The organism is Streptomyces sp. NPDC050674 (assembly GCF_040654575.1).
GTDB lineage: Bacteria > Actinomycetota > Actinomycetes > Streptomycetales > Streptomycetaceae > Streptomyces.
In genome coordinates this window covers 1-115,343 of sequence record NZ_JBFAIG010000020.1, presented here as the reverse complement: position 1 = coordinate 115,343, position 115,343 = coordinate 1, and the positions used below count along the sequence as shown (strand labels likewise).

The 115,343-nt window shown below is 71.1% G+C and carries 86 protein-coding genes, 1 tRNA gene, 1 rRNA gene, 2 pseudogenes and 1 riboswitch (1 of these 91 running past the window's edge); of the genes and pseudogenes, 31 read left to right on the top strand and 59 right to left on the bottom strand.

Features of this window, described 5'->3' with window-relative positions; all coding sequences use genetic code 11:
• The 3 genes from AB0I06_RS28760 to AB0I06_RS28750 form a co-directional block, all read right to left on the bottom strand.
• On the bottom strand, positions 1–734 hold the 5' portion of the coding sequence (locus AB0I06_RS28760; RefSeq protein ID WP_363121741.1) for a M23 family metallopeptidase. Its footprint begins 55 nt before the window's first position; the window shows 734 of its 789 coding nt (coding positions 1–734); the start codon lies at positions 732–734; its stop codon lies off the left edge, out of view.
• A gap of 12 nt (positions 735–746) precedes the next feature.
• Positions 747–911: riboswitch (cyclic di-AMP (ydaO/yuaA leader) on the bottom strand.
• 190 nt (positions 912–1,101) lie between these two features.
• Positions 1,102–2,490, bottom strand: a complete 1,389-nt coding sequence (locus AB0I06_RS28755; RefSeq protein WP_363121740.1) for a pitrilysin family protein — start codon at positions 2,488–2,490, stop codon at positions 1,102–1,104.
• A complete protein-coding gene (locus AB0I06_RS28750) occupies positions 2,487–3,851 on the bottom strand; it encodes a pitrilysin family protein (RefSeq protein WP_363121777.1) in 1,365 nt (454 codons plus the stop codon). Before AB0I06_RS28750 ends, AB0I06_RS28755 begins: the two co-directional genes overlap by 4 nt.
• A 224-nt stretch (positions 3,852–4,075) precedes the next feature.
• Here AB0I06_RS28750 and AB0I06_RS28745 point away from each other — a divergent pair, with 224 nt between their 5' ends.
• Entirely contained in the window at positions 4,076–6,532 is a 2,457-nt protein-coding gene (locus AB0I06_RS28745) for a DNA topoisomerase IV subunit A (protein ID WP_363121739.1), read from the top strand.
• Here AB0I06_RS28745 and AB0I06_RS28740 read toward each other — a convergent pair.
• Positions 6,529–7,611, bottom strand: coding sequence for a GTP-binding protein (locus tag AB0I06_RS28740; RefSeq protein WP_363121738.1), 1,083 nt, complete (start codon positions 7,609–7,611; stop codon positions 6,529–6,531). The two genes, AB0I06_RS28745 and AB0I06_RS28740, sit on opposite strands and share 4 nt — an antisense overlap.
• A 203-nt stretch (positions 7,612–7,814) precedes the next feature.
• Here AB0I06_RS28740 and AB0I06_RS28735 point away from each other — a divergent pair, with 203 nt between their 5' ends.
• From AB0I06_RS28735 to AB0I06_RS28725, 3 genes are all read left to right on the top strand, one after another.
• The gene (locus AB0I06_RS28735; RefSeq protein ID WP_363121737.1) at positions 7,815–8,759 is read left to right on the top strand and encodes a sucrase ferredoxin; all 945 of its coding nucleotides are present in this window, start codon (positions 7,815–7,817) and stop codon (positions 8,757–8,759) included.
• 161 nt (positions 8,760–8,920) lie between these two features.
• Entirely contained in the window at positions 8,921–10,594 is a 1,674-nt protein-coding gene (locus tag AB0I06_RS28730) for a sensor histidine kinase (RefSeq protein WP_363121736.1), read from the top strand.
• Positions 10,594–11,274 (top strand): response regulator, encoded by a 681-nt coding sequence (locus tag AB0I06_RS28725; RefSeq protein ID WP_363121735.1) that lies wholly within the window; start codon positions 10,594–10,596, stop codon positions 11,272–11,274. Before AB0I06_RS28730 ends, AB0I06_RS28725 begins: the two co-directional genes overlap by 1 nt.
• A 55-nt stretch (positions 11,275–11,329) precedes the next feature.
• Here AB0I06_RS28725 and AB0I06_RS28720 read toward each other — a convergent pair whose 3' ends face one another.
• The 3 genes from AB0I06_RS28720 to AB0I06_RS28710 form a co-directional block, all read right to left on the bottom strand.
• Positions 11,330–12,922: a cation acetate symporter gene (locus tag AB0I06_RS28720; protein ID WP_363121734.1), complete on the bottom strand. Its 1,593-nt coding sequence runs from the start codon at positions 12,920–12,922 to the stop codon at positions 11,330–11,332.
• Complete coding sequence (locus tag AB0I06_RS28715; protein WP_363121733.1) at positions 12,919–13,479, bottom strand: DUF485 domain-containing protein; 561 nt, start codon at positions 13,477–13,479, stop codon at positions 12,919–12,921. The genes AB0I06_RS28720 and AB0I06_RS28715 overlap by 4 nt, the downstream gene beginning before the upstream one ends.
• A gap of 245 nt (positions 13,480–13,724) precedes the next feature.
• Positions 13,725–15,848: a DNA topoisomerase IV subunit B gene (locus AB0I06_RS28710; RefSeq protein WP_363121732.1), complete on the bottom strand. Its 2,124-nt coding sequence runs from the start codon at positions 15,846–15,848 to the stop codon at positions 13,725–13,727.
• A gap of 441 nt (positions 15,849–16,289) precedes the next feature.
• Here AB0I06_RS28710 and AB0I06_RS28705 point away from each other — a divergent pair, with 441 nt between their 5' ends.
• Entirely contained in the window at positions 16,290–16,520 is a 231-nt protein-coding gene (locus AB0I06_RS28705; protein WP_363121731.1) for a hypothetical protein, read from the top strand.
• A 121-nt stretch (positions 16,521–16,641) separates the two neighbouring features.
• Here the strand turns inward: AB0I06_RS28705 and AB0I06_RS28700 are convergent, their stop codons facing one another.
• The 7 genes from AB0I06_RS28700 to AB0I06_RS28670 form a co-directional block, all read right to left on the bottom strand.
• The gene (locus AB0I06_RS28700) at positions 16,642–17,490 is read right to left on the bottom strand and encodes a serine protease (protein ID WP_363121730.1); all 849 of its coding nucleotides are present in this window, start codon (positions 17,488–17,490) and stop codon (positions 16,642–16,644) included.
• A 136-nt stretch (positions 17,491–17,626) separates the two neighbouring features.
• Positions 17,627–19,168, bottom strand: a complete 1,542-nt coding sequence (locus AB0I06_RS28695) for an RNA polymerase sigma factor (RefSeq protein ID WP_363121729.1) — start codon at positions 19,166–19,168, stop codon at positions 17,627–17,629.
• A gap of 427 nt (positions 19,169–19,595) precedes the next feature.
• On the bottom strand, positions 19,596–20,483 hold the full coding sequence (locus tag AB0I06_RS28690) for an FCD domain-containing protein (RefSeq protein ID WP_363121728.1): 888 nt from the start codon (positions 20,481–20,483) through the stop codon (positions 19,596–19,598).
• 161 nt (positions 20,484–20,644) lie between these two features.
• Positions 20,645–23,029 carry an ATP-binding cassette domain-containing protein gene (locus tag AB0I06_RS28685; protein WP_363121727.1) on the bottom strand — a complete coding sequence of 795 codons (2,385 nt, stop codon included), beginning with the start codon at positions 23,027–23,029 and terminating at the stop codon, positions 20,645–20,647.
• A 131-nt stretch (positions 23,030–23,160) separates the two neighbouring features.
• The gene (locus tag AB0I06_RS28680) at positions 23,161–23,919 is read right to left on the bottom strand and encodes an NUDIX hydrolase (RefSeq protein WP_363121726.1); all 759 of its coding nucleotides are present in this window, start codon (positions 23,917–23,919) and stop codon (positions 23,161–23,163) included.
• Between the two features lie 129 nt (positions 23,920–24,048).
• Positions 24,049–25,917 (bottom strand): glycogen debranching N-terminal domain-containing protein, encoded by a 1,869-nt coding sequence (locus AB0I06_RS28675; RefSeq protein ID WP_363121725.1) that lies wholly within the window; start codon positions 25,915–25,917, stop codon positions 24,049–24,051.
• Between the two features lie 677 nt (positions 25,918–26,594).
• Positions 26,595–28,640 (bottom strand): DUF4192 family protein, encoded by a 2,046-nt coding sequence (locus tag AB0I06_RS28670; protein ID WP_363121724.1) that lies wholly within the window; start codon positions 28,638–28,640, stop codon positions 26,595–26,597.
• A 142-nt stretch (positions 28,641–28,782) separates the two neighbouring features.
• Here AB0I06_RS28670 and AB0I06_RS28665 point away from each other — a divergent pair, with 142 nt between their 5' ends.
• Both AB0I06_RS28665 and AB0I06_RS28660 read left to right on the top strand, forming a co-directional pair.
• The gene (locus AB0I06_RS28665; RefSeq protein ID WP_363121723.1) at positions 28,783–30,948 is read left to right on the top strand and encodes a RecQ family ATP-dependent DNA helicase; all 2,166 of its coding nucleotides are present in this window, start codon (positions 28,783–28,785) and stop codon (positions 30,946–30,948) included.
• 313 nt (positions 30,949–31,261) lie between these two features.
• On the top strand, positions 31,262–31,873 hold the full coding sequence (locus AB0I06_RS28660) for a hypothetical protein (RefSeq protein ID WP_363121722.1): 612 nt from the start codon (positions 31,262–31,264) through the stop codon (positions 31,871–31,873).
• Positions 31,874–32,218: 345 nt separating this feature from the next.
• Here AB0I06_RS28660 and AB0I06_RS28655 read toward each other — a convergent pair whose 3' ends face one another.
• The 3 genes from AB0I06_RS28655 to AB0I06_RS28645 form a co-directional block, all read right to left on the bottom strand.
• Positions 32,219–32,848, bottom strand: coding sequence for a hypothetical protein (locus AB0I06_RS28655; protein ID WP_363121721.1), 630 nt, complete (start codon positions 32,846–32,848; stop codon positions 32,219–32,221).
• 68 nt (positions 32,849–32,916) lie between these two features.
• Complete coding sequence (locus tag AB0I06_RS28650; RefSeq protein WP_363121720.1) at positions 32,917–33,618, bottom strand: ribonuclease HII; 702 nt, start codon at positions 33,616–33,618, stop codon at positions 32,917–32,919.
• A gap of 136 nt (positions 33,619–33,754) precedes the next feature.
• A complete protein-coding gene (locus AB0I06_RS28645) occupies positions 33,755–34,366 on the bottom strand; it encodes a TetR/AcrR family transcriptional regulator (protein WP_363121719.1) in 612 nt (203 codons plus the stop codon).
• Between the two features lie 187 nt (positions 34,367–34,553).
• Here AB0I06_RS28645 and AB0I06_RS28640 point away from each other — a divergent pair, with 187 nt between their 5' ends.
• Positions 34,554–36,101 carry an MFS transporter gene (locus AB0I06_RS28640; protein ID WP_363121718.1) on the top strand — a complete coding sequence of 516 codons (1,548 nt, stop codon included), beginning with the start codon at positions 34,554–34,556 and terminating at the stop codon, positions 36,099–36,101.
• Between the two features lie 367 nt (positions 36,102–36,468).
• Here AB0I06_RS28640 and AB0I06_RS28635 read toward each other — a convergent pair whose 3' ends face one another.
• The 3 genes from AB0I06_RS28635 to AB0I06_RS28625 form a co-directional block, all read right to left on the bottom strand.
• On the bottom strand, positions 36,469–37,374 hold the full coding sequence (locus AB0I06_RS28635; RefSeq protein ID WP_363121717.1) for an ADP-ribosylglycohydrolase family protein: 906 nt from the start codon (positions 37,372–37,374) through the stop codon (positions 36,469–36,471).
• Between the two features lie 12 nt (positions 37,375–37,386).
• Positions 37,387–38,046 (bottom strand): histidine phosphatase family protein, encoded by a 660-nt coding sequence (locus tag AB0I06_RS28630; protein ID WP_363121716.1) that lies wholly within the window; start codon positions 38,044–38,046, stop codon positions 37,387–37,389.
• A 173-nt stretch (positions 38,047–38,219) separates the two neighbouring features.
• Positions 38,220–38,825, bottom strand: coding sequence for a YdbC family protein (locus tag AB0I06_RS28625; RefSeq protein WP_363121715.1), 606 nt, complete (start codon positions 38,823–38,825; stop codon positions 38,220–38,222).
• Positions 38,826–38,965: 140 nt separating this feature from the next.
• On the opposite strand from AB0I06_RS28625, the pseudogene AB0I06_RS28620 reads away from it, so the two are divergent.
• Positions 38,966–39,514 (top strand): annotated as a pseudogene (locus tag AB0I06_RS28620) (TerD family protein); the annotation flags it as partial.
• 116 nt (positions 39,515–39,630) lie between these two features.
• Here the strand turns inward: AB0I06_RS28620 and AB0I06_RS28615 are convergent.
• Entirely contained in the window at positions 39,631–42,522 is a 2,892-nt protein-coding gene (locus AB0I06_RS28615) for a vitamin B12-dependent ribonucleotide reductase (RefSeq protein ID WP_363121714.1), read from the bottom strand.
• A gap of 162 nt (positions 42,523–42,684) precedes the next feature.
• On the bottom strand, positions 42,685–43,245 hold the full coding sequence (gene nrdR / locus AB0I06_RS28610; RefSeq protein ID WP_363121713.1) for a transcriptional regulator NrdR: 561 nt from the start codon (positions 43,243–43,245) through the stop codon (positions 42,685–42,687).
• Positions 43,246–43,865: 620 nt separating this feature from the next.
• Here nrdR and lexA point away from each other — a divergent pair.
• Entirely contained in the window at positions 43,866–44,645 is a 780-nt protein-coding gene (gene lexA / locus AB0I06_RS28605; protein ID WP_030845416.1) for a transcriptional repressor LexA, read from the top strand.
• A 136-nt stretch (positions 44,646–44,781) separates the two neighbouring features.
• Here lexA and AB0I06_RS28600 read toward each other — a convergent pair whose 3' ends face one another.
• The 4 genes from AB0I06_RS28600 to AB0I06_RS28585 all read right to left on the bottom strand — a co-directional run bounded on the left by AB0I06_RS28600 (position 44,782) and on the right by AB0I06_RS28585 (position 51,413).
• Positions 44,782–46,776 carry an ATP-dependent DNA helicase gene (locus tag AB0I06_RS28600; protein WP_363121712.1) on the bottom strand — a complete coding sequence of 665 codons (1,995 nt, stop codon included), beginning with the start codon at positions 46,774–46,776 and terminating at the stop codon, positions 44,782–44,784.
• A gap of 248 nt (positions 46,777–47,024) precedes the next feature.
• Positions 47,025–47,825, bottom strand: a complete 801-nt coding sequence (locus tag AB0I06_RS28595) for a GNAT family N-acetyltransferase (RefSeq protein WP_363121711.1) — start codon at positions 47,823–47,825, stop codon at positions 47,025–47,027.
• Positions 47,826–47,901: 76 nt separating this feature from the next.
• Positions 47,902–49,776 carry an IucA/IucC family protein gene (locus AB0I06_RS28590; RefSeq protein ID WP_363121710.1) on the bottom strand — a complete coding sequence of 625 codons (1,875 nt, stop codon included), beginning with the start codon at positions 49,774–49,776 and terminating at the stop codon, positions 47,902–47,904.
• A 344-nt stretch (positions 49,777–50,120) separates the two neighbouring features.
• Positions 50,121–51,413, bottom strand: a complete 1,293-nt coding sequence (locus AB0I06_RS28585) for an aminotransferase class III-fold pyridoxal phosphate-dependent enzyme (protein WP_363121776.1) — start codon at positions 51,411–51,413, stop codon at positions 50,121–50,123.
• 439 nt (positions 51,414–51,852) lie between these two features.
• Between AB0I06_RS28585 and AB0I06_RS28580 the strand changes: the two genes are divergently transcribed.
• Complete coding sequence (locus AB0I06_RS28580) at positions 51,853–53,076, top strand: hypothetical protein (RefSeq protein WP_363121709.1); 1,224 nt, start codon at positions 51,853–51,855, stop codon at positions 53,074–53,076.
• A 267-nt stretch (positions 53,077–53,343) separates the two neighbouring features.
• Complete coding sequence (locus tag AB0I06_RS28575) at positions 53,344–54,555, top strand: hypothetical protein (protein ID WP_363121708.1); 1,212 nt, start codon at positions 53,344–53,346, stop codon at positions 54,553–54,555.
• Positions 54,556–54,716: 161 nt separating this feature from the next.
• On the opposite strand, the gene AB0I06_RS28570 is transcribed toward AB0I06_RS28575, so the two are convergent.
• Positions 54,717–55,586, bottom strand: coding sequence for an NmrA/HSCARG family protein (locus AB0I06_RS28570; RefSeq protein WP_363121707.1), 870 nt, complete (start codon positions 55,584–55,586; stop codon positions 54,717–54,719).
• 54 nt (positions 55,587–55,640) lie between these two features.
• Here AB0I06_RS28570 and AB0I06_RS28565 point away from each other — a divergent pair, with 54 nt between their 5' ends.
• Positions 55,641–56,090, top strand: coding sequence for a MarR family transcriptional regulator (locus tag AB0I06_RS28565; RefSeq protein ID WP_363121706.1), 450 nt, complete (start codon positions 55,641–55,643; stop codon positions 56,088–56,090).
• A 206-nt stretch (positions 56,091–56,296) separates the two neighbouring features.
• Here AB0I06_RS28565 and hflX read toward each other — a convergent pair whose 3' ends face one another.
• The 6 genes from hflX to miaA form a co-directional block, all read right to left on the bottom strand.
• Entirely contained in the window at positions 56,297–57,790 is a 1,494-nt protein-coding gene (gene hflX / locus AB0I06_RS28560; protein ID WP_363121705.1) for a GTPase HflX, read from the bottom strand.
• A 140-nt stretch (positions 57,791–57,930) separates the two neighbouring features.
• Positions 57,931–59,448: a M1 family metallopeptidase gene (locus AB0I06_RS28555; protein WP_363121704.1), complete on the bottom strand. Its 1,518-nt coding sequence runs from the start codon at positions 59,446–59,448 to the stop codon at positions 57,931–57,933.
• A gap of 131 nt (positions 59,449–59,579) precedes the next feature.
• Positions 59,580–61,757 carry an HD domain-containing protein gene (locus tag AB0I06_RS28550; protein ID WP_363121703.1) on the bottom strand — a complete coding sequence of 726 codons (2,178 nt, stop codon included), beginning with the start codon at positions 61,755–61,757 and terminating at the stop codon, positions 59,580–59,582.
• Positions 61,758–62,085: 328 nt separating this feature from the next.
• Positions 62,086–62,958, bottom strand: a complete 873-nt coding sequence (gene dapF / locus AB0I06_RS28545) for a diaminopimelate epimerase (RefSeq protein ID WP_363121702.1) — start codon at positions 62,956–62,958, stop codon at positions 62,086–62,088.
• Between the two features lie 73 nt (positions 62,959–63,031).
• Positions 63,032–63,544 (bottom strand): hypothetical protein, encoded by a 513-nt coding sequence (locus AB0I06_RS28540; protein WP_363121775.1) that lies wholly within the window; start codon positions 63,542–63,544, stop codon positions 63,032–63,034.
• 108 nt (positions 63,545–63,652) lie between these two features.
• A complete protein-coding gene (gene miaA / locus AB0I06_RS28535) occupies positions 63,653–64,591 on the bottom strand; it encodes a tRNA (adenosine(37)-N6)-dimethylallyltransferase MiaA (protein ID WP_363121701.1) in 939 nt (312 codons plus the stop codon).
• A gap of 182 nt (positions 64,592–64,773) precedes the next feature.
• On the opposite strand from miaA, the gene AB0I06_RS28530 reads away from it, so the two are divergent.
• Together AB0I06_RS28530 and AB0I06_RS28525 are read left to right on the top strand one after the other, a co-directional pair.
• A complete protein-coding gene (locus AB0I06_RS28530; RefSeq protein ID WP_363121700.1) occupies positions 64,774–65,043 on the top strand; it encodes a hypothetical protein in 270 nt (89 codons plus the stop codon).
• A gap of 26 nt (positions 65,044–65,069) precedes the next feature.
• Positions 65,070–65,441: an antitoxin gene (locus AB0I06_RS28525; RefSeq protein WP_363121699.1), complete on the top strand. Its 372-nt coding sequence runs from the start codon at positions 65,070–65,072 to the stop codon at positions 65,439–65,441.
• A gap of 129 nt (positions 65,442–65,570) precedes the next feature.
• Here the strand turns inward: AB0I06_RS28525 and AB0I06_RS28520 are convergent, their stop codons facing one another.
• The 4 genes from AB0I06_RS28520 to AB0I06_RS28505 all read right to left on the bottom strand — a co-directional run bounded on the left by AB0I06_RS28520 (position 65,571) and on the right by AB0I06_RS28505 (position 69,540).
• Positions 65,571–66,284, bottom strand: coding sequence for a class III extradiol dioxygenase subunit B-like domain-containing protein (locus AB0I06_RS28520; protein WP_363121698.1), 714 nt, complete (start codon positions 66,282–66,284; stop codon positions 65,571–65,573).
• Between the two features lie 58 nt (positions 66,285–66,342).
• Entirely contained in the window at positions 66,343–67,857 is a 1,515-nt protein-coding gene (gene miaB, locus AB0I06_RS28515; protein ID WP_363121697.1) for a tRNA (N6-isopentenyl adenosine(37)-C2)-methylthiotransferase MiaB, read from the bottom strand.
• Positions 67,858–67,921: 64 nt separating this feature from the next.
• A complete protein-coding gene (locus tag AB0I06_RS28510) occupies positions 67,922–68,575 on the bottom strand; it encodes a response regulator transcription factor (RefSeq protein ID WP_363121696.1) in 654 nt (217 codons plus the stop codon).
• Entirely contained in the window at positions 68,575–69,540 is a 966-nt protein-coding gene (locus tag AB0I06_RS28505; protein WP_363121695.1) for a sensor histidine kinase, read from the bottom strand. Before AB0I06_RS28505 ends, AB0I06_RS28510 begins: the two co-directional genes overlap by 1 nt.
• Before the next feature lie 224 nt (positions 69,541–69,764).
• Between AB0I06_RS28505 and AB0I06_RS28500 the strand changes: the two genes are divergently transcribed.
• Both AB0I06_RS28500 and AB0I06_RS28495 read left to right on the top strand, forming a co-directional pair.
• Entirely contained in the window at positions 69,765–70,250 is a 486-nt protein-coding gene (locus AB0I06_RS28500; protein WP_363121694.1) for a TrkA C-terminal domain-containing protein, read from the top strand.
• A 4-nt stretch (positions 70,251–70,254) separates the two neighbouring features.
• A complete protein-coding gene (locus AB0I06_RS28495; RefSeq protein ID WP_363121693.1) occupies positions 70,255–71,472 on the top strand; it encodes a cation:proton antiporter in 1,218 nt (405 codons plus the stop codon).
• Positions 71,473–71,619: 147 nt separating this feature from the next.
• Here AB0I06_RS28495 and AB0I06_RS28490 read toward each other — a convergent pair whose 3' ends face one another.
• Positions 71,620–72,027 (bottom strand): MazG nucleotide pyrophosphohydrolase domain-containing protein, encoded by a 408-nt coding sequence (locus tag AB0I06_RS28490; RefSeq protein WP_363121692.1) that lies wholly within the window; start codon positions 72,025–72,027, stop codon positions 71,620–71,622.
• 96 nt (positions 72,028–72,123) lie between these two features.
• Between AB0I06_RS28490 and AB0I06_RS28485 the strand changes: the two genes are divergently transcribed.
• Positions 72,124–73,125: a TAXI family TRAP transporter solute-binding subunit gene (locus AB0I06_RS28485; RefSeq protein WP_363121691.1), complete on the top strand. Its 1,002-nt coding sequence runs from the start codon at positions 72,124–72,126 to the stop codon at positions 73,123–73,125.
• Between the two features lie 21 nt (positions 73,126–73,146).
• Here AB0I06_RS28485 and AB0I06_RS28480 read toward each other — a convergent pair whose 3' ends face one another.
• Both AB0I06_RS28480 and AB0I06_RS28475 read right to left on the bottom strand, forming a co-directional pair.
• Positions 73,147–74,553: a HAMP domain-containing sensor histidine kinase gene (locus AB0I06_RS28480; protein ID WP_363121690.1), complete on the bottom strand. Its 1,407-nt coding sequence runs from the start codon at positions 74,551–74,553 to the stop codon at positions 73,147–73,149.
• A 9-nt stretch (positions 74,554–74,562) separates the two neighbouring features.
• The gene (locus AB0I06_RS28475; RefSeq protein WP_363121689.1) at positions 74,563–75,249 is read right to left on the bottom strand and encodes a response regulator transcription factor; all 687 of its coding nucleotides are present in this window, start codon (positions 75,247–75,249) and stop codon (positions 74,563–74,565) included.
• 289 nt (positions 75,250–75,538) lie between these two features.
• On the opposite strand from AB0I06_RS28475, the gene AB0I06_RS28470 reads away from it, so the two are divergent.
• The 8 genes from AB0I06_RS28470 (at position 75,539) to AB0I06_RS28435 (ending at position 81,883) form a co-directional block, all read left to right on the top strand.
• Positions 75,539–76,315, top strand: coding sequence for an amino acid ABC transporter ATP-binding protein (locus AB0I06_RS28470; protein WP_363121688.1), 777 nt, complete (start codon positions 75,539–75,541; stop codon positions 76,313–76,315).
• Between the two features lie 84 nt (positions 76,316–76,399).
• Entirely contained in the window at positions 76,400–77,236 is an 837-nt protein-coding gene (locus tag AB0I06_RS28465) for a glutamate ABC transporter substrate-binding protein (RefSeq protein WP_363121687.1), read from the top strand.
• Positions 77,237–77,311: 75 nt separating this feature from the next.
• Positions 77,312–77,977: an amino acid ABC transporter permease gene (locus AB0I06_RS28460; RefSeq protein ID WP_363121686.1), complete on the top strand. Its 666-nt coding sequence runs from the start codon at positions 77,312–77,314 to the stop codon at positions 77,975–77,977.
• Positions 77,974–78,867, top strand: a complete 894-nt coding sequence (locus AB0I06_RS28455; protein ID WP_363121685.1) for an amino acid ABC transporter permease — start codon at positions 77,974–77,976, stop codon at positions 78,865–78,867. Before AB0I06_RS28460 ends, AB0I06_RS28455 begins: the two co-directional genes overlap by 4 nt.
• A gap of 176 nt (positions 78,868–79,043) precedes the next feature.
• Positions 79,044–80,651, top strand: a complete 1,608-nt coding sequence (locus AB0I06_RS28450) for an FAD-dependent monooxygenase (protein WP_363121684.1) — start codon at positions 79,044–79,046, stop codon at positions 80,649–80,651.
• A 32-nt stretch (positions 80,652–80,683) separates the two neighbouring features.
• Positions 80,684–80,830, top strand: a complete 147-nt coding sequence (locus AB0I06_RS28445) for a putative leader peptide (RefSeq protein ID WP_363121683.1) — start codon at positions 80,684–80,686, stop codon at positions 80,828–80,830.
• A gap of 97 nt (positions 80,831–80,927) precedes the next feature.
• Positions 80,928–81,464 carry a cysteine dioxygenase gene (locus AB0I06_RS28440; RefSeq protein ID WP_363121682.1) on the top strand — a complete coding sequence of 179 codons (537 nt, stop codon included), beginning with the start codon at positions 80,928–80,930 and terminating at the stop codon, positions 81,462–81,464.
• Positions 81,461–81,883 carry a rhodanese-like domain-containing protein gene (locus tag AB0I06_RS28435; RefSeq protein ID WP_363121681.1) on the top strand — a complete coding sequence of 141 codons (423 nt, stop codon included), beginning with the start codon at positions 81,461–81,463 and terminating at the stop codon, positions 81,881–81,883. The genes AB0I06_RS28440 and AB0I06_RS28435 overlap by 4 nt, the downstream gene beginning before the upstream one ends.
• Before the next feature lie 58 nt (positions 81,884–81,941).
• Here AB0I06_RS28435 and recX read toward each other — a convergent pair whose 3' ends face one another.
• The 4 genes from recX to AB0I06_RS28415 all read right to left on the bottom strand — a co-directional run bounded on the left by recX (position 81,942) and on the right by AB0I06_RS28415 (position 85,963).
• Positions 81,942–82,754 carry a recombination regulator RecX gene (gene recX / locus AB0I06_RS28430; RefSeq protein WP_363121680.1) on the bottom strand — a complete coding sequence of 271 codons (813 nt, stop codon included), beginning with the start codon at positions 82,752–82,754 and terminating at the stop codon, positions 81,942–81,944.
• 3 nt (positions 82,755–82,757) lie between these two features.
• Positions 82,758–83,888, bottom strand: a complete 1,131-nt coding sequence (recA, locus tag AB0I06_RS28425) for a recombinase RecA (RefSeq protein WP_363121679.1) — start codon at positions 83,886–83,888, stop codon at positions 82,758–82,760.
• A gap of 274 nt (positions 83,889–84,162) precedes the next feature.
• The gene (locus tag AB0I06_RS28420) at positions 84,163–85,434 is read right to left on the bottom strand and encodes an AI-2E family transporter (protein ID WP_363121678.1); all 1,272 of its coding nucleotides are present in this window, start codon (positions 85,432–85,434) and stop codon (positions 84,163–84,165) included.
• Between the two features lie 334 nt (positions 85,435–85,768).
• Positions 85,769–85,963, bottom strand: a complete 195-nt coding sequence (locus tag AB0I06_RS28415; RefSeq protein WP_363121677.1) for a DUF3046 domain-containing protein — start codon at positions 85,961–85,963, stop codon at positions 85,769–85,771.
• A gap of 80 nt (positions 85,964–86,043) precedes the next feature.
• Between AB0I06_RS28415 and AB0I06_RS28410 the strand changes: the two genes are divergently transcribed.
• Entirely contained in the window at positions 86,044–86,988 is a 945-nt protein-coding gene (locus tag AB0I06_RS28410; RefSeq protein WP_363121676.1) for a hypothetical protein, read from the top strand.
• Here the strand turns inward: AB0I06_RS28410 and AB0I06_RS28405 are convergent, their stop codons facing one another.
• The 3 genes from AB0I06_RS28405 to AB0I06_RS28395 are packed head-to-tail and all read right to left on the bottom strand — an operon-like array spanning position 86,989 to position 88,872.
• A complete protein-coding gene (locus AB0I06_RS28405; RefSeq protein WP_363121675.1) occupies positions 86,989–87,300 on the bottom strand; it encodes an AzlD domain-containing protein in 312 nt (103 codons plus the stop codon). It lies immediately after the preceding gene.
• Positions 87,297–88,019 (bottom strand): AzlC family ABC transporter permease, encoded by a 723-nt coding sequence (locus AB0I06_RS28400; protein ID WP_363121674.1) that lies wholly within the window; start codon positions 88,017–88,019, stop codon positions 87,297–87,299. The genes AB0I06_RS28405 and AB0I06_RS28400 overlap by 4 nt, the downstream gene beginning before the upstream one ends.
• Before the next feature lie 22 nt (positions 88,020–88,041).
• On the bottom strand, positions 88,042–88,872 hold the full coding sequence (locus AB0I06_RS28395; protein ID WP_363121673.1) for an AraC family transcriptional regulator: 831 nt from the start codon (positions 88,870–88,872) through the stop codon (positions 88,042–88,044).
• A gap of 119 nt (positions 88,873–88,991) precedes the next feature.
• Between AB0I06_RS28395 and AB0I06_RS28390 the strand changes: the two genes are divergently transcribed.
• From AB0I06_RS28390 to AB0I06_RS28380, 3 genes and pseudogenes are all read left to right on the top strand, one after another.
• Positions 88,992–93,908 (top strand): ATP-dependent helicase, encoded by a 4,917-nt coding sequence (locus AB0I06_RS28390; protein WP_363121672.1) that lies wholly within the window; start codon positions 88,992–88,994, stop codon positions 93,906–93,908.
• Positions 93,909–94,084: 176 nt separating this feature from the next.
• A complete protein-coding gene (locus AB0I06_RS28385) occupies positions 94,085–94,915 on the top strand; it encodes a DNA-formamidopyrimidine glycosylase family protein (RefSeq protein ID WP_363121671.1) in 831 nt (276 codons plus the stop codon).
• A gap of 32 nt (positions 94,916–94,947) precedes the next feature.
• Positions 94,948–95,713, top strand: a pseudogene (locus tag AB0I06_RS28380) (SDR family NAD(P)-dependent oxidoreductase).
• 776 nt (positions 95,714–96,489) lie between these two features.
• Here AB0I06_RS28380 and AB0I06_RS28375 read toward each other — a convergent pair.
• From AB0I06_RS28375 to AB0I06_RS28335, 9 genes are all read right to left on the bottom strand, one after another.
• The gene (locus AB0I06_RS28375) at positions 96,490–96,960 is read right to left on the bottom strand and encodes a DNA starvation/stationary phase protection protein (protein WP_363121670.1); all 471 of its coding nucleotides are present in this window, start codon (positions 96,958–96,960) and stop codon (positions 96,490–96,492) included.
• A gap of 206 nt (positions 96,961–97,166) precedes the next feature.
• Positions 97,167–97,547, bottom strand: a complete 381-nt coding sequence (locus AB0I06_RS28370; protein ID WP_015657463.1) for a helix-turn-helix transcriptional regulator — start codon at positions 97,545–97,547, stop codon at positions 97,167–97,169.
• Positions 97,548–97,656: 109 nt separating this feature from the next.
• Positions 97,657–98,202, bottom strand: a complete 546-nt coding sequence (locus AB0I06_RS28365; protein WP_363121669.1) for a CinA family protein — start codon at positions 98,200–98,202, stop codon at positions 97,657–97,659.
• Complete coding sequence (gene pgsA / locus AB0I06_RS28360) at positions 98,199–99,104, bottom strand: CDP-diacylglycerol--glycerol-3-phosphate 3-phosphatidyltransferase (protein ID WP_363121668.1); 906 nt, start codon at positions 99,102–99,104, stop codon at positions 98,199–98,201. The genes AB0I06_RS28365 and pgsA overlap by 4 nt, the downstream gene beginning before the upstream one ends.
• A complete protein-coding gene (gene rimO, locus AB0I06_RS28355; RefSeq protein ID WP_363121667.1) occupies positions 99,101–100,603 on the bottom strand; it encodes a 30S ribosomal protein S12 methylthiotransferase RimO in 1,503 nt (500 codons plus the stop codon). Before rimO ends, pgsA begins: the two co-directional genes overlap by 4 nt.
• Positions 100,604–100,696: 93 nt before the next feature.
• The gene (locus AB0I06_RS28350; protein ID WP_363121666.1) at positions 100,697–101,542 is read right to left on the bottom strand and encodes a RodZ domain-containing protein; all 846 of its coding nucleotides are present in this window, start codon (positions 101,540–101,542) and stop codon (positions 100,697–100,699) included.
• A gap of 261 nt (positions 101,543–101,803) precedes the next feature.
• A complete protein-coding gene (locus AB0I06_RS28345; protein WP_363121665.1) occupies positions 101,804–104,572 on the bottom strand; it encodes a DNA translocase FtsK 4TM domain-containing protein in 2,769 nt (922 codons plus the stop codon).
• Between the two features lie 126 nt (positions 104,573–104,698).
• Complete coding sequence (locus tag AB0I06_RS28340; protein WP_363121664.1) at positions 104,699–105,379, bottom strand: response regulator; 681 nt, start codon at positions 105,377–105,379, stop codon at positions 104,699–104,701.
• 307 nt (positions 105,380–105,686) lie between these two features.
• On the bottom strand, positions 105,687–111,149 hold the full coding sequence (locus AB0I06_RS28335; RefSeq protein ID WP_363121663.1) for a HAMP domain-containing protein: 5,463 nt from the start codon (positions 111,147–111,149) through the stop codon (positions 105,687–105,689).
• Positions 111,150–111,527: 378 nt separating this feature from the next.
• Here AB0I06_RS28335 and AB0I06_RS28330 point away from each other — a divergent pair, with 378 nt between their 5' ends.
• The gene (locus AB0I06_RS28330) at positions 111,528–114,281 is read left to right on the top strand and encodes a SpoIIE family protein phosphatase (protein WP_363121662.1); all 2,754 of its coding nucleotides are present in this window, start codon (positions 111,528–111,530) and stop codon (positions 114,279–114,281) included.
• A 43-nt stretch (positions 114,282–114,324) separates the two neighbouring features.
• On the opposite strand, the gene AB0I06_RS28325 is transcribed toward AB0I06_RS28330, so the two are convergent.
• The 3 genes from AB0I06_RS28325 to rrf all read right to left on the bottom strand — a co-directional run.
• Positions 114,325–114,400, bottom strand: a tRNA-Thr gene (locus AB0I06_RS28325).
• Between the two features lie 74 nt (positions 114,401–114,474).
• Positions 114,475–115,137, bottom strand: a complete 663-nt coding sequence (locus tag AB0I06_RS28320) for a DegT/DnrJ/EryC1/StrS family aminotransferase (RefSeq protein ID WP_363121774.1) — start codon at positions 115,135–115,137, stop codon at positions 114,475–114,477.
• Between the two features lie 114 nt (positions 115,138–115,251).
• Positions 115,252–115,343: ribosomal RNA gene (gene rrf, locus AB0I06_RS28315) — 5S ribosomal RNA — on the bottom strand; the annotation flags it as partial.

Genomic DNA, 115,343 nt, shown 5'->3' with positions numbered 1-115,343 from the left:
TACTCGGGGCTCGTGCGGGCCTCGAAGTGCAGGTGCGGACCGGTGACGTTGCCGGTCGCGCCGGACAGGCCGATCTGCTGGCCCGGGGTGACCTGCTGGCCGACCGAGACGCCGATGGAGGACAGGTGGCCGTACTGCGTGTACGTCCCGTCGTGCATCTTGATCACGATCTGGTTGCCGTAGGAGCCGCCCCAGCCGGCCTCGACGACGGTGCCCGCGCCGACCGCGTGGACGGAGGTGCCGGTGGCGGCGTGGAAGTCGACGCCGGTGTGGCTGCCGGAGGACCACAGGCCGCTGCTCGCCTTGTAGCCGGTGGAGACGTACGAGCCGGAGATCGGGGCCACGAAGGCGTTGAGGCGCTTGCGCTCGGCCTCGCGGGCGGCGCGCTCCTTGGCCTCGCGGGCCTTCTCGGCGGCTTCCTTGGCCTCCTGGGCGGCCTCGGCGGCACGCTTGCGGGCGGCCTCCTCGGCCTTCTGCTTGGCGGCGGCCTCGTCGGCGGCCTGCTGCTGCGCGATGGCCTGGGCGTCGATCTGCTGGGCCACGGTGTCGCCCATGGTGACGACCGGGGTGAGACCCGTCTGCTCGGCGGTGGGCTCGGCGGCGAAGGCAGCGGGGGCCGCCACGGTGCCGATCACGCCGGTGGTGGCGAGGGCCGCGACGCCCGCCGCGCGGGCGGTGCCGCGCTGGATCCTGCTGGGACGACGGTGCTTGCCGGTGGCGCGAGTGAACGCCATGAAGTGGCTGGTCCTTTCCTTCCCTCTCGCCTACCGGGTTAGCTGACGGGTTCGGAGCAGGAAGGTCTCCTACGGACTCCCTCGCCACGGGCGCGGGCGTCCGATTCACCCCAGGGACTGCGATGGGTCCCCGGCTCCCCTGGCTCGCGCCGTACGGGGACTCGGCGATGACTGTCCGGTGCCGCGGGTGCGGCGCACTGCCTGACGAACAGCCCGGATGACGCTAAGCGGCGTCACTTTCAATTCCCAAATGAATCCCGGCTTTTGTAGCGCATCCCACAGGGCAGACAGGCAACCTCCGTATCAATTCGGGCATAAAGGGGCCCTGGTGCCTTCGAAGACGACCAGGGCCCCTGAGCGCGTGCCGCTACTCGGCGGCGACGACGGTGACTTCGCCGATGCCGAGGGCCTCGACGGGTGCCTTGATCTGCGCCGCGTCACCGACGAGAACGGTCACCAGACGGTCCACCGGGAAGGCGCTCACGGCCGCCGCGGTGGCCTCCACGGTGCCGGTGGCCGCGAGCTGCCGGTACAGGGTGGCCTGGTAGTCGTCGGGCAGGTGCTGCTCGACCTGGTCGGCCAGCGTGCTCGCGACGGCCGCCGCCGTCTCGTACTTCAGCGGCGCCACGCCGACCAGGTTCTGCACGGCGACGTCCCGCTCGGCGTCGGTCAGCCCCTCGGCGGAGAGGGTGCGCAGCACCGTCCAGAGGTCCTCCAGGGCGGGGCCGGTGTTGGGCGTGTCCACGGAACCGCTGATGGCGAGCATCGCGGCACCGGTGCCGTCCGGCGCGGACCTGAGGACCTGGCCGAACGCCCGCACGCCGTAGGTGTAGCCCTTCTCCTCGCGCAGGACGCGGTCCAGGCGGGAGGTGAGGGTGCCGCCCAGGCAGTACGTGCCGAGCACCTGCGCGGGCCACACGCGGTCGTGCCGGTCCGGGCCGACACGGCCGATCAGCAACTGCGTCTGGACGGCGCCCGGGCGGTCCACGATGACGACCCGGCCGGTGTCGTCGGCGGTCACCGGCGGCACCGGGCGCGGCTCGGCCGAGGAGCCCGTCCAGGCGCCCAGGGTCTCCCCGAGCAGGGCGTCGAGGTCGATGCCGGTCAGGTCGCCGACGACCACCACGGTGGCCGTGGCGGGGCGGACGTGCTTCTCGTAGAAGCCGCGCACGGCCGCGGAGTCGATCGTCGCGACCGTCTCCTCGGTGCCCTGCCGGGGCCGCGACATGCGCGAGCCCGCCGGGAACAGCTCCCTGGAGAGCTCCTTGGCGGCGCGGCGGGAGGGGTTGGCCAGCTCGTGCGGGATCTCGTCGAGGCGGTTGCGGACCAGCCGCTCGACCTCGCTGTCGGCGAACGCGGGCGCCCTCAGGGCGTCGGCGATCAGGTTCAGTCCCTTGGCGAGCCGGGAGGCGGGCACCTCCAGGCTGAGCCGGACGCCCGGGTGGTCGGCGTGGGCGTCGAGGGTGGCTCCGGCGCGCTCCAGCTCGGCGGCGAAGTCCTCGGCGGAGTGCTTGTCGGTGCCCTCGGAGAAGGCCCGGGCCATGATCGTGGCCACACCGTCGAGGCCGGCCGGCTCGGCGTCCAGGGGGGCGTCCAGCAGCACCTCCACCGCGACGACCTGCTGACCGGGGCGGTGGCAGCGCAGCACCGTCAGGCCGTTGCCGAGCGTGCCGCGCTCGGGGGCCGGGAAGGCCCAGGGGCGCGCCTCGCCCGCCTGCGGCCGGGGGTGGAAGTCCATCGTGGCGAGCTCGGTCACTTGGCCGCCTCCTCGTTCTCGTCGCCGGCCGCGGCTGCGGTGTCGTCGGTCTCGTCGGTCTCGTCGGCGACGGGCTCGTAGACGAGCACCGCGCGGTTGTCGGGGCGCAGGCGGGCCTTGGCGGCCTCCTGGACCTCCTCCGCCGTGATCTCCAGGACGCGGTTGACGGCGGTCAGGGCGAGCTGCGGGTCGCCGAACAGCACGGTGTACCGGCACAGTTCGTCGGCGCGGCCCGCGACCGTGCCGAGGCGGTCCAGCCACTCGCGCTCCAACTGGGCCTGGGCGCGCTCCATCTCCTCGGCCGTGGGGCCCTCCTCGGCGAACCGGGCGAGCTCCTCGTCGATGGCGCTCTCGATGACCGGGACCTCCACGTCACCGGACGTCTTCACGTCCAGCCACCCCAGGGAGGGCGCCCCGGCGAGCCGCAGCAGGCCGAATCCGGCCGCCACGGCCGTACGGTCGCGCCGCACCAGGCGGTTGTAGAGGCGGGAGGACTCGCCGCCGCCGAGGACGGTGAGGGCCAGGTCGGCCGCGTCGCATTCGCGCGTGCCGTCGTGCGGCAGCCGGTAGGCGGCCATCAGCGCACGCGCGGGGACGTCCTCCTCGACGACCTCGCGCAGCTGCTCGCCGATGATCTCCGGCAGCGAGCCGTCGCGCGGGGCGGGCTTGCCGTCGTGGCCGGGGATGGAGCCGAAGTACTTCTCGACCCAGGCCAGCGTCTGCTCCGGGTCGATGTCGCCGACCACGGACAGCACGGCGTTGTTCGGCGCGTAGTACGTGCGGAAGAACGCGCGCGCGTCCTCCAGCGTCGCCGCGTCCAGGTCGGCCATCGAGCCGATCGGGGTGTGGTGGTAGGGGTGGCCCTCCGGATAGGCGAGGGCGGTCAGCTTCTCGAAGGCCGTGCCGTAGGGGACGTTGTCATAGCGCTGGCGGCGCTCGTTCTTGACGACGTCCCGCTGGTTCTCCATCGACTCGTCGTCGAGCGCGGTCAGCAGGGAGCCCATCCGGTCGGCCTCCAGCCAGAGGGCGAGCTCCAGCTGGTGGGCGGGCATGGTCTCGAAGTAGTTGGTCCGCTCGAAGCTGGTCGTGCCGTTCAGCGAACCGCCCGCGCCCTGGACCAGCTCGAAGTGGCCGTTGCCCTTGACCTGGGCGGATCCCTGGAACATCAAGTGCTCGAAAAGGTGAGCCAGGCCGGTACGCCCCTTGACTTCGTGGCGTGAGCCGACGTCGTACCAGAGGCACACCGCCGCGACCGGGGTCAGGTGGTCCTCAGAGAGCACCACGCGCAGGCCGTTGGCCAGGCGGTGCTCGGTCGCTGTCAGGCCCCCGGAGCCTGCCTGGGCTGTGGCCGTGTGACCCATGGGCATGTACGTCCCTTCGCTCGCTGAGCGGTTGTTCAGACCGCGGATTCCTGCCGGTCCTGCCACTGTATGCAAGCGCGCGAAGCCCTGGTGAAGTTCCCGGGGACGACCTCGGTCCGCGTGCGCAGGCGCCGCTTGCCCCGGGCCCTGGTCCCGCTTGTCAGTGCGGCGGTCCACAATGGTCCGCGTCAGATCTGGATCGCAGCAGCAAGGAGCCGGCAGCGATGGCCCGCCGCAGCACGAAGACCCCGCCGCCCGACGACTCGTACGAGGAGCGGATCCTCGACATCGACGTCGTCGACGAGATGCAGGGCTCCTTCCTCGAGTACGCGTACTCGGTCATCTACTCCCGCGCCCTGCCGGACGCCCGCGACGGCCTCAAGCCGGTGCACCGGCGCATCGTCTACCAGATGAACGAGATGGGCCTGCGCCCCGAGCGCGGATACGTCAAGTGCGCCCGCGTCGTCGGCGAGGTGATGGGCAAGCTGCACCCGCACGGCGACGCGTCGATCTACGACGCCCTCGTGCGCATGGCCCAGCCCTTCTCGATGCGGGTTCCCCTGGTCGACGGCCACGGCAACTTCGGCTCGCTGGGCAACGACGACCCGCCGGCCGCCATGCGGTACACCGAGTGCCGGATGGCCGAGGCGACGAGCCTGATGACGGAGTCGATCGACGAGGACACCGTCGACTTCAACCCCAACTACGACGGCCAGGAGCAGGAACCGGTGGCCCTGCCCGCCGCCTTCCCGAACCTCCTGGTCAACGGCGCCTCGGGCATCGCGGTCGGCATGGCCACGAACATGCCGCCGCACAACCTGCGCGAGGTCATCGCCGCCGCCCGGCATCTGATCAGGTACCCGAACGCGGATCTCGACGCCCTGATGAAGCACGTCCCGGGCCCCGACCTGCCCACGGGCGGCCGCATCGTCGGCCTGACCGGCATCCGGGACGCCTACGAGTCCGGCCGGGGCACGTTCAAGATCCGGGCGACGGTGTCGGTGGAGCCCGTGACGGCCCGCCGCAAGGGCCTCGTCGTCACGGAGCTGCCCTTCACGGTCGGCCCCGAGAAGGTCATCGCCAAGATCAAGGACCTGGTCGGCTCCAAGAAGCTCCAGGGCATCGCCGACGTCAAGGACCTCACCGACCGCGAGCACGGCCTGCGCCTGGTCATCGAGATCAAGAACGGCTTCGTGCCCGAGGCGGTGCTGGAGCAGCTCTACAAGCTGACGCCGATGGAGGAGTCCTTCGGCATCAACAACGTCGCGCTGGTCGACGGGCAGCCGCTCACGCTGGGGCTGAAGGAGCTCCTGGAGGTCTACCTCGACCACCGCTTCAACGTGGTGCGGCGGCGTTCGGAGTTCCGCCGCGGCAAGAAGCGCGACCGGCTGCACCTGGTCGAGGGTCTGCTGACGGCCCTGCTGGACATCGACGAGGTCATCCGCCTGATCCGCTCCAGCGAGAACTCCGCGCAGGCCAAGCAGCGCCTGATGGAGCAGTTCTCGCTGAGCGAGGTGCAGACGCAGTACATCCTCGACACGCCGCTGCGCCGCCTCACCAAGTACGACCGCATCGAGCTGGAGTCGGAGAAGGACCGGCTCAACGCGGAGATCGAGGAGCTGACCCGGATCCTCGACTCGGACACGGAGCTGCGCAAGCTGGTCTCCTCCGAACTGGCCCATGTCGCCAAGAAGTTCGGCACCGACCGGCGTACGGTCCTGCTGGAGTCGGGCGGCGCCCCGGTCGCGGCCGTGCCGCTCCAGGTGGCCGACGACCCGTGCCGGGTGCTGCTGTCCTCCACGGGTCTGCTGGCCCGTACGGCGAACGGCGAGCCCTTCGCGGAGGACGCGGGTGCCAAGCGCGTGAAGCACGACGTGATCGTCTCGGCGGTCCCGGCCACCGCCCGCGGCGAGGTGGGCGTGGTCACCTCCGCAGGCCGGCTGCTGCGGGTGAACGTGGTCGACCTGCCCCAGCTCCCGGAGTCGCTGTCGGCGCCGAACCTGGCGGGAGGCGCCCCGCTGGCGGAGTTCGTCTCCCTGGAGGACGACGAGACGGTGGTCTGCCTGACCACGCTCGACGAGTCCTCGCCGGGGCTGGCGCTCGGCACGGCGCAGGGCGTCGTCAAGCGCGTGGTGCCCGACTATCCGGCCAACAAGGAAGAGCTCGAGGTGATCACCCTCAAGGAGGGCGACCGGATCGTCGGCGCGGTCGAGCTGCGCACCGGCGAGGAGGACCTGGTCTTCATCACCGACGACGCGCAGTTGCTGCGTTTCCAGGCGTCCCAGGTCCGCCCGCAGGGCCGTCCGGCCGGCGGTGTGGCGGGCATCAAGCTCGCCGACGGCGCGAAGGTCATCTCCTTCACGGCGGTGGACCCGGCCGTGGACGCCGTCGTCTTCACGGTCGCCGGTTCCCGGGGCACGCTGGACGACTCCGTCCAGACCACGGCCAAGCTGACGCCGTTCGACCAGTACCCGCGCAAGGGCCGCGCCACCGGCGGCGTCCGCTGCCAGCGGTTCCTGAAGGGCGAGGACTGCCTGTCCCTGGCCTGGGCGGGCCCGGTCCCGGCCCTCGCCGCGCAGAAGAACGGCACCCCGGCCGAGCTCCCGGACATCGACCCGCGCCGCGACGGCTCGGGTGTGTCCCTGCCCAAGACGGTGTCGGTGGTGGCCGGACCGGTCTAGGCCGGGTCCGTGCCGTCCCCCTCGGGGTCGCGTACGTACCGCAGGACGCCCCACATGCCGTGCTCGTCGGCGTGTGGGGCCTCGCTCCCGCACGCCTCGAGCTCCTTTTCGAGGGCGGCGGCGTCGATCCCGGAGCCGATGAGGACCAGCTGGGTGAGGCGTTCGTCCCCGGCCGGCCAGGGCTCCGGGTAGAAGCGCAGGAACCGTCCGACGGCGTGGACGGCGTAGCGGTTGCGGACGTCGTGGGGCCCGAAGTCGATATAGCCCTTGATCCGGTAGAGCCCCTCGGGCCGGCTGTCCAGGAACGTCATCAGGCGGCGCGGGTCGAGGGGGGCCGGGGAGACGAAGGACAGGCTGTCGTAGGCGGCGTGCAGGTGACCGGCGTGGTCGTGCGGGTCGCCGCCGGGGGCGTCGGGGTGGCCGTCTTGGTGGAGGTCGTCGAAGGACAGCTGCCCGATGCGCTCCTCGCTCGGCCGGCAGTCGAAGAGGAACTCGGGGTCGATCCGGCCGTAGTGGGCGGGGACGACGGCGGCGCGGTCGACGAGGGACCGGACCAGCCCGAGGACGCGGTCGCCGTCCGCCGCCCGGTCGAGCTTGTTGACCACGACGAGGTCGGCCAGCGCGAGATGCCGGTCGATCTCGGGGTGCCTGGCCCGGGTGGCGTCGAACTCGGCGGCGTCGACGACCTCGACGAGCCCGCCGTACACCACGCCGGGATGCTCGCTGGCGAGCAGCATCCGCACGAGTTCCTGCGGTTCGGCCAGACCGCTGGCCTCGATGACGATGACGTCGATGCCGAGGGAGGGCTCGGCGAGCCGCTCCAGGTACTGGTCCAGTTCGCTCGCGTCGACGGCGCAGCACAGGCAGCCGTTGCCGAGGGAGACCGTCGAGTCGCCGAGCGCTCCCGCCACCGCCATCGCGTCGATCTCGATCGCCCCGAAGTCGTTGACGATCACGCCGATCCGGCTGCCTCCGCTGCGGTGCAGGAGGTGATTGAGCAGGGTGGTCTTCCCCGAGCCCAGAAAGCCCGCCAGGACGACGACCGGGATCTGCTGCGGTTGCGGACTCGGCTGGCTCACCGTTCGACCTCTCTCGCGCCGACGCGTGCACCGGCTCGCGTTCCCGGCACACGTGGGGATGGGGATGCCGCCCCAGGATACGAGCTGTGCGATCAAGGCCACGGCGGACGACGGCCGGTCCGGATCACCGGCAGACCACTGCCGGAGTAGCGCGGGGCGGGGCCGGAAGTCACTCCGGGCGAAGTCAGGTTAGGCTCACCTCTGTGAGTACGTGCTCAAGCGTCTCCCGAGACTCCGACGAGCCCGTTTCGGGAACCGCGGCCACCGCGAGGACGTGGCTGTTGCTGGAACAGCCCGGTCCGTGGGGTGCCAAGGCGCTCACTTCGAGCCACCTGGACCCCGCCCTGGGCCGTGCCCTGGAAGCGGCCGCCAAGGACACGGGCGTACGGATCGCGCTGATCCGCCGCCCCGGGCGGCACGCCGACCGCCGTATGCCCGCCGCACGCCGGGTGTACGCGGCCCACGTCGTCCCGGGCAACGTGTGGCTGCACAGCGCCTCGACCACGGATCCCGGGGAGCTGCTCGGTCTCGACTTCGCCGCGCTCGGCCGTGGCGACCGTCACACCTTCGACGCGGTGCTCGGCGGCCGGCCCCACCACGGGGATCCGCTCGCCCTCGTCTGCACCAACGGCAAGCGCGACCGCTGCTGCGCCCTCCTCGGCAGGCCCCTGGCGGCCGAGCTGGCGACGTCCGGGGTCGAGGGCGTCTGGGAGGTCACCCATCTGGGTGGCCACCGCTTCTCCCCCACCGCGCTCGTGCTGCCGTACGGGTACGCGTACGGCCGGGCCGAGGCGCACTCGCTCAAGGAGGTCCTGCACGGCGCGCGCGAGGGGCGCATCGTCGTGGACGGCTGCCGGGGCAGCTCGGCCTGGGAACGCCCCGGGCAGGCGGCCGAACTGGCCGTGCGCAGCGCGACCGGCGAATGCGGCGCCGAGACGCTGAGCGTCGTCCGGACGGTCGGCACGGCTCCGCGCTGGGAGGTGACCGTCGCCCACACCGACGGACGCCGCTGGCAGGTCGAGGTGGCCCAGGGAACGGCGCTCCCGCCCCGCCAGGAGAGCTGCGGAGCATCCGTCCTCGGCTCACCCGCGCGCATGGACGTGGTGGCGGTGCGCGAAGTGCGGTTGACGACGGCCCTGGCCGGCTGACCGCCCGGCACGTCCGCGGGCCCCACCGGCTCTCCGGCTAAGCGCCGTCCGGTACCGGCACCGCCGCTCCGGAGGCCGATCACGCCCGGGCACACATTGATCTGGAGATCCGTGCCACACCGGTCTACGGCCGCCGCCCGGCCGCACGTACCGTCTTGGGTATGAGCGCCACTCCCCCCGCACGCCGTCTGCGCCTCGGCCTGCCCCGGCGGATGTTCTCGCAGGTGCTGCTGATGCAGGTGGCGATCGCCGCGGGAGTCGCGGTCCTCGCGACCGGACTGTTTCTCGCGCCTCTCGGCGACCAGCTGGACGACCAGGCGATGCGCCGCGCCCTCGCGATCGCGCAGACCACCGCGCAGCAGCCCGGGCTCGCGGACGAGGTGAGGGACACGCCTCCGTCGCCGGAAGGCCCGGTGCAGCGGGAGGCGGAGCGGATCCGGAAGGCCACCCGGGCCGAGTACGTCGTGGTGATGGACTGGCGGGGCGTGCGCTGGTCGCACACGGACCGCGAGCAGATCGGCGGCACCGTATCGACCGACCCGGGCCAGGCGCTGGCGGGCAAGGAGGTCATGGAGATCGACAGCGGCACCCTGGGCCGTTCCGCCCGGGGCAAGGTACCGCTGCGCGACAGCGACGGCACGGTCGTCGGCGCGGTCTCCGTCGGTATCGCCTACGACAGCGTCCGGGCCCGGTTGATCCACGCCATCCCGGGGCTGCTCGCGTATGCCGGCGGCGCCCTGGCCGTGGGCGCCCTGGCCGCGTGGCTCATCTCCCGGCGGGTCCAGCGGCAGACGCGGGACCTGGCCTTCTCGGACATCGCGGCGCTCCTGTCGGAACGCGAGGCGATGCTGCACGGCATCCGCGAGGGCGTCGTCGCCCTGGACCGCACCGGCCGCATCCGCCTCGTCAACGACGAGGCACAGCGCCTCCTGGGGCTCGGGCAAGTGGTGGTGGGCCGCTCCCCCGACGAGGCGCTCGGTGCGGGCCGTACGGCCGATGTGCTGGCCGGACGCGTCACCGGCACGGATCTGCTCACCGTGCGCGGACAGCGGGTGCTGGTCGCCAACCGCATGCCCACCGACGACGGAGGCGCCGTGGCGACCCTGCGTGACCGCACCGAGCTGGAGCAGCTGGGCCGCGAACTGGACTCCACCCGAGGCCTGATCGACGCCCTGCGCGCCCAGGACCACGAGCACGCCAACCGTATGCACACGCTTCTGGGCCTGCTGGAGCTGGAGATGTACGACGACGCCGTCGAGTTCGTCGGCGAGGTGGTCGGCGATCACCGGGCCACCGCGGAACAGGTCACCGAGCGGATCGAGGACCCGCTGCTCGCCGCCCTCCTGGTCGGCAAGGCCACCGTCGCGGCCGAGCGGGGTGTCGCCCTGTGGGTGTCGGACCGGACCCGGCTGCCCGACCGGCTGGTCGACCCCCAGGGCCTCGTCACCGTCGTGGGGAACCTGGTGGACAACGCCCTCGACGCCGTCGCCGGAAAGCCGCACGCGCGCGTGGAGGTCGAACTGCGCGCCGAGGGACGGAAGGTGACCCTCAGGGTGCGCGACACGGGGCCGGGGATCCCGCCGGAGCACCGTGAGTTGATCTTCACCACGGGATGGTCCACGAAGAAGCCGCCGGCCCACCGGGAACGGGGTATCGGCCTCTCCCTGGTGCGCAGGCTGGCCGAGCGGCAGGGCGGCAGCGCGACCGTCGGTGAAGCACACGGCGGGGGCGCGGAGTTCACCGTCGTCCTGCCCGAGGCGCTGGCCGAGCCGGGTCCGGAACCGGCCGCCCTGACCGTGCCGTCAGCTCCGCAGACCTCCGAGGAGGAGTCCTGATGATCGAAGTCCTGGTGGTGGACGACGACACGAGAGTCGCACGGGTCAACGCCGCCTACGTCGAGAAGGTGCCGGGCTTCCACGTCGCCGGGGAGGCCCACAGCGCCGAGGAGGCACTGCGCCGGATGGAGACACTGCCCCGGCTGGACCTGGTGCTCCTGGACCACTATCTGCCGGACGCGACGGGGCTCGCGGTCGTCCAGGAGATGCGGCGGCGCGGCCACCAGAGCGACGTGATCATGGTGACGGCGGCTAGGGACGTCTCCACCGTGCAGGCGGCGATGCGGCACGGGGCGTTGCAGTACCTGGTCAAGCCGTTCGCCTTCGCCGGTCTGCGCGCCAAGCTGGAGGCCTACGCGGAGCTGCGCCGCACCCTCGACGGCGGCGGGGAGGCGGAGCAGGCCCAGGTGGACCGCATCTTCGGCGCCCTGTCCGCGTCTTCGGAGCCGGACCTGCCCAAAGGCCACTCCCCGACCACCGCCGAGCTGGTCCGCCAGTCCCTGATGAGCGCGGACAAGCCCCTGTCCGCCCAGGAGATCGCCGAACGGACCGGGGTGAGCCGCCAGACCGCCCAGCGCTATCTGAAGCTCCTGGAGCGCACCGGACGGGCCAGGCTGACCCTCAAGTACGGCGACGCGGGCCGCCCGGAACACCGCTACGTATGGGCGACCCGCGGCTAGGGCGACCCGCCGGCGACCGGCACCGGCTCCGGCCCTGCGCCGCTCCCGTCCCGTCTTACGCCGCTCCCGCCCCGGTCAGCGACCGCACCTCGGTCTCCGCGTGCTTGGCCTCGTCCGGGACCTCCGCCGAGGTGACGGTGCCCAGCCAGCCCGCGAGGAAGCCGAGGGGGATCGAGACCAGACCCGGGTTCTGCAGCGGGAAGTACTGGAGGTCGATGCCCGGGAAGAGCGAGTCGGGGCTGCCCGAGACCACCGGGGACAGCACCACGAGCGCCACGGCCGGAACCAGGCCGCCGTAGACGGCCCATACGGCACCCCGTGTGGTGAAGCCGCGCCAGAACAGGGAGTAGAGCAGCACGGGCAGGTTCGCCGACGCGGCGACGGCGAAGGCCAGGCCCACCAGGAACGCCACGTTCAGGTCCCGCGCCAGCAGTCCGAGCGCGATCGCCACCACGCCGACCCCGACGGCCGCGACCCGGGCCACGGCCACCTCGCTGCGCGGCTTCCCGCCCCGGCGCCGCAGGGACGCGTACAGGTCGTGGGCCACGGACGCCGAGGACGCCAGCGTGATGCCGGCGACCACGGCGAGGATCGTGGCGAAGGCGACCGCGGCGACGATCGCGAAGAGAACCGTGCCGCCGGTTGATCCCGCGCCACCGCCCAGATCGAGCGCCAGCAGGGGCACCGCCGTGTTCCCGGCCGCGTTCGAGCCCCGTACCGCGTCCGGCCCCAGGATGGCGGCCGCGCCGAACCCGAGCACGATCGTCATGAGGTAGAAGCCCCCGATGAGCCCGACGGCCCAGACGACCGACCTGCGGGCGGCACGCGCGGTGGGCACGGTGTAGAACCGGGACAGGATGTGCGGCAGCCCCGCCGTACCCAGCACCAGAGCCAGTCCCAGACTGATGAAGTCGAAGCGGGCGGTCCAGTCCCCGCCGTACTTGAGCCCGGGCGCCAGAAAGGCCTGCCCGTGCCCACTGCGCTCGGCCGCCGTGAGCAGCAGCCGGTCCACGTCACCGTGGAAGCGCACCAGGACGAGGACCGTCAGCGCGATGGTGCCGCCGAGCAGCAGGACGGCCTTGACGATCTGGATCCACGTGGTCGCCCGCATCCCTCCGAGCGACACGTAGATCACCATCAGCGCGCCGACCCCGATGACGGTCCAGGACCGCGCGGCGTCGCTCGTCCCGCCGAGCAGCAACGCCACCAGACTGCCTGCTCCGACCATCTGCGCCACCAGGTACAGCACGGACACCGTGACCGAGGACGTCCCCGACGCGATCCGCACCGGCCGCTCCCTCATCCGCGACGCCACGACATCGGCGAGTGTGAACCGGCCGCAGTTGCGGACCAGTTCGGCGACCAGGAACAGCACCACCAGCCACGCCACCAGGAACCCGACGACGTACAGCAGCCCGTCGTAACCGAACAGCGCGATGAGTCCGGTGACTCCCAGGAAGGAGGCGGCCGACATGTAGTCGCCCGCGATGGCAAAACCATTCTCCATGGGTGAGAAGAGCCGCCCGCCCGCGTAGAACTCCTCCGCCGAACCACGCCGGTTGCGACTGACCCACGTCGTGATCCCCAGCGTGACCGCGACGAACCCGCTGAAGAGCAGCAGCGCCAGCGTCTGGTGTTCCTCCGTCACGACCCACCACCGTTCACGCCACGCGTCAGTTCCTGGGTCTCCCAGCGCAGTTCGAGCGCCGCCCGGTCCCTGCGCAGCCGCGCGTGCCGCGCGTACGCCCAGGTGAGCAGGAACGTCGACAGGAACTGCCCGAGCCCCGCCGCCATCGCCACGTTCACCGCCCCAGCCACGGGCCGCGCCATCAGCTCCGGCGCGGTCGTGGCGGCCACGACATAGCCCAGGTACCAGACGAAGAAGGCCGCGAACCCCGGCACCACGAACCGCCGGTACCGCCTCCTCACCTCCTGGAACGCCGCGCTGCGCTGCACCTCCAGGTAGACGTCGCCCGCCGCGGCAACCCGCTCGCTCTCCACCCGCGCCGACGGGACCACCGAGGGGGCGGGCACCCCGGCATCGGCCGACTCGCCCCAGCCGGAGGCCAGGGCGTCGTACCAGGGATCCTCGTACCTGAGCTGTTCGGCCTCTTCGGCCGGGACCGGCTCATGGCGGTCGAGAGGACCGACCCGACTCTCCTGGCCGGTCCCGCCGCCGCGGGAACGGCCCTTGCTTGGCTGCATGCCCAAGGATGGACAGAACGGGAAGATCCCCGACTCTTCTTCCCCTCGCTCTTCACCCCATCAGGTGACTGACCTGCTGGTGGCCGCACGAGTCCCTTCGCTGTGGCGTAACGCACTGCCTGTGCCCGGCCCTTGGGGTGACAGGCCCGCGTCCCCCGACAGCGGGCTGGGCACGGCCCGTGCGAAGAGCCCGCACGGCCGGGCCCTCCCGGACCCGGCCGCGGTGCCACAGCCCGCCGGAACGGCTACGCGTCGATCCGCGACCGGTCCAGCGTCGCCGCCGAGTTGGAGATGAACTCCTTGCGCGGCGCCACGTCGTTGCCCATCAGCAGATCGAAGACCTGCTCGGCGGCCTCCAGGTCGGACAGATTGATCCGGCGCAGGGTGCGGTGACGCGGGTCCATCGTGGTCTCGGCCAGCTGGTCGGCGTCCATCTCACCGAGACCCTTGTAGCGCTGGATGGAGTCCTTGTACCGGATGCCCTTGCTCTGGAACTCCATGAGCGTGTCGCGCAGTTCGCGGTCCGAGTACGTGTAGACGTACTTGTCCTGGCCCTTCTTCGGCTGGACGATCTCGATGCGGTGCAGCGGCGGCACCGCCGCGAAGACCCGGCCGGCCTCGACCATGGGCCGCATGTAGCGGTGGAACAGGGTCAGGAGAAGGGTGCGGATGTGCGAACCGTCGACATCGGCGTCGGTCATCATGATGATCTTGCCGTAGCGGGCCGCGTCGATGTCGAAGGTCCGGCCCGAGCCGGCTCCTATGACCTGGATGATCGCGCCGCACTCGACGTTCTTCAGCATGTCCGTCACGGACGACTTCTGCACGTTGAGGATCTTGCCCCGGATCGGCAGCAGCGCCTGGAACTCGGAGTTCCGGGCGAGCTTCGCCGTGCCGAGCGCGGAGTCGCCCTCGACGATGAACAGCTCGCTGCGGTCGACGTCGTCACTGCGGCAGTCGGCGAGCTTGGCCGGCAGGGAGGAGGACTCCAGGGCCGTCTTGCGGCGCTGCGCGTCCTTGTGCTGCCGAGCGGCGATACGCGTCCTGGCCGCGGCGACGGCCTTCTCCATGACGACACGGGCCTGCTGGGCGGCGTCCCGCTTGGTGGACGTGAGGAACGCCTTCAGTTCCTTCGAGACCACGTTGTTCACGATGCGGCGGGCCGCCGAGGTCCCGAGGACCTCCTTGGTCTGCCCCTCGAACTGCGGCTCGGCGAGACGCACGGTGACGACCGCGGTCAGGCCCTCCAGGGCGTCGTCCTTGACGATGTCGTCCTCGGCGACACGCAGCAGCTTCTTGGCGCGCAGCACCTCGTTCATCGTCTTGGCGACGGCCTGCTCGAAGCCCGCGACGTGGGTGCCGCCCTTGGGCGTGGCGATGATGTTGACGAACGACCGGAGCGTGGTGTCGTAGCCCGTCCCCCAGCGCAGCGCCACGTCGACGCCGAGCTCGCGGGTGACCTCGGTGGGCGTCATCTGGCCGTGGTCGTCCAGGACGGGGACGGTCTCCTTGAAGGTGCCCTGCCCGGAGAAGCGGAGGACATCGCAGACCGGCTTGTCGTTCGCCAGGTACTCGCAGAACTCGCTGATCCCGCCGTCGAAGCGGAACGACTCCTCGCCCTTGCTGCCGCCCTCACCGAGCCCGTACTCGTCGCGCACGACGATGGTCAGGCCCGGCACCAGGAACGCGGTCTGGCGGGCGCGCTGGTGCAGCGTCTCCAGGTTGAGCTTGGCGTCCTTGAGGAAGATCTGGCGATCGGCCCAGTACCGCACGCGCGTGCCGGTGCGGCTCTTCGGGATCTTCTTGGCCTTGCGCAGGCCGCTCTTGGCCTCGAACTTCGCCTCCGGGCTGTTTCCGGCGAAGGCGCCGGGGACACCGCGCCGGAAGCTGATCGCGTGGGTGTGCCCGTTGCGGTCCACCTCGACGTCCAGCCGGGCGGACAGGGCGTTCACCACGGAGGCGCCGACGCCGTGCAGACCGCCGGAGGCGGCGTACGAGCCACCGCCGAACTTTCCGCCGGCGTGCAGCTTGGTCATGACGACCTCGACACCGGAGAGGCCGGTCTTGGGCTCGACGTCGATCGGGATGCCCCGGCCGTTGTCCCGGACCTCGACCGAGCCGTCGTCCTGGAGGATCACCTCGATGTGGTCGCAGTATCCGCCGAGGGCCTCGTCGACGGAGTTGTCGATGATCTCCCAGACGCAGTGCATCAAGCCACGGCTGTCGGTGGATCCGATGTACATACCCGGGCGCTTGCGGACGGCCTCGAGCCCCTCGAGGACGAGCAGGTGCCGCGCGGTGTAGTTGGAACCGTCCCGGTCTGCTCCTGCCAGCAGAGCTGTGGACGGCACGGACGTCTCGGCGGTCACGCGGTTCGCTCCTCGCTGAATTTCAGATGGGGCCCTCATGGGTAAGGGCGCGGCTTCAGTCACCGGTGAGAGGGTACCGAGGCCTGGTAGAGCCGTTGTAACGCCACCCTCGTCGGAAACTCACCCTAGTCCAGACTCGCATGTACGTTCGATCCCTCGATGGAGTGAAGCACACATCACGTTCCCTTCCAGGCATGAACCATTTAGGCTCCGGGCACGTCCTCATGAACAACCGGCAACCCAGCCGGGAGGACCGACCACCGATACAACGCGAAGCCCCGTAAGACACATAGACACGCAATACGGCACATTCGCCGCCAACCGGCAGCAGACAGCCGCCTCGCAAGATTCTTTCGAGGAAAAGCCACGAGCGGGAACGTTTTGGGGCTGGTTGGATGTTGACCCTGGTACGACAGCTCGTCGAGCTAGAGAAGAGGCGACGTGACTACTGTTCTGACCCCCGCGAGCCCGCTGACGGCCGCTGATCGTTGCGACCGCTGCGGCGCCCAGGCGTACCTGCGCGTCGTACTGCTCAGCGGCGGCGAACTGCTCTTCTGCGCCCACCACGGCCGCAAGTTCGAGCCGGAACTCAAGAAGATCGCCGCTGAGATACAGGACGAGACGGAGCGACTCACGGCCGCTCCCGCGAACGCCGCCGAAGAAGAGCGCTGACACCTCGCGTCCGACGACGAGCCAGCCCGGCACAGGCCGGTGAACGGGCGGTTGCCTCTGGTCACCAGAGGCAACCGCCCTTCCTCGTCCCCCAGGCCGGCCTCAGGCTCCGTCGGACGCCTCAGACACCGTCCGTGGCTCGTGTCCAGCCGAGCGTCCGCACGATGTCGGACACCCGCATGTACACCCCGGGGTTGCCTGCCCGTCCGCAGCCGATCCCCCAGGACACCAGCCCGATCAACCGCCCCTGAGCCACCAGCGGCCCTCCGCTGTCCCCCTGGCAGGCATCGCGGCCCCCTTCGGCCTCCCCGGCGCAGAGCATGCTCCTGGCGTCGTAGGTGCCGTCGGCGCCGCCCGGATACGCCTGCTCGCACAGCGTGTCCGGAAGCACACGCACCCGCGCCGCCCGCAGACCGCTCGGGTACTCGCCCGCGCCCGAGATGTCGCCCCAGCCGTACACCGTCGCGGTTTCGCCGGCCGCGTACGCGGGGTCCCCGTCGGCGGCCATGGGGATGACGGACTCGCCGGGCAGCGGCTCCGCCAGGGTGAGCACGGCGAAGTCCCCGGCGTTGGTGAGACCGTTGTAAGCGGGGTTGACCCAGGTACGGCGCACGGCGATCTCCTGGCCTGCGCTGCCCGTGAGCAGGTCGGTGCGCCCTGCTATGACCTTGAGATCCCGCACCCGCTCCGGCGGCCCGCCGAGGACGCCCTCGTCCAGGCAGTGGGCCGCGGTGAGCACGGTGGTGGGGCCGACCACCGCGCCGCCGCAGAACTGGCCGGCGCGCGTACCCCCGAACCGGTCACGACTGGACAGGGCCACCGTCCACGGGCTCTCGGACGCCTCGACGGGAAACCCGCCTATGACCACGCTGTCGGCGGCCACAGAGGCGCTGGAGCCCATTGATATGACAGATCCGGCGGCTGCCAGGGCCAGCGACAGGCCCACAGCTCGTGCCAGTCGGCGACGCATACGCTCTCCTCACTCCGTGGTGTCCGTGAGACACCCAGAGTGATCCACCTCGCCGGACCCCGCACCCGCGGCGGGACAGCACCGCGAAGGCCCGGCCCCCGAGGGGGACCGGGCCTTCGGCGTCGTACGACCGTGTTCAGTCCAGGTAGTCGCGCAGCACCTGCGAACGCGACGGGTGGCGCAGCTTCGACATGGTCTTGGACTCGATCTGACGGATCCGCTCACGCGTGACGCCGTAGACCTTGCCGATCTCGTCGAGGGTCTTCGGCTGACCGTCGGTGAGACCGAAGCGCATCGAGACGACGCCCGCCTCGCGCTCGGACAGGGTGTCCAGGACGGAGTGCAGCTGCTCCTGGAGCAGCGTGAAGCTCACCGCGTCGGCCGGGACGACGGCCTCGGAGTCCTCGATGAGGTCACCGAACTCGCTGTCGCCGTCCTCGCCCAGCGGGGTGTGCAGCGAGATGGGCTCGCGGCCGTACTTCTGGACCTCGATGACCTTCTCCGGGGTCATGTCGAGTTCCTTGGCCAGCTCCTCCGGGGTGGGCTCGCGGCCCAGGTCCTGGAGCATCTGGCGCTGGACGCGCGCCAGCTTGTTGATGACCTCGACCATGTGCACCGGGATACGGATGGTGCGGGCCTGGTCGGCCATGGCGCGGGTGATCGCCTGACGGATCCACCAGGTGGCGTACGTGGAGAACTTGTAGCCCTTGGTGTAGTCGAACTTCTCGACCGCGCGGATCAGACCGAGGTTGCCCTCCTGGATGAGGTCCAGGAAGAGCATGCCGCGGCCGGTGTAGCGCTTGGCCAGGGAGACCACCAGACGGAGGTTGGCCTCCAGCAGGTGGTTCTTGGCGCGGCGGCCGTCCTCGGCGATGATCTCCAGCTCACGCTTGAGCTTGGGGGCGAGCTTGTCGGCGTTGGCCAGCTTGTCCTCGGCGAACAGACCCGCCTCGATGCGCTTGGCGAGCTCGACCTCCTGCTCGGCGTTGAGCAGGGGGACCTTGCCGATCTGCTTGAGGTAGTCCTTGACCGGGTCGGCGGTGGCACCTGCGGCGGCCACCTGCTGCGCCGGCGCGTCGTCCTCGTCCTCGTCGGAGAGCACGAAGCCCGCGTTCTCGGGGGTGCCCTCGGGTTCCTCACCGGCCTTGCCGGGGGCTGCCTCCTCGAGCACCTCCTCCTCGATGATCTCGGCGTCGTCCTTCTTGGCGCTGGTCTTCTTGGCCGCCGTCTTCTTGGCGACGGTCTTCTTCGCGGCCGCCTTCTTGGCGGTCGTCTTCTTGGCAGCCGCCTTCTTGGCGGGCGCCTCCTCCTCGACGGCGGACTCGGTGGCGGGCGCCGCCGGCGTGGCGGTGGCGGTGGCCTTCCGGGTGGTCACCGCCTTGGCCGCGACCGTTTTGGTGGCGGTGCGCTTGGCGGGACTCTTCGCTGCGACGCTCTTTCGGGTGCGCTTGGGCTCTGCGGCACTGACCATCAGCGTCACACCCTCTTCCTCGAGGATCTGATTGAGGCTGCGCAGTACGTTCTTCCACTGAGTGGCCGGAATCTGGTCAGCTTCGAAGGCCCGACGCACGTCATCGCCGGCGATCTGCCCCTCAGCCTTTCCCCGCTCAATGAGCGCCATGACAGAGACGGACTCGGCGATCTCCGGCGGGAGCGTACGGGATGTGCTGGCCGACACGAACAACCTCTCGGAACGTTGGAAAACGGCTTCCGGCCCCGTCCACGGAGGGACAGGAGCCGACCGCCGGCTTGGGGATGGGCCGACGGTGCGGGCGGGGGCCGGGAAGATGCACAGCGCCGTGTACGGCGTCCGTATTCCCTCCGCGGCTGTCACCTCTTAGGTCATCGCGTTCTTCCCGGGAGTGTTACGCCCAATCTGCGTGGCCCGAGTCACACCCCGTAAGCGAACAAAAACGGTCAGACGCCGACATAAGAGGTCAGACGTGATGGCGACCTGGCCGTCCCGTCGGGTTCCGGCCCCTTCGCGCCGTCGGACCCCGCGAGATCACAAGGATCCCACGGGGTCCGACGGGAGGCGGATCACCGAACAGGCACTGCCACAGGAGGGGGGTGGCACACCCGGCCGCGCCGCCCGCGGAACGGGTTCAGTGCTCGCGCGGGGCGGGTACGACCCGTTCCACCTCGGGGTGGACCGTGAGGAGTTGCCGCATGGCCGCCTCGGCCGCCGCTCCGTCGCCGGCGGCGAGGGCGTCACAGATGCGGCCGTGGTGCGCCAGGGACGCGTCGTTCGGCCGGTCACAGCCCGTGACCGGACTGCCGGAGACATGCAGGGCCGCGGACACGATCCCGGACAGATGTTCCAGCATGCGGTTGCCCGCGACCTGGATGAGCAGCGAGTGGAACTCGGAATCGGCGCGGGAGAAGGTGAGCGCGTCACCCTGGGTCATCGCATGCCCCATGATCTCGACCATGTCCGCCAGGCGTTGCTGAACGTCCTCGCGCCCGTGCCCGGCGGCGAGGCGGGCGGCCAGCGGCTCGATCGTCCACCGCAGCTCGCTCAGCTCGCGGCGCTGGTCGTCGCGCTGCGGCCCGTAAGCCCGCCACTCGATGATGTCCGGGTCGAGGAGGTTCCAGTCACTGACGGGACGCACGCGCGTACCGACGTTCGGACGGGCGCTCACCAGGCCCTTGGCCTCCAGGACGCGCAGCGACTCGCGGACGACGGTGCGGGAGACCTCGAAACGCTGGCCGATCTCCTCGGGCACCAGCGGGCGGTCGGCGCCCAGGTCGCCGGAGACGATCATCTGGCCCAGCTGCTGAACGAGTTGGCCGTGCAGCCCGCGCCCGCGGCTGCCCGCGGCGCGTCGGCCCACACGGCCGAGCTCGGGGTCCGCGCCCTCCCAGGCAGGGATCCCGACGCGGTCGACGGCGGGTGCCTCCGCGTACGGGTAGCGGTCGAGTTCGCCCGGGCTCGCGAGGCCGGAGTCAGCGGAGCGGGCGGCGGTCATCATGGTGTGCGCAAGGGTACTCACGCATCCTTTGTCGGCGCCCTCTCCAACTCCCTTGAGGTCTTTGGTGAAAAGCACACGAAAGGGTGATCGCTCACCCCGTCGCAATTGACGCCTTATCGGAAAGAAATGGGCGCTCTGCGGGGAGTTGTGCGCATGGCCGGACTAAGGGTCACGGACAGTCGTCACCGGAACCGGCTGCGCAGGGTGGTGAGGAGATACGCGCAGAGCAGCGCGGTCAGCGACAACGTCAGGGCCCCGCCCACAGGTTGGGAGACCACCGCGAAAACGGCCTCCAGGTAGTGCTCACCCCCGAAGGGCCAGCGCGGCAGCAGGGCTTCCCGCAGCCGCATGGGAAGGCCGGCCGCGGTTCGCACGGACGGTCCCTCGACGAGCTTGTGCACGACGGGCACGACGAGGAGGGGGACGGCGGCGACGGCGGCCAGGCCGGCCGTGGTCGACCGGAAGACACCGGCGGCCAGTACGCCGGCCCAGGCGCAGCCGATCACGAGCCCGAGCCAATTCGCACTCAGGGGAACCCAGTCCGCGGGAACCTGGGCGAGCTCCGGTCCGTAGACGAGATAGAGCACTTCGGCGTCGCAGCCGACGGTGAGGGCGGCCAGCAGCAGCGCGCTGACCGAGGAGACGAGCAGTTTGGCGGCCAGCAGCCCCAGCCGGCGGGGCACGGTGCCGCGGTCCGCGGCCAGGGCGGGGTGCCGGAACTCGTCACCGAAGGCCAGCGCGCCGAGCAGTCCCGCGCCGAGTGCCGCGGGCGGCAGTGGGAGCTCCCGCGGCCAGGCGGCCAGCAGGCGAGGCTGCGGGGTGTGCCCGATGCGCGCGAGTACGACGGCGGTCACGGCGGACACGACGAGAACGACCGCGCCGGTCAGGAACCCGGTGCCGATCCCGGTGGCGCGCCGGATCTCGTAGCGGAGGGGACGCAGGGGGCTGGGAGCGGGGCGCACCGAGATGGGGGGCGGGAGAGGGGGCAGGGCGTCGAGTGTGCGGATCGCCCGAGCGGCGGGAGGGTGGGGCGCCCGGAGCGGGGAGGGTGTGATCTGCGCCGGTGGAGTCTCGCTCGCGTGGCCGGCCGGGGTTCCGTCCGGAACCCGGTGCGGCTCGACGACCGGCAGCGGCTGCCCGTGGAGGGGCCGGCGCTCGTCCGTGACAGGTGTCGGTGCGTCCGAGAGGGGGCGCTGGTGGAGGGCGGGAGGCGGTTCGAGGGCGGGAGGCGGTTCGATAGGGGGACGCGGTTCGAGCGCGGTAGGCGGTTCGATGGGGGGTCGCGGTTCGATGGCGGAACGCGGTTCGAGCGCGGGGCGGGATTCATCCGTGGAATGCGCTTCGAGCGCGGAACGGGGCTCCAGCGTGGGACCGGGTTCGAGCACGGGATGCGGTTCGGGCGAGAGGCGGGGTTCAAGCGGGGGACGGAGTTCTCGTACGGGATGCGTGCCGGGCGGGAGGTGGGGTTCGAGCGGGGAGTGGGGTTCCAGCACGGGACGCGGTGCGAGCGGGGGGCGTGGCTCGGTCGTGTCGGGCGCCGCCGGGTCTGTCGCGGTCGGCCGCGACGGGTCGAGAGACAGTGCGGGTCGCCCGGAGCGGAGCGCGGGGGCCGGGTGGCCGGTGCCAGACGCGTGCCCTGGCTCGACGAGACCTCCACCCCGGGGCCCGCTTGCCTGAATGAGGCCCGCCCCGGGGCCCATGTCGCCGAGCTCGTCGGCCAGTTGGTGGACGACGATGCCGTGACGGAACGCGATCTCACCGATGTCCGCGCAGGTACCGCCGTACACGGAAAGGCGGTTGCCGCCCTCTCGGACGACCTCCAGGGAGCGCTGCGAGGTGCGTGCCTGTTTGGCCAGGAGAGCGGCCAGACGGGCCGCGTGCGGGCTGCGTACGGCGACACGGGGGCGCAGGCGGGTGCGAGAGAACTCCGCGGCCTCCTGGTCGGCCACGAGCCTGCCCTGTTCCAGGGTGACGACGCGATCGGCGGTGCGGGCGGCGCCCTTCGGGTCGGCCGTGGTGAACAGGACGGTGCCGCCCTGGGCGGCGTGGGCGCGCAACATGCCGTGCAACCAAGCGCTCTCCCGCGCGGAAAGCCCGTCGGCCGGGTCGTCGAGCACGAGGGTGTGGGGGTCGGCCAGGAGCACGCAGGCCAGGCCGAGACGGCGGTCCATGCCACGGGACAGGGCGCCGAGACGTTCCTCGCGCAGGCTCACGAGCCCGACGGCTTCGAGGACTTCGTCGGCCCGCCTGACCGAGACCCCGGCCGCGGCGCACAACATGCGCAGATGACCGCGGACCGTGCGGGCGGGATGGCCGGGCACATCGCCCAGCAGCACGCCGACCTCGCGCGAGGGGTGGGCGATGCGATGCAGGGGGCGGCCCCGGAAGTGGGTGATGCCACGCCCCTGTTGGAGTTCGAGCATGAGTCTGAGGACCGTCGTCTTGCCGGCGCCCGGTGCTCCGAGCAGCGCGGTGATGCGGCCCGCCCGCGCCTCGAAAGAGACGTCATCGGCTGCGGGCGGAAGCTCTTTGCGGGGATTGCTGGTCAGTCCGAAGGCCTGGATCACTCGCAGCAAGATAGCGCGCCATGTCCGTTTTTTCGGGCATCCCGAGACCCCCTCGGGCAGGGACGTTCTCCTGGACCGACCCGCGGAGGAACCGGGTTCCGGACGTGCCGAGCCTGCGCCCCGGCCGCCCGTCAGACCTCGGGACGCAGCATCGGCGGGTTGAGCAGCGTCGCACCGCCGGCCCGGAAGAGCTGGGCCGGGCGTCCGCCCTGACGCGTGGTCGTCCCACCGGTGGGCACGAGGAACCCGGGGGTGCCGGTGACCTTGCGGTGGAAGTTGCGCGGGTCCAGTGCCACGCCCCACACCGCCTCGTAGACCCGGCGCAGTTCCCCGACGGTGAATTCGGGTGGGCAGAAGGCAGTGGCGAGCGAGGAATACTCGATCTTGGAGCGGGCGCGTTCCACCCCGTCCGCCAGGATCTGGGCGTGGTCGAAGGCCAGTGGCGCGACCGGCTCGGTGTCACGCCCGTAACCGCCCTGCCGCAGCAGTTCCTCGACCGGGGCCCAGCGCGCGTTGCTGGCGTCTCCGCCCGCCCTGGGTGCCGGCAGGTCGGGAGCGAGAGCGAGGTGGGCGACGCTGACGACCCTCATCCTGGGGTCCCGCTCGGGGTCGCCGTAGGTGGCGAGCTGCTCCAGATGTGCGCCGTTGTCCTGGGCCGGGACGGACGGGTCGTGGACGCGCAGTCCGGTCTCCTCGGCCAGCTCGCGTGCCGCCGCCTGGGCCAGGTCCTCGTCGGCCCGGACGAAGCCGCCGGGCAGCGCCCAACGCCCCTGGAACGGCGGTTCGCCCCTGCGTACCGCCAGCGCGCACAGGGCATGGCGGCGCACGGTCAGCACGACCAGGTCCACGGTGACGGCGAAGGGCGGAAACGCTGACGGGTCGTAGGGCATGCGGCGATCATAGTCGTCTGCCTGACGATAAACACTCCTTTCACTGGTCGCTTCGCTTGCTGATCCGCTGCGGCCCGGCAGGGACTCGGCTGTCTTGCCACTGATCCGGAGGTGGCACATCGCCGCTGGTCACACGCCCAGTTGGAGTCCGTCGGCTGCCTCCTCGACCATGGCGAGCCCCAGTCGGCTGACCCGTACGGAGAACGGGGCGCCCGCCACCCGCAGACCTGTGAAGCCGACCTCGCCGAGGGGTGCCCCGCGCACCGGGCGCAGCGTCACCGTCCCGGCGGGGGCATCGGGACGGATGCCGGCGAGGGTGGTCAGCAGCAGGACTCCACCGGCCGCCGCCGTGGCCGCGGGGCGGCAGGCCGCCGGGTGCGGGAGCGGAGCGCTCCCCTCCGTGCGCTGCTCCCCGGCGTACATCTCGGGCAGCCGGTGCGTGAAGGCCTCGGCCGCCGCCAGCACTCCGCGCAGCAGCGAACTCGCCTCCTTCTCATAGCCGGCCGCGGCCAGTCCCGCGACGGCCAGCGCCGTCTCCTGGATCCGCACGGCTCCCGTGCGATGGCCGAACGGATTGAAACCCGGCTCCTTCGCGCCCAGTCCGCGCAGGCCCCATCCCGAGTCCATGAGCGGGCTGCCGAGCAGGCGGGCGAGGTGCTCCGTCTGGACCTTGTCGAGCAGGCCCGGCGCAGGCTCACCGCCGCCCAGCAGGCCTGTGTCGAGGAGATGCACGGCGGAGGCGCCCAGGTGAGGCACGAGATTGCCGTCCCGGGCGCGGGCCGCCGCGGGTCGGCCGCCTCCACGGTCCTCGAGCCAGAAGTCCTCGCGGAACCGGGTCCTCAGCGCTTGCGCCCACTGCCGGAGTTCCGCTCCCCCTGTCCGGCCGCAACCGTCGAGCAGGTCGGCGCCGAGCACGGCGGCGCGGTGAGCATTGGCCTGTGTGTCGCAGCGGACGAAACCGCCCGGGTTCGGGTCCGGCAGGTATGTGCCGTCACCCACGGTCTTCCGCAGCCAGGCCAGGCAGCGCTCGGCGGCGGGCAGCAACGCTTCCGTCTCCTGCTCGGGGAGGCCCCAGCGGCGGGCCTCGGCGAGCAGGGCGGGGAAGAGCAGGGTGGCCTCGGTGCCGGTGCACTGCGGTGGGAGGTGCGGTCCCGCGTCCCGTAGCGGACCGGGAATCATGCCGGACTGCGCTGTGGGACCCGTCATCTGGGTCCGGGCGAGGGTCCGCAGCGTTCCCGCGGCCAGGCCGGTGCCCAGCGACAGCACCATGCGGGCGGCCACGAGCGCGTCCGCGGGGGCGAGACCGCAGCGCCAGGGGGCTCCGGCCGCGAGGTGGGTGTCGGCGGGGTTCGCGGAGTCGCGCAGGAGGAGGGCCTGGAGATCCTCGATGCTGGTGCGCAGGAGGGCGGGGACTCTGGGATCGTCGCCCTCCGCGCACGCGGCCGCGAGGGGGCTGGTCGCCGCCCGGCCCGCGGCACGCAGGGGCCCGGCGCCGTCCGGCCGCACCCGCAGTTCGATGGTTCTGCTGCCACCGGGCGGCAGGTCGACCTCCCAGCGCAGCAGCCCGGCCGAGGCCAGGGCGTCCGCGGGAGGAGGCTCGGCCGTGACGGTCGCGTTGCCGGTGGCGCAGGACCAGCGCAGCCCGGAGCCGTGGACACTGGCAGTGAGTTCGGGTCCCGCTTTGGCGGAGGCGATCGCCCCGAGGTCGGCCAGGTCGGTCCCCAGCACGATCTCCACCGGCAGACGGAGCGGGCGGGGCACCGCGTTGTGCAAAGTGATCCGTTCCGTGCCGTCCGCGAAGCGGTTGCGCTCCACGATCACCTCGGGGTCCGGCCCCGCCTGTGGAGAGGTGCGCAGCGTGCCGACGAACCTGGCACGGTCGGCCGAGGCCATCCGGGCCTGCACCGCGAGGGGTTCTCGTCCGGCCACGCGGATCTCGCACCGGGAGAGCACGCGTCGGCCCGCACGGTAGAACCCCTCCAGTCCACCACCGGTCATCTGGCCTTTCTCGGTCGAGATGGCGAGGCCGGGGAGGGCGATTCCGATCATCACGGTGTGGGCGGGTGGCAGGTCGGCGGACCCGCGCAGCCCGGGGCCCGTGACGCCCCGGGGAGGGAGCGAGGGCGGGTACGTCGCCGACAGCGGCGTTCGCCCCTGAGGGAAGGACTCCGGCGCCGAGCCGTGGTCCGGACCCCGCCCGGGCCGACGATCCTGATCCGTCCACCGAGGCGACGACCGCCCCGGACCCGGTGACGAGGGCGGGCCCGAGTCGGGTCCGACGGGCGAAGAGGCACGTGGCCCACTGCCCGGGAAGCTCTGCCCGTAGCCTTCGCCCCGAGTCGCTGGACGCGGCGCGGCGACCTGGTCTGCGGCGGGTGGATTCCCAGCCCGGGCCGGGGCGGACCCCGGGCCGAGGGACGGTTGAGGCCCGCCCTGGAGGCGGTAGTCATCGGCAGCGGAGGAGGGCGGAGTCGGCTGTTGCATAGGAGGGCTTCCTCTGCGCTCTGTGCGCCTCGTTCGGGTTCGGCGCCGGTGGCGGGGGGCTCCGGCGGAGCGGGGGCCGTGCGGCGTCACGGCCTCTCCAGCCGTTCCGCCACTCAGGTGAACGGCGTGAGCGTCCTCCGAGTCACGCCCGTGGCCCCGCGCCCTGCGCCTCGATGCCGCCCGGCTAAGGCTCACTCCTCTGCGTCCGCTCCGCGGCCGGACTGCCCGCTTTCCTGGTCCGCTCCCCTGCCCGGCACGGCCGTCGTCTTCGGCTCACCTGCGCGGGTGCGGCCCCTGCGGACGCTGCCGGGCCGGGTGGCATCCGCCGTCATCGGACGCCCCGGAGGCGTACCTGTCTCAGCGGCACCGTAAAAGCGCTTGGCAGCCACCGGTGTGCGCCGACCGGGAGCTCGTGCGCCCTGGTCACCGGCTTCCGCACTCGTACGGCCGGGGGCCGCGCCGGTAGAGCCGGCGGAACGAAAGCGGCGACGCCGGCGGGATGGCGCGGCTGCCGATGTGGGCTTGTGGCTCGGTCCAAACTCGGGCGGCGCCCCTGCTTGGGTGAGGGTGCCGTTCGGCTCGACATCCTTCGGCGCCTCTGCCTGTGCAAGGGTGCCGTTCGGCTCGGCATCGCTCGGCACCTCTGCCCGTGCCGTCCTGTCACTCGGCTCGCACTTCGCCGGTACCGCCGCCTGGGTCGCCCCCTCGCCAGGCCCCCGCCCCTCCGGCGCCTCCGCCCGAGCCGTCTCGTCACTCGGCTCGCACTTCGCCGGTACCGCCGCCTGGGCCGCCCCCTCGCCAGGCCCCCGCCCCTCCGGCGCCTCCGCCCGGGCCGCCTCGTCCCTCGTCTCGCATCCCGCCGACACCGCCGCCCGCGCGGGTTCGCCCCTCACCTCGAGCTCGGGCGCCGTGGCCGCCCCGCGGCGTCCATCCGACGTGTCACCGTCCGCCAGCGGCTCCAGGACATCGGTCACCGCGCCCCCACGGTCCTTGCGCCCCGCTCGCAGGCAGCTGCGGATCGCCTCCGGGTCGAGGCCCTCGTTGCAGGCCTGGTGCAGGAGGCGGGCGAAGAGGTAATCGGGATCGGCGCCCAGGGCCATGGCGAGAGCTTCCCGGGCCTCCAGTTCGTCACCGGTGGACCAGGCGACCCAGCCGGCGAGGGTGAGCGGTGCCGCGGCATGTTCGCCGTACGGCCCGACGCAGCGTCGAGCCAGCGTCCGCCAGAGGCGAAGGGCGGGTGCGGCCTCGTCGCCCTCCATCCACTCGGCCGCACGGTCACGGGTCGCTCGGTCCTGGAGCCCGAGGATCAGCCGGGCCGCCTCGTCGCACCCGAGCAGTTCATCGTCACGAAGGTCGGCCAGCAGCGTGCCGGAGACAGGCTGTGCCTCGGCGAAGCGCTTCAGGGTCTGCCCTGCGAGATACAGCGTTTCGTCCGCCACCGCGGCGCGGCCCACGTCGTCGAGGATCTTCGGCACCAGCGCCATGCTGGCGGTGTCCAGAGCCGCTTCCTGCTCGAGCGCCGCGGCGTTCTCCCAGGGCAGCAGCCGCGCCCGGAGCTCTCGCAGGGTGCCGCGCACCTGGATGCCGGCGTACGTGGCCGCTGCGGCCAGCACCGAGGTGCCGGGCAGGCCCATGGGCGCTCCCTCGGGGGAGCAGCATGCCGCGTTGTCGCAGCAGTAGGACCAGTAACGGCCGTCCGAGATGCACAGCGCCTCGACCACCACCGCGTCCATGGAGCCACACTCGATACGCAACCTCTGGGCCAGGGGCCGCAGGCGTTCCATCACCTGCCGGCCGGTCTCGCCCTTCTCCGGTTCCTGGCACAGGAACGCGACCATCGACTCCGGCCGGGCACCTCGGCGCTCGCTGCCCCTCACGAGGCCTTGGGACAGCTGCCGGGCGGCGGAAGGCCAGTCGTCCGCGTTCGCCGGGATACCGAGCCGGGCGCGGCCGCCGAACCGCCCTCGTCCGTCCCTGTCGTGCAGGGCGACCAGGACGATGCTGTCCTCGGGCCGGTAGCCGAGCAGATAGGGAAGGGCGTCGGCCAGTTCGGACGGGGTGCGCAGAGTGACCTGGTGTTCTCCGCCGTGACTGTCGTACGCGGGGCTGGGGGTGTCCGGCCCGGACGCGTGACGCCCCTTGTTCTTCGGGGCTCCGGTCTGGTGCCCGCCCTGCGTCTCGGGCCCGCTGATGTCACCGTTCTCAGGGGATCCGGTCGTTTCGCTGTGGTTCGTCATGCGAAGACGATCTCGCGGAACAAAAACCTCCGCTTGACCCTGTGGATAAGTCCGATCAGGGACACGTCACCCAGGGCCCGACGTGTCCACAGCTCTCGGTACGCCGCTCCGAATGTCAGAGCCGTCCTGTTGTATGGGTCGCATGGAGCACACGAACAACGCGGAACTCCGGGCGGCGGCCGACGCGGTCCTCACCCGTCTCGTCGGGGACGTCTCGGGCAAGGCACGGCTGCGCGAGGACCAGTGGCGGGCGATCGAGGCGCTGGTCGCCGACAAGCGCCGTGCCCTGGTCGTCCAGCGCACCGGCTGGGGAAAGTCCGCGGTGTACTTCGTGGCGACCTCGCTGCTGCGGGCGCGGGGCAGCGGTCCGACGGTGATCGTCTCCCCGCTGCTCGCGCTCATGCGAAACCAGGTGGAGGCGGCGGCTCGGGCCGGCATCCACGCCCGCACCATCAACTCCTCCAACACCGAGGAGTGGGATGCCGTTCAGGCCGAGATCGCGGCGGGCGAGGTGGACGTCCTGCTGGTGAGCCCCGAACGGCTCAACAACCCGGATTTCCGGGACCAGGTGCTCCCCCGCCTCGCGGCCGCCACCGGTCTGCTGGTGGTGGACGAGGCGCACTGCATCTCCGACTGGGGCCACGACTTCCGGCCGGACTACCGCAGGCTGCGCACGATGCTCGCCGATCTCCCACCCGGTGTGCCGGTGCTCGCGACCACCGCCACGGCCAACGCGCGTGTGACGGCCGACGTCGCCGAACAGCTCGGCACCGGCGGCGGCACGGACGCCCTCGTGCTGCGTGGCCCGCTCGACCGGGACAGCCTGTCCTTGAGTGTGCTGCGGCTGTCGGATGCCGCGCACCGGATGGCCTGGCTCGCCGAGCACCTCGACGATCTGCCGGGCTCCGGAATCATCTACACCCTCACCGTGGCCGCCGCCGAGGAGGTCACCGCCTTCCTCCGGCAGCGCGGGCACACGGTCGCTTCGTACACCGGCAAGACGGAGAACGCCGATCGTCAGCAGGCCGAGGAGGACCTGCTCGCCAACAAGGTGAAGGCCCTGGTCGCCACCTCCGCACTCGGCATGGGCTTCGACAAGCCCGACCTGGGCTTCGTGGTGCATCTGGGCTCGCCCTCCTCCCCCATCGCCTACTACCAGCAGGTGGGCCGCGCGGGACGCGGGGTGGAGCACGCCGAGGTGCTCCTGCTCCCGGGCAAGGAGGACGAGGCGATCTGGACGTACTTCGCGTCGCTCGCCTTCCCTTCCGAAGACCTGGTGCGCCGCACGCTCGACACCCTCGCGCACGCGCAGAAGCCGCTGTCCCTGCCCGCGCTGGAGCCGCTGGTGGAGCTGCGCCGCTCCCGCCTGGAGACGATGCTCAAGGTCCTCGACGTGGACGGGGCGGTGAAGCGGGTCAAGGGCGGCTGGATCGCGACCGGGCAGCCGTGGTCGTACGACGCCGAGCGGTATGCGTGGGTGGCGCGTCAGCGCGAGGCCGAGCAGCAGGCGATGCGCGCGTACGCGTCGACGACCGAATGCCGGATGGAGTTCCTGCAACGCCAACTGGACGACGAGGCCGCCAAGCCGTGCGGCCGGTGCGACAACTGCGCCGGTCCGCGCTTCGCGGCCGACACCTCCGAGGAGGCGCTCGACGCCGCGCGCACGGACCTGGGCAGAGCAGGCGTCGAGGTCGAGCCCCGACGGATGTGGCCCACCGGCCTGCCGGCGATCGGGGTGGACCTCAAGGGACGCATCCCTGCCGGTGAACAAGCCGCACCGGGACGCGCCCTGGGACGCCTTTCGGACATCGGCTGGGGCAACCGGCTGCGGCCCATGCTCTCGCCCCAGGCCCCCGACGGGCCAGTGCCCGACGACGTGGCCAAAGCAGTGGTGGGGGTGCTGGCCGACTGGGCGAAGGGCCCCGGCGGCTGGGCTCCGGGAGTGCCGGACGCCCAGCCCCGCCCGGCCGGTGTCGTCACGATCTCCTCCCGCACCCGCCCGCAGTTGATCAACTCTTTGGGGACGCGCATCGCGGAGATCGGCCGGCTCCCGTTGCTGGGCGCCGTCGAGTACGCCGGCGACGCCTACCCGGGCTCCCGGAGCAACAGCGCCCAGCGGCTCAAGGCACTCGACGGGGCCCTGGCCGTGCCGCCCGCCCTCGCGTCCGCTCTCGCCGAGGCTCGGGGCCCGGTCCTCCTCGTGGACGACTACACGGAGACCGGCTGGACCCTCGCAGTGGCGGCGCGCATGCTCCGACGTGCCGGTGCGCAGGGGGTGTTGCCGCTGGTCCTGGCCGTGCAGGGCTGACGGCGCGCCCGGCTCGTGGCGGCTGCCCCGGCGCGCACCTCTGGACGCCGCGCACCCCCATGGCGTACGAACGTGTCGGGCTCGAACGCCCCATGGGTGGTCCGGCGACACACAGGGTGGGGATATTAGCCGCGCATCATCTGATAACGGTCGGCTGCCTCAATTGCTCGTTGCCGCAATCAAGTTCGACAGGAAGAATTGAAGTCCGCTCCCGCACGGCTCGTCCGCCAGCTCCGGCAGGGCTTCGCTGCGGTGCGCGCTCCCAGGAATCCGACCCCGCCCGCAGTGTGGGCGCGTAGCCGAAGGGAGGACCGTGACCTTCGGATTCGCTCCGGCCTCGGCAGCGGCGTCGACGTCCGCCGCTTCCGCCAACCGCTTGCTCGAACCCGCGGAATGGGCCGCCGCCGGGATCCCACTCCTGCGCAGCCCCCGCGAGATCGTCAGCGGACTGCACGCCCGGCACCACCCGCAGCCGGCGACCGCCGTCGTGGCCGTGCTCGACCCTGATGAACGGCTGTGCGCGAGCGCCTCGTTCGTGCGCCGTCCGGCACCGGCCGACGGCTGGATGTTCCGCAACGCGCTGCTCGCACAGCTACGCCGGGTCATTCCGCACGATCTGCGCCGCCGCACGCCGGTGCGCACAGCGGTGCTGCTCTACTGCCGCGAGGGCGACGCGCGTTGGACGGAGGAGGACGGCGCGTGGATGTGGGGGCTGCGTGACGCGTGCACCCTGCACGGGTTGCGCTGCGGGGCGTACATCACGCTGACCCGTGACGGCTGGCAGGTTCTCGGTGAGGGGCGCGGCGGACGCCGCCCTCACTCGGCCTCGGCACCGGAGCCGTTCGCCACGTCGGAGGCACCGCCCCCTATACCGCGCACCGGCGGGGCCTCCGAGGTACTGCGCCGCGCGGCGGCGGCACGCTGAGTCCTGGACCGGCCGTTCCCCACAGGTCCGGGACGGGACCGCGCACCACCCCATGGCACGCCACGGTTCCCGGGCGGACAGCCGGACCGGACACCTCGGCTCAACGTCGCGGACGACCACAGGGCCAGGTACCCAGGGGTACCCCACCGACGTGATCACGCACCGCCCGGGACGCCGTGGGCGCGGCGGTCGGGGACAGCCACGAAGCGCTGCACAACCGGCCCGAAGCCCCGGTGTGGTCACGGCTTTCGGCCCTTCCGGCATGGTGAATCGCCCGCTGTGCAGAACCGCGTCAGCGGTTGCGATGTGATTCCCCAGCGCCCTGCCGGGCGCTGGGACACCGGCTCAGACGCCCGCGCCCAGCACCGAGTTGATGCGCTGCGGGTCTCCGCAGACGATCAGCAGGGCACCGGCCCGGGAGTGGGCCAGGGACAGGGCGCTCACGGCTGCGGCCTCGGGTCCGCCGTTGACGGCGACCACGACCACCGGACGCGACGCGGCGCGGGCCGCGATACCGGCGTCCGTGTAGAAGACGTCGTCGCCGGCGTCGTGCTGGGCCCAGTAGGAGGCTTCACCGAACGACAGCTCGTGGGCGGCCCACGGGTGCTGTTCTCCGGTCGTGATCACCAGGACGTCTCCGGGTGCACGACCGGAGTCCAGCAGCAGGTCCACGGCCTCCTCGGCGGCGTCGAGCGCGCCTTCCACGGAAGCCGGGATCAGCTGGATCTGCGGAGTGACCGGAGCGGCGGCACCGGCTGCGGGACCCGACGGAGCGGGCTCGGCGGCCACCTCACGCGGCGCACGCTGCACCGGCGGCGCCGGCCGCAGAGGGCCGGGACGACCGGGACGCGACGGAGCCGCGGGACGGGGGCCGGGTACGGGACGGGGGGTCGGCGCGATACGGCCACTGGCCGGAGTGGCGCGGGGACCCTGGGCACTCTCGTGAATCTGAGGCTCCTCGGGAATGAGAGGCATGAGCTGATATTAATCAAACGTTAGTACGGCCCGCATCGGCGGGTGGCGCATGTGCGCGAACGTAACCGTCAGAAATCGAAGCCGAGCTGACCCTCGATCTCCGGAACGCTTGCGTCCGCCCAACTGCGGGCCTTCTTGAGGTGCCGCCACTGGGGCAGCGCATCAAGATACGCCCACGACAAGCGGTGGTAGGGGGTGGGGCCCCGCTCCGCCAGTGCGGCCTTGTGCACGGGGGATGGATACCCGGCGTTGTCCGCAAAACCGAAGTCTGCATGGTCGATACCCAGTTCGGCCATCATTTTGTCGCGCTGGACCTTGGCGATCACCGAGGCCGCGGCGACGGCCACGCAGGACTGGTCTCCCTTGATCACCGTACGGACCCGCCAAGGGGCACCGAGGTAATCGTGCTTGCCGTCGAGGATGACCGCGTCGGGCCGGACCGGCAGGGCATCCAGCGCACGCTCCGCCGCGAGCCGCAGCGCGGCCGTCATCCCCATGGCGTCTATCTCCTCCGGGGAGGCGTGTCCGAGAGCGAACGAGGTCACCCAGGTCCGCAGTTCCTCGGCGAGGGCGGTGCGTCGCTTGATGGTGAGCAGCTTGGAGTCCGTGAGCCCGTCGGGCGGCCGACGCAGTCCGGTGATCGCCGCGCAGACGGTGACGGGACCGGCCCAAGCGCCGCGGCCCACCTCGTCGACACCTGCAACGATCTTCGCTCCGGTCGTAGCGCGAAGGGAGCGCTCGACGGTGTGAGTAGGCGGTTCGTACGGCATGGCGCCCCTAGATTACGCCGCCCGGAACCGCCCGCGACACCCCGGTCCACACCGACGGCGTCGCGGCCTCGGCGAGCTTCCGCGGAGCTCCGGCCGACCGGAGCGGCGGACACCCTCGGCCCGAGCGCCGCACCCCTCAGGCCCGCAGCAGCGGAACCATCAACTGGTCGATCATCTCCTCGACTTGATGATCCTCCCATTCACAGCCGCACATCTTGGAGCGATACATCATCATGGCCGGCACGGCGTCGAAGACATAGCCGTTCGCCGCCTCGGGGCGCACCTCGCCTCGCTTGATCCCCCGTTCGACGACTTCCCGCAGCATCTTCATGGTGGGCTCCACGACTCCCTCGAAGATCACGCCATGGAAGCGTTCCGCTTGCGCCGTGTCGCACTCGTGAATCACCGAGCGAAGCGCGAGACCCGGACGGGAGAACATCGCGTCGCGGGCGCGCAGACACAGCACCAAAAGATCCTCACGCACCCCTCCTTCGTCCGGGGCCGCGTCGAACTGCGGCAGCCCGGCGCGCAGGGCGTCGGCGACCAGGTCCTCCTTGGACGGCCAGCGCCGGTAGACCGCCGCCTTACCCGTCTGGGCGCCGACGGCGACCCCCTCCATCGTCAGGCCGCTCCAGCCGACCGTGCTGAGTTGATCCAACGCGGCCTCCAGGATCGCGCGTTCCAGTACCGCGCCGCGGCGGCGGGCGGGCGTCTGAGCGGGGGCATCCGCCCAGCTGGGGGTAACCATCTGACTCTCTCCAACGAACAGAGGAAGCGGGCATTCCGGGGATGGGGGACGCGCCGGACGGCCACACAGGGGGACGTACCGAACGACGACGCCACGAGTGAACGCTTGCGTTCACTGTCGAGGGGTCACTACCGTTGACCCGGCAGTGAACGCCAGCGTTCACTAATTCAGTCGTGGGGGACTCATCGTGACAACCTCTCCATTGCTCCAAGATCGAAAGCCAGGCGCGGCACGCCGGGAGGGACGCCCCGGCATCGCGCTCACCGTGATCGCGGCCTGCCAACTCATGGTGGTGCTCGACGCGACGATTGTGAACATCGCACTCCCGCACATTCAAGACGCGCTCGAGTTCAGCACCACCGACCTCACCTGGGTCGTCAGCTCCTACACACTCACCTTCGGCGGCCTGCTTCTCCTCGGCGGCCGAGCCGGCGACATCCTCGGGCGACGCCGGGTCTTCATGACCGGCATCCTGCTGTTCACCTTCGCCTCGCTGCTGGGCGGCCTCGCCCAGGAGCCCTGGCAGCTGCTGGCCGCCCGGGTGCTTCAGGGGGTGGGAGGCGCGATCGCCTCGCCCACGTCGCTTGCGCTCATCACCACCACGTTCCCCGAGGGTCCGGAGCGCAACCGGGCCTTCGGTGTCTTCGCCGCGGTCTCCGCGGGTGGCGGCGCCATCGGTCTGCTCGCCGGCGGCATGCTCACCGAGTGGCTCGACTGGCGCTGGGTGCTGTTCGTGAACGTGCCGATCGGGGTGCTGATAGCCGTGCTCACCCCGCTGTACATCAGTGAGTCCGAGCGGCACAGCGGTCGTTTCGACATCGCGGGTGCGGTGACCTCGACCGCCGGCATGGCGTCCCTGGTCTACGGCTTCATCCGCGCCGCGGACGAGGGATGGCGGGACAGTCTCACCATCGGATCCTTCGTCGCCGCCGTGGTGCTGCTGCTGGCCTTCGGAATCATCGAGTCCAGGGCCAAGGAGCCGATCACGCCGCTGCGGATGTTCGCCGACCGCAACCGCTCGGGCACTTACGTGATCATGCTGAGCCTCGCCGCGGCGATGTTCGGCATGTTCTTCTACATCGTGCTGTTCGTGCAGAACGTGCTCGGATACAGCCCGATCGAGGCGGGGCTCGCCTTCCTGCCGGTGACCGTCGTGATCGCGCTCGGCGCGGGGCTGTCGCAGCGGTTCCTGCCGGTACTCGGCCCCAAGCCCTTCATGCTCACGGGCTCCGCGCTCGCCATGATCGGACTGGCCTGGCAGGCACTGATCAGCTCCGACAGCTCGTACGTCGGCGGTGTCCTCGGCCCGATGCTGGTGTTCGGCTTCGGCATGGGGCTGAACTTCGTGACCCTGACCCTCACCGCGGTCTCCGGGGTCGCCCCGCACGAGGCGGGAGCGGCCTCCGGGTTGCTCAACACGACACAGCAAGTGGGCGGATCGCTGGGCCTGTCCATCCTGACGACGGTCTTCGGCACGGCGACCAAGGACGAGGCGGAGAAGCAGCTGCCGCAGTTCATGGCCGACGGGTCCGCGGAACAGAAGGCGGAGTTCGCCAGGACGCATCAGCTGCCCGCTCCGTGGGGGCACGAGGTGCTGGCCCACGGCATCTCGACGGCCTTCATCCCGGCCGCCGCGATGGCCGTCCTCGCACTGGCGACGGCCTGGCTGGTGATCCGAGTCCGCGCAAGCGACCTTGAGGCACTCTCCGGTTCGGCCGGACCGGGCCTCGGCTGACACGAGAGCACCGTGAAGCGGCTGCGGCGGCTCGCAGGCGGGTACACCGGAGACCCGCCGGCGGTCGCCCGGCCGGTTCACGGAGAGCGGGACAGAGCCGGGGCGAAGGCGGGCGACGGAAGGCGAGGGCGCCACACCAGCGGCCCACAGCCGCCCGGCACGGTGCGCGACAACGCCCATCCATGGGATCAGAACCGCGAACAGAACCTCCATGACCAGCCACCACCCCCATTTTCGCGCCCGGCACGACCTCCGGCGTGTCCGAAGCCTCTCGGCTCACACAGCGGATGTCGGGACAACGGACGGCCGGTCACGGAGAGTTCCCGAGATATACGGAGAGTTCCGAAAACACCGAAGACTCCGGTACTCAAGCCGACCTGGGCACCCAGTCCGGCAGCGGCTCCGTCCGCTCGATCCACTCGGCGGGCGGTGTCCCCGCCTTCGAGGCAGCGATCACGCCGCCGACGATGGCGCAGGTGGTGTCGACATCCCCGCCGACCTGGGCGGTCGTCCAGAACGCCTGCTCGTAGTCGCCGAGGCTTCTCGCCGCCGACCAGAGGGCGAAGGGCACCGTGTCGTGGGCGGTCGTACGCCGTCCGCACCCCAGCACCGCCGCGACCGTGCCCGGATCGCCGTAGTCGAGCATGTCCCGGGCTCGGCGCAGGCCGGCGCCCACGGCGCTCTTCGGTACCAGATCGATGACTCCGTCGAGGAGGGCTCCGGCTCCGGGCGGTCCGTCCGGGGCGGCGGCGAACGCGGCGGCCGCGGCGACGGCCATGGCCCCGACCACGGCCTCGCGGTGCTGGTGCGTGGTGTAGGCCGAGATCTCGGCCTGGTGGGTCGCCTGCTCGGGATCGTCCGCGTACCAGGCGCCCAGCGGGGCGATCCGCATCGCCGCGCCGTTGCCCCAGGACCCCTGCCCCTTGAAGAGGGCGGCGGCGAGTTCCCGCCAGTCGCCGCCCTCCCGGACGAGCCGCAGCAGACGGTTGACGGCAGGGCCGTAGCCCCGGTCGAAGTCGTGATGCTCGGCGAAGGAGTGGGCGAGGGCGTCCTGGTCGATGCGGTGGTGGGCGGCCAGGACGGCGACGACCGAGCCGGCCATCTCCGTGTCGTCCGTCCACTGCCAGACTCCGGTGGGCACCTCGCGGCGCTTGAGCAGCGGGTAGTTCACCGGAACGAAGTACTGGGAGCCCAGGGCGTCCCCGACGGACAGTCCGCGCAGGCAGGCCAGGGCGCGGTCCAAGCGCACGTCGGGGGAGGAATCAGCGGTCATCGCCCTGCCACTCTATCCGGTGATCCCGTACGGCTCGGGATCTCGCCAGCGGTCGAAAGGCCGGTCAAGCGTGTACTTGCCGTCGTCCCCCAGAACGAGCATCCGCACCTCGCCGTTCCCCGGGTTCGACAGCGACTCGAACTCCGCGACCGTCCAGTGGAACCACCGCATGCAGAACAGCCGCATGGCCAGACCGTGGGTGACGATGAGGACGTTCGGCGGGTGGTCGGGGTCCTCGAAACTGCGGAACAGGCTCTCCAGGAAGCCGCCGACCCGGTCGTAGACGTCGGCGCCGGACTCACCCTGGGCGAAACGGTAGAAGAAGTGGCCGTACGCGTCCCGGTAGGCCTTCTGGAGACGGACCTCGTCCCGGTCCTGCCAGTTGCCCCAGTCCTGCTCACGCAGCCGGGGTTCCTCACGTACCCGTATGAGTCCGGGGTCGAGGTGGAAAGCGCGCAGGGTCTCGTGCGTACGACGGTAGGGGGAGACGTACACGCTGACGTGCTCGTCGCCGAAGAGCTCGCGCAGCTGCTCGCCCGTCGCCTCCGCCTGCCGCCGGCCGCGCTCGGTCAGCGCCAGGGCGTGGTCGGGTTCGCGCTCGTAGACGGAGTCATCGACATTGCCCGTCGACTCGCCGTGCCGGACAAGGACGATGCGCCGTGGTCGTGCCATGCCAAGACCCTAGATCGGGTGAGGGTTCGCTGAGCACTCCCACCCCACCCATACAGCGTAGGTCACACGAAACCCGCACCAGGGAGCACGCGGTCGCACCCTCCTCCGGCCGGACCCCTGCCGCCCGGAGACACTCCGAGTCGGGCATCCGGAGCATCCGCCGCCGGGCGGAATCAGACCGTCCAGCTCATCTCCATGTCCACGACGTCGCCGGTGAGCGCCGCGACATCCGCCTCCGTCTGGGCCCTCAGGGCAAGCCGTTCCACGCGTTCGGTGCGGTACTTGCCGTGTTCCGCGGCCGACCGCCACATGGACAGCACCAGGAACTCGTTCCCCGGTGCCTCCCCGAACAGCCCGCGCACCATGCCGGGCGAGCCGGCCATCGCCGGGTTCCAGACCTTCTCCTGCATCAGCACGAAGTGCTCGGCTCGCTCCTCGTGAACGCGGCAGAGCGCCACGCGCAGCAGGTCGGCGTCGGTGAAGCGCGGCTCGAAACCGGTCTTCACGTCGAAGCGGTAGTCGAAGAGCCTGACCTGGGCGTTTTTGAACGTGCCCGCCTGGGCCGACGCGAGCCGGTCGTGGGAGCGGGCCATGAAGGAGTCGTAGAAGGCACGGCTCTCCCAGAACGCGAAGATGTGCGCCACATCCGGCCGCCCCCGGCTCCAGCCACCCCCCTGTCCGCGAAATCCCGGCTCCCCCAGAAGCCCCGCCCACTTCCGCTGCCCCCGCTCGAAACCGCGGCGGTCCACCACGGTGCAGCGAATCCACTTGACCAGCACCGCGCCATGGTAAGGCCATGGCGCGTGGCGTCGGTCACTCTCGGCTGGACCGCTCCCCCACGGGTGCACCCTCGCGCGTGGCAGGATGGACAAACAGTCGTGGACGCCGCGCAGTTGGGGTCGACGGACGGGTCGGTACGGGGAAGGGGACTTCGGTGGACGGGCTCAACAAGGGGCTTCGCAAGGTCGAGATCGCGGTGCGGTGGGATCCCAGCCCGGCCGGGCAACCGTCCACCGACCTGGACCTGGTCGCGGCGACCTACCAGGCGGACGATCCGCACGGCGACCCGGCGTACCTGGTGCACTTCGACCGTCGCTCCCCCGACGGCACCATCACGCTCAACCGGGACAGCAAGGACGGTCAGGGCTTCGGCTACGACGAAGTCATGACGCTCGAACTCGACCGGCTCGACGTCCGCTACGCGCGCGTGGTGGTCGGTGTCGTCATACAGCAGCACCCGGCCGAGCGCACCTTCGTCAGCGTGCGCAACCCCGGACTGCGCATCCGGGAGGGGTACACCGTCCTGGCCGAGGACGACTTCGGAGGTGTCCTCGGGGCGACGGCGGCGACGCTCGCCGAGTTCGCCCGGGAGGGCTCCGGCCCCTGGAGCTTCCATGCCGGCCTCCGCGGATTCGAGGGCGATCCCGTGGACTTCGCCAGGACGATGGGTGCGGCGCGGCGCGCCTGAACCTCGCCCGCGGCGCGTCCCCGAAGAGGCGCGGATCGTCGACACCGCGGTGGACACGACGAGAGGGGCACCACCCGCGGGTGGTGCCCCTCCGTCATCGGCTCAGGCGCTCGGCGTCAGCTGCAGCCGCTGGTCGAGCCGCAGCCCTCGCAGATGTAGCAGGAACCGGCGCGCTGCATCTTCGTGCCGCAGGAGAAGCACAGCGGGGCGTCGGCCTGGATGCCCAGCTGCATCTCCACCAGTTCGGCGCTGGTGTGGGCCTGCTGCGGGGCGGGCTTGGCCGCCTCCTCCGCCTTCGGAGCGGAAACGGCCTTCAGCTCCTGGGCGCGCGGCGCCGACTGGGCCAGACCCTCGACATCGACCTCGTCGTCGGACGGCTCGTAGGAACCGGTCTCCAGGTGACGCTGGCGCTCCTCGGCGGAGTGGATGCCGAGCGCGGAGCGCGTCTCGAAGGGCAGGAAGTCCAGCGCCAGGCGGCGGAAGATGTAGTCGACGATCGACTGCGCCATCCGCACGTCCGGGTCGTCCGTCATGCCGGCCGGCTCGAAGCGCATGTTGGTGAACTTCGAGACGTACGTCTCCAGCGGCACGCCGTACTGGAGGCCGACGGAGACCGCGATGGAGAAGGCGTCCATCATGCCCGCGAGGGTCGAGCCCTGCTTGGACATCTTCAGGAAGACCTCACCGAGACCGTCGTCCGGGTAGGAGTTGGCGGTCATGTAGCCCTCGGCGCCACCGACGGTGAAGGACGTGGTGATGCCGGGACGTCCCTTCGGGAGGCGCTTGCGGACCGGGCGGTACTCGACGACCTTCTCGACCGCGGTACGGATCGTCTCCTCGGCCTTCTCGGTGATCTCCGCCTTCTCCTTCTCCTTGGTCTTGGCGGAGAGGGGCTGGCCGACCTTGCAGTTGTCGCGGTAGATCGCGAGGGCCTTGACGCCCAGCTTCCAGGCCTCGAAGTAGATCTCCTCGACCTCCTCGACGGTCGCCGTCTCCGGCATGTTGACCGTCTTGGAGATGGCGCCGGAGATCCACGGCTGGATCGCGGCCATCATGCGGACGTGGCCCATCGGGGAGATGGCCCGCTCGCCCATGGCGCAGTCGAACACCTCGTAGTGCTCGGGCTTGAGGCCCGGCGCGTCGATCACGTTGCCGTTCTCGGCGATGTGGGCGACGATCGCCTCGATCTGCTCCTCGAGGTAACCGAGGCGGCGCAGGGCCTGCGGCACGGTGCCGTTGACGATCTGCATCGAGCCGCCGCCGACGAGCTTCTTGAACTTGACCAGCGCGAGGTCGGGCTCGACACCGGTGGTGTCGCAGGACATGGCGAGACCGATGGTGCCGGTCGGGGCCAGCACGGACGCCTGCGAGTTACGGAAACCGTTCTTCTCGCCCAGGCGCAGGACATCGCCCCAGGCCTCGCTGGCGGCGGCCCACACCGGGGTGTCGAGGTCGTCCATGCGGACGGCCTTGTCGTTGGCGTCGGAGTGCTGCTTCATGACGCGCTTGTGGGCGTCCGCGTTGCGGGCGTAGCCGTCGTACGGGCCGACCACCGAGGCGAGCTCGGCGGAGCGGCGGTAGGCCGTGCCGGTCATCAGGGAGGTGATGGCGCCGGCGAGGGCGCGACCGCCGTCGGAGTCGTAGGCGTGACCGGTGGCCATCAGCAGGGCGCCGAGGTTGGCGTAGCCGATGCCGAGCTGGCGGAACGCGCGCGTGTTCTCGCCGATCTTCTGCGTCGGGAAGTCCGCGAAGCAGATGGAGATGTCCATCGCGGTGATGACCAGCTCGACGACCTTCTGGAAACGCTCGGCCTCGAAGGACTGGTTGCCCTTGCTGTCGTCCTTGAGGAACTTCATCAGGTTCAGCGAGGCCAGGTTGCAGGACGTGTTGTCCAGGTGCATGTACTCGCTGCACGGGTTCGACGCGGTGATCCGGCCGGACTCGGGGCAGGTGTGCCAGGTGTTGATGGTGTCGTCGTACTGGATGCCGGGGTCGGCGCAGGCCCAGGCGGCCTCGGCGATCTTGCGGAAGAGCGCCTTGGCGTCGACCTCCTCAATGACCTCGCCGGTCATCCGGCCGCGCAGCCCGAACTGGCCGCCCTGCTCGACCGCCTTCATGAACTCGTCGTTCACGCGGACCGAGTTGTTGGCGTTCTGGTACTGGACGGACGTGATGTCGTCGCCGCCCAGGTCCATGTCGAAGCCCGCGTCGCGCAGGACGCGGATCTTCTCCTCTTCTTTGACCTTCGTCTCGATGAAGTCCTCGATGTCCGGGTGGTCCACATCGAGGACGACCATCTTGGCGGCGCGGCGGGTGGCGCCACCGGACTTGATCGTTCCTGCGGAGGCGTCGGCGCCGCGCATGAAGGAGACGGGACCGGAGGCGTTGCCGCCGGAGGACAGCAGCTCCTTGGAGGAGCGGATCCGGGAGAGGTTCAGTCCGGCGCCGGAGCCGCCCTTGAAGATCATGCCCTCTTCCTTGTACCAGTCGAGGATCGACTCCATGGAGTCGTCGACGGACAGGATGAAGCAGGCGGAGACCTGCTGGGGCTGCTTGGTGCCGACGTTGAACCAGACAGGGCTGTTGAAGCTGAAGATCTGGTGCAGGAGGGCGTACGCCAGCTCGTGCTCGAAGATCTCCGCGTCGGCGGGCGAGGAGAAGTAGTTGTGGTCCTCACCGGCCTTCCGGTACGTCTTCACGATGCGGTCGATCAGCTGCTTGAGGCTGGTCTCGCGCTGCGGGGTGCCCACGGCACCGCGGAAGTACTTGCTGGTGACGATGTTGACCGCGTTCACCGACCAGAAGTCGGGGAACTCGACGCCACGCTGCTCGAAGTTGACCGAGCCGTCGCGCCAGTTGGTCATGACGACGTCACGGCGTTCCCAGGCCACCTCGTCGTAGGGGTGGACCCCCGGGGTGGTGTGGATGCGCTCGACACGCAGGCCCTTGCTCGCCTTGGCGCTCTTGGCGCGGGAACTCCGTGCCGGACCGCTCGCCGTCTCTGTCATGCCGCCTCCCTGTACGGGCGAAAACGCCCTGAAGTGCCCCGTTGTTCCCGTGGCACGGTGTTCTGTCTGGTATTGCGGGCCCTCACTCATCGCCCGCAACGGGTCTTCATGTCGCCGCCGTCCGGCCGGTCCCGGAGCTGCCTTCCGGGTCCGGCCCGCCTGTCAGTCGGCGGCGCCTGCGGGCTGGGGGACGTGTTCCGCCCCTCCGGGCCCGCGGTGGTCTTCCTGGCTTCCCGCAGCCGCGCCCTCGCGGTCTCCACCGTCCGCGTCGGCCCGCCCGGTCTGCGCCCTGAGTTCCTCGATGGCCGCCTCGAAGTCGTCGAGCGAGTCGAACGCCCGATAGACCGAGGCGAATCGCAGGTAGGCGACGAGATCGAGCTCCTGCAACGGGCCGAGGATGGCCAGCCCCACGTCGTGGGTGGTCAGCTCGGCGCTCCCGGTGGCCCGCACCGCCTCCTCGACCCGCTGGCCGAGCTGGGCGAGCGCGTCCTCGGTGACGGGCCGCCCCTGGCACGCCTTGCGCACGCCGTTGATGACCTTCGTACGGCTGAAGGGCTCGGTGACTCCGGACCGCTTCACCACCATGAGCGAGCACGTCTCCACGGTCGTGAAACGACGGGAGCAGTCTGGGCACTGGCGGCGCCTGCGGATGGATGTGCCGTCGTCGGTGGTACGGCTGTCGACGACACGACTGTCGGGGTGCCTGCAGAAGGGGCAGTGCATGAACTCCGAACCCTCCTCACAGCAGACTCAACAGCCTCGCCGGGCCTCTTGCGCCCCACGAAGCAGCCCCAAGCATAGGGGATGACCATGGGCCTCAAGACCCGGGGGACCACAACTTCTGGGCTGCTGAGTCAATCCAACCACTAGATGTGGGGATTGGCTCATACATCCACGCCGTTACCGCGTGTCGCACACGTAGGCGCAGGTGACGCGGGCGGGCCGGTTCACACTGGCCCCGCACCGCCGCTGAGGCGCCGCCGTGGACACGGTCCGCGGGGACGCGACCGCATCCGTTTCCGCACAGCCGTATCGCCTCGGCACATGCGCAGATACGGTGGGCGCCGCGCGGAGGGTACGTGGGACTCCCGCACAGATGAGGGTTGGTCCCGGGCCTGGGGAATGCCGGATGGCAGACTGGGGCACCAGTCCTCGAGCGATCACCCCGGCGGTGAAGAGTACAGCAATGGACCCTTTTGCCCGCCAGGTGGCACGGCCGCCAATACACCCGGACACCTGATCGCGTCCGATGATTCGCGATTTTTCACTCGAACGTGTGTTTGGCGCAACCTTTCGAAAGCCACTACCGTTGTCCAGCAGGGAGACCATCGAGAGGGGCCGACGTGACCACCACCGCAGACAGTGCCGCCATTACTGCCCAGGACCGCTCCCAGGGCCGACTGGAGCCGGTGCATGCGATGAACGAAGCCACGAACCCTGAGGGGCACAAGCGCTCCCTGCCGGGCCGACCTCCCGGCATCCGGGCGGACAGCTCCGGACTCACCGACCGCCAGCGCCGCGTGATCGAGGTCATCAGGGATTCCGTGCAGCGGCGCGGCTACCCGCCGTCGATGCGGGAGATCGGTCAGGCCGTCGGCCTTTCCAGCACCTCCTCCGTCGCGCACCAGCTGATGGCCCTGGAGCGCAAGGGCTTCCTGCGCCGTGATCCGCACCGCCCGCGCGCGTACGAGGTGCGCGGTTCCGACCAGGCCGCCTCGGTGCAGCCCACGGACACCGCGGGCAAGCCGGCCGCCTCGTACGTGCCACTGGTCGGCCGGATCGCCGCCGGTGGTCCGATCCTCGCCGAGGAGTCCGTCGAGGACGTCTTCCCCCTCCCCCGCCAGCTCGTCGGCGACGGTGAGCTGTTCGTCCTGAAGGTCGTCGGTGACTCGATGATCGAGGCCGCGATCTGCGACGGCGACTGGGTCACGGTGCGCCGCCAGCCGGTCGCCGAGAACGGCGACATCGTGGCCGCGATGCTCGACGGCGAGGCCACCGTCAAGCGTTTCAAGCGCGAGGACGGCCATGTCTGGCTCCTGCCGCACAACGCGGCCTACGAGCCGATCCCCGGCGACGACGCGACCATCCTCGGCAAGGTGGTCGCCGTACTGCGGCGCGTCTGACAGCGCGCACCGCGTCGGGCGCCCCGCGAGGTCGCCCTCAGACCGGGCCCCGGAACCCCTGCGCCGGTTCCGGGGCCCTGCGCTGTCCATGGGGCGGGTGGCGGAGCGTGGGCCGCCCCGGAACCCGCCCCGCGGCTCAGCCGTCTTCTCGACTCAGGCCCTCTTCCGTCTGCCTGGCGACCGCGTCGATCGCCGCCAGGGACTTGCGCACCTGGTTGCGGTCCGTCGTGAACCAGAAGTCGGGCAGTGACGCCTTCAGATAGCTGCCGTACCGGGCCGTCGCCAGACGCTGGTCCAGGACGGCGACCACACCGCGGTCACCCGATGCTCTGACGAGACGGCCGGCGCCCTGGGCCATGAGGAGCGCGGCGTGTGTGGCGGCGACCGCCATGAAGCCGTTGCCGCCCGCGTCCTCCACGGCCTTCTGCCGGGCGCTCATCAGGGGGTCGTCCGGCCGCGGGAACGGGATCTTGTCCATGACGACCAGCTGGCAGCTCGGGCCGGGGACGTCGACGCCCTGCCAGAGCGACAGGGTGCCGAAGAGACACGTCTTCGGGTCGGCCGCGAAGTTCTTGATGAGCTCGCCGAGCGTTTCCTCGCCCTGGAGGAGGATCGGGAACTCGGGGATCCTGGAACGCAGCTCCTCAGCCGCCAACTGGGCACCGCGCATCGAGGAGAACAGACCGAGGGTCCGGCCGCCCGCGGCCTGGATCAGCTCGGTGAGCTCATCCAGCATGTCGGCGCGATCACCGTCCCGCGCGGGCCGCGCCAGGTGCTTGGCGACGTAGAGGATGCCCTGCTTGGGGTAGTCGAAGGGCGAGCCGACGTCGATGCCCTTCCACTTCGGGACGTCGTCGCCTTCGGTGCCCTCGGGAGCGAGGCCCAGGGACGCGCCCACGCCGTTGAAGTCGCCGCCCAGCTTGAGCGTCGCCGACGTCAGCACCACGGAGCGGTCCGCGAACAGCTTCTCCCTCAGCAGCCCCGAGACGGACATGGGGGCGACGCGCAGGGAGGCGCCGAAGCGGTCGTGGCGCTCGTACCAGACCACGTCCCACTCGGAGCCGTTCGTGATCCGCTCCGCCACGTCGTGCACGTTCTCCACGGAGGCGAGGGCCTGCTTACGCACGGCGTCCTCGTCCTGGACCGACTTGTCGCGAGTCGCGCCGATCGCGGAAATGACCGTGCGGCACGCGTCGCGCAGCGCCATGAGGGCGTACCCGAGGTCCTCGGGGATCTCCTCCAGACGGCCCGGCAGCGCGAGCTCCATGAGCCGCTCGAAACCCTCGGCTGCGGTCTGGAGCTGGTCCGCGGCCTTCTCGTTGACGAGCTTCGCGGCCCGGCGCACCGCGCGGTTGACCTGGCCGGGCGTGAGCTCGCCGGTCGCGACGCCGGTGACCCGGGAGACCAGTTCGTGCGCCTCGTCGACGATCAGCACTTCGTGCTGCGGGAGGACCGGGGCGCCCTCGATGGCGTCGATGGCGAGCAGCGCGTGGTTGGTGACGACGACCTCTGCGAGTTTGGCCCGCTCACGGGCCATCTCGGCGAAGCACTCCGCGCCGTACGCGCACTTCGAGGCGCCCAAACACTCCCTCGACGACACCGACACCTGCGCCCAGGCGCGGTCAGAGATGCCGGGCGTGAGGTCATCACGGTCACCGGTCTCCGTCTCGTCGGCCCAGTCGCGTACGCGCAGCAGGTCCTGACCCAGCTTGCTGGTGGGGGCTGCGGCCTCGAACTGGTCGAAGAGGCCCTCCTCCTCGTCCTGCGGGACGCCCTCGTGCAGCCGGTGCAGGCACAGGTAGTTCGACCGGCCCTTGAGCATCGCGAACTCCGGGCGGCGACGCAGCAAGGGGTGCAGCGACTCGACCGTTCTCGGCAGGTCGCGCTCCACCAGCTGGCGCTGGAGGGCCAGGGTGGCGGTCGCGACGACCACGCGCTCCCCGTGCGCGAGCGCGGGCACCAGGTAGCCCAACGACTTTCCGGTACCGGTGCCGGCCTGGACCAGCAGGTGGGAGCCGTCGTCGATGGCTTCCTCGACGGCTTCGGCCATGGCCACCTGACCGGGGCGCTCCGTACCGCCGACGGCGGTGACGGCGGCATGCAGGAGTTCGGGGAGTGAGGGCTTCGTCATAGCGCGACCACCCTACGACCCTGCACTGACAAACGGGCGATCAAGGCGAGGGCAGGGGGTGGGATCAAGACCTCGGGCTCCTCGGCGATGCTGGTGGGGGCGGTGGTGGCGCGGGCTGTGGACCGGGGCTTGCGCTGTGCGCTGGACGCGGAGTGAGGACTTGCGGATCTTCTCGGAAATTCGCGCGCCGAGTGGGAACTGCGGCGGCCCGGGCCGCGTTCAATGAGTGATGGCGCGGTGACACAGCGCTACAGCAGATGCCGGAGGGACCGGTCTCGGACCATGAGGGCGGCCCGCTTGCCGGGCAGGTCGACCTCGGCGGAGAACCGGAAGCCGGCGGTAAGGAAAGCGGCGATGGAGGGGGTGTTGCGCATGTCGGGTTCCGCGACGACGCGGGCACAGGAAGGCCGCCGCGCGAGAACGAGATCGGCCACGGCCCGGAGCAGCAGACCGCCGAGGCCGCGTCCCCGGTCGGCGACCTCGCCGACCAGGAGGTGGACTCCCGTGTCGTGAGGCCGGGCGGGGTAGTGACGAGCCAGCGGGTCCAGATCCGCCCGGTAGATCTCCCAATAGCTCATCGGGGCTCCGTCCAGCACGCCAACGCACGGCACGCTGCGACCGTCGCCGGCGAGCTGGGCCCGCAGGTGTTCCTCGCTCACGTCCTGCGGGCCGGACAGCTCCCAGTACGCCGCGGTGGCGGGGTCGTTCATCCAGCGGCAGATGAGCGGGAGGTCGCGTTCCAGACGGACGGGGACCAGGTGGAACACGCCCGCCGACGTGTCGACCGGCCCCCAGTCGGCGACACCGTCGAGGAGGTCGTCGTGACGCGGGAGGAAGGAGGAGGGCCGGGGCAGGTCTCGGGTCACGCCGGCGAGGGCGACGAGCTCGGCCGGAAGACGCAAGTCCATGGTGTCCTCGCCCTGCCCGTCCACCCCATGGCGCTCATCGGGCCGGTTGTCCCAGTCGGCGCGTGACCCTCCGCAGGAGGCCGCATCGGCCATGGCGGGGACGGCAGGTCCGCTCTCGGTGATCGGGTCGGCGGGAGGCACCGAACGCTCCTCTCAGCAGGGGCTTGTCCTCAGGGATGGAGGAGGTCAGTTGTGGTCGAGCGACGGATCAGGGTGATCAAACGTGCAGGGGGTTGGCGATGGTGACGTAGACGGATTGGGTGGCGACCGGGCCGACGAGTTCGTCGAGGCCGTGGAGCCGGGTCAGCAGGTTGGCCTTGCAGCGCAGTACGGGTGACTCGAGCAGCCGGGCGGGCAGCGAGGTGCGCAGCCGGGACGGACCGGAGGCGATGTGTTCGAGGAAGCGGCGGAAGGCGGCCAGCAGCAGTCGCTCGTCAGCCAGGCCTTGGGAGCCGAAGGAGCCGATGAGACCGAACACGTTGTTGACGGCGAGGTAGTACACCAGCCGCTCGTCGGTGACTTCGTCGCGGACGAAGGTGTCGCTCCGTTCCCCGAGGCCGGGCAACCGGGCGTCGAGACCCGCGCGCCGGGACTCGCGGAAGTAGTAGCCCTGGTTGTCGCGGTAGCGGCCGCCCGTGGGCCACCCCTCGGCGTCCAGCAGGAGCAGGGTGTTCTGCTGGTGCGCTTCGAGGGCGATGCCGGCCTCACCGTCCAGCCACAGCACGGGCCGCACGACGTGCTCGAGGTAGCGCAGGAACCACTCGGCGGCCACGGCGCCCCGGGGCCGGCCGGTGCGGCGGGCGAGACGCGTGACGACCTCCGCCAACCGGGAGCGCATGCTCGGTTGGCGCCTTCCGAAGTGCCCCGGCGCCTCATCCGGCGTGGCCGATACGTACGGGCGCGGCGAGACGAGGCCGGCCAGGCAGGAGACGTCGTCCGAGGGACTGAACGGGTTGTGGCGGATCATCACGTCCAGTCCGGGCACCGGGTCGCCGTCCGTGGTGTCCACGGCGAGCCAGGCCGGGTCCCGGACGATGTCGAAGTCCGGGTGCACGGCTCGCCACTGCTGCGCGAGGCCGCTGCGGAGCAGGCGGTGGACTTCGACGCCACGGTGGAGCTCCTTACGGAGGTTCTGGCGACGGGAGTTGGTGATGCGCAGGCCCAGTGAGAGCTTGAGCATCGCGGGGGCCTGGGGCCGGTAGACAGTCCGTAGGGAGGAGGTGGGGTACCAGGGCGCGCCGTGGGTGCCCAGGTCATGGAGCAGTCCGCTGTCGAGCAGATCGGTGATCTCGGGACGGTGCCGGACCTGGTGTGCCTGCCAGGGATGCAGGGGCAACAGGGCGTACCCGTCCGGTAGGACCGGTCCGGCACCGGCCAGGCGGGCGGTGAGCAGAGGTGCGGTGACAGGACGGCCGCGTTCGGTCCAGGAGGAGTCGGTGGCGAGGACGGAGGGGGCGACTGCCATCCAGTGCAGGGGGAAGGAGCCGCGCAACTCAGGTGAGTACAGCAGCGCTTCGGCTTCGGAGAGGCCTTCGCGGCTCTTGGGGGTCGGGTGCAGGGGATGCCCGAGAAGGAGTGCCTGCTCGGCGGAGAGGAAGAGGTCGGGTCCGTCTGCCGGGCGGTTCCGGCGGTCGGTGATGAAGCCGGCGACGCGTCTCAGGGAGTCGGCTACACCCGCCACGAGTTCCGCGCTGTCACCGGCGTCAGCGGTGAGGGAGCGGGGGGTGTCCGTCGAGCCGGAGTCGGTGGCGCAGCCGGGGCGACGGGCGCCTGCGGCCGTCTCCCGGGCGAGCAGAGCGGCGATCGTGACCGCATCGACCGGTGGGGCGTGCTCGGGGGCACCGGCGAGACGCGCAGGGCCGAAACGGTGCCAGCCCGTGGGAGACCAGTAGCGGACGGGGGCGAGGAGAGCCGCTCCGCTGGCCGGAAGGGGCACATGGAGGACCCCGTCGGCAGGAGCGGTCTGGTCGGTCTCGCGCGCCCAGCAGCGGAGCAGGTTCTCCATGGCGGCCGTCTGGGCGGCTACGTGCGGGGCGGGATGATCCAAGGGGTCGATGCCGTGGACTTCGCCCGGTCGCTTGCCCGGTTCCATCGCCGGGCGCTGCCGTGGAACGCCCGGGTGAGGTGGCGCCTCCGCGGTCAAAGGGTCGACCGAGGAACCTTGGCCCGACGCCGGCGTCGGTGCGTGGTCGTCAGGGTGGGGGGTGGCGTTCAAGGAAGGTCCCTCTTGGCGTGGTTCCGAGTCATGCGAGTGGGCGCGAACCGAGGGGCTCCACTCGGCGGCGCGGGAAGGGTGCGCAGGAGCATGCGGCATGTGGGCGTCCGGGCACCTGACGGGCAGACAGGTCGGGGCCCGCACGGCTTCGAATGAGAGACGACTCGGCCCGCAGATCCACGGGCGTGCGTGGCCTTTCACGCCGCAGAGGCTCGCCGTGTTCACGGTGCGGCTGCCGTGTCACCCCCGCGGAGTCGAGCCGCTGCCCCGACCGCGTCGGCCAGGCGGTCCAGCACGGCTGCCGCTTGTTCGTCGGTGATGGTCAGGGGCGGCAGCAGTTGCACGACGCTCGCGTGGGGGCCGCCGAGGCCGACGATGAGCCCGCGTCGCAGACACTCCTGCTGGACGGTGGCGGCGAAGGCGGGAGCGGCGGCAAGGGGCGGCCGGGTGGGGCCCGACGGCATCAGCGCCCCCGCGCGAGCCCCCGCCCTCGGCCCCGCGCCCGTCCCCACCTCCGTCCCCGCGCCTGCCTCGGCGGCGGGGGCCGGACACGGCGCCTGGGGTGCTCCCTCCGGGTCCGTCAACTCGACCCCGATCATCAGTCCCCTCCCCCGCACGTCCCCGACCCACGAGAATTCGGAGGCGAGGCCGCGGAGTTGGTGCAGCATGCGCGCCCCCAGGGTTGCCGCGCGGTCGGCGAGGGCGTTCTCGCGGACGTGGGCGAGGGTTGCCGTGCCGGCGGCCATGGCGAGTTGGTTGCCCTGGAAGGTGTCCGAGGGAATGCCGGTTTCCGCGGTCTCGAGGTCGTCGCTGTACACCACCACGGCCAGCGGCAGGCTGCCGCCGATGGCCTTCGAGAGGACCATTACGTCGGGGGTCACGCCGCTGTGCTCCACCGCCCAGAAGGCGCCGGTGCGACCCACGCCCGTTTGGGTCTCGTCGGCGATCAGTGGGACGGACCGGTCGGCGGTGAGCTGTCGCATGCGCCGCAGCCAGGTGTCCGGCGCGGGGACCATCCCGCCTTCGCCCTGGACCGGCTCGACGATCACTCCGGCGGGCAGCGGCACCCCGCCCCTGGAGTGGTCGAGGTGGGACTCGGTTCCGCCTCCGGCGCTGGTGAACGTCAGCACGCCACTGCGGCCGGTGGCCGTGCGCAGCAACGCGCAGGCGGTCTCGATGGCTTCGCTGTCGGCCGGTCCGCAGAACCGCACGCGTGCCCGATCGGCCAGTCCCCTCGGCAGGGTGCGGAGCAGTTCGGTGAGGAAGGCGTCCTTGACGGGTGTGGCCAGGTCCAGGGCATTGAGCGGCGCACCGGAGTCCAAGACCTTGCGGATGGCCTCCAGGACGACCGGGTGGTTGTGGCCGAGGGCGAGTGTGCCGGCGCCGGAGAGGCAGTCCAGGTAGCGGCGGCCGTCGGCGCCCTCGATGGTCAGTCCCCGGGCCCGTACCGGCACGATCGGGAGGGCACGGGCGTAGGTCCGGGCGGCGGACTCGCGAGTGGGATGGCGGCGCAGGACCCCTTCCTGCGCCGAGCGTGCCGTGAGGACGGGAGGGGCCGCAGGGGCAGGGACGGCCCTGTCGCCGAGGAGCTCGCGGGGAGTTTTCACCTGCGCAGGCCCCACCGCGGCCTCCTCCGACGCACACCCCGCATGGGTGGATTCCGCCACGACTTCACTGACCTCCCCTTGGGCACGGGCACAGAGGACCGCGCACAGACAGCAGGCCCCCCACCGCTACCAACCGCGGATCACTCACCCGGTTACGGGTTGCCTCAAGATCCTTTCCGTAACGGAACTGTTGCGGATCCGTCGGATCGCCCCCACAGCCACCGCATAGGGTGTGATGCCGTTCCCGGACACCGTGAGGTGGCCCGAACATCCCGCAGAGCAGCGGGAATCGAGGCCCAGGCACCGGTTTCGTCCACGTTCGTTCCATATCAGGGGGAGTCACATCATGCGATCCAAAGGGCCGTTGTCCGTCGTCAGTCGAGGGGGGAGAGCGCGCCGCAGGAACTCCCCCGTCCTGGCTGCCGTGGCCCTCGCCTCCGTACTCGCGCTGACCGCCACCGCCTGCGAGTCGGGCGACGCCACGGCCGACGGTGAGGCCTCCGCGTCCGCCACGGCCTCCGACGACGGCAAGCTCAGGATCCCGGACGACATCAGGGACCGGCTCCGCGAGCACGGGATCGACATCGACAAGTGGAAGAACGGCGCCTGGAAGAACTGGGACCGGGACGACTGGCTGCGCGAGGCCAACGAGTACATCAACCCGATCATCGAGGGGCTCTGGAACCCGGACCGCATGCGGGAGGCCGAGGAGCCCGACCAGGGTGTCGACACCGGCGATCTCTCCGGTGACCAGGGCGTGACCGACCCGACGCCCGAGCCGGTCGAGGCTCAGGCTGTACCGCCGTCGTACCACGCCAACGCCCCGACGGCGGGGAAGGTGTTCTTCGACTCCCCCGAGGGCTCCGCCGTCTGCTCGGCGACCGTGGTCACGGACCCGGCGCACCCGGGCAAGTCGAACCTGGTGTGGACGGCGGGTCACTGCGTGCACGCGGGCAAGAAGGGCGGCTGGTACCGCAACATCGCGTTCGTGCCGTCGTACAACGACGACGGCCGGCCGGTGGAGGCGCTTCAGAATGCCACCCGCGAGGACGTCGCTCCCTACGGTGTCTGGTGGGGCGACTGGGCGCAGACCTCGGACCAGTGGATCGAGCAGGGAGGTTCGACGGGCGGGGACGGCGCTCCGTACGACTTCGCGGTCATCCATGTGACGCCGGAGAAGGGCAGCGGCGGCAAGTCACTGGAGGAGATCGTCGGTTCGGCGCTGCCGGTCGACTTCAAGGCGCCCGCGGTGCCGCAGGTCAAGAGCGTCACGGCGATCGGCTACCCGGCCGCGCCGCCCTACGACGGGCAGAAGCTGTACCGGTGCCAGGACCGGCCCGGCCGGCTGTCGGTCACGGCCTCGGACCCGACGATGTACCGCATCGGTTGCACCATGACCGGAGGTTCGTCCGGCGGCGGCTGGATCGCGACCGGCGCGGACGGCAAGCCGGCGCTGGTGTCCAACACCTCGATCGGCCCGGTGACGTCGGGCTGGCTGGCCGGTCCGCGCCTGGGCGATGTGGCCAAGGGCGTGTACGACTCGGTCAGCAAGAAGTTCGCCGACCGGTGACAGCAGGCTGAACGACGCCGTCGGTGGGGCGGCGCACCCAGCGGAAACCTTCACCGCCCCACCCCGGTACGCCCTCAACTCCACGGGCATAGTGGGGTGTCGCGCGGATCCATCCGCACCGGAGGCACTCCTGTGCCCGTGCGCCCGTGACCTGCCGACGCGGCACGCGCCCACACCGGCACGGCACACCCCACACCTCACGCACCGACGCAAACACCAGCACCAGCACCAGCACGCATTCACACGCACCAACGGGGGTCATCCACCATGCGTTCCACACGTTCCACCCATGCGCCCGCGCCCAGGCGCCGGCGGCGCGCCGTCCTCGCCGCCACCGGACTCGTCACCGCCCTGGCGCTCACCGCGACCGCCTGCAACGGCTCCGACGACAAGGCGAGCGACAAGCCCGACGCCACCAGCTCCCCGGCCGCCGCTGACGGCGGCGGCAAGGTCGAGATCCCTGCGGACCTCGCGGGCAAGCTGAAGGAGCACGGGATCGATGTCGACCGGTGGAAGGACGGCGGCTGGAAGGACTGGGACAAGGACAAGTGGCTCAGTGACGCCAAGGACTTCGTCAACCCGGTGATCGAGGGCCTCTGGAAGCCGGAGCGGATGCAGTCCGCTGAGGAGGCCGAGAAGACGGTCACGACCAAGGACGCGTCGGCCGGCCAGGGCGTCAGCGACCCGGACCCGGCACCCGTCCGAGCGCAGGCCGAGAAGACGCCGTACCACCGCAACGCGGCGCCGGTCGGCAAGGTCTTCTTCGACTCCCCCGACGGCCCGGCCGTCTGCTCCGGCACGGTCGTCAAGGACGTCAACCACCCGGGCAAGTCCAACCTGGTGTGGACGGCGGGGCACTGCGTGCACGCCGGTGGCGACGGCGGCTGGTACCGCAACATCGTCTTCGTCCCGGCCTACAACGACCTCGGCAAGTCCGAGGCGGAGCTGACCAACGCCAACCCGACGGAGATCGCCCCGTACGGCAACTGGTGGGCGAACTGGGCTTCGACCTCGAACCAGTGGATCCACGGCGGTTCGGAGACGGGCGGCGACGGAGCCGCGTACGACTACGCCGTGCTGCACGTGAAGCCCGAGCAGGGGGCCAAGTCGCTGGAGGAGACGGTCGGCGCCGCGCTGGACGTGGACTTCTCCGCCCCGTCCGCGGCCGAGTCCCGCAAGATGGGCGCCTGGGGCTACCCGGCCGCGCCGCCCTACAACGGCGAGAAGATGTTCAAGTGCATCGACGTCCCCGGCCGGTTCTCGCTCAGCCCCTCCCTGCCGACGATGTACCGCATCGGCTGCGACATGACCGGCGGTTCCTCCGGCGGCGGTTGGTTCCGGGTCCTGAACGGCAAGTCCGTGCTGGTCTCCAACACCTCGATCGGCCCGGCCGACAACACCTGGCTGGCCGGTCCGCAGCTGGGCCGGGACGCCGAGGCGCTCTACCAGAACATGAGCAAGACGTACGGCGGTCAGTGACCGGCACACACTGAAGGCCCGCTCCCCCGGTCACTTCCGTTCTCGTGGTTGTCACAACGCCACGGTTCAGGGAATCCAAAACGCTCGGCCGGGAAACCCCGGCCGAGCGCCTGCACGCCATGCTCGTGGCATGAGTCCGGCTATGTGCCGACCGCGCGGGGTCAGCCGACCGGCCAGGTGTGCTCGGCCGCCCAGGTACCGAAGCGATGCCAGCCGATCTCCGGAAAGTCACGCCGCAGTGCGTCCACGTCCACATCGAGGCCGACCTCGGTGAAGTAACGGAACATCGCGGCGAGATCGGCCGAGAACGCCTCGGCGCGGGCGATCGGCAGCCGCTCGAAGGCGATCGGCCGGCCACACACCCCGGTCAGGGCTTCCGCGATCTCCAGGCAGGTCAGCTCGTCGGAAGCGATGTCGATGCGCCGGCCCGCGAACTCCTGCGGCCGCGCGAGAACATGGGCCGCGAAGGCACCGATGTCCCGCGCGGGGATCAGTGTCAACGGCCGGTCGGCCGGCATCGGCAGCACGAACCGGCCTGCACGCAGACCCTCGAGCGACCACTCGACCCGGTAGTTGTCCATGAACGCGGCCGGACCGAGGATCGTCCAGGGCACACCCAGCCCTCGCAGGTGCCGCTCGATGCGGTACTTGCTCTCGAAGTGCGGAATGCCCGTGCCGCGGTCGGCGTGCGCTGCCGAGGTGAACACGATGTGCCGGACGCCACGGGCGGCCTCCAGCAGGTCGATGCCCTGCCGGACTTCGGTCTCCGGGTCCGAGCCGAATGGCGTGGACATCGCGAACAATCCGTCAGCGCCCTTCAGGGCCGCCTCCAGCGACTCGCTGTCGTCGAAGTCGGCCGCGTACACCTCGGCGCCGAGGATCCTCAGCGCGTGGGCGGCGGCCGAGTCGGGGGTGCGGGTCAGGGCACGGACCTGGAAGCCCTGATCGAGCAGCGAGCGGGCGGCCGCACCGCCCTGGGCGCCGGACGCTCCGGCGACGGCCACCACGGGCCGGTAGGATTCCTTCGTCATGCGGTTACCGTACAACACAGTTACTGCGTCACGCAGATATTTAGCGAGGTATGCATGCAGATTGACGAACTCCAGCAGGAGTCCCGCCGGTACCTGGCCTCGTACGTCATGTTCAACCAGGCGGTCGCGGACCACCTCAAGCTGCACCCCACCGACGTCCAGTGCCTCAATCTGCTGACCGCCGAGCCCGGCCCGTTCACCACCGGCCGGATCGCCGAACTCACCGGCCTGACCAGCGGATCGGCGACGCGGCTGGTCGACCGTCTCGAGAAGGCGGGCTACGTGGTCCGGCACCGCGACAAGACCGACCGCCGCCGGGTCCGGGTGGAGCCGGTCCCGGAGGCGATGCGGGATCTCATGGAGCTGTGGTCCGAACTGGGCGAGGGATGGCGGGCGATGTTCGCCGACTACACCGAGGACGAGCGCGCCCTGTTGTACCGGCACATGCGGCGCACCGTTGAACTCTCCCGACAGCAGATCGCCCGCCTGCGCGGCAAGGAATGACGGCCGCCCGCACGAACGCTCGGCCGGCGAACCCGGGCCGGCAACACCTGGCCGGCCGGTCCGCAGCCCGGCCGGGACGCCGAGGCGCTCCACCAGAACATGAGCAAGACGTACGGCGGTCAGTGACCCGCACATGCTGAAGGCCCGCTCCCCGGCATGGGGGGCGGGCCTTCTCGCGTCGGACGAGACGCGCGCTCAGGTCATGCTCAGAGCGCCGGCGCCGGAACGTACGGCATGAGCTCCGCCGCCAGTTCCTCGTGCACCCGCACCTTGAGCAGGGTGCCCTCCGGGGTGTGCTCCTCGGAGATCACCTCGCCCTCGTCGTGGGCACGGGCGACCAGCTTGCCGTGCGTGTAGGGCACGAGCGCCTCGATCTCGACCGACGGACGCGGCAGCTCGTTGTCGATGAGCGCGAGCAGCTCGTCCATGCCCTGGCCGGTGCGGGCCGAGACGGCGATGGACCGCTTCTCGACGCGCAGCAGCCGCTGGAGCGTCAGCGGGTCGGCCGCGTCGGCCTTGTTGATCACGACGATCTCGGGAACACCGGTGGCGCCGACGTCCCTGATCACCTCGCGCACGGCGGCCAGCTGCTCCTCCGGGAACGGGTGCGAACCGTCGACCACGTGCAGGATCAGGTCGGACTCGCCGACCTCTTCCATCGTGGAGCGGAACGCCTCGACCAGGTGGTGGGGCAGATGGCGCACGAACCCGACCGTGTCGGCCAGCGTGTACAGCCGTCCGCTCGGGGTCTCGGCCCGGCGCACGGTCGGGTCGAGGGTCGCGAACAGGGCGTTCTCGACCAGCACGCCCGCGCCCGTGAGGCGGTTGAGCAGCGAGGACTTGCCCGCGTTGGTGTAGCCCGCGATGGCCACGGACGGCACCTTGTGGCGCTTGCGCTCCTGGCGCTTGATCTCGCGGCCGGTCTTCATCTCCGCGATCTCCCGGCGCATCTTCGCCATCTTCTCGCGGATCCGGCGCCGGTCCGTCTCGATCTTGGTCTCACCGGGACCACGGGTGGCGAGTCCGCCGCCCTTGCCGCCGCCCATCTGCCGGGACAGCGACTGACCCCAGCCGCGCAGCCGCGGCAGCATGTACTGCATCTGCGCGAGCGCGACCTGCGCCTTGCCCTCTCGGGACTTGGCGTGCTGGGCGAAGATGTCCAGGATCAGGGCCGTCCGGTCGATGACCTTGACCTTGACGACGTCCTCGAGGTGGATCAGCTGGCCGGGGCTGAGCTCACCGTCGCAGATGACGGTGTCCGCGCCCGTCTCGATGACGATGTCGCGCAGCTCCTCGGCCTTGCCGGAGCCGATGTAGGTGGCCGCGTCGGGCTTGTCACGGCGCTGGGTGACACCGTCGAGCACCAGCGCGCCGGCCGTTTCCGCGAGGGCGGCGAGCTCCGCGAGGGAGTTCTCCGCGTCCTGCACCGTTCCCGAGGTCCAGACACCGACGAGGACGACCCGCTCCAGACGGAGCTGGCGGTACTCGACCTCGGTGACGTCCTCGAGCTCGGTGGAGAGGCCCGCAACGCGGCGCAGGGCCGCGCGCTCGGAGCGGTCGAACTGGTCGCCGTCCCGCTCTCCGTCGATCTCGTGGCTCCAGGCGACGTCCTCTTCCATCAGGGCATCGGCCCGAAGACCCTCGGGGTGGCTGTGCGCGAAGCGCTTGGTGTCCTGGGAGGAGGAAGAAGAGGAGGTCATTGGATCCTTACGTCGATGGGAAGTCGTTCATTGTCTGCAACGCGTGGGCGGTCCGGGAGATTCCCGGCGCTCCGTACCGCGCCGACCTGAAGATGGTCGCACGGCACGGGGCGTCTCGTCACCGGGTTATCGGGCGGGCGTCAGGGCCGGGGCGCGGTCCGCTCCGCAGGGGCCTGCGGCTCGGCGGGCGTCTCCGGCTTCCAGTCCGGGTGCCCCGGCATCGGCGGGGTCTTCTCGCCGTACAGCCAGTCCTGGAAGAAGCCGCCCAGGTCGCGCCCGGAGATCTCGGCGGCGAGCCGGACGAAGTCCCGCGTCGTGGCCGTGTCGTCCTGGTGACGGGTGACCCAGGCGCGTTCCAGGCGTTCGAAGGCCGGGCGGCCGATCTCCTGGCGCAGGGCGTACAGGACGAGCGCCGCGCCGTCGTAGACGTTGGGCCGGAAGATGCTGGTCTTGCGGGCGGTGTCGGGTGCCTTGGGGGCGGCGGGTGGTCCCCCGGCGGCGCGCCAGCGGTCGGAGGCACCGTAGGCCGCCTTCATCCGGTCCCGCAGCGGCTTGCCGGCCTGCTCCTCGGCGTACAGCGCCTCGTACCAGGTGGCGTGTCCCTCGTTGAGCCACAGGTCGGACCAGGTGTGGGGGCCGACGCTGTTGCCGAACCACTGGTGGGCCAGTTCGTGGACCATGATCGATTCGACGTACCACGGGGGGTAGACCGGCTCGGTGAACAGTTCCCGCTCGAAGAGGGAGAGCGTCTGGGTCTCCAGTTCGAAGCCGGTGGTGGCGTCGGCCATGAGCAGGCCGTACGTCTCGAAGGGGTAGCGGCCGACCTTGCTCTCCATCCAGGCGATCTGGGCGGGCGTCTTCTCCAGCCAGGGTTCGAGGGCCGCGCGGTGTTCGGTGGGGACGACGTCCCGCACGGGCAGGGCGTGCGGGCCGGTGCGGTGCAGGACCGTGGAGCGGCCGATGGATACCTGGGTGAGCTCGGTGGCCATGGGGTGCCGGCTGCGGTAGGTCCATGTGGTCCTCCCGCCGGACTTCTCCACTGCGGCGGGCAGCCCGTTGGCGACGGCCGTGTGCCCGTCGGGAGCGGTGACCCGGATGGTGAACATCGCCTTGTCGGAGGGGTGGTCGTTGCAGGGGAACACCAGGTGCGCGGCGTCGGCCTGGTTGGCCATGGCGAGACCGTCCGCGGTGCGCACCCAGCCGCCCTCGCGGTCCTTCGCGGGGACGGGGTCGCTGGTGTGCCGCACGGTGATCCGCATCCAGCGGCCGTCCGAGACCGCGTCCTCGGGCGTGATCACCAGGTCCTCGCCGGCCGTGCGGAACTGGGCGGGGTCGCCGTCGACCTCGACGGACTCGACCGTGCCGTGGGCGAAGTCCAGGTTGACGCGGTCCAGGTCGGCGGTGGTCCAGGCGTCGATGGTCGTGACGGCCCGCAGCGGCTCGCTGTTGTCGCCCGCGTAGGTGAAGGAGAGGTCGTAGGCCGCCACGTCGTAGCCGGGGTTGCCGAGGTACGGGAAGAGGCGGTCGCCGACGCCGAGCGGGACGACGGGGGCACTGGCGGCGACGAGGCAGACGGAGATCGCCGAGGTGAGCAGGGCGGCGGCGGTGCGGCGGCGCCGGGTGGGGGTGGTGACCTGGTTGTGGGGGGTCAGGAGCATGTCCCACGGCTATCAGCGCGCCTGTGCGAGGCGCGGACGGCGCGCTTTCGTCCCACCCGAACCGGGGACCGGGGCCTGCGCCGGGTGCCGCCCCGCCCGCCCGCGGGACCGCCCCGAGCCCGGGCCGCCGGTCAGCCGTTCTGCGGCTGTGGCTGCGCCCGGCTGACGTCGTACACCCCGGCCACCTCGCGCATCGCGCGCATCAGGGCGGGCAGGTGGCTCGCGTCGGGCAGCTGCACCGTGTACGTGTGCCGCACCTGCTGCTGGGTCGGGGGTTCGACGGTCGCCGAGACGATCTCGGCCCCCTCGGAAGCCATGGCTTCGGTGAGGTCGGCCAGCAGATGCGGACGGACGAACGATTCGGCCGTCAGCGTGACCCGGCACTCGGCGGCCTCACCCCAGCGCACGCCGACCTCCGTACGCCCCCCGTCCTTCATGCGCGCCACCGCGGGGCACTCCACGCGGTGCACGGTGACCGCGCCCCCGCGTACGGCGAAGCCGGTGATCTCGTCGGGCGGTACGGGGGTGCAGCAGCGGGCGAGCCGGACGGTCGCACCGGGCAGGTCGGCGAGGACATGGCCGGTGCCGGGGCGATCGGCGGGCTGCTCCGGGGCCGCCGTGTCCGCGTCGGGAACATCGGCCGGGCGGAGCGCCGTCCGCTCCTCCGTGGTCCGCGCCTCGCTGTGCTGGGACTCCGCCTGCGCCGGGTGGGCGGCCAGCCAGCGCTGGATGGCGATCCGGGCCGCTGGCGTGTGGGCGTGCTCCAGCCACTCCCGGGAGGGCTCCGACGCCGCGTCCTGGCCCATGAGCAGCTGCACCGTGTCGCCGTCCTTGAGGACGGTGCTCAGCGTCGCCAGACGGCCGTTCACCCGGGCGCCGATGCAGGCGTGCGCGTCCTCGCCGTACTGGGCGTACGCGGCGTCCACACAGGTCGCGCCCTCCGGCAGGCCGAGGGTGCCGCCGTCGGGCCGGAACACCGTGATCTCCCGGTCCTGGGCGAGATCCTCGCGCAGGGTCGACCAGAAGTGGTCGGGGTCGGGCGCGGCCTCCTGCCAGTCGAGGAGCCGGGAGAGCCAGCCCGGGCGGGTGGGGTCGACCCTCTCGCCGTCGGCCGGGTCGTCGGGGGCGGGTGCGTAGGGGTTGCCGAGGGCGACCACACCGGCCTCGGCGACCTTGTGCATCTGGTGCGTGCGGATGAGGACTTCGACGACCTGTCCGTCCTCACGCGCCACGGCCGTGTGCAGCGACTGGTAGAGGTTGAACTTCGGTACGGCGATGAAGTCCTTGAACTCCGAGACCACCGGGGTCATACAGGTGTGCAGTTCGCCCAGCACGCCGTAACAGTCGGCGTCCTCGTTCACCAGGACCAGGACACGGCCGAAGTCGGAGCCGCGCAGCCGGCCGCGTTTGCGGGAGACGCGGTGCACCGAGACGAAGTGGCGGGGGCGGATGAGGACTTCGGCCGGGATGTCCGCCTCGCGCAGCACGGCGCGTACCTCGTCGGCGACCTCGGCGAGCGGGTCGTCCGTGCGGGCCGCGTTGCGGACGATCAACTCCCTGGTGTGCGCGTACTCCTCGGGATGCAGGATCGCGAAGACCAGGTCTTCCAGTTCGGTCTTGAGGGCCTGGACGCCGAGGCGCTCGGCGAGGGGGATGAGCACGTCACGTGTCACCTTGGCGATGCGCTCCTGTTTCTCGGGGCGCATGACGCCGAGGGTGCGCATGTTGTGCAGCCGGTCGGCGAGTTTGATCGACATGACGCGGACGTCGTTGCCGGTGGCGACGAGCATCTTGCGGAAGGTCTCGGGTTCGGCGGCGGCGCCGTAGTCGACCTTCTCCAGTTTGGTGACGCCGTCGACGAGGTAGCGGACCTCCTCGCCGAACTGGTCGCGGACCTGGTCGAGCGTCACATCCGTGTCCTCGACGGTGTCGTGCAGCAGGGACGCGGTCAACGTCGTGGTCTCGGCGCCCAGTTCGGCGAGGATCAGGGTCACGGCGAGCGGGTGCGTGATGTATGGCTCGCCGCTCTTGCGCATCTGGCCGCGGTGCGAGGACTCGGCCAGCACGTAGGCGTGACGCAGGGGTTCGAGGTCCGCGTCGGGGTGGTGGGCGCGGTGGGCGTCGACGACGTGGCTGATGGCGTCGGGCAGCCGGCCGCGGGCGGCGGGGCCCAGCAGGGCGGCGCGGCCGAGACGGCGCAGGTCGATCCGGGGGCGGGCCTTTCTGCGGGGGGCTGTCGGCGTCACCGGTCCTGACACCGCGCCCGGCAACGGGCCTGGGGTCACGGAATTCGTGGCCTCCGCACTCATGGGCACCTCCGGCTGCGTCAACCGGCGGACGGGGTGCCCCAGAGCGGACACGGCTCAGGAGGCGGCTTCGGTCCCCCGTCCGGGCCGGTGCTTGATGCTACCGAGCCCACCATGCCGGACCGACCGCCTCTCGCCGAGCGTGAAACTGATCACCCATTCGAGGGACGAATGTGAGGTTTGTACCCCCGCACACCACGGCCCCCAAGGTGTGATTTCCGCCAAGTGGCCGATTGACAACGGTGGTTTCGAGTCGGGCCGGATGGGGTCGGGTCGAGTGGCCGAAGGTGCGCGGGAGGCGTGCGGGTGTTCCAGGGCGATCCGCAGCGGCTCAGGCGGACGTGGCCGTCTCCAGCCAGTCCGCGTCGATCTCGCCCTCGGCCACGATCACGGCCGGGCCGGTCATCTCGATCTCGCCGTCGGGCCGCTCAGTGATCACCAGGGTGCCGCCGGGGACGTCCACGGTGTACGTGACGGGGGTGCCGGTGACCGTCGGGTCGGCGCCGTCGCGGCGGGCGGCGGCCACGGCGACCGCGCACGCGCCCGTGCCGCACGAGCGGGTCTCACCGGAGCCGCGCTCGTGCACGCGCAGTGCGACGTGCCCGGGGCCGCGGTCGACCACGAACTCGACGTTCACCCCGTCCGGGTACGCGGCAGCCGGGCTGAAGGGGGGCGGGGCGTACAGATCCCCGGCGTGGGCCAGGTCGTCCACGAAGGCGACCGCGTGCGGGTTGCCCATGTTGACGTTGCGCGCGGGCCAGCTGCGCTCACCGACGCTCACCGTGACGTCACCGTCGGGGAGGACGGCCTTGCCCATGCCCACGGTCACGTCCCCGTCCTTGGCGATGTGCACGGTCTTCACGCCCCCGCGTGTGGCGACCGCGAGGTCTCCCTCGGCCACATGACCGGCGCGCTGGAGGTAGCGCGCGAACACCCGCACGCCGTTGCCGCACATCTCCGCGATCGAGCCGTCGCCGTTGCGGTAGTCCATGAACCACTCCGCGTCGGCGGCCATGGCCTGCGCCTCCGGGTGCGCGGCGGACCGCACGACGTGCAGCAGCCCGTCACCGCCGATGCCCGCGCGCCGGTCGCACAGGGCGGCGACGGCGGCCGGGGGCAGGTCGATGACGTTCTCGGGGTCCGGGACGATCACGAAGTCGTTCTCGGTGCCGTGCCCCTTGAGGAAGGCGATCCGCGTGCTCATGCCTCGATCGTAAGGGGTGCCTGCGACAACGCCCCGGCGTGCCCGCGAGGGCGCTCCCGCGCCTCTGTGGCGATCAGCGCAGCCGGGCCACGCGCCACACGGCGAGCACCACCACGACGGCCACGAGCAGGGCGTACGCGAGGACGACCCGCCAGTCGGGTCTGCGGCCGGAGCCCTTCGCGGGCAGGCCCGGCCAGGTGTAGCCGACCCGGCGGGCGGCCATCATGCCCCAGCCGGCCGCGCAGGAACAGATCAGCAGGCCCAGCATGGCGATGACGGCCCCGCTGTCGCCGAAGTCGAAGGCGAGCGGGAAGGCGAACATCAGGGAACCGAGTGCCGCGAGGCCCACGATGGGCGCCAGCTGCCAGATGCGGAGCCGGCGCTGCGGGCGCAGCTCGACCTCGACCTCGTCGGCGAACATCTCGCCGGGCTCGGGGCCGTCGTCGGTCACACCCTGTGTCTCGTCGGGCCCGTCGGAGCTTAGGTGGTCCGCCTCCTGCTCGGGCGCGTCCCCGCGCTCCGTCCCCTCCCGCTCGGCGGTGATGTGATCGGTGCTTCGTGCGGTGTCGCGAGGGCCGGCCTCCATCGCCACGCGCCCTCCCAACTAGGACTCAACTCGGTCGATCGAAGCTCGATGATGGCACGCCGTCGAACGACCGGATGACGGCCTGGGCGTCCCGATGCCATGACGTGATCAGGCTGTAACCGGTCGTTCGACCAAGGACAGCGCCAGCTGCGGAAGTTCCGCGAGATCGGCCGCCGCCCCACTCAACCAGTGCACCCGCGGGTCGCGCCTGAACCAGGAATCCTGGCGGCGCGCGAAGCGCTTGGTGGCACGGACGGTCTCGGTCCGCGCGTCTTCGAGGGTGCACTCCCCGGCGAGCGCCGCGAGCACCTGCTGGTAGCCGAGCGCACGCGACGCCGTACGCCCTTCGCGCAACCCCTGCGCCTCCAGTGCGCGCACCTCGTCCACGAGGCCGGCGTCCCACATCCGGTCGACCCGGCGCGCGATGCGCTCGTCGAGCTCGGGGCGGGCCACGTCGACGCCGATCTGGAGGGTGTCGTACACCGAGTCGTGGCCGGGGAGGTTGGCCGTGAAGGGCTTGCCGGTGATCTCGATCACCTCCAGGGCGCGGACCACCCGGCGTCCGTTGCTCGGCAGGATCGCACGGGCGGCCTCGGGGTCGGCGGCGGCCAGACGGGCGTGCAGCGCACCGGAGCCGCGCAGCGTGAGTTCCTCCTCCAGGCGGGCGCGGACCTCGGGGTCGGTACCCGGGAACTCCAGGTTGTCGACGGCCCCGCGCACATACAGTCCCGAGCCGCCGACCAGGATCGGCCAGCGGCCCTCGGCGAGCAACGCCTCGATCCGTTCCCGGGCCAGGCGCTGGTACTCGGCGACGGACGCCGTGGCGGTCACGTCCCAGATGTCCAGCAGATGGTGGGGGACGCCGCCGCGCTCCTCGGGCGTCAGCTTGGCGGTGCCGATGTCCATCCCTCGGTAGAGCTGCATGGAGTCGGCGTTGACGACCTCCCCGCCGAGACGCTGGGCCAGGAAGACGCCCAGATCGGACTTTCCGGCTGCGGTGGGGCCGACGACGGCGATGACGCGGGGGGCGGGGGGTGCACTGCTCACCGCCCCAGTCTCGCAAACCTCCCACCCTGCTCTCGAACGAGTTACGTGACGCCACGGCCGCGGGGTCGTTGCCCGTTGCGAGGTTCCTGCCGCCGGATCGCGAGGGCGGTGGCCCGGGCCGCGCAAACGGACGCACCGGGCAACGCGGGATTTCGCCCGCACGAGTAACGTATGGAGTGAATATGGGCGTTTTGGCACGAATTCTTCGGCGGTCGAAGGCCACGGCGGAGACGCCTGCGGCCGAAGGTCAGACGGACACGGCCCAGGCCGCTCCCGAGACCGAGGCGGCCGGGACCGCGGAGGCGAAGGGCGAGGACGCGGCCGGGGAAGCGGCCGGGGAGGCTGCCGAAGCCGCCCCGGAGGCCAACGAGCCCGAGGTCGCCGACATCCCCAAGCAGCAGTCGACCGACAAGGCGGCCGACAACGAGGCCGGTGAGGGCGCCCGTACGTGACCGCCCCGCGCCAGGGAAGGTGAGCCATGGGTCTCCTGGACAACGTGAAAGCCAAGCTGGGCCCGGCCAAGGGCAAGGTCTCGGACCTCGCACAGCGGCACGAGGACAAGATCCACCACGGTCTCGACAAGGCCGCGCAGGCCGTCGACAAGAGGACCAAGGGCAAGTACAGCGACAGGATCCAGTCGGGTACGGGCCGGGCCAAGGGTGCCATGGGCCGGTTCGCGCACAAGGACGACGGCGAACCGGGCACGGGCGGCATGACGACACCCGGCACGGGCGGCACGACGTCGCCCGGCGCGAGTGGCACGACGACGTCGCCCGGCACGGGCGGCACGACTCCACCTCCGGCCGCGGGCGCCACCCCGCCGCCGGAGGGGCCACCGCCCACTTCCTGAGCGCGTCGGTATACGGAAAAGGCACATCGGCGGACGGCCGCGGAGCACGAGGGCTCCCGGCCGTCCGCCGTTCCCGTGCTTGCCGGGAGTACGGCATCCAACAAAGGGCGACCCGCGCCCGCTCCCCAGCTACGACCAGGTGGCCACGACGTATCCGACGCCGTACGGCGCGTCCTCGTAGAGCAGCGATCCGCCCAGGTCAGCGCTTTCGGCCGCGCCCGCCAGGACCTGCCAGGGGGCTCGGCCGGAGACCTTCAGCTCCTGGGCCAGCACGGGGTCGAGGCCGGCGAGCGCGGCCACGTCCGCCGCGCCGAGCGCCCGGGCGACCTCCGCGTCGAAGGGCGCCGCCCGTTCGTCCAGATAGCCCGGCGCCTTGAGGGTCCGGCACGCACTGGCATCCCCCATCACCAGCAGGGCCACCCGCTCGTCCCGGGCGGCGATGTCCCGCCCGGTCCGCGCGCACAGCTCGGGCGCGCACGACTCCCCCACCCCGAGTCCCTCGAGCGGGGCGTCGGACCACCCGGTGCGCTCCAGCAGCCAGGCGGCCACCGCCAGCGAGTACGGCAGTCGTGCTTCCGGGCGCGCGTTCCCGTCCGCTCCCAGCCGTACGTCCAGGTCGACGCCGAAGCCCCGGAACGACCCCCGGGCGCCCTCCGGGTACGGCTCGCACCCGGCACCGCCGACCGGGCCCACCACCACGAGGCGGCCCGGACGGGAGGCGGCGAGCACGCCCAGCGCGTCCGTGCAGGCGGCCCGGGCGGCGTCCAGTTCCGGGGCGGCGCCCGCCGCGACCTCGGGAATCAGGAGGGGCGGGCAGGGGCAGACAGCGGCGGCGACAAGCATGATCGGCAGGGTAACCCTCAGGAGCCGCCGTCACCGCACAGGGCGGCAGTGGCCCGGCTCAGTCGCAGCCGCAACCGCTCGCCACGGCGGGCTGCGGCGCGGGGGCGCCGATCTTGGGCAGGCCCAGCATCACACCGACGGGCTTGGCCTTCTCGGCGGCGTTCCGCTTCTCCCAGGCGTCGCCCGCGCGCGTGCGGCGCACGTCCAGCACGGCGCCCTCCGCGAGGAGGTGGTGCGGGGCGGCGTAGGTGATCTCGACCGTGACCACGTCGCCCGGGCGGACCTCCTGGTCCGGCTTGGTGAAGTGCACGAGCCGGTTGTCGGGGGCGCGGCCGGACAGACGGTGGGTGGTGTCGTCCTTGCGGCCCTCCCCCTCGGCGACCATCAGCTCCAGGGTGCGGCCGACCTGCTTCTTGTTCTCCTCCCAGGAGATCTCCTCCTGGAGGGCGACGAGCCGCTCGTAGCGCTCCTGGACGACCTTCTTCGGGATCTGTCCGTCCATCTCGGCGGCCGGGGTGCCGGGGCGCTTGGAGTACTGGAAGGTGAAGGCCTGGGCGAAGCGGGCCTCGCGCACCACGTGGAGCGTCTGCTCGAAGTCCTCCTCGGTCTCGCCGGGGAAGCCCACGATGATGTCGGTGCTGATCGCGGCGTGCGGGATGGCGGCGCGGACCTTCTCGATGATCCCGAGGAAGCGCTCCTGACGGTAGGAGCGGCGCATCGCCTTCAGGACCGGGTCGGAGCCGGACTGGAGCGGCATGTGCAGCTGCGGCATCACGTTCGGCGTCTCGGCCATGGCGGCGATGACGTCGTCGGTGAAGTCGCGCGGGTGCGGGGAGGTGAAGCGGACGCGCTCCAGGCCGTCGATCTTCCCGCAGGCGCGCAGCAGCTTGCTGAAGGCCTCGCGGTCGCCGATGTCCGAGCCATAGGCGTTGACGTTCTGTCCGAGAAGGGTGATCTCGGAGACGCCCTCGGCGACCAGGGCCTCGATCTCGGCGAGGATGTCGCCGGGCCGGCGGTCCTTCTCCTTGCCGCGCAGGGCCGGGACGATGCAGAAGGTGCAGGTGTTGTTGCAGCCGACGGAGATGGACACCCAGGCCGCGTAGGCGCTCTCTCGGCGGGTGGGGAGCGTCGAGGGGAACGCCTCCAGCGATTCGGCGATCTCGACCTGCGCCTCGTCCTGCACGCGGGCACGCTCCAGCAGGACCGGGAGCTTGCCGATGTTGTGCGTGCCGAAGACGACGTCCACCCAGGGCGCCCTCTTCACGATCGTGTCGCGGTCCTTCTGCGCCAGGCAGCCGCCGACGGCGATCTGCATGCCGGGACGGCTGGCCTTCTTCGGGGCGAGGTGGCCGAGATTGCCGTACAGCTTGTTGTCGGCGTTCTCACGCACGGCGCAGGTGTTGAAGACGACGACGTCGGCCTCGTCGGCGCCCTCGGGGGCGCGGACGTAGCCCGCGTCCTCCAGCAGCCCGGACAATCGCTCGGAGTCGTGGACGTTCATCTGGCACCCGTAGGTGCGTACCTCGTATGTGCGCGTGCCGCCCACTGACTGGCTCCGGTCGATGCTGCTCATGGGGACAAGGGTAGGCGCTCGGCGAACGTGGCCCGGCCGCCTGTGGACAACCGCCGTCCCGGGCTCAGGGTTCGATGAGTCCGGCCCTGATCGCGTACCGGGTCAGCTCCAGGCGGTCGCGCATGCCGAGCTTCTGGAGGAGGTTGGCGCGGTGGCGTTCGACGGTCTTGGCGCTGATGAAGAGGAGTTCACCGATCTCCTTGGAGGTGTGGCCCTCGGCGACCAGCTTGAGGATCTCCTCCTCGCGTTCGGTGATGGCCCTCTCCGGCAGGCCGTCTCCGCGGTGCAGCCGCTCCAGGTAGGAGCGGACGAGGGCGCGTTCGGCGCCCGGGTAGATGAACGGCTCGTCGCGCACGGCCGCCCGGCACGCCTCGACCAGGTCGCGGTCGGCGACCGACTTGAGGACGTAGCCGCTGGCCCCGGCCCGGAGCGCCTCGAAGAAGTACTCCTCGTTGTCGTACATCGTCAGGATCAGGATGTGCAGGTCGGGCAGTCGGCGGGAGAGTTCCCGGGCGGCCTGGAGGCCGGTCATCCGGGGCATGGCCACGTCCAGGACGGCGAGGTCGACCGGGGTCTCACGCGCGCGTGCGACGGCCTCGGCGCCGTCCCCGGCCTCGGCCACGACCGTGAGATCGGGCTCCCCGTCCAGGATGAGGCGTACGCCCCGGCGCACCAGGGTGTGGTCGTCGGCGAGCAGGACACGGATGGGTGGGGACATCAGCGGGGTCCTTCAGTCGCTGGTTCGCGCGGGGCGACCGGGATGCGCAGTCGTACGCCGGTGCCCCCGTCCGGCGCCGGTTCCAGGGTCAGGGCCGCGCCGATCAGCAGTGCGCGTTCGCGCATGCCCGTGATGCCGGAGCCCTCGGGGGCGTCGCCGAGGCCGGTGCCGTTGTCGCGCACGAGGAGTTCCACGCCGCCGGGGACGGGCTGGAGGCGGAGTTCGGCGCGGTCGGCCGCGGCGTGCCGGGCGGTGTTGGTCAGGCCCTCCTGGGCGACGCGGTAGACGACGAGTTCGGATTCGGGGGTCAGGGCGGGGAGCTCGCCGGTGATGTGGTGGCGCACGGTCAGCCCGTGGGTCGTGAACTCGCCGGCGAGCGAGCGCAGGGCGCTGGTCAGACCGAGTTCCTCCAGCACGCCGGGGCGCAGACGGCGGGCGATCCGTCGGATCTCGTCCAGGCCGGCCCGGGTCGCCTCCTGCGCCTGGCCCACCTCCTCGCGCAGGTCCTCCGGCGCCCGGTCGGCGACGCGCTTGAGCTGGAGGAGGACGGCGGTCAGGGTCTGCCCGACCTCGTCGTGGAGTTCCCGCGCGATCCGGTGCCGTTCGCTCTCCTGCGCGGACAGGGCCCGGGCGGCGCCCGCGGCCCGCTCGGCCTCCAGCCGGTCGAGCATCGTGTTGTACGTCGTGATCAGCCCGGCCGCCTCCGCAGGCCCCGCGACCACGGGCCGGGAGCCCGGACGCAGCAGGTCAGCGGTGGCCATGGCCCGGTCCAGTCGTTGCAGGGGCGCCAGGCCGAAGCGCAGCACGAGCGCGTTTCCGGCGAGCAGCAGCGCCAGACCGCCGAGCAGGACGAGGGCCTCGCCCGCGAGGACGGGGGTGGACACGGTGACCGGGCCGAGCAGCAGCGCGGTGGCCACGACCAGGCCGGCGGCGTTGAGCGAGAAGATCCGCCAGAACAACGACACGCTTGTGGATCCGCTCCTTCCCGCCCTCGCGCAGTGCACCGCCCCGTCCAGCCTCTCCGGCGACCGGCCACCGCGTATATCCGTCACGACACCCATGTCGTCACCGTACGGCCGGATGGGAGCATGCGGAGTTGGACCGTCCGATGATCGGCACCGCTCATCAGGCCGACAAAGTGCGACGACCAAGACCAATCGAACGAACAAGACGGACAAGGGGAAGCAACGTGTCAGCTCCGCGCCTGAGGGCGACGCCACTACCGGGTATCGGGGTCCAGTACGACCTGGAGACCCGGGAACACCGCCATCTGTCGGTGGTGGCGCACCGCGACGGCACGCGCACGGTGAACGTCTACCGGTCCGACGATCCCGACTCCTGCGCGCACTCCCTGCGGCTGACCAGCTCGGAGGCGGGTTCGCTGATCGACGCGCTGAAGCCCTCCCACCACAGCCCGAGCCTGCTGTACACCACGGACCTGGGGCTGGTCGCCGAGCGGATCGAGGTGCCCGCGACCTCGCGGTGGAACGGGCGGGTGCTGGGCGACATGCGGATGCGGACGGAGACGGGTGCGTCGGTGGTGGCCGTGCTGCGCCGGGCCGAGGCCATCCCGTCGCCCGCGCCGGACTTCCGGCTGGCCGGCGGGGACACGCTGATCGTCGTCGGGACCCGTGAGGGCGTCGACGCGGCCGCGACCATACTCGGGCGGGAGTGAGCCCTTGCACTCCGCGGTTCTGCTCATCGAGTTCGGTTCCATCATCCTCGGCCTCGGCCTGCTCGGCCGGTTCGCCGCCCGGTTCCGGCTCTCCCCGATACCCCTGTACCTCCTGGCCGGTCTGGCCTTCGGTGAGGGCGGTCTGCTGCCGCTGGGTGCGAGCGAGGAGTTCATCGCCACCGGCGCGGAGATCGGCGTCATCCTGCTGCTGCTGATGCTGGGCCTGGAGTACACGGCGAGCGATCTGGTCTCCAACCTCAAGACCCACTACCCGTCCGGTCTGGTGGACTGCGCCCTCAACGCGCTGCCCGGGGCGGCCGTGGCGCTGCTGCTCGGCTGGGGGCCGGTGGCCGCGGTCGTGCTGGCCGGTGTCACCTGGATCTCGTCGTCGGGCGTGATCGCGAAGGTGCTGGGCGATCTGGGCCGGGTCGGCAACCGGGAGACGCCGGTGATCCTCAGCGTGCTGGTGCTGGAGGACCTGGCGATGGCGGTGTACCTGCCCATCGTCACGGCGCTCGTGGCGGGGGTCGGGCTGATGGCCGGGAGCGTGACCCTGGCGATCGCGCTGGGCGCGGCCGGACTCGTGCTGTTCCTGGCCCTGCGCTACGGCAGGGTCATCTCGCGGTTCGTCTCCAGCGACGACCCGGAGAAGCTGCTGCTGGTCGTGCTGGGCCTGACGATCCTGGTCGCGGGTGTCGCGCAGCAGCTCCAGGTGTCGGCGGCGGTGGGGGCCTTCCTGGTGGGCATCGCGCTGTCGGGGGAGGTCGCCGAGGGTGCGCACACCCTGCTGAGCCCCCTGCGTGACCTGTTCGCGGCGGTCTTCTTCGTCTTCTTCGGGCTGCACACCGACCCGTCGAGCATCCCGCCCGTCCTGCTGCCGGCCCTCGGACTGGCCGCCGTCACCGCGCTGACGAAGATCGCCACCGGTTACTGGGCGGCCCGGCGGGCCGGGATCTCGGTCAAGGGCCGGTGGCGGGCGGGCGGCGCGCTGGTGGCCCGCGGTGAGTTCTCCATCGTCATCGCCGGCCTGGCGGTCTCGGCCGGCATCGAACCGTCCCTGGGCCCCTTGGCCACGGCCTACGTCCTCATCCTGGTGGTCCTGGGCCCCCTCACCGCGCGCTACACCGAGCCGGTGGCGAGCTGGTGGACCCGCCGCCGCGAGCCCCACCGCCCGGAGCCCCTACCCCGGGCGACGGAGGCCGAGGCGCCGGTTGCCGATTGAGGAGGGCCGGGGTGTGGGGTGGGGTGGGGTGGGTGTGAGCCGGGCGGCTTGATGATCTTGTCCGAGTGACCCGAGACGCCCCGGCCGCCCGAGCCAGGGGGCAGCGGGGCAGCCCCGGAGCCCGGCGTCGGAGGTCGTCACTCCCGTTCAGGCCTCCCCACCCGGCACCCACCCCTGCCTGCGCAGCACCCCCGATACGTCCGGTGCCTCGTAGTGGTCGCCCTTGAGGACCTTGCCGTCCTCGCGGCGCGAGACCACGCCGTCGGGCCCGATCTTCGTCATGTTGGAGCGGTGGATCTCGGCGAGCACCGCGTCGAGGTCGATGCCGTGCACCAAGGCGGTGCCGTACGCGACGTAGACCACGTCGGCCAGCTCGTGGGCGAGCCGGTCGAGGGGGCCGTTCACCGACACTTCGGCCACCTCCGCCGCCTCCTCGGCGAGCAGTTCGCCACGGTGGGCCGCGAGCTCCGGCGACACCTCCGTCGGTGTGGTGCGGGCGTCCAGCTCGAAGGCGCGGTGGAATTCACGGACCAGGTCGGCGGGCGAAGAGCTCATGGGGGCGACTGTAGTGGCGGCCACCGACACTCCCCCGCCCCCGTCTGTGACCCCCACCCTGGTCACAGGGGCACCCCGGCTGGCAGGATCGCCCGCATGTCCAGGACGTTCCCCCCGATCGGCAGAAGCCGGGCCCTGCAGGTCGGCGCCGCCGCCCTCGTGGTCCTCGGTCTGCTGCTGTGGTGGCTGCGTCCCTGGGCCGAGGAGCCGCCGGGCGGGACCATCAGGTTCAGCACGGGCACCCGCGCGGGGGTCTACCACGAGTACGGCGAACTGCTGCGCACCGAGATCGACAAGGACATGCCCGACCTGAACGTGCGGCTGATGACCAGCGCCGGCTCCCAGGAGAACGTCGCCGACGTGGCGACGGGGAAGGCCGACTTCGCCATCGCCGCGGCCGACGCGGTCGCCACGTACAAACTCGGCGACGCCCCGGACGCCGACCGGCTGCGCGGCGTCGCGCGTCTGTACGACGACTACGTCCAGCTCGTCGTACCGCCCGACTCGGACATCCACTCCGTCGCGGACCTGCGGGGCAAGCGCGTGGCCATAGGGCTGCCCGACTCCGGTGTCCGGCTGATAGCCAACGGTGTGCTCAAGGCCGCCGGCATCGATCCGCAGAAGGACATCAAGCCGTCGTCGGACGGCATCGACACCGGACCGCGGCGGCTGGGACGCGGCCTCGACGCCTTCTTCTGGTCGGGCGGACTGCCCACGGACGGGCTCAGCCGCTTGGCCAAGAAGTCGTCCTCGGCGTTCCGGTTCGTGCCGATCGACGCCACGCTCGTGGCCAAGCTGCACGACCAGGGTGGCGCCACGCGCTACTACCGGGCCACCAAGATGCCGGAGTCGGCCTACCCCACCATCCAGCGCGGCGACCCGGTGCCGACCCTGGCGGTGTCCAACCTGCTGCTCACCCGCAGCGACGTGGATCCGCGGCTCACCGAATGGCTGACCCGTACGGTGCTGGACAGCCGGGACCTCATCGGCGCGACCGTCCACTCCGCCCAGTTGGTCGACGTCCGCACGGCGATCTACACCGACCCCCTGCAACTGCACGTCGGCGCCCAGCGCTACTACCAGTCGGTCAAGCCGTAGGGCACTCTTCCCGGGGCGCCGTCACGCCGTCGGCGCCGACCTCGGCACCGCCACCGTCACCTTCAGCCCGTGCGGCTCGTGGCGGTCGAACGTGATCGAACCGCCGCCCGCCGCCAGCAGCGCGCGTGAGATGGACAGGCCCAGCCCCGAGCCCTTCACATTCTGATGCCGGCCGCTGCGCCAGAAGCGGTCGCCGACCCGGGCCAGCTCCTCGTCCGTGAGGCCCGGGCCCTGGTCGGTGACGACGACGGTGGAGAGGTCGCCCCGGGAAGCGACGGTCACCTCGACGGTCCGGTCCTCGGGCGTGAACTTCACCGCGTTGTCGATCACCGCGTCCAGCGCGCTGGACAACGCGACCGGGTCGGCCCAGGCGGTCGTCGGCGGGCAGTCCCCGACCAGGCGCACCCCCTTGGCCTCGGCGGTGGGGGCCCAGGCGGCGAGGCGTTCGGCGGTCAGCTCGCCGATGTCGGTGATCCGCAGATCAGCGTCGGTGTGCTCGGCCAGCGCCAGATCCAGCAGGTCGTCCAGGACCTGCGCGAGGCGCTTGCCCTCGGCCTGGACCGAGGCGATCTCCTTGTTGCCCTCGGGCAGTTCGAAGGAGAGCAGCTCGATGCGCAGCAGCAGCGCCGCGAGGGGATTGCGCAGTTGGTGCGAGGCGTCGGCGACGAAGGCGCGCTGCTGCTCCAGCACGTCCTCGACGTTGTCCGCCATCTCGTTGAACGACCTGGCCAGGCGCCTGAGTTCCGGCGGCCCGCCCGCGGCGGCGACCCGGGACTTGAGCCGCCCGGTGGCGATGTCGTGGGTGGTGGCGTCCAGGACCCGTACGGGCTTGAGCACCCAGCCGGTCAGCCGCAGGGCGGCACCGACGGCCAGCAGCATCGCGGCGAACTCGCCCGCGCCGATGACCAGCCAGCCGTGCAGCGTGCGGGAGCGCAGCTGTCCCGTCGGCGAGTCCGTGACGACGACCGCGACGACATCGCCGTCGCGGATGACCGGCGAGGCGACCACGAGGTTGCGACGCTGCCAGGGCCACACCTGCTTCGGGTCGTGGCTGCGGCGGCTGAGCAGCGCCTCGGCGAACGCGTCCCGGACCTCGCCCTCCTGCGGCAGGGACCACTGGGCGGGGGCGAGGGCCATGGCACTGCCACTGCGGTAGAAGACACCGGAGCGGATGCCGTAGACCTCGTAGTAACTGGTCAACTCACTGCTCAGGGTGGCCAGGCGCTCGTTCTCGAACGCGTCGGCGGTACCGTCGGGCGAGTCGGTGACGAACTGGGCCAGGGCGGCAAAGCGAGCCGTGTCGTCGATCCGGTCGACGACGACCTTCTGCTGCTGGGCGCCGGCCAGGCTCACGGCGAGCGGGACGCCGAGCGCGAGCAGCACGGCCGCCATCAGGACGATGAGCAGCGGGAGAAGACGAGTGCGCACCCGGCCCCGCTACCCGGCAGGCGCGACGAGCCGGTAACCGACTCCGCGGACGGTCTCGATGAGGGCCGGCATGCGCAGCTTGGCGCGCAGGGACGCGACGTGCACCTCCAGGGTGCGTCCGGTCCCCTCCCAGCTGGTCCGCCACACCTCGCTGATGATCTGCTCCCGGCGGAAGACCACTCCGGGCCGCTGCGCGAGCAGGGCCAGCAGGTCGAACTCCTTGCGGGTCAGCTGGATCACCGACCCGTCCACGCTGACCCGGCGGGTGGGCAGCTCGATGTGCACCGGGCCGAGTCGCAGCTGGGTCTCGATGCCGCTGGAGGTGTCCTCGTGGGAGGTGCGCCGGCTCACCGCGTGGATGCGGGCGAGCAGCTCCCCCGTGTCGTAGGGCTTCACGACGTAGTCGTCGGCGCCCAGGTTGAGGCCGTGGATGCGGGACCGCACGTCGGAACGGGCGGTGACCATGATCACGGGGGTGCTGGTGCGCTTGCGGATCTTGCCGCAGACCTCGTAACCGTCCTGGTCGGGCAGGCCGAGGTCGAGCAGGACGACACCGAAGCAGTCGCTCTCGGGCACGAGTGCCTGGAGGGCCTCCTCACCGCTGCGCGCGTGCGTGACGTCGAACCCGTGCCGCGCCAGAACCGCCGACAGGGCGGCGGCGACATGGTTGTCGTCCTCGACGAGCAGCAGTCTCATCCGGGCCCCCTTCGGTTCACTGGTCGTACGATCTAGATGTGTACACAAACGGGTGCACGCGCGCGCGTGCACCCTGTGCAGTCACGCTGATGGACGAGGACGGCGTCAAGAGGGTTCCGGTTGCGGGCCGCTTCCGTTACCCGGCTGGTATCAGCGCCGCTCCAAGTGCTACGACACGTGTCCGATTGCTATCGGATCGTGATGCTCAGATTCCCCTCAGATGTAATGACGCAGGTCGTAGAGGGTTACTACTGTCCTCCGAAACCGAGGAGGACGGAGCCTGAGAGCGATGACCGAAGTATCGGTGGCCAAGGAAGATGTGGCCGCGACCGGAGAACTGGTCGTCCTGAAGAGCGTCAACAAGCACTTCGGCGCGTTGCACGTACTCCAGGACATCGACCTGACGATCGCCCGCGGTGAAGTCGTGGTGGTCATCGGGCCCTCCGGGTCCGGCAAGTCCACCCTGTGCCGCACCATCAACCGCCTGGAGACGACCGACTCCGGCTCGATCACCATCGACGGCAAGCCGCTGCCCGCCGAGGGCAAGGAACTCGCCAGGCTGCGCGCCGACGTCGGGATGGTCTTTCAGTCCTTCAACCTCTTCGCGCACAAGACCGTGCTCGAGAACGTGATGCTCGGCCAGATCAAGGTCCGCAAGAAGGACAAGAAGGCCGCGGAGGAGCGGGCCCGTGCCCTGCTCGACCGGGTCGGCGTGGCCGCCCAGGCCGACAAGTACCCGGCGCAGCTCTCCGGCGGCCAGCAGCAGCGTGTCGCCATCGCCCGGGCGCTGGCCATGGAGCCGAAGGTGATGCTCTTCGACGAGCCCACCTCCGCGCTCGACCCCGAGATGATCAACGAGGTGCTGGAGGTCATGCAGCAGCTCGCCCGCGACGGCATGACCATGATCGTCGTCACCCATGAGATGGGTTTCGCACGATCGGCCGCAAACCGCGTGGTGTTCATGGCGGACGGCCGAATCGTCGAGGAGGCTGCGCCCGACCAGTTCTTCAGCAATCCGCGCAGCGACCGTGCCAAGGACTTCCTGTCGAAGATCCTGCACCACTGACGGCGCGGGTCGCGTTCGACGCGCCCCCCGTGTCGCCCGCCCCTTGAGGGCCCGCATCTCTTCACCAGCCAAAGGATGTTCACCATGAAGCTCCGCAAGGTCACCGCCGTCTCGGCCACCGTCTTCGCTCTCGCCCTGACCGCCACCGCGTGCGGCGGCGACAAGAACGAGGGTGGCTCCGGTTCCGGCGACGGCAAGACGATCACGGTCGGCATCAAGTTCGACCAGCCCGGCCTCGGCCAGAAGACGCCGCAGGGTTACGCCGGCTTCGACGTCGACGTCGCCACGTACGTCGCCAAGAAGCTCGGTTACAAGGCGGATCAGATCGAGTGGAAGGAAGCGAAGAGCGGCGACCGCGAGACCATGCTCCAGCGTGGTGACGTCGACTTCATCGCCGCCACCTACTCGATCACCCCGGAGCGCCAGGAGAAGGTCGACTTCGCCGGCCCGTACCTGCTGGCCCATCAGGACGTGCTGGTCCGTGCGGACGACGACTCGATCAAGTCGCCGTCGGACCTCAACGACAAGAAGCTCTGCTCGGTGACCGGCTCGACCTCGGCGCAGAACGTCAGGGAGAAGCTGGCCCCGAAGGCCGACCTTCAGCAGTACCCGACGTACTCGGCCTGCCTGACCGGTCTTCAGAACAAGGCGATCGACGCGCTGACCACCGACGACTCGATCCTCGCCGGTTATGCCGCCCAGTCCCAGTTCAAGGGCAAGTTCAAGCTCGGCGGCTTCAAGATGACCAACGAGAACTACGGCATCGGCGTCAAGAAGGGCAGCGACCTCAAGGACAAGATCAACAAGGCCCTTGAGGACATGGTCGCCGACCAGGCCTGGCAGAAGGCCGTGGACAAGAACCTCGGCCCCGCCAGCTACAAGAACGAGCCCGCGCCGAAGATCGGCGACATCAAGAGCTGAGGCAACGCCTGACGGGTGCGCCGCCCTCCGGGGCGGCGCACCGGGGCATCCCTATACGCGGAAGCGCGGGAGATCGTGTTCGACTTTCTGAGTGACTACGACATCCTGGGAGCCTTCTGGACGACGGTGCAGCTCGCCCTGCTCTCGGCCGTCGGCTCCCTGATCTGGGGCACAATGCTGGCGGCGATGCGCGTCGGCCCGGTGCCACTGATGCGCGGTTTCGGGACCGCCTATGTGAACATCGTGCGGAACATCCCGCTTACCGTGATCATCCTGTTCACCTCGCTGGGCCTGTACCAGACCCTGAACATCACCCTCGGCGCCGAAAGGTCGGAGACGGCCAACTTCCGACTCGCCGTACTGGGCCTGATCGTCTACACCTCCGCTTTCGTGTGTGAGGCGCTGCGCTCCGGCATCAACACGGTGCCGGTCGGTCAAGCGGAGGCGGCCCGCGCGATCGGACTGAGCTTCTCGCAGGTACTGCGGCTGGTTGTCCTTCCGCAGGCGTTCCGCTCGGCGGTCGGCCCGTTGACGAACGTCCTGATCGCGCTCACGAAGAACACCACGGTGGCCGCGGCGATCGGTGTAGCGGAAGCGGCGCTTCTTATGAAGGAGATGATCGAGAACGAGGCGCAACTGCTGCTCATCTCGATGATCTTCGCCTTCGGTTTCGTGGTGTTGACGCTGCCGACCGGCCTGATCCTCGGCTGGGTGGGCAAGAAGGTGGCGGTGAAGCGATGAGTGCCCTGCTATACGACGCTCAGGGGCCCCGCGCCAAGCGGCGCAACGTCCTGTTCACCGTCCTCTTCCTGGTGGCTCTCGCGGCCGTGCTGTGGTGGCTCTACAGCACCCTCAAGGAGAAGGGTCAGCTCGAGTGGGTGCTGTGGGAGCCGTTCTTCACCAGCTCCGAGCCCTGGACGACGTACATCTGGCCGGGCTTGCAGAACACGCTCAAGGCCGCAGTGCTTTCCGTGATCATCGCGCTTCCGCTCGGTGCGGTCTTCGGCATCGCCCGGCTGTCGGACCATGCCTGGATCCGGATCCCGGCCGGCGTGGTGGTCGAGTTCTTCCGGGCCGTCCCCGTGCTGATCCTCATGATCTTCGGGCTCGCCCTGTTCGCCGAGTACACCAACGTCTCGTCCGACGACCGTCCGCTGTACGCGGTCGTCACGGGTCTGGTGCTGTACAACGCCTCGGTTCTCGCGGAGATCGTCCGGGCGGGCATCCTGTCCCTGCCCAAGGGCCAGTCCGAGGCTGCCATGGCTATCGGCCTGCGCAAGAACCAGGAGATGCGCCTCATCCTGCTGCCGCAGGCGGTCACGGCCATGCTGCCGGCCATCGTCAGCCAGCTCGTCGTCATCGTGAAGGACACCGCTCTCGGTGGCGCTGTACTGACCTATTCCGAGTTGCTCGCCTCGGCGAACACGATGAGCGGCTACTACGGCGCCAACACGATCGCCAGCTTCACGGTCGTCGCCGTCATCTTCATCGCCCTCAACTTCGCCCTCACCACCTTCGCCAGCTGGCTGGAGCGCCGCCTGCGGCGGGCGAAGAAGTCGACGGGTGCGGTCGTGGGCGTGGATGATTTGGCGACCGGAGGCCAGGCCGGCGGTGGCGGCGCAGCCGCCTGACGCTCTCTCACCTCACGTGACACACTCAGGGGCAGTGGCATGATCGCCACTGCCCCTGGTCACTTGACGCAAGCACCGGCAATAGGTTGCATACGTTCTGTGATCGTGCACCCTGCTCCACCTTCCTGTTCACCCACGTCTCTCAGGACACCACCGCGGGCAGGGGGCGCCACGCCGTGGACCCGGTGATCATCGTCGGGGCGGGGCCCGTCGGGCTCACGCTCGCCCTCGCGCTGGCCCGTCAGGAGGTGCCCTGCGTCGTCCTCGACGAGGGCTCGGGCAAAGACGAACCCCGTGCGGCACGCACCGTCGTGCTGCGCGAGGACACCACCGCGCTGATGGAACGGCTGACCGGCCTCTCCCTCGCCCGGGCCGGTGCGTACTGGGCCGGATGGCGGTCGATGCGGCGCAAGCAGGTGATGCGCGAGATCGTCTTCGACGACACCGAGCCCGCCCCCCTGCACATCGCTCAGCACGTCCTCACCGACGCCCTGCGCGCGGCCCTCTCGGGCGAACGGCTCGTCAAGGTCGCTGTGGAGAGCCGTCTCGACGGCCTCGAACAGGAGCCCTCAGGCGTCACGGCCCACACCCGTGGCCCCAAAGGCACCTGGTGGCGCGGCAGTTATCTGGTCGGTTGCGACGGCCCCCGCTCGACCGTCCGCAAGCTCCAGGACATCCGCTTCCCTGGCCGTACGGCGGTGGAACGTCACGCCGTCGCCGCGCTCCGCACCGAACTGCCCTGGCACGACGAGGCCTTGTTGCACCGTCTACCGCCCTGGCGCACGTCCGGCCCCTCGGCCGGCGAGGTCACCGCCCGCCCGCTGCCGGACGGCGTCTGGCGTCTGGACTGGCTCCTGCCCCCCGGCAAGGACCTGGTCACCCCCGAACTGCTGCTCACCCGCATCCGGGAGACCCTGGCCGGCTGGGCGGGCGGCACCACACCGCCGTACGAATTGCTGGACACCGGTGTCCACACCGTCCACCACCGGCTGGCCCGGCGCTGGCGCGCCGACCGGGTGTTCCTCGCCGGGGACGCGGCCCATCTGCTCGGTGCGCTGGGCACGCACGGGCTCGACGAGGGGCTGCGGGACGCCGACAACCTCGCCTGGAAACTGGCCGTGGCCTGGCACCACGGGCCGCACGAGGCGCTCCTCGACAGCTACCAGACGGAACGGCGGGCGATCGTCTCCGCCCGGCTGCGCGCCGCCGACCAGGCGCTGCCCGTGCTGCGCGGTGGTGGCGGCCTGCGCGCCGTCGTGCCCGGCTCGTCCCGGGGCCACGACGCCCTGCTCACGGAGGGTCACCTGGGGCAGGGCCAGCTCGGCGCGCCGGGGGCGTACGCCGACTCGCCGCTCGCGCCCCGGGACCTCGAAGGGGAGGTCCCGGTCGTCACGCCGCTCGGCGCACCGGTCACCGATGTCCGGGTCACCGCGGAGGACGGCACCTTCGTACGGCTGCGCGACCGGCTCGGCCGTGGCGCGCTGCTCGTGGTGCTGGTCGCGCCGGGCACCGGTGTCTGGGAGCGCAGGCACTGGGTGAGCGCGGGCATCATGCCGCAGCTCGCGGCGGCGGTCACGGCCCTGCCGTACCCCGCCGAGCTGCTCGTCGCCGAGAGCTACCCGGGGGCCGCCGCGCACACGGTGCTTCTGGTGCGCCCCGACGGGCACCTCGTCACCGCGCTGGGCGGCGTGCGCCCGGCCGACCTGTACGCGGCGGCGGAGGCCACGATGGGCGGGCCGGTGCAAGCGCAGGAAGAGGCCGGGGCGTCGGCCGGCTCCCGCTGACGCCCGGCCCGGACGACGGGCTCACTGTCACGGTGCGTCCGCATGGTGACAGTGAGTTGACCGGCCCGGAGGGTCATGGTGTACTCCGGTGCGTGACCGACACCTGTGTGCGCCTGTGGCGGAGGGTCCATATGGACCTCCTCCGTTACGCGGGCTGCGTGTGTCGCCCGTCCTGCTGACTTCGCTCCCCCTTCCCCTGTGCGCCGCGCCGCGCTCTGTCCGTCGGCTGCCGCGCCTTGCTCGCGAACCCTCATCAGGACCTTCAGGACGGCACCCGTGTCTGTATCCCCTTCCGCGACTCCCTCTGTCTCCTCCGAGGCAGCTCCCACCCAGGCCGACCTCTACGACTTCGTCCGGCGCACGGCCGCCGACACCGAGCTGATCGACTCCCTGCCACTGGACCCGGAGGGCCGCACATGGGTGCGGCTGGACGGGCCCGGCGGCAGCGAAGCATGGCTGATCGGCTGGCCGCCCGGCACCGGCACCGGCTGGCACGACCATGCCGACTCGGTGGGCGCCTTCCTGATCGCCTCCGGCGAGCTCAAGGAGAACTCGCTCGCCGCACGGCTGCCCACCGACGGCTGGAAGACTCTGGAACTCACCGAGGACGTGGACCGGCAACGCCGGCTGCGGGCCGGCCAGGGCCGCGCCTTCGGAAGGCACCACGTCCACGAGGTGCTCAACGAGTCCCCCGACCGGCACGCGATCTCCGTCCATGCCTATTACCCGCCGCTGCCGCAGATCCGCCGCTACAGCCGCAGTGGCCCGATCCTGCGCCTGGAGCAGGTCGAGCGGCCGGAGGACTGGCAGTGAGCACCGCACCCGGACCGGACGGTCAGGCCCTCGGATCACCGGTGGGCATCGACGAGTTGCTGGCACGCGTCCGCGCGGGCTACGAGCGGATCGAACCGCAGCAGGCGTACGAGGCCGCTCAGGCCGGCGACGCGCTGCTGGTCGACATCCGCTACGCCGCCCTGCGCGAACGGGGCGGCCTCATCCCCGGCGCCCTGGTCGTCGAACGCAATGAACTGGAATGGCGCCTCGACCCGCAGGGCAGCCACCGCCTGCCCGAGGCGACGGATCACGCCCTGCGCGTCGTCGTGATCTGCAACGAGGGCTATGCCTCCAGTCTGGCCGCCCAGTCGTTGCACCAGCTGGGCCTGCGCCGGGCCACGGACCTGGTCGGCGGGTTCCAGGCCTGGCGGAGGGCCGGGTTGCCGGTGGAGGGCTAGCCACCGTCCGGGACGGGCGCAGCCCCGGCCGAGCGCGTCGCCGTCACCCGCCCGTCCCTCAGAACCCCTCATCCCCGGGAAACTCCGTGTCCTCGCCCTCCTCCTCCAGCGCCTGGCGCACGACCCGTAGGGACATGCCCTCGGGGTAGCCCTTGCGGGCGAGCATGCCCGCGAGGCGGCGGAGGCGCTTGTCGCGGTCGAGGCCGCGGGTGGAGCGGAGCTTGCGCGCGACGAGCTCGCGCGCGGTCGCCTCTTCCTGCTCGGAGTCGAGCTGGGAGACGGCTTCGTCGATCAGCGTGGAGTCCACGCCCTTGGTCCGCAGCTCCCGGGCGAGCGCGCGCCGGGCCAGCCCTCTGCCGTGGTGGCGGGACTCCACCCAGGCTTCCGCGAAGGCGCTGTCGTTGATGAGGCCGACCTCTTCGAACCTCGACAGCACCTCCTCGGCAGCGTCGTCCGGGATCTGCCGTTTGCGCAGCGCGTCGGCGAGTTGCCTCCGCGTCCGCGGGGTCCCGGTGAGCAGGCGCAGGCAGATGGCCCGAGCCCGCTCGACCGGGTCCCCTGGAGGTGCCTCCTGCTCGGCCCTCGACGAGGAGAGGGCACCTCCGTCCTCGGCATCGGCAGCCGCTTCCCCGAAGCCACGCCGACGACGGCGACGACCGCCCTTCGGCCCACCGTCACGCGAGCCGCCCCCGATGCGTGAGCCGCCCCCGTGCGGCCCGGTGTCGTCGCCGTACTGCCGGTCACCCTCGGGGGGCATGGGCCCAAAGCCGTCCTCCCCGTCCATGGCCGGGTCCGGGGCGCCTCCGGTACCCCTCCCCCGTGGGACACCGGACGCGTACTCGTGCTCCGCCCAGTCGGTTCGCCGTGTCACGGGTCAGCTCTTGGCTGCGGCGGCCTTGGACTTGGCGGTCTTGGCCGGTGCGGGGGCGGGAACGGCCGGGGTCGCGTCGGCCGGTGCGGCGGCGGAGTCCGCGGCGTCGGTGCCCGGCTCGGCAGCCGGCTCGGCGGGACGCACACCCACGCCCAGCTTCTCCTTGATCTTCTTCTCGATCTCGTTGGCCAGGTCGGGGTTGTCCTTGAGGAAGTTGCGCGCGTTCTCCTTGCCCTGGCCGAGCTGGTCGCCCTCGTACGTGTACCAGGCGCCGGCCTTGCGGACGAAGCCGTGCTCCACGCCCATGTCGATCAGGCCGCCCTCGCGGCTGATGCCGTGGCCGTAGAGGATGTCGAACTCGGCCTGCTTGAAGGGCGGCGCGACCTTGTTCTTGACGACCTTGCAGCGGGTGCGGTTACCGACCGCGTCCGTGCCGTCCTTCAGGGTCTCGATGCGGCGGATGTCGATGCGCACCGAGGCGTAGAACTTCAGCGCCCGGCCACCGGTCGTGGTCTCCGGCGAGCCGAACATCACGCCGATCTTCTCGCGGAGCTGGTTGATGAAGATCGCGGTGGTCTTGGACTGGTTGAGCGCGCTGGTGATCTTCCGCAGGGCCTGGCTCATCAGGCGAGCCTGCAGACCGACGTGGCTGTCGCCCATCTCGCCCTCGATCTCCGCGCGCGGGACGAGCGCGGCGACGGAGTCGATGACGATGAGGTCGAGGGCACCGGAGCGGACCAGCATGTCCACGATCTCCAGGGCCTGCTCGCCGTTGTCCGGCTGGGAGAGGATGAGGTTGTCGATGTCGACGCCGAGCTTCTTCGCGTACTCGGGGTCGAGCGCGTGCTCCGCGTCGACGAAGGCGACCTGGCCGCCGGCCTTCTGCGCGTTCGCCACCGCGTGCAGGGTCAGGGTGGTCTTACCGGAGGACTCCGGTCCGTAGATCTCCACGACGCGGCCGCGGGGCAGGCCGCCCACGCCGAGGGCCACGTCCAGGGCGGTTGAGCCGGTCGGGATGACCTCGATGGGCTCGTTGGTCCGGTCGCCCATGCGCATGACCGCGCCCTTGCCGAATTGCCGTTCAATCTGTGCGAGTGCGGCATCCAGGGCCTTCTCGCGGTCGGTTCCTGCCATGGGTTCCACCCGATTTGCTTGAGTCGATCGCTTCACGTCAAAGACGCTAACGCCTGCCACTGACAATGCGCCCCGACGCACGTCCGGCCTGTGGATAACTCGGGCACTTCTCCACCCAAAGTATGTCGAAATGCCCTTCGTTGAGCCGTGCCGGTGCCCCAATGAGAATAGATGTTCGATTTTCGTGTCAAGCGCGCCACGCGGCGCCGCGCATCCGGCGAGCGGCGGCCTCGTGGAGGCCGCGACGCAGGAGGACCCGGACGGCTCAGGCCGTTCAGGAGGAGGTCGAGCCGCCCGTGGAGTCGTCGTCCGCGGACCGCTCGGCGCCCGGCCGCCGCGCCCACATCCCTCGCGCGCGCGTGAGCAGACCCGGGCCCTCTCCCCCGCGGCGGTGACCGTGGACCCGGGGATCGTCCGTGACGTCGTAGCGCTTCACGTACGCCCCGAGGAAGGCCTGGAGCGTGGCGATGGCGGGGATGGCGATCAGCGCGCCGACGGCACCGAGCAGTGCGGTACCGGCGATGACCGAGCCGAAGGCGACCGCGGGGTGGATGTCGACCGTCTTGGAGGTCAGCTTGGGCTGCAGCACGTAGTTCTCGAACTGCTGGTAGATGACGACGAAGACCAGGACCCACAGCGCGTACCAGGGGTCCACCGTGAACGCGATCAGCATGGGCAGGGCACCCGCGAGATAGGTGCCGATGGTGGGGATGAACTGGGACACCAGCCCCACCCACACGGCCAGCACGGGCGCGTAGGGCACGTCCAGCGCCTGGAGCAGGATGAAGTGGGCCACGCCGGAGATCAGCGCCATCAGGCCCCGGGAGTAGATGTAGCCGCCGGTCTTGTTCACGGCGATCTCCCACGCGCGCAGCACCTCGGCCTGGCGGGCGGGGGGCAGGACCGAGCAGATCGTGCGGCGCAGTCGCGGGCCGTCCGCGGCGAAGTAGAACGAGAACAGGCCGATCGTGAGCAGCTGGAAGAGTCCCCCGATGACCTGGGCGGACACGTCCAGGACGCCGGTGGCGCTGTTCTGGACGTAATTGCGCAGCCAGTCGGAGCGCAGGAGGCCCTCCTGGATGTCGACGCGCTTCAGGTCGGTCTTGAAGTGCGTGTTGATCCAGTTGATGACGGAGTCGAGGTAGCCGGGGAAGCCCTCGATCAGCTTGATGATCTGGTCCGCGAGGACGGATCCGAGCAGGGTGACGAAGCCGGCCGAGACGATCATCACGCCGATGAAGACGATGAACGTGGCCAGTCCTCTGCGCATGCCGCGGGAGGCCATCCAGCTCACCGCGGGCTCTATGGCGAGTGCCAGGAAGAACGCGATGAGGATGTTGATCAGCAGGCCGGTGAGCTGGTGGAAGGCCCAGCTGCCCAGCTGGAACGCGGCGACGAGGGCGAGCGCGAGCACCAGGGCACGCGGCAGCCAGCGCGGCATGCGGCCGTTCGCCCCGGCCCCGCCGACCGGAGGCCGGGCGGGCGGCGCCGTGCCGGAATCTGAGGGCTGCGGGGCTGCCTGCCCGGTCTCGTCAGTGGGTGCCACGGTCCAAGTCTCGCCCACGTCACCGACAGCCGTGCGCCCGGCTGCGATCTTCGTGCCCGGTCGGCGCTCTGCGACCGAGCCGCTCCGGCCCGTCGCCGGTGATCTGCGAGCGCTCCGCCCAGCCGCTGATGCGCCGCCGAACCACTCCGCCCCCACCGGCGCTCCGCCGAACCACTCTGCCCCCACCCCACCGGCGCGCCGCGAACCTCTCCGCCCGGCCATCGGCGCGCCGCGAACCTCTCCGCCCGGCCATCGGCGCGCCGCGAACGCCTCGCCGCCGGCTGTCCGAGGGGCCGGCGTGCCGGTCAGCGGCCTCCGGGGCCCGGGGGCAGGGTCAGCGCCTCTCCCGGGGCACGTCCATCACCGCGCAGACCACCTGCCAGACCTCCTTGGCGTCCCAGCCGGCCTCCAGCGCCCCGTGCACCGTGCGCCCGCCCAGCTCCGACATCACATGGTCGCGCGCGAAGGTTTCGGCGTAGCCGGGACCGAAGTGCTCCGCCATCCGCTGCCAGAAGACCGTCAACCGCATGACTCCAGTATCCCGCCCCTGAGGGTGGGCCTGAGCCGGGACCGCCTGCCGGCGCCGCTTCGCGCCCTACGGTCTGACCCATGGCCGATACAGGAGCTACCGAACTCCCCCCGACGCCCCCGCGGCACAGTCCCGTCACGCGCGCGGAGCGCTTCGTCTGGCTCACCGCGCGCGTGCTCGATCAGCACCGCTTCACCCACCACTTCCGGGGCGGCGCCGCCGACCCGGTGGAGACCGCCCTCGACGCCTACCGCAACGAGGACGGCGGGTACGGCCACGGGCTGGAGCCCGATCTGCGCGGTCCGGTCAGCCAGCCGCTGCACACCGCGCAGGCCCTGCGCGTGCTGGACGCGGTCGGGCGCTGCGCCGGGCGGAGCGTGGAGCGCGTCTGCCGCTACCTGACCTCGGTCTCCACGGCGGACGGCGCCCTCCCGGCGATCCACCCCAGCCAGAGCGGCTACCCCACGGCCCCCTTCGTGACGGTGGTGGACGATCCGCCCAGTGATCTCCTGGCCACCGGGCCGGTGGTGGGGCTGCTGCACCGCAACGAGGTGTGGCACGCCTGGCTGTTCCGGGCGACGGACTTCTGCTGGCAGGCGGTCGAGTCACTGGAGAAGTCGCACCCCTACGAGATCGAGGCCGCCGTGGCCTTCCTGGACTCCGTCCCGGACCGCCCGCGCGCGCAGGCGGCCGCCGACCGTCTCGGCCGCCTGGTCCGCGCTCACCGCCTCGCGGCCCTGGACCCCGGTGACCTGGGCGCGTATCCGGTCTCCCCCGGCTACGCCCCGGGTGAGCACCACTTCCCGTACGACTACGCGCGTACGCCGCGCTCACTCGCGCGCGCGTGGTTCACGGACGACGAGATGGCCCGGTCCCTGGACCACCTCGCGGCCCAGCAGCAGGAGGACGGCGGCTGGCCCGTCCGGTGGCGCCACTGGGCACCGGCACCCGCCCTGGAGGCCCGCCCGGTGGTGACGATCGAGGCCTTGAGCGTGCTCAGGGCATACGGCCGGCCCATCGACTGATCACCCAGCGCCCAGGGCCCGCACTCCCGCGGTCACGAGCACGGCCACGGCGACGACGAGCAGGAACGGGGCGCGCAGCAGCAGGGCCACGGCCGCGGCGGCGAGGCCGGCGGCCCGCGCGTCCAGCACCGGTGTCCGCCCGTCGGCGAAGGTCTGCTGGGCGGTGAGGGCCGCCAGCAGCGCGACGGGCAGCAGCGCGGCGAGACGCTTGACGAGGGGCCGCTCCAGGGCCCCCGCGGGCACCAGGAGCCCGGCGAGCTTGACGGCGTAGCACCCGAGGGCGGTCACCCCGATCGCGATCCACACGTTCACCGCGCGTCCCCCCGGCCCTTGCGGCGGCCGTCCGCCCACAGCACGACCGGCGCCGCCAGGGCGGCCAGCAGCACCGGCACACCGGCGGGCAGCACGGGCAGCAGTCCGAGCCCCAGCAGCACGGCGAGCACGGCGACGGCCCGCTCGGTGCCGCTCTTCAGCATCGGCGCGAGCAGGGCCAGGAAGACCGCGGGCCCGGCGGCGTCCAGTCCCCACGCGTCGGTGTCCCCGATGGCCTCGGCGCCCAGGGCCCCGAGCAGCGTGGTGAGATTCCACAGGATGTAGAGGCTCAGCCCGGTCACGACGAACCCGAGCCGGGCGGTGCGCCGGGTGGGCTGGGCCAGCGCGACAGCGGCCGTCTCGTCGATCACCCACTGGGCGGCGAACGGCCGCACCGCGCGCGGCAGGGCGAGCAATTGCGACAGACGCAGGCCGTAGAAGGCGTTCCGCACGCCCAGGAAGAAGGCCCCGGCGGCGGCGGTGAACGGGCCGCCGCCCGCTGCGAGGGCCCCCACCAGGGCGAACTGGGAGGCGCCGGTGAACACCAGGAGACTGAGCGCGCAGGTCTGGAGCAGCGAGAGTCCGCCGCCGGCCGAGGTCACTCCGAAGGCGAACCCGGAGAGCCCCACCGCCACTCCGACACCCAGGGCGTCGCGTACGACCGCCCGGTCCGTCTTCCCGCCGATGTCTTTGTCTTCGAGAGCTGTCTGATCTGCCACGCCCCGCACGCTAGGGCAGCGGTCAACTCGGGTCTTGTACGTTCTTGCGCTCGCGCTGGTACGCCCCCGGAGGCACGCCGACGATCCGGCCGAAGTGCCGGTTGAGGTGCGGCTGGTCGGTGAATCCGACGGTGACGGCGACCTCGGAGGGGGCCGCCCCGGCGTCCAGGAGACGCCGTGCGCGCCGCACGCGCGCGTCCGTGAGCCAGGCGTGCGGCGGCATGCCGTAGACGTCCCGGAAGGCCCGCAGCAGAGCGAAGGGGCTGGTCCCGAGACCGGCCGCCAGTTGTTCCAGGGTCGGCGGCCGGGCCATGCGTTCCTCCAGCACCGCACGCGCACGTGCCGCGATCCGGGCTCCCGCCGTGCGCACCTCGCGCTGCGGCATGGGTCCGCCGTTCGACCGCAGCAGCCTGGTCACGGCCACCCGCAGCAGTGTGTCCGCGGCCAGCGCGTTGCCCTCGTCGGCGGCCCGCAGCACCTGATGCACCAGACCGGCGGCGTACGGATCGTCCACCACCGGGCTGACGAATCCCGGCGTCCCGCGCAGCGCGGTCGTCTCGGCCGCGATCTCCGCCACCACCTCGACCGGCGGGTACACGGCCCCGTAGCGCCACCCTTCGGGCACCCCGGCCCGACCGGTGTGCGGGGTGTCGGGATTCACCAGGGCGAGAGCCCCGGCGCCCGCGTACTGGTCGCCGCCGCCGTGCTGGAACACCTCCACGCCGTCGGCGATGGCGGCTATCACGAAGTTCTCGTGCGTGTGCCGCACGAACGTCTTGTGCACGTAGCGGGCTCTCAGCAGATCGACCCCGGGCAGCTCGTCGTACTGCCAATGCCGCGCGCGCTCGCTCATACGGCCATTGTCCGCGGCGGCGGACGACGCGGCGCTCCCCCCACCCGCTTCCCGCGGCATAGCGGCAGGTCAGGAGGTGGTCGGGACCCGATGTCAGTGCCGAGGTGCACGATGGACGCATGCCCAGCAACGCACGCCGAGCCCTGGACGCCTTCTCCCCCGCGACCCGCGCCTGGTTCACGGGTGCCTTCTCCGCGCCCACCACGGCCCAGGCCGGAGCGTGGCAGGCCATCCACGAGGGCTCGGACGTGCTGGTCGTCGCCCCCACCGGCTCCGGCAAGACCCTGGCGGCCTTCCTGGCCGCTCTGGACCAGCTGGCCTCGGCGCCCGCCCCCGCCGACCCGAAGAAACGCTGCCGGGTCCTGTACGTCTCCCCGCTGAAGGCCCTGGCGGTGGACGTCGAGCGCAACCTGCGCAGCCCGCTGACGGGCATCCGCCAGGAGTCGGTGCGCCTCGGCCTGCCCGAGCCCGAGATCAAGGTGGGCATCCGCTCGGGCGACACCCCCGCCGCCGAGCGCCGTGCCCTGTCGACCCGCCCGCCGGACATCCTGATCACGACCCCGGAATCGCTGTTCCTGATGCTGACGTCGGCCACGCGCGACGCGCTGGCGGGCATCGAGACGGTGATCCTCGACGAGGTGCACGCGGTCGCCGGCACCAAGCGCGGCGCCCATCTCGCGCTCTCCCTGGAGCGGCTGGACGACCTCCTTGCGAAGCCCGCCCGCCGCATCGGCCTGTCAGCGACGGTCCGGCCGGTGGACGAGGTGGCCCGTTTCCTCTCGCCGCGCCGCAAGGTGGAGATCGTCCAGCCGGAGTCGGGCAAGGAGTTCGACCTGTCCGTGGTCGTCCCGGTCGAGGACCTGGGCGAGCTGGGCGGCTCCCCGGTGGCGGACGGCCAGGAGGGCGCCGAGCGCCCGTCCATCTGGCCGCATGTGGAGGAGCGGATCGCCGATCTCGTCCAGTCCCACCGCTCCACGATCGTCTTCGCGAACTCCCGGCGCCTCGCGGAGCGCCTGTGCAACCGCCTGAACGAGATCGCCTACGAGCGGGCCACGGGCGAGACCCTCGACGAGCACCACTCCCCCGCCGAGCTCATGGGCGGCTCGGGAGCGGCCCAGGGCGCCCCCCAGGTCATCGCCCGTGCCCACCACGGCTCGGTGTCCAAGGAACAGCGTGCCCTGGTCGAGGAGGACCTCAAGGCGGGCCGCCTCCCCGCGGTCGTCGCCACGTCCAGTCTCGAACTGGGCATCGACATGGGCGCGGTGGACCTGGTCGTGCAGGTCGAGTCGCCGCCCTCCGTCGCCTCCGGCCTCCAGCGCGTCGGCCGGGCGGGGCACCAGGTGGGCGCGGTCTCCACCGGTGTGGTCTTCCCGAAGTACCGCGGCGACCTCGTGCAGGCGGCGGTCGTCACCGAGCGCATGCGCACCGGCTCCATCGAGTCCCTCAAGGTCCCCGCCAACCCTCTGGACGTCCTGGCCCAGCAGATCGTGGCCATGACGGCCCTGGACACCTGGCAGTTCGACGACCTCCTCGCCGCCGTCCGCCGGGCCGCCCCGTTCGCCTCCCTGCCCGAATCGGCCTTCACCGCGGTCCTCGACATGCTGGCGGGCCGCTACCCGTCCGACGCGTTCGCGGAGCTGCGCCCGCGCGTGGTGTGGGACCGCGTCACCGGTGAGATCACCGGCCGCCCCGGCGCGCAGCGCCTCGCCGTCACCTCCGGGGGCACGATCCCCGACCGCGGCCTGTTCGGTGTGTTCCTCGCGGGCGCCGACCCCAAGAAGGGCGGCGGCAGGGTCGGCGAGCTCGACGAGGAGATGGTCTACGAGTCCCGCGTCGGGGACGTCTTCACGCTCGGCACCAGCTCCTGGCGGATCGAGGACATCACCCGCGACCGCGTGCTGGTCTCCCCGGCACCGGGCGTGCCGGGCCGGCTGCCCTTCTGGAAGGGCGACCAGCTGGGCCGCCCGCTGGAGTTGGGCCGGGCGGTTGGCGCGTTCCTGCGCGAGGTCGGATCGCTGTCCGACGAAGACGCCCGCCTGCGCCTCCTCGCGGCCGGCCTGGACGCGTGGGCGGCGGACAACGTGCTGTCGTACCTGCGCGAACAGCGCGAGGCCTGCGGTCACATCCCGGACGACCGGACGATCGTCGTGGAGCGCTTCCGCGACGAGCTCGGCGACTGGCGGGTGGTCGTGCACTCCCCGTTCGGCGCCCAGGTGCACGCCCCCTGGGCGCTCGCGCTGGGCGCCAAGCTCTCCGAGCGGTACGGCATGGACGCGCAGGTCATGCACGCCGACGACGGCATCGTGCTGCGCCTGCCGGACGCCGACCTGATGGGCCTGGACCTGCTGGACCAGGAGCCGGTGAAGGCGGGCCGGGAGTACGACGCCGAGCAGGCCCCCGTGGGCGCCGCGGACGTCGTCTTCGACAAGGGCGAGGTCGACCAGGTCGTCACGGACCAGGTGGGCAGCTCGGCCCTGTTCGCCTCCCGGTTCCGCGAGTGCGCCGCCCGCGCCCTGCTGCTGCCGCGCCGCAACCCGGGCAAGCGCACCCCGTTGTGGCAGCAGCGACAGCGCGCGTCCCAGCTGTTGCAGGTGGCGAGCGAGTTCGGTTCGTTCCCGATCGTCCTGGAGGCGGTCCGCGAGTGCCTCCAGGACGTCTTCGACGTGCCGGGGCTCGTGGAGCTGATGGGGGACCTGGAGTCCCGCAAGGTCCGTCTGGTCGAGGTCACCACTCCCGAGCCGTCACCCTTCGCCCGCTCCCTCCTGTTCGGTTACGTCGCCCAGTTCCTGTACGAGGGCGACTCCCCGCTGGCCGAGCGCCGCGCCGCCGCCCTGTCGCTCGACTCCCGGCTGCTGGCCGAGCTGCTGGGCCAGGCGGAGCTGCGCGAGCTGCTCGACGCCGAGGTGCTGGCCGAGCTGGAGCAGGAGCTCCAATGGCGTACCGAGGACCGCCGCGTCAAGGACGCCGAGGGTGTCGCTGACCTGTTGCGCCTCCTCGGTCCGCTCACCGACGCCGAGCTGGCCGAGCGGGGCGCCGAGGCCTCATGGGCCCAGGAGCTGGCGGGCAGCCGCCGTGCCATCCGGGTCCGGATCGCGGGCCGGGACCACTGGGCGGCGATCGAGGACGCCGGCCGGCTGCGCGACGCGCTGGGCACCGCCCTGCCGGTAGGCGTCCCGGAAGCCTTCACGGAGCCCGTCAAGGACCCGCTGGGCGACCTCCTCGCCCGCTTCGCGCGCACCCACGGCCCGTTCACCTCGGCCACGGCAGCGGCTCGTTTCGGTCTGGGCGTCGCCGTCACCGAGGGCGCCCTCCAGCGGCTCGCCGCGGCGGGCCGGGTCGTCCAGGGTGAGTTCCACCCGGCCGGCATCGGCCAGGAGTGGTGCGACGCGGCCGTGCTGCGCCGGTTGCGCCGCCGCTCCCTGGCCGCCCTGCGGCACGAGCTGGAGCCGGTGCCACCGGCCGCGCTCGCCCAGTTCCTCCCACAGTGGCAGCACATCGGCAAGGGGCATTCCCTGCGCGGCATCGACGGGCTGGTCCGCGCCATCGAGCAGCTCCAGGGCGCGTCCGTACCCGCCTCCGCCCTGGAGAAGCTGGTGCTGCCGTCCCGGGTCGCGAACTACACCCCCGCGATGCTGGACGAGCTGACCGCCGCCGGGGAAGTCGTCTGGGCCGGCGCGGGCTCCCTGCCCGGCAAGGACGGCTGGGTCTCCCTGTACCTGGCGGACGCGGCCCCCTTGCTCCTGCCGCCCCCGCACCCCCTGGAGCTGACCGCCCTGCACCAGTCCGTCCTGGAGACCCTCTCCGGCGGCTACGGCCTGTTCTTCCGCCAGATCGCCGACCAGGTCCGCGCCACCACCCACCCCGAGGCCGGCGACCCCCAGCTGGCCGACGCGCTGTGGGACCTGGCCTGGTCCGGCCGTCTGACGAACGACACCCTCACCCCGATGCGCTCGCTGCTCGGCTCGGGCCGCACCGCGGGCTCCACGGCCCACCGCGCCAAGCGCTCGATGCCGCGCGGCCGCTACGGCTCCCTGACGGCAGCGGCCCGCACCGCGTCCCGCTCGGGCCCGCCGACGGTCGCCGGCCGCTGGTCCCTGCTCCCCGCTCACGAGCCCGACCCCACCGTGCGGGCCCACGCCCTCGCCCGCACCCTCCTCGACCGCCACGGCGTGGTCACCAGGGGCGCGGTCTCGGCGGAGGGCGTCGAGGGCGGCTTCTCGGCCACCTACCGCGTGCTGTCGGTCTTCGAGGAGAGCGGACAGGCCCGTCGGGGCTACGTCGTGGAGGGCCTGGGCGCGGCGCAGTTCGCGATGGACGGCGCGGTGGACCGGCTGCGCGCCGTCTCCAACGCCCGCGACCGCGGTGCGGACCTGCCCGGACCGGCCTCCGGCACGCAACCCGATCCGTTCGCCGCTCATGACTTCGCCGGTCCGGACGTCTCCGCCCCCTCCCATGACCACACCGGCGCCCCGGGCCCCGACGGCTTTCCCGAGCTGCATTCCCCCTACGACGTTCCCGACCCGTCCCCGGGTGAGTGGGTCTCCCCGCGCGACTACGCCCCCCAGGCGGCCCCGCCCTGGCAGAACGGCGGACGCGGCGCGTACGACCAGGGTTTCCCGGGCCGCCGGGGCCGCCCCGACGGCGCCTCCCGGGCCGTCGTCCTCGCGGCCGCCGACCCTGCGAACGCCTACGGCGCGGCCCTGCCCTGGCCCGAACCGCCGACGGGCGCCGGTCACAAGCCCGGCCGCAAGGCGGGCTCCCTGGTGGTACTCGTCGACGGTGAGCTGACGCTCTACATGGAGCGCGGCGGCAAGACCCTGCTGGCCTGGCCCGCCGACCCGGACGGCGCACCGGCCGACGACCCCCGGCTGGCCGACGCCGCGGAGGCCCTCGCGGCGGCGGCCCGCGCCGGGTCGCTCGGCACGGTCACGGTGGAGCGCGTCAACGGCGCCCAAGCCCTGACCTCCCCCATCGGCACGCTCCTGGAACGAGCGGGCTTCATCGCGACACCCCGGGGACTCCGCCTGCGCACCTGAGGACTCCGCCCGAGCACCAGACGGCCGCACCAGCACATCGGGGACCACCCACGCCATGAGGACCGCGCAGAGCACATGAAGACCACTCGCACATGAGAACCACGCCTGAGCACATGCACCCCACCCGCGCACAGCCGCCCCGACGAAGCACGCCTCCTCCGTGCCACCCTTGACCCATGCCCGAAGGTGACACGGTCTGGCAGGCGGCGAGGCGGTTGCACGACGCTCTCGCGGGCAAAGTCCTGATCCGCAGCGACCTCAGGGTGCCCCGCTTCGCCACGGCCGACCTCACCGGCCGCACCGTCAGGGACGTCACCGCGCGCGGCAAGCACCTCCTCACCCGCATCGACGGCGGCCTGACCCTCCACTCCCACCTGCGGATGGACGGCTCCTGGAAGGTGTACGACAACGGCCGGCGCTGGACCGGCGGCCCCGGCCACCAGATCCGCGCGATCCTCGGCAACACCGACCACACAGCCGTCGGCTACCGCCTCCCCGTTCTGGAACTGCTGCGCACCAGCGACGAGCACCGCGCGGTCGGCCACCTCGGCCCCGACCTCCTGGGCCCCGACTGGGACCCCGACCGGGCCCTCGCCAACGTCCTCCAGGACCCCGCCCGCGAACTCGGGGAGGCCCTGCTCGACCAGCGCAACCTCGCCGGCATCGGCAATGTCTACAAGAGCGAGCTCTGCTTCCTGCTCGGCGTCACCCCCTGGCTCCCCGCGGGCGACCTGCCCGCCGACCGCGCCGCCAAGCTGCCCGGACTCGCCAAGAAGCTGCTGGAGACCAACCGCGACCGCCCGATCCGCAGCACGACGGGCCGTCGCGGCCAGGACCTCTTCGTCTACGGCCGGGCACCCCGCCCCTGCCTGCGCTGCCGGACCTCGATCCGCGTCGCCGACCAGGGCGACGGCTCCCGCGAACGCCCCACCTACTGGTGCCCCACCTGCCAGCCGGGCCCCACCCCGGCCGCCTCCCCCACCCGGCGGCGCAACCGCACCAATTGACGACCCGTCAGAAACGCTCGTACGGTCCCTGTATGCCCGTCACGGCGTACGACCTCACCGGCCGCACCGTGTTCGTCACCGGCGCCGCGAGCGGTATAGGCCGCGCCTCGGCGCTCCTGCTCTCCGAGGCGGGCGCGACCGTGCACTGCGCGGACCGTGACACCGAGGGCCTGCGCGAGACGGCGTCTCTGATCAAGGACGGCGGCGGCACGGCCCGCATTCACACCCTCGACGTCACCGACCGGACCCTGCTGCGGCAGGCCCTCAGCTCCTGCGACCGCCTGGACGCCCTGGCCGCGATCGCCGGGATCATGCATCGCAGCCCCGTCCTGGACACCCGGGACGAGGACCTCGACCGGGTGTGGAACATCAACTTCAAAGGGGTGCTGTACGCCTGCCAGGAGGCGGCCCGTCTGATGATCGCCCACGGCACCGGCGGCAGCATCGTCACCATGGCCTCGGGCGCCGTCGACACGGGCGGCCCGGGACTGCTCTGTTACGGCGCGGCGAAGGCGGCGGTGGTCCAGCTGACCAAGACCCTCGCGACGGAGGTCGGCCGCTACGGCATCCGGGTCAACGCGGTCGCCCCGGGCTGGGTCCGTACGCCTATGACCGACCGGCACGACAGGGCGTCCCAGGCACACACGGAGTCCGCCATGGCCCGCATGTCACCCCTGGGCCGGGTCGGCGAGCCCGAGGACATCGCCCACACGGTCCTTCACCTGGTCTGCGACGCGTCGGCCTTCACGACGGGCCAGATCCTGCGCGCCAACGGGGGCGTTGGCCATGCCGTGGTGACGGGAACCGGCCCGCCTGCGCCGACCAGAGCCCCTCACCCCCGCTCCGGGCGCCAAGGCCCCGCCCGACCGCCCCACGAGCCCACAGGGCCGCCCACACCCGCCAGAAGGGCCGCGGCACGCCGCACCGGCCATCGCCCCTCACACCCGCCCAGCGCCACCCACCACGCCGACCGGCCTCAGGCCAGACGGCACCCACCGCAACCGCAACCGCCCCCGCCCACCACAACGCTGAACACAGCGCTCACGCCGCCGCTCCCAGCCCTCACCACGCCCCTGACAGCCCCCAGCACATGGATCTCACCCACCCCGCCGCTCCACTACCCCTCGACTCCCCACCCTCCACACCCCCGCCATCGCCCCGCGCCCACCACCCCCCGCGCCCGCCGCTTGGGCACGCAATGCACCGGCAGCACGCTCAGACCCCACCCTCCGGCCGCGACCGCCGCCTCCAGCGCCCCCGCCTCAGGCACGGTCACCAGCCGCAGCACGGCCCACCACCACAGCGCTCCGAAACCCAGCGCGGCCCCGCGAAGTCCCCAGCGCCGGCTCCCCGGGCGCGCTATGCCCGCCACGGCCGCCACCTCCAGCCCGACGCCATGAAGCGCCCCTGGGCCACCACCAGGACAACCAGGGCACACCACCGGCGCACAGGCACACCAGCCACGCCAGGCACCTCACCGAGGCCGCGCACGCCCGCACGCACACCACACGCCCCCGCAGGCCAAGCGGTGGCACATCTCCCGCCCGGCCCGGTATCCGTGCCCGCGCTCCGCGTCACCCGTTCTCGGCCTGGAACATCCAGTGATGCTTCTCCAGGTCCGCCGTGATGCCGATGAAGATGTCCTGGCTCACGGGATCCGGCTCACCGGTGGTGTCGACCCGTTCCCGCATGCGTGCGATCACCGCGCCCAGCGCCTCGACGAGCGTGCCCACGGCGGTCGTGTCGTCGACCCACCCTTCGGGGGTCACCCCGATCCCGCTGCCGACGGCCACCGTCGCGGCACGTCCGTCGGGTGAGATACCGAGGGCCGCGGCACGCTCGGCCACGGTGTCGGAGTGCCTCCGCGCGGTGTCGACGACCTCGTCGAGCTGGAGGTGCACGGAACGGAAGCGCGGCCCCACCACGTTCCAGTGGATTTGCTTCGCCACGAGGGCGAGGTCCACGAGATCGACGAGGGCACCTTGCAGCGCCTCGGACACGGTCTTCAGGTTCGCGTCCGACAACGGGCTCTTCACGACGTACATCCGCACCTCCGAGGACTGCCCCCCGCCATCCCCTCAACGATGACCGCCGCACGCCCTACCGGCAAACGCACACAAATCGCCCAGAACGTGACGACAGCGGCTCGGCGTCAGTCGACCCGGACAGGCGAAAACCCCGGGCGGCACCCCTCCGGATCTCCCGGAAAGGCCCGGCCGGGGCCTGTGTCATGCCGTGTGAGCGCGGAGCCTCACGCGGCGACGACGTCCACCGCTTCGGCAGGCGCCTTGATGGTCACCCGTTCCGGTGGCACACCGGTCACCGAGACGGAACCCAGCATCGGGCGAACCGACGTGGGAACAGGCTCGCTGGGGGTGGCCGCAGCAGACTGGGCCAGCTCGGCGAGGGCGAGCTCGTCGCTCACTTCCCGCATGAGCTCGGACATCCGTACGTCCAGCGCGTCGCAGATGGCGGAGAGCAGCTCGGAGGAAGCCTCCTTCTGCCCCCGCTCCACCTCGGAGAGATAGCCGAGTGAGACTCGGGCGGACGAGGAGACTTCGCGCAGAGTACGGCCCTGGCGCTGGCGCTGCCGACGCAGCACGTCACCCAGCAGGCGACGGAGCAGAATCATCGGTGGCTCCCTCCTCGGACCGCGTAGCCGCATCCATTACGCCCCACCGTACCGCCTTGCGCCGCGGCCGTGCGGGGAGCGATGTCGTGTTCACTCAGGGCTGCAAACATCAAAACCCCCCGTTCCGTTCCGTATCCTGTGCCCGCTCATTCCCAGTCTGTTCGCTCGCAAGCTCCTTCAGGAGCAGTGCGAGTACGCTCCGTACACTCTCTCTACGAATTTCCGCGCGGTCGCCGTTCAACCGCAGAGCCTCCACTTTTCCGCCGCCGGCAGAACCGGAATCGGCTCCGGCCGGTCCGTCCACGGCGACGAAAACAGTGCCGACGGCCTGTCCGTCCTGAGGCTCGGGACCCGCGACGCCGGTGGTCGCGATACCCCAGTCGGTGCCCAGCGCCTTGCGGACGCCGGCCGCCATCTGGGCCGCGACCTGCGGATCCACCGCCCCGCGCGCCGCCAGCAGGGCGGCGTCGACACCGAGCAGTTCATGCTTCAGCTCGGTGGCGTAGGCGGTCACGGAGCCCCGGAACACCTTGGACGCCCCGGGGACGGATGTGAGGTCCGCCGCAACGAGGCCACCGGTCAGCGACTCCGCGACAGCGAGCGTCTCGCCCTTCACCGTGAGTAGTCGCACCACGTCGGTGGCCGTGGAACTCACGCTTCCTTCTCCTCCAACGCGGCCTTGCGCGCGGCGATTCCCTGCCTGCGCAGCACAATGGCCTGTTTCACATAGTCGAGCCCGGTCACCACGGTGAGCACGACGGCCGCGGCCATCACCCACCACCTCAGGGTGGCCAGCCACCCCGTCAGCGCCAGCACGTACATACCCACGGCCACGCCCTGGACGAGGGTCTTCAGCTTGCCCCCGCGGCTGGCGGGGATGACGCCGTACCGGATGACCAGGAAACGCAGCAGGGTGACGCCGAGTTCCCGGCCGAGGATGACACCGGTCACCCACCACGGCAGATCGCCGAGCGCGGACAGACAGATCAGTGCCGCCCCCATGATCGCCTTGTCGGCGATGGGGTCGGCGATCTTCCCGAAGTCCGTGACCAGGTTGTAGGCGCGTGCCAGGTGACCGTCGAACAGGTCGGTGATCATGGCGACGGCGAAGGCCGCCCAGGCGAAGGCCCGCCACGCGGGGTCGTAGCCGCCGTCGGCGAGCATCAGCGCGACGAAGGCCGGTACGAGGACCAGCCGGAGCATGGTCAGGAGGTTGGCGATGTTCCAGACGCTGGCCTGGTTGACGGCCGCGGCAGCGATCTTCCCGCCTCGCGGGGTCTTCCCTTCGCCCTGCGCGTCGGCGTCGGTGTCCTCGCCCAGCACCGTCTCACCGGCCCTGGGCACCGCCCCGGCATCCTCGCCATGAACCGTGTCGGACGAGGCACCGGGCCCCGCGCCGGGCGCCCCGCCGTCGGCGGATCGCACAGCAGGCATCCCGGCCGCCACAGCCGGGGCCACCGGAGCGGCGGACGCCGCCGGGGCCGGAGCACCCGCTCCGGCCGCTGCCCTCCTCGCGCCGGAGGCGCCTCCCGCCGCGGATGCCGGGACACCGGTCATCTGCCCGCCTCCTCACTCCACGCAGGCGACGTGAGCGAGCCCTGGAGCGGCTCGGCCACCAGGTCGACACCTTCGGTACCGACCACCTTCGCCTCGACGATACGGCCGATGCTCAGCCCCTCGCCGCTCGTGAGCAGCACCTGGCCGTCCGTCTCGGGTGCCTGGTGCTCGCCGCGGCCGTACACGCCGTCCTCGTCGTCGACGGACTCGACGAGGACGCGGACCGTCTGGCCGAGGCGCTCCTCGGCACGCTGGGAGACGAGTTCCTCGGCCAGGCGGGAGATGTGGGCCAGGCGCTCGGCGACGACGTCCTCGTCGAGCTTGCCGTCGTAGCCGGCGGCCTCGGTGCCCTCCTCGTCGGAGTAGCCGAAGACGCCGATGGCGTCCAGCCGCGCGCCGTTGAGGAACCGCTCCAGCTCGGCGAGGTCGGCCTCGCTCTCGCCGGGGAAGCCGACGATGAAGTTGGAGCGCACACCGGCCTCGGGCGCCTTGCTGCGGATGGTGTCGAGCAGCTCCAGGAACCGGTCGGTGTCGCCGAAGCGGCGCATCGCGCGCAGCACGCCGGGCGCGGAGTGCTGGAAGGACAGGTCGAAGTAGGGCGCGACCTTCGGGGTCGAGGTCAGCACGTCGATGAGGCCGGGGCGCATCTCGGCGGGCTGGAGGTAGCTGACGCGGACACGCTCGATGCCGTCGACCTCGGCGAGCTCGGGCAGCAGCGACTCCAGCAGGCGAATGTCGCCCAGGTCCTTGCCGTAGGACGTGTTGTTCTCGGAGACCAGCATGATCTCCTTCACGCCCTGCTCGGCCAGCCAGCGCGTCTCGTTCAGCACGTCGCTCGGGCGGCGGGAGATGAAGGAGCCGCGGAAGGACGGGATGGCGCAGAAGGAGCAGCGCCGGTCGCAGCCGGAAGCCAGCTTCACGGAGGCGACCGGGGAGCCGTCCAGACGGCGGCGCAGCGGTGCGCGCGGGCCGGAGGCCGGGGCGAGACCCTCCGGCAGGTCCGCGGGCGCGACGGCGGGCTCGGCCGGGCCATGGCCGGGCAGTGCCACCTCGGCCGCCGACTCCTGGCGCTCCGCCGGGCTGATCGGCAGCAGCTTGCGCCGGTCGCGCGGGGTGTGCGAGGCGTGGATGCCGCCGTTGAGGATGGTCTGGAGGCGGTCCGAGATGTCCGAGTAGTCGTCGAAGCCGAGCACACCGTCGGCCTCGGGGAGGGCCTCGGCGAGCTCCTTGCCGTACCGCTCGGCCATGCAGCCCACCGCCACGACGGCCTGGGTTCTGCCGTGACCCTTGAGGTCGTTGGCCTCCAGGAGGGCGTCGACGGAGTCCTTCTTGGCGGCCTCGACGAAGCCACAGGTGTTCACGACGGCGACGTCCGCGTCCTCGGCGTCCTCCACGAGCTGCCAGCCGTCCGCCTCCAAACGGCCTGCGAGCTCCTCCGAGTCCACCTCGTTACGGGCGCAGCCAAGGGTGACGAGTGCGACGGTACGGCGTTCAGGCATGGGCTCAAGACTACTTCGTCCCGCTGACACCCCATGTCGACGGGGTTGGCCGTTTCCCGGCCAACCCCGTATCAACTGGACTTTTCGGACCGGTCACCCGGCCTCGGGGTCGCCCTTTGTGTAGGTCAGGCGCTCCACGGAGCCCGGCTGGAAGTTCTCCTCGATCTTCTTGCCGTTGACGAAGAGGTCGATCGCGCCGGCGTCTCCGAGGACGAGGTGCACCTTCGAACTGTCCTGGAAGGTCTTGGAGTCGCCCTGCTTCAGGACACCGTCGAAGATCATCCGTCCGTTGTGGTCCTTGGCGGCGATCCAGCTGCGGCCGTCGGCGGCGGCCACCCGCACCGTCACCTTGTCCTGCGGGGCGGCCGCGATGGCACTGTCGGACGGTTCGGGCTGGGGGTCGGCGGGCTTCTTGGTCTTGGTGGTCGGGGAGGCGGAGTCGCTGGGGGTGGAGCCCTCGGCCACGTTCGCCTCGTTGCCGCTGTCGTCACCCTGGAACATCGTGAACCCGACGAACCCGATCACGGCGACGATCGCCGCGACCATGGCCGCGGTCCAGTTGGGGCCCCGCCGCTCCGGACGGATGCGTTCCGCCTCGAAGAGGGGAGCGGCCGGGGTCGGCGCCGGGCCCCCGCCGTGCTCGTCGCCGTACTGGGCGAGCAGCGGCGCGGGATCCAGACCGACGGCCTTGGCCAGCGTTCGGATGTGCCCACGGGCGTAGACGTCCCCACCGCACGGGGTGAAGTCGTCCGCCTCGATCGCGTGCACGATGTTCATGCGGACACGGGTGGCGCTACTGACGTCGTCGACGGTCAGCCCGGCGGCGATACGAGCCTGCTGCAGGACACGACCGATGGAGGGGCGGGCTTCCTCGCGGTCTGCTTCGACGCGCTCGTCTTCGAACGGACGCTCGTCTTCAGGGGAGTTGCCGATGGACACGGGGGCGCCTTTCGAGCGTGTAGCCGCCTGTGCTGGAAGTTCAGTCTAGGGGGGGTACAAAAGGGTGGGGCAACCGGGCGGTGGCACTTTGTACGCCATCGGAATGGCCCGACAGTCCGATGGTGGGCTCACTGCGTTTCGCTTCGCTCAACTTGACGTACGCCGAAGGGAAACGGTTGCCCGGCGTCCCTTACGGGTGAGTCACGATCAGGACACCCGTTTGCCGCAACGCCCCGCGAGAGACCACAGCGTCCTGTTTCCCTACCCTTCAGACTCCCCCCGGATCACGGCGAGCACGCCATCCAGCTCGTCAGGCTTCACAAGAACGTCACGAGCCTTCGAACCCTCGCTCGGTCCGACGATGTTCCTCGACTCCATCAGGTCCATCAGCCGGCCGGCCTTGGCGAAGCCGACGCGCAGCTTGCGCTGGAGCATGGACGTCGACCCGAACTGCGTGGAGACGACCAGTTCGGCCGCCTGGCACAGCAGGTCGAGGTCGTCGCCGATGTCCTCGTCGATCTCCTTCTTCTGCTTGGTGCCGACGACCACGTCGTCCCGGAAGACGGGGGTCATCTGCTCCTTGCAGTGCCGGACGACCCCCGCGATCTCCTCCTCGGTGACGAAGGCGCCCTGCATACGGGTGGGCTTGTTGGCCCCCATGGGCAGGAAAAGACCGTCGCCCTTGCCGATGAGCTTCTCGGCGCCCGGCTGGTCGAGGATGACCCGCGAGTCGGCCAGCGAGGAGGTGGCGAACGCCAGCCGGGAGGGCACGTTGGCCTTGATGAGACCGGTGACGACGTCCACCGACGGCCGCTGCGTGGCGAGCACCAGGTGGATGCCGGCCGCGCGGGCGAGCTGGGTGATGCGCACGATCGCGTCCTCGACGTCCCGCGGCGCGACCATCATCAGGTCGGCGAGCTCGTCGACGATGACCAGCAGATACGGGTACGGCTGGAGCTCGCGCTCGCTGCCCTCGGGCGGCTTGACCTTGCCCTCGCGCACGGCACGGTTGAAGTCGTCGATGTGCCGGTATCCGTAGGCCGCCAGGTCGTCGTACCGCAGGTCCATCTCGCGCACGACCCATTGGAGCGCCTCGGCGGCCCGCTTGGGGTTGGTGATGATCGGCGTGATCAGATGCGGGATGCCCTCGTAGGCGGTCAGCTCGACGCGCTTGGGGTCGACCAGGATCATCCGGACGTCCTCGGGGGTCGCCCGCATCATGATCGAGGTGATCAGGCAGTTGATGCAGGACGACTTGCCGGAGCCGGTGGCGCCGGCGACCAGCATGTGCGGCATCTTCGCCAGCGAGTGCATGACGTAGCCGCCCTCGACGTCCTTGCCGAAGGCGACCAGCATCGGGTCGTCGTCCTCGGCGGACTCCGCGAGGCGCAGCACGTCGCCGAGGTTGACCATCTCCCGGTCGGTGTTCGGGATCTCGATGCCGACCGCGGACTTGCCGGGGATCGGGCTGATGATCCGCACGTCCGGGCTGGCGACGGCGTAGGCGATGTTCTTGGTGAGCGCGGTGATCCGCTCGACCTTCACGGCCGGGCCGAGCTCGACCTCGTAGCGCGTGACCGTCGGCCCGCGGGTGAAGCCGGTGACACTGGCGTCCACCTTGAACTCGGTGAAGACCGTGGTCAGCGACTCGACGATGAGGTCGTTGGCGGCGCTGCGGGCCTTGCCCGGGCCGCCGCGCTCCAGCAGGTCCAGTGACGGCAGGGAGTAGGTGATGTCACCGGACAGCTGGAGCTGCTCGGCTCGTGGGGGCAGGTCCCGGGGTTCGGCGGGCGGGGCCTTGGTGAGATCGCGGACCCCCGGCCTCGGCTTCTGCGGCTCGGGCTGCTCCTGCTCGCCCCGGTCCTGCTCGGGCGGGTTCTGCCGGCGCCCGGGCTGCTGGGGGCGGGCGGCCGGGACGGGCGTCGGTGTGGTCGCCTCCTGGTCCCCCGCCCGTACGCCCTGGGTGAGGTCGGCGACGATCGGTGACGGCGGCATGCCGTGCAGCACGGCGCCGTCGAGCGCGGCGGCGGCCGCCGCGGCGACGTCCACGGCGTCCCTGGGCCGGTCCATGTCGGGCTGGGGCACCGCCGAGCGCCGGGGGCGGCCCCGGCGCCGCGTGAGCGCCTCCTGCTCGGCACCCTCCGGGTCGTACGCCGCGGGCGCCGGCGCACGCCTGCCGCGCGGGCGCTCGGGCAGCGCCTCACGCCACTGCTCCTCGTAGCGCTCGTCGTCCTCGGCATATCCGAACTCGTACTCGGCCGGATCACGGACGATGCCCAGCCGCACCCCGAGCAGCCGCAGCCGCTGCGGAATGGCCGCGACCGGGGTGGCCGTGACGACCAGCAGCCCGAAGACCGTCAGCAGCACCAGCAGCGGCACGGCGAGCACGTCGCCCATGGCGTACGACAGCGGGGTCGCCATGGCCCAGCCGATGAGGCCGCCGGCGTCCCTTATGGCCTGCATGCCGTCGCCGCGCGCGGGTGAGCCGCACGCGATGTGCACCTGGCCGAGCACGCCCATGACGAGCGCGGACAAACCGATGACGATGCGTCCGTTGGCCTCGGGCTTCTCCGGGTGCCGGATGAACCGCACGGCGATGACCGCGAGGAGTATCGGCACGAGCAGGTCGAGGCGGCCGAAGGCACCGGTGACGAGGATCTCCACCAGGTCGCCCACCGGGCCCTTGAGGTCGGCCCAGGTGCCCGCGGCGACGATCAGCGCGATGGCCAGCAGCAGCAGGGCGACACCGTCCTTGCGATGGGCCGGGTCCAGGTTCTTGGCGCCCTGCCCTATGCCCCGGAACACGGCACCGACGGCGTGCGCCACACCGAGCCAGACGGCGCGCACGAGCCGGTAGATGCCACCGGTCGGGCTGGGCGCCGGTCTGGGCGCGACCTTCTTGGCCGCGGCCTTCCTGGCGGGCGCCTTCTTCGCGGGAGCCTTCCTGGCGGCGGCCTTCTTCACCGGAGCCTTCGCGGCCGCCTTCTTCGCGGGTGGCGGCTTCTTGGCTGCGGAGGGACGTGAGGCCATGGGTGTGAGGTTACCGGGGGAGACGACAGGGGACACGTGTGTCTACGGCTTCACCCGTTCGTGTCGCTCCGGGGAAGGCACGGAACTGACGCGCGGTCACGGGGGACAATCCCGCCCGCGCACGCGTCAGTTCGGCGAGGACACCGAGGAGGCGCTTCCGGTGCCGGGCTCGAGCGCGTCCAGCGCCCGCCGCAACCCCGTGAGCTTGCGCTCCAGATGAGCCGCCGTCGCCACCGCTGCGGCGTCCGTCGACTCGTCGTTGAGCTGCTTGGTCAGCGCTTCGGCCTGCTCCTCGACGGCCGCGAGCCGCGCGGAGAGCTCCGCGAGCAGCCCGGCCGACTCCTTGGCCTCGCCGCCCGCGTCCTTGCCGTTGCCCTCCAACTGGAGCCGCAGCAGCGACGCCTGCTCGCGGAGCTGGCAGTTCTTCATGTACAGCTCGACGAAGACGGAGACCTTCGCGCGCAGCACCCACGGGTCGAACGGCTTGGAGATGTAGTCGACCGCACCCGCCGCGTATCCCCGGAAGGTGTGGTGCGGGCCGTGGTTGATCGCCGTGAGGAAGATGATCGGGATGTCCCTGGTCCGCTCACGGCGCTTGATGTGCGCGGCCGTCTCGAAGCCGTCCATGCCCGGCATCTGGACGTCCAGCAGGATGACCGCGAAGTCGTCCGTGAGCAGCGCTTTGAGCGCTTCCTCCCCGGACGATGCCCGCACCAGCGTCTGATCGAGCGCAGAGAGGATCGCCTCCAGCGCCAGCAGATTCTCCGGCCGGTCATCGACCAGGAGGATCTTGGCCTTCTGCACCATGGCCCGCCCTCCTCGCCCCGGCGTGGGGCCTCCCCTGTCCGCAGGACCTGTGGAAGCACCGGTGGGTGCCGCCGCAGCGGACGACTCCCTTGCGCCGTCCGTCCTTGTGCCGGTCATCGTAGCCGCACCCCGCCCGTCACCACACCCTGTCACCGTGATGTCACTGCGCACGTAGCGGAAACGCAGCAGGAGACCAGAAGGTTCCCCGGATCTTGTACTTCTACACGACTATGCGCACACCGAGTCGGCGACTCCGTGTGAACACCGAACCTTCCCGTCATGGTCGCGCGACTGCCCGACGTTCCCCTCATTCCCCTCGCATCCACTGATCCATCACCGTCAGCAGATGATCGGGGTCGACCGGCTTCGTCACGTAGTCGGACGCGCCCGACTCGATCGCCTTCTCCCGGTCGCCCTTCATCGCCTTCGCGGTCAGCGCGATGATCGGCAGCCCGGCGAACTGCGGCATCCTGCGGATCGCCGTGGTCGTGGCGTACCCGTCCATCTCCGGCATCATGATGTCCATCAGGACGACCGCCACATCGTCGTGCTGCTCCAGGACCTCGATGCCCTCACGGCCGTTCTCCGCGTACAGCACGGACAGGCCGTGCTGCTCCAGGACGCTCGTCAGCGCGAAGACGTTGCGGATGTCGTCGTCGACGATCAGGACCTTCTCGCCGCCGAACCGGATGCCGCGGTTCGGCTTGGGCGCCGGATCCTGCTCGGGCGGCGTCCACTGATCCAGCTGCGCGGGGCGCGGCGGCAGCTCGGGCATCCTGCGCCGCCGCCGGAACAGGGCGGCCGGACCGTTCTGCGTCTCGCGGTACGACGTCACCTCGGCCGGCGTCTCGACCTCCGCCTCCGACAGCTCGGACGTCGACGCCACCAGGTCCCCGGCCTCCAGGGCGGGCAGCTGCTGCTGGTAGCCCTGCGGCGGCAGCTCGCTGGGGTGCAGCGGCAGATACAGCGTGAACGTCGAGCCGCGGCCGGGCTCGCTCTGCGCGTGGATCTCACCGCCCAGCAGCTGGGCGATCTCCCGCGAGATGGACAACCCAAGGCCCGTGCCGCCGTACTTGCGGCTGGTGGTGCCGTCGGCCTGCTTGAACGCCTCGAAGATCACCCGCATCTTGCTGGACGCGATGCCGATCCCGGTGTCGGTCACGGAGAACGCGATCAGCTCGGCGTCCGGCTCGGTCAGCGACCCGGTCTCCAGCAACTGCTCCCGGATCTTCTGCGGCACGTCGTCCCGCGCCGGCCTGATGACCAGCTCCACCGAACCCGAGTCGGTGAACTTCACCGCGTTGGACAGCAGGTTGCGCAGCACCTGCAACAGCCGCTGCTCGTCGGTGTGCAGCGTCGCGGGCAGCTCCGGCGAGACCCGCACCGACAGGTCCAGGCCCTTCTCCGCGGTCAGCGGGCGGAAGGTGGCCTCCACGTAGTCCACCAGCTGCACGAGCGCGATCCGCGTCGGGGAGACGTCCATCTTGCCCGCCTCGACCTTCGACAGGTCCAGGATGTCGTTGATGAGCTGGAGCAGGTCCGAACCGGCCCCGTGGATCGTCTCGGCGAACTCGACCTGCTTCGGGGAGAGGTTCCCCTCGGCGTTGTCGGCGAGCAGCTTGGCCAGGATCAGCAGCGAGTTGAGCGGCGTGCGCAGCTCGTGCGACATGTTCGCCAGGAACTCGCTCTTGTAGCGCATCGACACCGCGAGCTGTTCGGCGCGCTCCTCCAGGACCTGCCGCGCCTCCTCGATCTCGGTGTTCTTCACCTCGATGTCGCGGTTCTGCTGGGCCAGCAGCTCGGCCTTCTCCTCCAGTTCGGCGTTGGAGGCCTGGAGGGCCTTCTGTCGCTGCTCCAACTCGGCCGAGCGCTCCCGCAGTTGCTCGGTCAGCTCCTGCGACTGCGCCAGCAGCAGCTCGGTCTTGGTGTTGACCGAGATGGTGTTGACGCTGGTGGCGATCATCTCCGCGATCTGGTTCAGGAAGTCCTTCTGGATCTGCGTGAAGGGCGTGAAGGACGCCAGCTCGATGACGCCGAGCACCTTCCCCTCGAACAGCACCGGCAGCACGATCACCTGGGCGGGCGGCGCCTCGCCGAGCCCCGAGGAGATCTTCAGGTAGCCGCTGGGCGCGTTCTCCACGAGGATCGTGCGCTTCTCCGTGGCGGCCGTCCCGATCAGCGCCTCACCCGGCTCGAACGACGTCGGCATCGAACCCATCGAGTAGCCGTAACTGCCCAGCATGCGCAGCTCGTACTGGTCGTCGTCCGCGGCGTTCATGTCCTCGCCGTCGACGAGCGGCATGGCCAGGAAGAACGCGCCGTGCTGCGCCGAGACCACCGGCGTCAGCTCGCTCATGATCAGCGAGGCCACGTCCTCCAGGTCCCGGCGGCCCTGCATCAGCGCCGAGATCCTCGCCAGGTTGCCCTTGAGCCAGTCCTGCTCCTTGTTGGCGATCGTGGTGTCGCGCAGGTTGGCGATCATCTTGTTGATGTAGTCCTGGAGTTCCTGGATCTCCCCGGACGCGTCCACGTCGATCTTCAGGTTCAGATCGCCCCTGGTCACCGCCGTCGCCACGCGCGCGATGGCACGCACCTGCCGGGTCAGGTTCCCGGCCATCTCGTTCACGGACTCGGTCAGGTCCCGCCAGGTGCCGTCGACGTCACGCACGCGTGCCTGGCCGCCGAGCTGCCCTTCCGTGCCCACCTCGCGGGCGACCCGGGTGACCTCCTCGGCGAAGGACGACAGCTGGTCGACCATCGTGTTGATGGTCGTCTTCAGCTCCAGGATCTCGCCGCGCGCGTCGATGTCGATCTTCTTGCTCAGGTCGCCCTTGGCGATCGCCGTGGTGACCAGGGCGATGTTGCGCACCTGGCCGGTCAGGTTCGACGCCATCTGGTTCACGGACTCGGTGAGGTCCTTCCACGTACCGGCCACACCGGGTACGTGCGCCTGCCCGCCGAGGATGCCGTCCGTGCCCACCTCACGGGCCACCTTGGTGACCTGCTCGGCGAACGAACTCAGCGTCTTCACCATCGTGTTGATGGTGTCGGCGAGCTGCGCCACCTCACCGCGCGCCTCGATGGTGACCTGCCGCGTCAGGTCACCGTTGGCGACCGCCGCCGAGACCTGGGAGATGTTGCGCACCTGGGTGGTGAGGTTCTTGGCCATCAGGTTGACGTTGTCGCTCAGGTCCTTCCAGATGCCCGTGACACCCGGCACGTGCGCCTGGCCGCCCAGGATGCCCTCGGTGCCCACCTCACGGGCCACCCGGGTCACCTGCTCGGCGAAGGAGGACAGCTGGTCCACCATCGTGTTGACGGTCGTGACCAGCTCCAGGATCTCGCCCTTGGCGTCGACGGTGATCTTCTTCGACAGATCGCCCCGGGCCACCGCCGTCGTGACCTCGGCGATGTTGCGCACCTGGATGGTCAGGTTGTTGGCCATGCCGTTCACGGACTGGGTGAGGTCCTTCCAGGTGCCGGAGACGCCCTGCACCTCGGCCTGACCGCCGAGGATGCCCTCCGTACCCACCTCGCGGGCCACCCGCGTGACCTCTTCGGCGAACGACGACAGCTGGTCCACCATCGTGTTCAGGGTGTTCTTCAGCTCCAGGATCTCCCCGCGCGCGTCCACGGTGATCTTCTGGGACAGGTCACCCCGGGCCACGGCCGTGGCCACCTGGGCGATGTTGCGCACCTGACCGGTCAGGTTGGACGCCATGCCGTTCACGGAGTCCGTCAGGTCACGCCACACACCGGCCACACCCGGCACCTGCGCCTGACCGCCCAGCCGGCCGTCCGTACCCACCTCGCGCGCGACCCGGGTCACCTGGTCGGCGAAGGCCGAGAGCTGATCGACCATCGTGTTGATGGTGTTCTTCAACTCGAGGATCTCGCCGCGCGCGTCGACGTCGATCTTCTGCGACAGGTCACCCCGGGCCACCGCCGTCGTCACCTGCGCGATGTTGCGCACCTGCGACGTCAGATTCCCGGCCATCGAGTTGACGGAGTCGGTGAGCTCCTTCCAGGTACCCGACACACCGTCCACGCGGGCCTGCCCGCCCAGACGGCCCTCCGTGCCCACGTCCCGCGCCATCCGCGTCACCTGGTCGGCGAAGCTCGACAGCTGGTCCACCATCGTGTTCACGGTGTTCTTCAGCTTGAGCATCTCGCCGGAGACGTCCACGGTGACCTTCTGCGAGAGGTCGCCGTTGGCCACCGCCGTCGTCACCTGGGCGATGTTCCTCACCTGACCGGTGAGGTTCCGGAACGCCGTGTTGACGGAGTCCGTCAGGTCCTTCCAGGTGCCCGCCGCGCCCGGCACCTGCGCCTGGCCGCCCAGCTCACCCTCGACACCGATCTCCCGCGCCACACGCGTCACTTCGGCACCGAAGGCGGACAGCTGGTCCACCATCGTGTTGACGGTGTTCTTCAGCTCCAGCATCTCGCCGGCCACGTCGACCGTGACCTTCTGCGACAGGTCGCCGTTGGCCACCGCCGTGGTCACCGCGGCGATGTCCCGCACCTGAGTGGTCAGGTTACGGAAGACCGTGTTCACCGAGTCGGTGAGGTCCTTCCACGTCCCCGCCGCACCCGGCACGTTCGCCTGGCCGCCGAGCTGCCCCTCGGCTCCGACCTCGTTGGCCACCCGCGTGACCTCGTCCGCGAAGATCCGCAGCGTCTCGGTCATCTGGTTGATCGTGTCGGCGAGCTGCGCGACCTCACCGCGCGCCGGCACGGTCACCTTGCGCGACAGATCACCGTTGGCGACCGCGGTCGTCACCTCCGCGATCCCGCGCACCTGGGCCGTGAGGTTCCCGGCCATGGTGTTCACCGAATCGGTGAGTTCCTTCCACACACCGGCCACACCCGGCACCTGCGCTTGGCCGCCCAGCGCGCCCTCCGTGCCCACCTCGCGGGCCACCCGCGTCACCTCGGAGGAGAACGCGGAGAGCTGGTCCACCATCGTGTTGACGGTGTTCTTCAGCTCCAGCATCTCGCCGGCGACCTGGACCGTGACCTTGCGGGACAGATCACCCTTGGCCACCGCCGTCGTCACCAGCGCGATGTCCCGCACCTGAGCCGTCAGCCGGTACGCCATCGTGTTGACGGAGTCCGTCAGATCGCGCCACGAACCCGACATGCCCCGCACCCGGGCCTGCCCGCCCAGCTTGCCCTCGGTGCCCACCTCACTGGCCACCCGCGTGACCTCGTCGGTGAACGTCGACAACTGGTCCACCAGGTTGTTGACGGTCCGCCCGACCTTCAGGAACTCGCCCCGCAGCGGCTGGCTGTTGCCGTCCGGCACCTGCGTCCGCAGCTCCATGCGCGGCGACAGATCACCCTCCGCCACCGCCGACAGCACCCGGCCGACCTCGGAAACCGGCCGCACCAGGTCGTCCACCAGGGCGTTCGAGTTGTCGATCGCCGTCGCCCAGGAGCCCTCGCAGGCACCCGTCTCCAGCCGCTCGGTGAGCTTGCCCTCGCGACCCACCATCCGCCGCACCCGCGACAGCTCACCCGTCAGATGCAGGTTGCGGTCGGCCACCTCGTTGAAGACCGCCGCGATCTCGGCCATCACGCCGTCCCCGGACACCGTGAGCCGCTTGCGGAAGTTCCCGTCCCGCATCGACACCAGGGCCGCCATCAGCCGGTTCAGGGCCGCCGTGTCCACTTCGGTCGTGCCGCTGCGCATCCTGCCCTGGTCGCTCGGGGACTGTCCGCCTTTCGCGCGCGCCTTCTTGCCACGCGTCGCTGCGCCAGACTCCACTGTGTCCCTCCCGCAGGGGTCGACCGTCTCTGCTGTGCTCGGGTACCACGCTCGGCGTACCATTTACTACTGCGTATTCTCGCCCTGACATACCGGTCCGGTTCCATGGGGCTGCTGCCCACGGGCCGCATCGCGCACACGGCCTGCCCGGACCTTCACAAGAAGCCTGCCCAGTGTTTCACCCCGGCCGAACCAGGCCATAACAGTTCGGCAGCTTCGCACATCGTCCGCACACCCTGCGGACGGAAACACTGCAGACCGGCATCCGCTCGGACCGCGAAGGTAAGTAACCTTGCATCCGGCTGTCCAGCCGCGCCGGTCCGTCCGGCCTGGGCGGTGGCACGAAGACGAGCGGGCATCGGAGGGGCGGCCGCACACATGACCACCGGACTGATCCCGGGGGGACAGCCCCCGGACCCCCGGCCGACGGGCGCCCTGCCGCAACAGCGGCGCGAGCCGGTCGGTCCCGCAGCCCAGCACGTCGAGAACCGGTCGAGGAGTTCTGTGATCACCGCGCGCGCGGCCGCCAGTTTCGAGCCCGTCGGGCGATCTGTCGCGAGCGCCCGCTCCTTCGTTCGCGACACCCTCCAGGGCTGGGGCTTCGCCGACATCGTCGACGACGCCGTCGTTCTCACCAGCGAACTGGTGACCAACGCCGTGGTCCACGCCGGCACCTCGGCCGACGTGCTGTGCCTGCGCAGCGACGAGGGCGTCCGCATCGAGGTCGCCGACCGCTACCCCGAACGCGAGATCCCCCTCCAGGGCACGGCCGTCAACATGGGCAGCCCCGACCGCGAGGGCGGGCGCGGCCTCCAGCTGTGCGCGGCCCTCGCCGGCCGCTGGGGCGTCGAGTACACCCCCACCCACAAGACCGTCTGGTTCATGCTGGACCTGCCCGCGCGCGCGGTGGGCACCCGCGCGGCCGGCCCGGCCCTCCCCTCCGACCTCCTCCCCCTCGCCGACGGCCGGGTCCGTGTCGCGGTCATCCAGATCGACCGCACCGGCCACATCACCGCCTGGAACGAGGACGCCGAGGACCTCTTCGGCTACCCGGCCGAGCAGGTCACCGGCAAGCCCCTGACCGACCTCGCCGCCTGGCCGCACACCCCCGGCACCAGCACCGGCATCGCCGAGGCCCTCCGCCTCTCCCGCTGGGAAGGCAGCTACGGCATCCGCGCCGCCACCGGCCGCGTCACCCCCGTCTACGCCTCCCACCTGCGCGTCCGCGACACAGGCGGCGAACCGTCAACCGTGTGCCTCCTGGTACGGGACCACGAACGGGCAGTTCTTCAGACGCCCCTGCGCGTCCCCTCCTCCGACTCCGCCACCGGCTCCGAGGGGCAGAGCGCCGACCCCTTCGAGGTCTTCATCGGCTCCCCCGCCCCGGACGACCTCGACGGCCTCCTCCAGCGCACGGTCGAACGCGCCCGCGACATGCTCGACGGCGACTCCGCGTTCCTGCTGCTCGCTACCGACGACGAGACGGAACTGGAGGTCCGCGCCTCCACCGGCCTCCCCTCCGCCCGCCAGCGCTTCGCCCGCGTCCCCGTCGAAGCCGGCCCCGGCCGCTACGGCTCGGCCCGCATGCCCGCCGTCCACGACGACCTCACCGCCGTCCCCGGGGCGGTACCGCTCCTGAACGGCACGGGCATGCGCTCGGTCGTCACGGTCCCGCTCAAGGTCGAGGGCCGCCTCACCGGCTCCCTCGGCGTCGCCGCCGAATCCCCGGCCAGATACTCCAACGAGGAGGCCCTGCGCCTCCAGTTCGCCGCCGACCGCATCGCCCTCGCCGTGGAGTCGGCCCGCCTGGGCGAACTGGAACGCCTGCGCCGCGGCTCCCTCAGCTTCCTCGTCGAGGCCTCCGACCTGCTGGCCGGCACCCTGGACCGCGACCAGACCCTCGCCCTGATGGCCCAGATGACGGTCCCCACCCTCGCCACCTGGTGCGCCGTCTACACCATCGCCGACCAGGCCTCCGAGCCCTACCTCTCCTACGTGCTGCACGAGGACGAGGAACTCATCGACGGCATCAAGTCCCTGCTGTCGAAGGTCCCGCCGCCCGACCCGGTCCCCACCCCCGGCGCCCGCGTCTGGACGGCCCCCGGCGAGCTGGCCCACCAGGCGGCCCTGCGCAGTTCCATGCGCAGCCTCGGCCTCAGCGGCAGCACGACCCGCCAGGTCACCCCGGGCATCGGCCCGACCCTCGCCACCGCCTCCGCCGTCGGCGGCGAGACCGTGGTCCTCCCGCTGGTCGCCCGCAACCGCGTCATCGGCATGCTCACCCTGGGCAAGCCGACCGACGAGCACTTCCGCCAGGAGATCCTGGAACTGGCCGAGGACCTCTCCCGCCGAGCCGCCCTGGCCCTGGACAACGCCCGCCTCTACTCGGAGCGCACGGCGATCAGCCAGTCCCTCCAGCGCAGCCTCCTCCCGCCGGAGCTGCCGCTGATCGACGGCGTCGAGGTCGAGGTCATCTACCGCGCGGCCGGCGAGGGCAACGAGGTCGGCGGCGACTTCTACGACCTCTTCCCCATCAGCGACGGCGCCTACGGCTTCGCCATCGGCGACGTCTGCGGCACCGGCCCGAACGCCGCCGCGGTCACCGGCCTGGCCCGGCACGCCCTGCGCCTCCTGGCCCGCGAGGGGCTCAGCGGCCCGATGGTCCTGGAGCGTCTCAACTCCGCGATCCTGGACGAAGGCGCCCGCAGCCGCTTCCTCACCCTCCTCTACGGCGAGATGCGGCCGCAGGAGGACGGCAGCGCGGAGCTGAAGGTGGTCTGCGCCGGTCATCCCCTCCCGCTGCGCCTGCGCCAGGACGGCACGGTCGAACCGGCCGCGGAACCCCAGCCGCTGCTCGGCGTCATCGAGGACCTGGAGCTCTACGAGCAGACGGTCACCCTCGACCCTGGCGACGTGCTGCTGTGCGTCACGGACGGCGTCACCGAACGCCGCGAGGGCGCCCGCATGCTGGGCGACGACGGCCTCGCCGATGTCCTCACGACCTGCACGGGTCTGACGGCCGGCGCGGTCGCGGCCCGCATCATGCGCGCGGTGGAGCGCTTCGCATCGGACGCCCCGTCGGACGACATGGCGATCCTGGCGATGCGCGTCCCGGGCCTCCAGAAGGACTAGAGAATGCGAAAGGCCCCACCCGTGAGGGTGGGGCCTTTTCTGGTGGAGCCCCCAAACGGAATCGAACCGTTGACCTTCTCCTTACCATGGAGACGCTCTACCGACTGAGCTATAGGGGCCCGTTGCTTTGCGAGGTCTCCCCCGCGGCAACGGAATAGATCATACCCCGAACAGACCCGTGTTCCCAACCACGTCAGAAGGCGGGCTGGAGAAGTCCTCCGAGGGCATTGCAGGCGGACACGATCCGCTGCATGTCCCGCTTGGTGAGGGACGCGTCCACGGGCAGCGCAAGCGTCTCGTCGGAGGCACGCTCGGTTTCCGGCAGCGCAACACACCGCCGGAATTCGGGCAGCCGGTGCACGGGCGTCTTCACCGGCACGCGGCATTCAACTCCCTTGCCCCGTAGGGCCCGCGCGAAGGCGTCCCGGTCGGGCCGCCCATTGCCCGGTACCCGCACGACGTACTGCTGGTAGGTGTGCCCGTCCCCCTCGTCCGGTGTCCGGACGCCCCTCAACTTCGCATCGAGGTAGGCCGCCCGCTCCCTGCGCTGGGCTATCTCGTCGTACGGCGCCTCTGATTCCCCTTGCTCCAGCACCAGCAGCCCGTGCCGCTGCCCCAGGGCGTGCAGCCGAGCGATGTCGGCGAGCCGGCCGAAGCGATGCACGACCACCACGGCAGCGGTCCGCGAGGTGACCGCCGCTTCCACGGCGGCGGCGTCGAGGCAGTAGGTGGCGGGGTCTATGTCGGCGAACACCGGAAGCGCCCCGGCCATGGTCACGGCCTCGGCCACCTCGACGTTTCCGAAGGCCGGCACGACGACCTCGTCACCGAGTCCGACACCGGCGGCCCTGAGCATTGCAGCAGTACCCATGCTGTGGATGGTGGTAGCGCAACGTGAACTTCAAGTGACGCGCAACAAAAAAGGGTTGGACCCGGAACCGAAGTTCCGGGTCCAACCCTTTCAATGATTGTTCGGCGGCGTCCTACTCTCCCACAGGGTCCCCCCTGCAGTACCATCGGCGCTGTAAGGCTTAGCTTCCGGGTTCGGAATGTAACCGGGCG

Coding starts and splice junctions, on each gene's coding strand:
- AB0I06_RS28750 (WP_363121777.1), bottom strand. CDS start 3,851: ATGGGTCACACGGCCACAGCCCAGGCAGGCTCCGGGGGCCTGACAGCG.
- AB0I06_RS28745 (WP_363121739.1), top strand. CDS start 4,076: ATGGCCCGCCGCAGCACGAAGACCCCGCCGCCCGACGACTCGTACGAG.
- AB0I06_RS28730 (WP_363121736.1), top strand. CDS start 8,921: ATGAGCGCCACTCCCCCCGCACGCCGTCTGCGCCTCGGCCTGCCCCGG.
- AB0I06_RS28725 (WP_363121735.1), top strand. CDS start 10,594: ATGATCGAAGTCCTGGTGGTGGACGACGACACGAGAGTCGCACGGGTC.
- AB0I06_RS28715 (WP_363121733.1), bottom strand. CDS start 13,479: ATGCAGCCAAGCAAGGGCCGTTCCCGCGGCGGCGGGACCGGCCAGGAG.
- AB0I06_RS28700 (WP_363121730.1), bottom strand. CDS start 17,490: ATGCGTCGCCGACTGGCACGAGCTGTGGGCCTGTCGCTGGCCCTGGCA.
- AB0I06_RS28680 (WP_363121726.1), bottom strand. CDS start 23,919: ATGCCCTACGACCCGTCAGCGTTTCCGCCCTTCGCCGTCACCGTGGAC.
- AB0I06_RS28675 (WP_363121725.1), bottom strand. CDS start 25,917: ATGACCGGTGGTGGACTGGAGGGGTTCTACCGTGCGGGCCGACGCGTG.
- AB0I06_RS28670 (WP_363121724.1), bottom strand. CDS start 28,640: ATGACGAACCACAGCGAAACGACCGGATCCCCTGAGAACGGTGACATC.
- AB0I06_RS28665 (WP_363121723.1), top strand. CDS start 28,783: ATGGAGCACACGAACAACGCGGAACTCCGGGCGGCGGCCGACGCGGTC.
- AB0I06_RS28655 (WP_363121721.1), bottom strand. CDS start 32,848: ATGCCTCTCATTCCCGAGGAGCCTCAGATTCACGAGAGTGCCCAGGGT.
- AB0I06_RS28650 (WP_363121720.1), bottom strand. CDS start 33,618: ATGCCGTACGAACCGCCTACTCACACCGTCGAGCGCTCCCTTCGCGCT.
- AB0I06_RS28645 (WP_363121719.1), bottom strand. CDS start 34,366: ATGGTTACCCCCAGCTGGGCGGATGCCCCCGCTCAGACGCCCGCCCGC.
- AB0I06_RS28635 (WP_363121717.1), bottom strand. CDS start 37,374: ATGACCGCTGATTCCTCCCCCGACGTGCGCTTGGACCGCGCCCTGGCC.
- AB0I06_RS28630 (WP_363121716.1), bottom strand. CDS start 38,046: ATGGCACGACCACGGCGCATCGTCCTTGTCCGGCACGGCGAGTCGACG.
- AB0I06_RS28615 (WP_363121714.1), bottom strand. CDS start 42,522: ATGACAGAGACGGCGAGCGGTCCGGCACGGAGTTCCCGCGCCAAGAGC.
- nrdR (WP_363121713.1), bottom strand. CDS start 43,245: ATGCACTGCCCCTTCTGCAGGCACCCCGACAGTCGTGTCGTCGACAGC.
- AB0I06_RS28600 (WP_363121712.1), bottom strand. CDS start 46,776: ATGACGAAGCCCTCACTCCCCGAACTCCTGCATGCCGCCGTCACCGCC.
- AB0I06_RS28590 (WP_363121710.1), bottom strand. CDS start 49,776: ATGGAACCGGGCAAGCGACCGGGCGAAGTCCACGGCATCGACCCCTTG.
- AB0I06_RS28580 (WP_363121709.1), top strand. CDS start 51,853: ATGCGATCCAAAGGGCCGTTGTCCGTCGTCAGTCGAGGGGGGAGAGCG.
- AB0I06_RS28575 (WP_363121708.1), top strand. CDS start 53,344: ATGCGTTCCACACGTTCCACCCATGCGCCCGCGCCCAGGCGCCGGCGG.
- AB0I06_RS28570 (WP_363121707.1), bottom strand. CDS start 55,586: ATGACGAAGGAATCCTACCGGCCCGTGGTGGCCGTCGCCGGAGCGTCC.
- AB0I06_RS28565 (WP_363121706.1), top strand. CDS start 55,641: ATGCAGATTGACGAACTCCAGCAGGAGTCCCGCCGGTACCTGGCCTCG.
- hflX (WP_363121705.1), bottom strand. CDS start 57,790: ATGACCTCCTCTTCTTCCTCCTCCCAGGACACCAAGCGCTTCGCGCAC.
- AB0I06_RS28555 (WP_363121704.1), bottom strand. CDS start 59,448: ATGCTCCTGACCCCCCACAACCAGGTCACCACCCCCACCCGGCGCCGC.
- AB0I06_RS28550 (WP_363121703.1), bottom strand. CDS start 61,757: ATGAGTGCGGAGGCCACGAATTCCGTGACCCCAGGCCCGTTGCCGGGC.
- dapF (WP_363121702.1), bottom strand. CDS start 62,958: ATGAGCACGCGGATCGCCTTCCTCAAGGGGCACGGCACCGAGAACGAC.
- AB0I06_RS28540 (WP_363121775.1), bottom strand. CDS start 63,544: ATGGAGGCCGGCCCTCGCGACACCGCACGAAGCACCGATCACATCACC.
- AB0I06_RS28530 (WP_363121700.1), top strand. CDS start 64,774: ATGGGCGTTTTGGCACGAATTCTTCGGCGGTCGAAGGCCACGGCGGAG.
- AB0I06_RS28525 (WP_363121699.1), top strand. CDS start 65,070: ATGGGTCTCCTGGACAACGTGAAAGCCAAGCTGGGCCCGGCCAAGGGC.
- AB0I06_RS28520 (WP_363121698.1), bottom strand. CDS start 66,284: ATGCTTGTCGCCGCCGCTGTCTGCCCCTGCCCGCCCCTCCTGATTCCC.
- miaB (WP_363121697.1), bottom strand. CDS start 67,857: ATGAGCAGCATCGACCGGAGCCAGTCAGTGGGCGGCACGCGCACATAC.
- AB0I06_RS28510 (WP_363121696.1), bottom strand. CDS start 68,575: ATGTCCCCACCCATCCGTGTCCTGCTCGCCGACGACCACACCCTGGTG.
- AB0I06_RS28490 (WP_363121692.1), bottom strand. CDS start 72,027: ATGAGCTCTTCGCCCGCCGACCTGGTCCGTGAATTCCACCGCGCCTTC.
- AB0I06_RS28485 (WP_363121691.1), top strand. CDS start 72,124: ATGTCCAGGACGTTCCCCCCGATCGGCAGAAGCCGGGCCCTGCAGGTC.
- AB0I06_RS28475 (WP_363121689.1), bottom strand. CDS start 75,249: ATGAGACTGCTGCTCGTCGAGGACGACAACCATGTCGCCGCCGCCCTG.
- AB0I06_RS28470 (WP_363121688.1), top strand. CDS start 75,539: ATGACCGAAGTATCGGTGGCCAAGGAAGATGTGGCCGCGACCGGAGAA.
- AB0I06_RS28465 (WP_363121687.1), top strand. CDS start 76,400: ATGAAGCTCCGCAAGGTCACCGCCGTCTCGGCCACCGTCTTCGCTCTC.
- AB0I06_RS28455 (WP_363121685.1), top strand. CDS start 77,974: ATGAGTGCCCTGCTATACGACGCTCAGGGGCCCCGCGCCAAGCGGCGC.
- recA (WP_363121679.1), bottom strand. CDS start 83,888: ATGGCAGGAACCGACCGCGAGAAGGCCCTGGATGCCGCACTCGCACAG.
- AB0I06_RS28415 (WP_363121677.1), bottom strand. CDS start 85,963: ATGCGGTTGACGGTCTTCTGGCAGCGGATGGCGGAGCACTTCGGTCCC.
- AB0I06_RS28410 (WP_363121676.1), top strand. CDS start 86,044: ATGGCCGATACAGGAGCTACCGAACTCCCCCCGACGCCCCCGCGGCAC.
- AB0I06_RS28395 (WP_363121673.1), bottom strand. CDS start 88,872: ATGAGCGAGCGCGCGCGGCATTGGCAGTACGACGAGCTGCCCGGGGTC.
- AB0I06_RS28390 (WP_363121672.1), top strand. CDS start 88,992: ATGCCCAGCAACGCACGCCGAGCCCTGGACGCCTTCTCCCCCGCGACC.
- AB0I06_RS28385 (WP_363121671.1), top strand. CDS start 94,085: ATGCCCGAAGGTGACACGGTCTGGCAGGCGGCGAGGCGGTTGCACGAC.
- AB0I06_RS28375 (WP_363121670.1), bottom strand. CDS start 96,960: ATGTACGTCGTGAAGAGCCCGTTGTCGGACGCGAACCTGAAGACCGTG.
- AB0I06_RS28370 (WP_015657463.1), bottom strand. CDS start 97,547: ATGATTCTGCTCCGTCGCCTGCTGGGTGACGTGCTGCGTCGGCAGCGC.
- pgsA (WP_363121668.1), bottom strand. CDS start 99,104: ATGACCGGTGTCCCGGCATCCGCGGCGGGAGGCGCCTCCGGCGCGAGG.
- rimO (WP_363121667.1), bottom strand. CDS start 100,603: ATGCCTGAACGCCGTACCGTCGCACTCGTCACCCTTGGCTGCGCCCGT.
- AB0I06_RS28345 (WP_363121665.1), bottom strand. CDS start 104,572: ATGGCCTCACGTCCCTCCGCAGCCAAGAAGCCGCCACCCGCGAAGAAG.
- AB0I06_RS28340 (WP_363121664.1), bottom strand. CDS start 105,379: ATGGTGCAGAAGGCCAAGATCCTCCTGGTCGATGACCGGCCGGAGAAT.
- AB0I06_RS28330 (WP_363121662.1), top strand. CDS start 111,528: ATGACCACCGGACTGATCCCGGGGGGACAGCCCCCGGACCCCCGGCCG.
- AB0I06_RS28320 (WP_363121774.1), bottom strand. CDS start 115,137: ATGCTCAGGGCCGCCGGTGTCGGACTCGGTGACGAGGTCGTCGTGCCG.